This is a genomic window from Plantactinospora sp. ZYX-F-223, assembly GCF_039649625.1.
Lineage (GTDB): Bacteria > Actinomycetota > Actinomycetes > Mycobacteriales > Micromonosporaceae > Plantactinospora.
Window position 1 is genome coordinate 1 of record NZ_JBDJAV010000040.1, and the last position, 88,713, is coordinate 88,713.

Annotated in this window: 55 protein-coding genes and 4 pseudogenes; 33 read left to right on the forward strand and 26 right to left on the reverse strand. The window is 72.9% G+C overall.

The window, feature by feature from the left end; genetic code table 11:
- The 9 genes and pseudogenes from AAH979_RS31955 to AAH979_RS31995 form a co-directional block, all read left to right on the forward strand.
- Positions 1–1,087 (forward strand): condensation domain-containing protein (locus AAH979_RS31955; protein ID WP_346261860.1); only part of this gene is annotated, 1,087 nt, incomplete at its 5' end.
- A gap of 4 nt (positions 1,088–1,091) precedes the next feature.
- Positions 1,092–4,094: pseudogene (locus AAH979_RS31960) on the forward strand (amino acid adenylation domain-containing protein); the annotation flags it as partial.
- Between the two features lie 216 nt (positions 4,095–4,310).
- Positions 4,311–5,258 (forward strand): ornithine carbamoyltransferase, encoded by a 948-nt coding sequence (locus AAH979_RS31965; RefSeq protein WP_346261908.1) that lies wholly within the window; start codon positions 4,311–4,313, stop codon positions 5,256–5,258.
- Positions 5,255–6,754 (forward strand): MFS transporter, encoded by a 1,500-nt coding sequence (locus AAH979_RS31970; protein ID WP_346261861.1) that lies wholly within the window; start codon positions 5,255–5,257, stop codon positions 6,752–6,754. The genes AAH979_RS31965 and AAH979_RS31970 overlap by 4 nt, the downstream gene beginning before the upstream one ends.
- 110 nt (positions 6,755–6,864) lie before the next feature.
- A complete protein-coding gene (locus tag AAH979_RS31975) occupies positions 6,865–7,806 on the forward strand; it encodes a TauD/TfdA family dioxygenase (RefSeq protein ID WP_346261862.1) in 942 nt (313 codons plus the stop codon).
- A gap of 162 nt (positions 7,807–7,968) precedes the next feature.
- Complete coding sequence (locus tag AAH979_RS31980; RefSeq protein WP_346261863.1) at positions 7,969–8,889, forward strand: TauD/TfdA family dioxygenase; 921 nt, start codon at positions 7,969–7,971, stop codon at positions 8,887–8,889.
- 519 nt (positions 8,890–9,408) lie between these two features.
- Positions 9,409–11,205 (forward strand): fatty acyl-AMP ligase, encoded by a 1,797-nt coding sequence (locus AAH979_RS31985; RefSeq protein WP_346261864.1) that lies wholly within the window; start codon positions 9,409–9,411, stop codon positions 11,203–11,205.
- A gap of 19 nt (positions 11,206–11,224) precedes the next feature.
- Positions 11,225–13,177: a BTAD domain-containing putative transcriptional regulator gene (locus tag AAH979_RS31990; protein ID WP_346261865.1), complete on the forward strand. Its 1,953-nt coding sequence runs from the start codon at positions 11,225–11,227 to the stop codon at positions 13,175–13,177.
- A 50-nt stretch (positions 13,178–13,227) separates the two neighbouring features.
- Positions 13,228–13,983, forward strand: coding sequence for an alpha/beta fold hydrolase (locus tag AAH979_RS31995; RefSeq protein ID WP_346261866.1), 756 nt, complete (start codon positions 13,228–13,230; stop codon positions 13,981–13,983).
- A 70-nt stretch (positions 13,984–14,053) separates the two neighbouring features.
- On the opposite strand, the gene AAH979_RS32000 is transcribed toward AAH979_RS31995, so the two are convergent.
- Complete coding sequence (locus AAH979_RS32000) at positions 14,054–14,380, reverse strand: hypothetical protein (protein ID WP_346261867.1); 327 nt, start codon at positions 14,378–14,380, stop codon at positions 14,054–14,056.
- A gap of 261 nt (positions 14,381–14,641) precedes the next feature.
- Between AAH979_RS32000 and AAH979_RS32005 the strand changes: the two genes are divergently transcribed.
- Positions 14,642–15,628, forward strand: a complete 987-nt coding sequence (locus tag AAH979_RS32005) for an FAD-dependent oxidoreductase (RefSeq protein WP_346261868.1) — start codon at positions 14,642–14,644, stop codon at positions 15,626–15,628.
- Between the two features lie 81 nt (positions 15,629–15,709).
- On the opposite strand, the gene AAH979_RS32010 is transcribed toward AAH979_RS32005, so the two are convergent.
- The 3 genes from AAH979_RS32010 to AAH979_RS32020 all read right to left on the reverse strand — a co-directional run bounded on the left by AAH979_RS32010 (position 15,710) and on the right by AAH979_RS32020 (position 18,756).
- Positions 15,710–17,737, reverse strand: coding sequence for an EAL domain-containing protein (locus AAH979_RS32010; protein ID WP_346261869.1), 2,028 nt, complete (start codon positions 17,735–17,737; stop codon positions 15,710–15,712).
- A gap of 153 nt (positions 17,738–17,890) precedes the next feature.
- Positions 17,891–18,175: a hypothetical protein gene (locus AAH979_RS32015; protein ID WP_346261870.1), complete on the reverse strand. Its 285-nt coding sequence runs from the start codon at positions 18,173–18,175 to the stop codon at positions 17,891–17,893.
- Positions 18,176–18,324: 149 nt separating this feature from the next.
- Positions 18,325–18,756, reverse strand: coding sequence for a hypothetical protein (locus AAH979_RS32020; RefSeq protein ID WP_346261871.1), 432 nt, complete (start codon positions 18,754–18,756; stop codon positions 18,325–18,327).
- A 523-nt stretch (positions 18,757–19,279) separates the two neighbouring features.
- Here AAH979_RS32020 and AAH979_RS32025 point away from each other — a divergent pair.
- The 5 genes from AAH979_RS32025 (at position 19,280) to AAH979_RS32045 (ending at position 24,881) form a co-directional block, all read left to right on the forward strand.
- Positions 19,280–20,566: an ABC transporter substrate-binding protein gene (locus tag AAH979_RS32025; protein WP_346261872.1), complete on the forward strand. Its 1,287-nt coding sequence runs from the start codon at positions 19,280–19,282 to the stop codon at positions 20,564–20,566.
- Positions 20,567–20,722: 156 nt separating this feature from the next.
- Positions 20,723–21,700 carry a sugar ABC transporter permease gene (locus tag AAH979_RS32030; RefSeq protein WP_346261873.1) on the forward strand — a complete coding sequence of 326 codons (978 nt, stop codon included), beginning with the start codon at positions 20,723–20,725 and terminating at the stop codon, positions 21,698–21,700.
- Positions 21,700–22,539, forward strand: coding sequence for a carbohydrate ABC transporter permease (locus AAH979_RS32035; protein ID WP_346261874.1), 840 nt, complete (start codon positions 21,700–21,702; stop codon positions 22,537–22,539). Before AAH979_RS32030 ends, AAH979_RS32035 begins: the two co-directional genes overlap by 1 nt.
- A 7-nt stretch (positions 22,540–22,546) precedes the next feature.
- Complete coding sequence (gene ugpC, locus AAH979_RS32040; RefSeq protein WP_346261875.1) at positions 22,547–23,755, forward strand: sn-glycerol-3-phosphate ABC transporter ATP-binding protein UgpC; 1,209 nt, start codon at positions 22,547–22,549, stop codon at positions 23,753–23,755.
- Between the two features lie 265 nt (positions 23,756–24,020).
- Positions 24,021–24,881 carry a DMT family transporter gene (locus AAH979_RS32045; RefSeq protein ID WP_346261876.1) on the forward strand — a complete coding sequence of 287 codons (861 nt, stop codon included), beginning with the start codon at positions 24,021–24,023 and terminating at the stop codon, positions 24,879–24,881.
- A 42-nt stretch (positions 24,882–24,923) separates the two neighbouring features.
- Here the strand turns inward: AAH979_RS32045 and AAH979_RS32050 are convergent, their stop codons facing one another.
- Entirely contained in the window at positions 24,924–25,592 is a 669-nt protein-coding gene (locus AAH979_RS32050) for a GNAT family N-acetyltransferase (protein ID WP_346261877.1), read from the reverse strand.
- Between the two features lie 69 nt (positions 25,593–25,661).
- Here AAH979_RS32050 and AAH979_RS32055 point away from each other — a divergent pair, with 69 nt between their 5' ends.
- On the forward strand, positions 25,662–26,852 hold the full coding sequence (locus AAH979_RS32055) for a winged helix-turn-helix transcriptional regulator (RefSeq protein WP_346261878.1): 1,191 nt from the start codon (positions 25,662–25,664) through the stop codon (positions 26,850–26,852).
- 123 nt (positions 26,853–26,975) lie between these two features.
- Here AAH979_RS32055 and AAH979_RS32060 read toward each other — a convergent pair whose 3' ends face one another.
- Positions 26,976–29,057, reverse strand: a complete 2,082-nt coding sequence (locus tag AAH979_RS32060; RefSeq protein WP_346261879.1) for a chorismate-binding protein — start codon at positions 29,055–29,057, stop codon at positions 26,976–26,978.
- 310 nt (positions 29,058–29,367) lie between these two features.
- On the opposite strand from AAH979_RS32060, the gene AAH979_RS32065 reads away from it, so the two are divergent.
- The 3 genes from AAH979_RS32065 (at position 29,368) to AAH979_RS32075 (ending at position 33,859) form a co-directional block, all read left to right on the forward strand.
- Positions 29,368–30,780: an FGGY family carbohydrate kinase gene (locus AAH979_RS32065; RefSeq protein WP_346261880.1), complete on the forward strand. Its 1,413-nt coding sequence runs from the start codon at positions 29,368–29,370 to the stop codon at positions 30,778–30,780.
- 215 nt (positions 30,781–30,995) lie between these two features.
- Positions 30,996–33,440 carry a nitrate- and nitrite sensing domain-containing protein gene (locus AAH979_RS32070; protein ID WP_346261881.1) on the forward strand — a complete coding sequence of 815 codons (2,445 nt, stop codon included), beginning with the start codon at positions 30,996–30,998 and terminating at the stop codon, positions 33,438–33,440.
- On the forward strand, positions 33,437–33,859 hold the full coding sequence (locus AAH979_RS32075) for a roadblock/LC7 domain-containing protein (RefSeq protein ID WP_130462551.1): 423 nt from the start codon (positions 33,437–33,439) through the stop codon (positions 33,857–33,859). The genes AAH979_RS32070 and AAH979_RS32075 overlap by 4 nt, the downstream gene beginning before the upstream one ends.
- A 41-nt stretch (positions 33,860–33,900) precedes the next feature.
- Here AAH979_RS32075 and AAH979_RS32080 read toward each other — a convergent pair whose 3' ends face one another.
- Positions 33,901–34,929 carry a phosphotransferase gene (locus tag AAH979_RS32080; protein ID WP_346261882.1) on the reverse strand — a complete coding sequence of 343 codons (1,029 nt, stop codon included), beginning with the start codon at positions 34,927–34,929 and terminating at the stop codon, positions 33,901–33,903.
- A 148-nt stretch (positions 34,930–35,077) separates the two neighbouring features.
- Entirely contained in the window at positions 35,078–36,574 is a 1,497-nt protein-coding gene (locus AAH979_RS32085; protein ID WP_346261883.1) for a GH1 family beta-glucosidase, read from the reverse strand.
- Positions 36,575–37,641: 1,067 nt separating this feature from the next.
- Between AAH979_RS32085 and AAH979_RS32090 the strand changes: the two genes are divergently transcribed.
- Positions 37,642–40,551 (forward strand): glycoside hydrolase family 48 protein, encoded by a 2,910-nt coding sequence (locus AAH979_RS32090; RefSeq protein WP_346261884.1) that lies wholly within the window; start codon positions 37,642–37,644, stop codon positions 40,549–40,551.
- 458 nt (positions 40,552–41,009) lie between these two features.
- Positions 41,010–41,897, forward strand: a complete 888-nt coding sequence (locus AAH979_RS32095) for a phosphatase PAP2 family protein (protein ID WP_346261909.1) — start codon at positions 41,010–41,012, stop codon at positions 41,895–41,897.
- Between the two features lie 78 nt (positions 41,898–41,975).
- Here the strand turns inward: AAH979_RS32095 and AAH979_RS32100 are convergent, their stop codons facing one another.
- Positions 41,976–44,720, reverse strand: a complete 2,745-nt coding sequence (locus AAH979_RS32100; RefSeq protein ID WP_346261885.1) for a LuxR C-terminal-related transcriptional regulator — start codon at positions 44,718–44,720, stop codon at positions 41,976–41,978.
- Positions 44,721–44,856: 136 nt separating this feature from the next.
- On the opposite strand from AAH979_RS32100, the gene AAH979_RS32105 reads away from it, so the two are divergent.
- From AAH979_RS32105 to AAH979_RS32125, 5 genes and pseudogenes are all read left to right on the forward strand, one after another.
- Positions 44,857–45,432, forward strand: coding sequence for a dihydrofolate reductase family protein (locus AAH979_RS32105; protein ID WP_346261886.1), 576 nt, complete (start codon positions 44,857–44,859; stop codon positions 45,430–45,432).
- Positions 45,433–45,566: 134 nt separating this feature from the next.
- Positions 45,567–45,911 (forward strand): DUF1801 domain-containing protein, encoded by a 345-nt coding sequence (locus tag AAH979_RS32110; protein WP_346261887.1) that lies wholly within the window; start codon positions 45,567–45,569, stop codon positions 45,909–45,911.
- Positions 45,912–46,199: 288 nt separating this feature from the next.
- The gene (locus tag AAH979_RS32115; RefSeq protein WP_346261888.1) at positions 46,200–46,880 is read left to right on the forward strand and encodes a maleylpyruvate isomerase N-terminal domain-containing protein; all 681 of its coding nucleotides are present in this window, start codon (positions 46,200–46,202) and stop codon (positions 46,878–46,880) included.
- A 398-nt stretch (positions 46,881–47,278) separates the two neighbouring features.
- A complete protein-coding gene (locus AAH979_RS32120) occupies positions 47,279–48,193 on the forward strand; it encodes a serine hydrolase (protein WP_346261889.1) in 915 nt (304 codons plus the stop codon).
- Between the two features lie 5 nt (positions 48,194–48,198).
- Positions 48,199–49,935: pseudogene (locus AAH979_RS32125) on the forward strand (transglycosylase domain-containing protein); the annotation flags it as partial.
- Between the two features lie 504 nt (positions 49,936–50,439).
- Here AAH979_RS32125 and AAH979_RS32130 read toward each other — a convergent pair.
- A complete protein-coding gene (locus AAH979_RS32130) occupies positions 50,440–51,273 on the reverse strand; it encodes a DUF1028 domain-containing protein (protein ID WP_346261910.1) in 834 nt (277 codons plus the stop codon).
- A gap of 83 nt (positions 51,274–51,356) precedes the next feature.
- On the opposite strand from AAH979_RS32130, the gene AAH979_RS32135 reads away from it, so the two are divergent.
- On the forward strand, positions 51,357–52,337 hold the full coding sequence (locus AAH979_RS32135; RefSeq protein WP_346261911.1) for an LLM class F420-dependent oxidoreductase: 981 nt from the start codon (positions 51,357–51,359) through the stop codon (positions 52,335–52,337).
- A 215-nt stretch (positions 52,338–52,552) separates the two neighbouring features.
- On the opposite strand, the gene AAH979_RS32140 is transcribed toward AAH979_RS32135, so the two are convergent.
- The 10 genes from AAH979_RS32140 to AAH979_RS32185 all read right to left on the reverse strand — a co-directional run bounded on the left by AAH979_RS32140 (position 52,553) and on the right by AAH979_RS32185 (position 68,654).
- Positions 52,553–54,868 (reverse strand): transglutaminaseTgpA domain-containing protein, encoded by a 2,316-nt coding sequence (locus AAH979_RS32140; protein WP_346261912.1) that lies wholly within the window; start codon positions 54,866–54,868, stop codon positions 52,553–52,555.
- Positions 54,869–54,909: 41 nt separating this feature from the next.
- Positions 54,910–56,064, reverse strand: a complete 1,155-nt coding sequence (locus tag AAH979_RS32145; RefSeq protein WP_346261890.1) for a DUF58 domain-containing protein — start codon at positions 56,062–56,064, stop codon at positions 54,910–54,912.
- A gap of 42 nt (positions 56,065–56,106) precedes the next feature.
- The gene (locus AAH979_RS32150) at positions 56,107–57,102 is read right to left on the reverse strand and encodes a MoxR family ATPase (protein WP_346261891.1); all 996 of its coding nucleotides are present in this window, start codon (positions 57,100–57,102) and stop codon (positions 56,107–56,109) included.
- 33 nt (positions 57,103–57,135) lie between these two features.
- Positions 57,136–59,691, reverse strand: a complete 2,556-nt coding sequence (locus AAH979_RS32155) for a fibronectin type III domain-containing protein (protein WP_346261913.1) — start codon at positions 59,689–59,691, stop codon at positions 57,136–57,138.
- Positions 59,692–60,018: 327 nt separating this feature from the next.
- Positions 60,019–61,290 (reverse strand): tetratricopeptide repeat protein, encoded by a 1,272-nt coding sequence (locus AAH979_RS32160; RefSeq protein WP_346261892.1) that lies wholly within the window; start codon positions 61,288–61,290, stop codon positions 60,019–60,021.
- A gap of 317 nt (positions 61,291–61,607) precedes the next feature.
- Positions 61,608–62,186, reverse strand: coding sequence for a hypothetical protein (locus AAH979_RS32165; protein WP_346261893.1), 579 nt, complete (start codon positions 62,184–62,186; stop codon positions 61,608–61,610).
- A gap of 116 nt (positions 62,187–62,302) precedes the next feature.
- Positions 62,303–63,013 carry a Crp/Fnr family transcriptional regulator gene (locus tag AAH979_RS32170; RefSeq protein WP_346261894.1) on the reverse strand — a complete coding sequence of 237 codons (711 nt, stop codon included), beginning with the start codon at positions 63,011–63,013 and terminating at the stop codon, positions 62,303–62,305.
- A 69-nt stretch (positions 63,014–63,082) separates the two neighbouring features.
- The gene (locus AAH979_RS32175; protein ID WP_346261895.1) at positions 63,083–64,165 is read right to left on the reverse strand and encodes a hypothetical protein; all 1,083 of its coding nucleotides are present in this window, start codon (positions 64,163–64,165) and stop codon (positions 63,083–63,085) included.
- Positions 64,162–65,034: a hypothetical protein gene (locus tag AAH979_RS32180; protein WP_346261896.1), complete on the reverse strand. Its 873-nt coding sequence runs from the start codon at positions 65,032–65,034 to the stop codon at positions 64,162–64,164. The genes AAH979_RS32175 and AAH979_RS32180 overlap by 4 nt, the downstream gene beginning before the upstream one ends.
- Before the next feature lie 113 nt (positions 65,035–65,147).
- Positions 65,148–68,654, reverse strand: a complete 3,507-nt coding sequence (locus AAH979_RS32185) for a CHAT domain-containing protein (RefSeq protein WP_346261897.1) — start codon at positions 68,652–68,654, stop codon at positions 65,148–65,150.
- A gap of 391 nt (positions 68,655–69,045) precedes the next feature.
- Between AAH979_RS32185 and AAH979_RS32190 the strand changes: the two genes are divergently transcribed.
- Entirely contained in the window at positions 69,046–70,356 is a 1,311-nt protein-coding gene (locus AAH979_RS32190; RefSeq protein WP_346261898.1) for a hypothetical protein, read from the forward strand.
- 10 nt (positions 70,357–70,366) lie between these two features.
- A complete protein-coding gene (locus AAH979_RS32195; RefSeq protein ID WP_346261899.1) occupies positions 70,367–72,412 on the forward strand; it encodes a caspase family protein in 2,046 nt (681 codons plus the stop codon).
- Between the two features lie 77 nt (positions 72,413–72,489).
- Here AAH979_RS32195 and AAH979_RS32200 read toward each other — a convergent pair whose 3' ends face one another.
- Together AAH979_RS32200 and AAH979_RS32205 are read right to left on the reverse strand one after the other, a co-directional pair.
- Entirely contained in the window at positions 72,490–76,470 is a 3,981-nt protein-coding gene (locus AAH979_RS32200) for a CHAT domain-containing protein (protein ID WP_346261900.1), read from the reverse strand.
- Positions 76,470–77,693, reverse strand: a complete 1,224-nt coding sequence (locus AAH979_RS32205; RefSeq protein WP_346261901.1) for an Hsp70 family protein — start codon at positions 77,691–77,693, stop codon at positions 76,470–76,472. Before AAH979_RS32205 ends, AAH979_RS32200 begins: the two co-directional genes overlap by 1 nt.
- Before the next feature lie 535 nt (positions 77,694–78,228).
- Between AAH979_RS32205 and AAH979_RS32210 the strand changes: the two genes are divergently transcribed.
- The 3 genes from AAH979_RS32210 to AAH979_RS32220 all read left to right on the forward strand — a co-directional run bounded on the left by AAH979_RS32210 (position 78,229) and on the right by AAH979_RS32220 (position 83,504).
- Entirely contained in the window at positions 78,229–79,317 is a 1,089-nt protein-coding gene (locus tag AAH979_RS32210) for a toll/interleukin-1 receptor domain-containing protein (RefSeq protein WP_346261902.1), read from the forward strand.
- Positions 79,318–79,385: 68 nt separating this feature from the next.
- Positions 79,386–80,153, forward strand: a complete 768-nt coding sequence (locus AAH979_RS32215; protein ID WP_346261903.1) for a hypothetical protein — start codon at positions 79,386–79,388, stop codon at positions 80,151–80,153.
- A 441-nt stretch (positions 80,154–80,594) separates the two neighbouring features.
- A complete protein-coding gene (locus tag AAH979_RS32220; RefSeq protein ID WP_346261904.1) occupies positions 80,595–83,504 on the forward strand; it encodes an AAA family ATPase in 2,910 nt (969 codons plus the stop codon).
- Positions 83,505–83,785: 281 nt separating this feature from the next.
- On the opposite strand, the gene AAH979_RS32225 is transcribed toward AAH979_RS32220, so the two are convergent.
- Positions 83,786–85,030, reverse strand: a complete 1,245-nt coding sequence (locus tag AAH979_RS32225) for a PQQ-dependent sugar dehydrogenase (protein WP_346261905.1) — start codon at positions 85,028–85,030, stop codon at positions 83,786–83,788.
- 936 nt (positions 85,031–85,966) lie between these two features.
- Between AAH979_RS32225 and AAH979_RS32230 the strand changes: the two genes are divergently transcribed.
- Complete coding sequence (locus AAH979_RS32230; RefSeq protein WP_346261906.1) at positions 85,967–86,782, forward strand: AraC family transcriptional regulator; 816 nt, start codon at positions 85,967–85,969, stop codon at positions 86,780–86,782.
- A gap of 25 nt (positions 86,783–86,807) precedes the next feature.
- Here the strand turns inward: AAH979_RS32230 and AAH979_RS32235 are convergent, their stop codons facing one another.
- The 3 genes and pseudogenes from AAH979_RS32235 to AAH979_RS32245 form a co-directional block, all read right to left on the reverse strand.
- Entirely contained in the window at positions 86,808–87,515 is a 708-nt protein-coding gene (locus tag AAH979_RS32235; RefSeq protein WP_346261907.1) for a MerR family transcriptional regulator, read from the reverse strand.
- A 112-nt stretch (positions 87,516–87,627) separates the two neighbouring features.
- Positions 87,628–87,900 (reverse strand): annotated as a pseudogene (locus AAH979_RS32240) (glycoside hydrolase family 15 protein); the annotation flags it as partial.
- A gap of 55 nt (positions 87,901–87,955) precedes the next feature.
- Positions 87,956–88,713: pseudogene (locus tag AAH979_RS32245) on the reverse strand (hypothetical protein); the annotation flags it as partial.

Sequence of the window (88,713 nt, forward strand, 5' to 3'; positions counted from 1 at the left end):
GCCGGTCGAGGTGTGCGACGTTCGGCACCTGGACGACCGGGGCCGGGAGCAGGCCCTGCACGGCCTGATCGCCCGGGAGCGGGCGAGCCTGTTCGACCTGGCCAGCCCGCCGCTGCTCCGGATGGCCGGCTTCGTGGAGGGCGACGACGCCTGGCGGCTCGGCTTCACCCAGTGCCACGCGATCACCGAGGGCTGGAGCCAGCAGTCGCTGCTGATGGAGGTGCTCGACCTCTACCGGCAGCTTGCCGCCGGCAAGACCCCCGAGCCGGTCACCGCGCCCGAGGTCCGGTACGCGGACTTCATCGCCGCCGAACTCGACTCGCTCGGGTCGGCCGTGGACCGCGACTACTGGCAGGGGATCGTCACCCGGCACGCCCGGTTCACCATGCCGGCCGGTTGGGGCGGCGCCGCCGACGACGCCGGCAGCTTCCGGATCCCGGTCGGGTTCCCGGACCTGGAGCCGGGCCTGCGGGCGCTGGCGACGGCGACCCGTACGTCGTTGAAGGCGGTGCTGCACGCGGCGCACCTGAAGGTGATGAGCCAGCTCACCGACGAGCCGGCGTTCTTCACCGGGCTGGTGTGCAGCGCCCGGCCCGAAGTCGACGGCGCCGACAAGGTGTACGGGATGTACCTCAACACGCTGCCGTTCGCACACGACCGGACGGCTGGCTCCTGGGGCGACCTGGTCCGGCAGGTCTTCGACCGCGAGGTCGAACTCTGGCCGCACCGGCGCTACCCGATGCCGGCGATCCAGCGCCAGGTCGGCGGCCGGCAGCTCATCGAGGTGATGTTCAGCTATCAGGACTTCCACCAGGTCGACACGGATCGCGTCGACGTGCGGGCCGGTGCGGGCGACGCCGCCAACGAGTTCGCGCTCGCGGTGTCGACCGGCCCCGGGCACCTGATGCTGCGGGTCCGGCGCTCCGCGCTGACCCCGGAGAACGCCGAGCGGGTGGTGGCGATGTACCGGGCGGTGCTGGAGTCGATGGCCGCCGGTGCCGACGGCGACGCCCGGGCGACCTACGTGCCGGCGACGGAGCTGGACACGGTGTTGACCGACTGGAACGACACGGCCGTGGAGTGGTGAGCAGATGAGTCGATCGGTGCACCAGGTATTCGAGGCACAGGCCGCGGCCACCCCGAGGTCGGTGGCGGTGGTCCAGGGAGGCGAGCGGGTCCGGTACGCCGAACTCGACGCGGTGGCGAACCGGTACGCCCAGCACCTGCGGGCGGCCGGAGTCGGGCCGGAGTCGGTGGTCGGGGTGCTGCTGTCCCGGGAGCCGTCGCTGGTGGCCTGGCTGCTGGCGGTCTGGAAGGCCGGCGCGGCCTACGTGCCGCTGGACCCGGAACTGCCGGCGGAACGGCTCGGCTACATGCTGGAAACCGCCGGGGCGGAGCTGGTGGTGAGCGAGTCGAAGCTGGTCGGCCGGCTGGACGGGGTCTACTCCGGCCGGCATGTCCTCGCCGACCGGGAGGAAGACGTGATCGAGTCCCGGTCGCCGGAGCCGGTGCCCGGCCGCGACGACCAGCACCAACTGGCGTACATCATCTTCACCTCCGGTTCGACGGGCCGGCCGAAGGGCGTGCAGATCTCGCACCGGGCGCTGCTGAACCTGCTCTTCTCGATGCGGCGGCTGCTGGACGCCGGCACCGACGACGTCTGGCTCGCCGCGACCTCGCTCTCCTTCGACATCTCCGGGCTGGAGCTGTATCTCCCGCTGGTCACCGGCGGCCGGGTGGTGCTGGCCGACGACGACGAGGTGGGGGACAGTACCGAACTGCTCAGCCTGCTCGACCGCTTCCCGGTCACGCACGTCCAGGCGACGCCGTCGGGCTGGAAGCTGCTGCTGGACGCGGGCTTCGCGGACCGGCCGGTGGTCGCGCTGGTCGGCGGCGAGGCGCTGCCGCCGGCGCTCGCCGGTGACCTGCGCGCCCGGGTGAAGCGACTGGTCAACGTGTACGGGCCGACCGAGACCGCCATCTGGTCGACCAGCTGGGACGTGCCCGGAGACGTCGAGGTGGTGCCGATCGGCCGGCCGATCGCGAACACCCGGACCTATGTGCTGGACCGGGATCTCCAGCCGGTCGCGCTCGGCGTCGTCGGCGAGCTGTACATCGCCGGTGACGGCGTCGCCCGGGGGTACGTCAACCGCCCGGAGCTGACCGCCGAGAAGTTCCTGCCGGAGCCGTTCGGCAAGACCGTCGGGACCAGGATGTACCGCACCGGTGACCTGGTCCGGTACGGGCCGGACGGCAACCTGGAGTTCCTGGGCCGGGCGGACCACCAGGTGAAGATCCGGGGGCACCGGATCGAGCTGCCCGAGATCGAGGAGCGGCTGCTCGCCCATCCGAACGTCCGCAACGGTGTGGTGGTGGCCCGGGAGGACCCGGGCGGCGAGAAGTGGCTCGCCGGCTACGTCGTACCGGCGGACGGCCGGCCGATCGATCCGGCCGAGCTGCGCGACTTCCTGGCCGCGGCGCTGCCCGGCTACATGGTGCCGGCCGCGTTCGTCACCCTGGACGCGCTGCCGCTGAACTCGGCCGGCAAGGTGGACCGGCGGGCGCTGCCGGCGCCGGAGCGGACCTCGTTCGGCGGCGAACGCGAGTTCGTGGCGCCGCGCACCGAGACCGAGCGGCGGATCGCCAGGGTCTGCGTGGAGGTGCTCGGCATCGACCGGGTGGGCGTGCACGACAAGTTCTTCGACCTGGGCGCCGACTCGATGCGGATCGTCCAGCTCGTCACCGCCGCCCGCAAGGCCGGGCTGGAGGTGTCGTTGCGGATGCTCTACCAGCACGGCACAGTCGCTGAACTGGCCGTGGCCCTCGGCGCACCGCCCCCGGCGAGTGTCCTCGTCGAACCGACCCAGCTCCTTCCCGTCATCGGACCGGTCAAGGACAGCGCCGCGACCCCGGCCCCCGAACCGATCGTCGCCGTCGCGGAACCCGAGTCCGCCGGCGTCGCCGTCGCGGAACCGGTGCCCGCCGCCGTCGCGGGACTGGAGTCGGTCGCCGTCCCCGGATCGGCCGTGCCAGCCCCGGTCACCGTGCCAGTCCCGGTCACCATCGCCTCGGCGGAGGCGGAGGCGGAGGCGGTGACCGGCCCACCGGTGCTGGCCACCCGGGCCGAGGCGGCTCCGGCCGGTCGGCTCGCCACCGGGCCGTCGCCGCTGTCCACCATGGCCGAGCACCACGTGCCCGGCGCGGCCATCGCGCTGGTCCGGGCCGGCCAGGTCGCCGAGGTACGCGGCTACGGCGTACTGGTCGCCGGCGGATCCGAGCCGGTCACCCCGGAGACCCCGTTCCAGGTCGCCTCGATCAGCAAGCACGTCACCGCGCTCGGCGTACTCCGGCTGGTCGGCCAGGGGCGGCTGGAGCTGGACGCCGACGTGAACCGGTACCTGACCTCGTGGCGGGTGCCGGACGGGCCCGGGCCGGTGACCGTACGGCACCTGCTGGCCAACCTCTCCGGCCTCTCCACCAGCCCGAACACCGGGTACGCCCCGACCGAGCCGGCACCGGACCTGCTCGACGTGCTGTACGGCCGCCCACCCGCGACCTCGGAGCCGATCCGGCCCGAGCTGGCGCCGGGGGAGTCGTTCCGGAAGACCAACAGCCACTACGCGGTACTGCAACAGGTGCTGGTCGACCTGACCGGGGAGCCGTTCCCGGAGCTGATCCGCCGGCTCGTCTTCGCACCGCTGGGCATGACCGACAGCAGCTTCGATCCGGCGTTCCCGGCCGACCCGGCCCGACGGGTCGCGCTCGGTCACGACGAGCACGGAGTACCCGTACCCGGTGGCTGGCGCAACCGCCCGGCGCTGGCCGCCGGAGGTCTCTGGACGACCGCCGCGGACCTGGCCCGGGTGCTGGTCGAAATCCACCGCGCGCACCTGGGCGGCGGTGAACTGCTCACCCCGGCGCTCGCCGCCGAACTGGTGGCGGTCGCCTCGCCGGGCAGCTTCTACGGTCTCGGCACGGTCGTCGACGACACCGGGCCGGACCTGGAGTTCGGGCATCCGGGCGAGACGGTCGGCTACCGGGCGATGACCCTGGGCCGGCTCCGGGCCGGTGACGGCTTCGTGGTGCTGACCAACTCCGAGTCCGGCAAGGTGGTGCAGTCGTTCGTCGCCACCGAGCTGGCCGGCTGGGCCGAGCGGCTCGGCGGCGGCGCGGAGCCGGCGGGTTACGTCGCCGCCGCAGACGGCGAGACCAAACGGATCGGGGAGCCGGCCGCCAGCGCCGGGTTCGCGGCCAACGAGGCCCGGGACGCGTCGCAGGCCGCCGGCACGGCGGAGGAGGAGGCCCGGGCGGTGCGGCACCTGATCTCGATCAACGACCTGACCGACGAGGACCTGCGGTCCATCGTCGCCCGGGGGGTACGGTTCCGGTCCGGGCAGGCCCGGCGGGAGCGGCCGCTCGACGGCGACGTGGTCGGCGTCTACTTCAAGCGGACCTCGACCCGGACCCGGACCGCGTTCTCCAGCGGCGCGCTGCGGCTCGGCGCGCAGATCATCGCGTACGGGCCGGACGACCTCCAGCTCAACACCGGTGAGACGCACGCCGACACCGGCCAGGTGATGTCCCGGATGCTCGACGTGCTGGTGGCCCGGACCTCGGGCGACCCGGCGGAGCTGCGCCAGATGGCCGGGCAGGACCGGATGTCGGTGATCAACGCGATGACCGCCGACGAGCACCCGACCCAGGCGCTGACCGACCTGACCACCATGCTGGATCACTTCGGCCGGATCGACGGGCTGCGCGTGCTCTACGTCGGCGAGGGCAACAACAGCGCCGCCGCGCTCGCCCTGGCCCTGACCCGGTACGCCGGCACCCACCTGGAGCTGCGCACGCCGCCCGGGTACGGGCTGACCGAGGAGATCAGGGCGACCGCCACCGCGCAGGCGGCCCGGGGTACCGCGACGATCTGTGAACGGCACGATATGGCCGAGCTGCCCGGCGGCTTCGACGTCATCTACACCACCCGGTGGCAGACGACCGGCACCAGCAAGCCCGACCCGAACTGGCGGGAGATCTTCGCACCGTTCCAGGTCGGCGCCGGGTTGTGGGTCGGGAGTCCGGACGCGGTCTTCATGCACGACCTGCCGGCGCACCGGGGCGAGGAGGTCACCGCCGAGGTGCTGGACGGACCGGCGAGCATCGCCTTCGAGCAGGCGGAGAACAAGCTGCACAGCGCGATGGCGGTACTGGAGTGGTGCCGTCGCGGCCCGCTCGGGGGGCCGCCGGGGACCCGCTCGTGAGCATCGTGGAGGAGGAGCCCGCCCCGCCATCCGGCGGGGCGGTGCCGCGTGGTGCGCCTTCGGCGCCGTCCGGTGCGGCGGTGCCGGCCGACCCGTCCGACCCGGGCGGGCCGCCCTCGCCGAGTGTTCCGCTGCGCCGCAATCGGGACTTCCTGCTGCTCTGGGTCGGGGCGGCCGGCACTCTGATCGGGGCCCGGATCACCTCGATCGCGTACCCGATGCTGGTGCTCTGGTACACCGGCTCGGCCGGCGACGCGGGCCTGGTCGGTGCCGCCGCGCTGCTGCCGCACCTGCTCGTCCAGTTGCCGGCGGGCGCGTTCGTCGACCGCTGGGACCGGCGCCGGATGATGATCCTCTGCGACCTGGGCTGTCTCGTCGCCACCGGCAGCGTGGCGGTGGCGGTGCTGCTCGGCCACGTCTGGGTGCCGCAGCTCATGGTCGTGGCGTTCGTGCAGACCAGCCTGAGCGTCTTCTACCAGCTCGGGGAGCGGGCCGCCGTCCGGCACCTGGTCCCGGCCGAGCAGTTGCCGACCGCGCTGACCCAGAACGAGACCCGTGGCCGGGCCGCGGTGCTGATCGGCCAGCCGGTGGGCGGCGTGCTCTTCACCCTGGCCAGGTGGGCGCCGTTCCTGTTCACCACGGTCGCCCACCTCGGCTCGCTGCTCGCGCTGCTGCTGATCCGTCGACCGTTCCAGCAACCCCGACCGGCCCGCCACAGCACGCTGCGTGCCGACATCGCCGAGGGAGTGGCCTGGCTGTGGCAGCAGCGGTTCCTGCGTACGGTGCTGAGCTATGTCGCGATCAGCAACGCCGTCTTCCAGGCGCTCACCCTGACCCTGATGGTCGTCATCCGCAATGGCGGCGGTTCGGCCGCGCTGGTCGGTGCGGTGATCGGGGCCAGCGGGGTGGGCGGGATGCTCGGCGCGCTGAGCGGCATGTGGTGGATGCGCCGGGCCACCCTGCGGACCCTGGTGGTCGGCGGGCTGGCGGCCTGGGCGCTGACGGTGCCCCTGATGGCCTTCACCACCGATCCGGTCAACCTGGCGGTGATCTTCGCCGTCAACAGCTACGTCGGCGGACTGTTCAACGTGGTCGGCGGGGTCTACATGGTACGGATCACGCCAGACCCGATGATGGGCCGGATCGGTGCCGTCGCCACGCTGCTCGCCTCGGGGTCGAACTTCCTCGGCGCGCTGGCCGGTGGGGTGCTGCTGGGCGGTGCCGGGGTCCGACCAACCGTGCTGGGCCTCAGCGCGGTAATGGCCTCACTGGTGCTGTTCGCCCTGCTCAGTCCGGCGGTGCGCGGCATCGCCAAGACGCCGGACAACGCCCGGCTCGTCCGCCGGCTCGGCCGGCACGCCGCTCCTGGCCGTAACGACATCACCCGGATGGCTGGCGGCCGGGCCGGGAACGGCGCTGCCGGCGGTGCCGGTGCCGGTGCCGGGGCCGGGGCCGGGGTTGAGCGGCCCGATGGCCGCAGTATCGAGAAAGTATAGATCTTGCCTTCATCCTTGGACTGGATGACGGCTGTGTCACCGACGCATTACCTTCCGATTCCCGCTACCGGTCTCCACCTTCGCGGGAGTCCCCTCGAAGGGAGAGTCCGATGGAAGGTCACCAGACCTGGAGACCGATGGAGATCGACCCGGCGGCTGCCGGGGCCGAGGCGAGCCCGCAGGGGCTGGTCGACTACCTCTCGACCACTCCGGACCTGGAGAAGCTGCTGACCGCGGAGAAGGCGCTGGTCTTCCGCGGCTTCCAGGTGACGGAGGAGACGCTCGACCCGGTCATGGACCGGCTGCTGCCCAACCGGCTGGCGTACGTGCACGGCAACTCGCCGCGTACCAAGGTGGGAAAGAACGTCTACACCTCCACCGAGTACCCGCCCGAGTTCACCATCTCGATGCACAACGAGCTGTCGTACGCCCACCAGTGGCCGTCCCGGCTGATGTTCTTCTGCCACACGGCGGCGGAGACCGGTGGCGCCACCCCGGTGGTCGACGGCGTCCGGTGGCTGGAGGCCCTGGACCCGGAGGTGCGCGCCGCGTACGCCGGCGGGGTGCGCTACACCCAGAACCTGCATGACGGCTTCGGCCTCGGCAAGAGCTGGCAGGACACCTTCGAGACCTCCGACCGGGACGAGGTCGAGGCGTTCCTCAGCAGCACCGAGGCGAGCTGGGAGTGGATGCCCGACGGTGGGCTGCGGGTGATCCAGGACCGTCCGTCCACCACCCGGCACCCGGTCACCGGGGTCGAGGTGTGGTTCAACCAGTCCGACCAGTGGCACCCGGCGGCGCTCGGTGACGAGACCGCGAAGTCGCTGGCCGAGGTGCTGCCGCCGGACGAGCTGCCGCAGTCGGTGACCTTCGCCGACGGCACCCCGATCCCGGACGAGTACGTCATCCAGGTCCGCGACCGTGGTCTGGAGAGCGCTGTCGACGTCGACTGGCGGCAGGGCGACGTGCTGCTGATCGACAACGTACTGGTCGGCCACGGCCGGCGCCCGTTCACCGGACGGCGTCGGGTCCTGGTGGCCATGTCCGACTGAACCTCTTTCCGCCTCTCCCTGCGGTGTGGCCGCAGTTGAGGCGCCGAGCGCGATCGCCGCGCGGTTCGGGCGGAAAGGTTCACCGAACCGCCGGGTCGTCGCGCCGAGTTGTCCAGACCGAAGGGCCGGACCATGACTGTCTCCACTACTGACATCGGAACAATGCCGCACCTGGTCACCCGCGAGTCGGCCGGCGCCGAGATCGGGGAGCTGATCCGGGCCGAGCGCGCCGGCCTGCGGAAGATCCTCAACGAGCGGGGCGCGCTGCTGCTGCGCGGCTTCTCCGTCGGCGGCGTCGACGGCTTCGACGCGGTGGTCCGCGCGCTCTCCGGCCCGCCGCTGACCTACTCGGAGCGCTCCTCGCCGCGGAGCACGATCAAGGGCCAGGTCTACACCTCGACCGACTACCCGCCGGAAGAGGAGATCTTCCTGCACAACGAGAACTCCTACCAGGCGGTGTGGCCGCTCACCCTCTACTTCTACTGCCGGCAGGCGCCGGCCACCCGGGGCGCCACCCCGCTGGCCGACATCCGCAAGGTGTACCGGGCGATCGACCCGACCATCCGCGAGGAGTTCGTCCAGCGGGGCTGGATGGTGGTGCGCAACTTCCACGGCTCGTTCGGCACCTCCTGGCAGCAGATCTTCAACACCGACGACCAGGCGGCCGTCACCGAGTACTGCGCCGCCAACGGGATCGAGACCGAGTGGCGGGACGGCGGGGGGCTGCGGACCCGGGCGATCCGCAAGCCGGTGCACACCCACCCGGTCAGCGGCGAGACGGTGTGGTTCAACCACGCGACGTTCTTCCACGTGACGACGCTGCCGAAGGACGTCCGGGAAGGGGTCCTGGAGATCTTCGACGAGGAGGACCTGCCGACGAACACCTACTACGGCGACGGGGCCCGGATCCCGGACGACGTCATCGCCCACCTCCGCGACTGCTACCGGGCCGCGACCGTACGGTTCGACTGGCAGTACGACGACGTGCTGGTGGTCGACAACATGCTCGCGGCGCACGGTCGCGAGCCGTTCACCGGCCCTCGGCAGATCGCGGTGGCGATGGCGGAGCCCTCGAACGCCTGACCCCGCGAGCGGACGCCCGCCCCGGCAGCCCCACGGCCGCCCGGGCGGGCTTCTCGCGTGTCGTCTCCTATTTCCGACTCTGCCCCGGCCTGTTCCGACTGCGGATCGCCCGGTTACGGGCGAGTATGTGAAACTGTCTTGTCTTCTGGATACGCGGCCGTATCCAGAAGACGCCCGACTATGTTGTTTGCGTCGGCAAAGAAACGGGAAGTGTCCCGGCAGGCCGGGCCGATTGCCCTGGTGGGCGGGACATTGCGGCAATGCAGACGAGGTTACTTTTCGGTAGTGAAGGCCCGGTCCCGATAAGCGACGGACGTTTTGCAGATGTTTCGCTCGAAGTTCTTATCGCTGTCTCCAACCTGACTTGATTGAATATCGGTGCACCGATATTGTAGGCGGAACCGTCCGTGAGCGTTTGGGGAGATCTGGCGTCCGCGGTCGTGGCCGCTGGGAGCTGTCGCTCATTCGGTGGCCCGCCGTGGTTGGCCACGCTTCCCGTAGCCAACATTTTGGGGGGAAATGCGGGTGGGAATCGTGGGTTTGGTGGAGCGGGTCGCCCGACACGCTGACCAGGAACCGGACCGGGAGGCCGTTGTCCTCCTTCGCTGGGATGAACGTGAAGAACGTTCGGAATGCTTGCGCTACGGCGAGCTGGACCGGGCCGCCCGGGAGCTGGCCGGTCGACTGCGGGACCGCTGTCGTCCCGGTGATCGGGCGCTACTGCTCTATCCGACCGGCCTCGAGTTCGTCAAAAGCATCCTGGGCTGTATGTATGCCGGTGTCGTCCCGGTGCCGGCGCCGCTGCCGGATGGGGACAAGCACCACCTCATGCGGGCCACCGGGATCGCGCTGGACTCCGATCCGCGCATCGTGCTGACCGACAGCGCGAGCCTGGTCACGGTCTCCGACTGGATGAGCCAGGACGGGCTGGACCGGTTGTTGTGCACCGCCACCGATCTTGCCGGGCCGGCGGCACCGGGCGCGTGGGACGGTCCGACGCACATCAGTCCGAGTGCGCTCGCGCTGCTGCGCTATACCACGGGATCGACGAGCGACCCGAAAGGTGTAATGATCAGCCATGAGAACCTTGCGCACAACTTCGAGATATTTCGGGACGCTTTCTCGCTGACGTCGCGGGACCGTTCCCTCGGCTGGCTGCCATTGCACGACGGCGCCGGTCTGATCGAGATGCTGCTTGAGCCGCTCTATCGCGGCGCCACCACCGTACTCATGGCGGCCGATGATTTTTTTACTGATCCGGCCCGGTGGTTGAAAGCTATTGACAAATACGATGTGCAACTCAGCTCCGCGCCCGGTTTCGCGTACCGGCTGTGCGCGCGGGAGGTGACCGACGAGCAGGTCAGGGGCCTGGACCTGGCCCGGTGGGAGCATGCCTGCGTGGGCGGCGCCGACCCGATCGAGCCCGAGCCGCTGATCGAATTCGTCGACCGATTCACCCCGGCCGGCTTCCGGCGCGAGGCGGTGCGGGTCGGATATCACATCACCGAGTCGACATTGTTCGTCTCCGGCACTCGGCCTGGTCAGCCGCTCGCGGTGGAACGGTTCGATCCGAGCCGGTTGGAACAGAACATCCTGCTGCCGGCGGCGGCCGACGCGGCCGCGGCGAGATCACTTGTCAGCAGCGGCACGGTAAATGGCCTTGACGTCAGGATTGTCGACCCGGACACCACCGCCGTGTTGCCGGACGGGCGGCTCGGCGAGATCTGGATCCGGGGCCGGAGCGTGGCCCGCGGCTACTGGCGGCGCGAGTTGGAGAGCGACCGGGTCTTCGAGGCGACCACCGCGGACGGCGAGGGCGGCTATCTGCGTACCGGCGATCTCGGCGTCTGGTCCGACGCCGAGCTGTACGTGCTGGGCCGGATGCGGGAGATGCTGGTCATCGGCGGGCGGAGCCTCTATCCGCACGACATGGAGAAGGCGGTACGCACCTCCGACACCCGCTTCGCCGACCTGACCGGCACGGTCTTCGCGGTGCCGTCGCCCCGGCAGGAGATCGTCGTCCTGCACGAGGTCCAGGCGGAGCCGGCCGACCCGGCCACGCTGTCGTCGCTGGCCCGCAGCGTCAAGGACTGGCTCAGCCGGTGCTTCGGGGTACGGGTGGCCAACGTCGCCTTCCTGCGTCCCGGCAAGGTGCGCAAGTCGCCCGGCGGCAAGGTGGAGCGGGCGCTGATGCGGGAGCTGTTCATGGCCGACGCGCTCGACCCGGTCTACGAGGACCTGGACATCGAGACGCGGCGCCGCTACCGCGCCGTCGGACCGCCGCTCGCGGTGAGCCACGGCAAGGACTTCCGATGACGCGCGGCGGGAGGTCCTGATGCTCGGAACCCCGCCGACTCCGGCGCCGGTCGACGCCACCGAGCCGGGCACGGCCGGCCACCCCCGGTGGAGAGAGATGGAATTTCGGATCCTCGGCTCGGTCGAGGTGGTCGACTCGACCGGTGTGGTCGAGCTCAGCGCGTCCAAGGTACGCACCGTGCTCGCCGCACTCCTGCTCGCCCGGGGGCGGGTGGTCTCCGACTCGCGACTCGCCGTCGTGCTCTGGGGCGACGACCCGCCGGTCACCGCCGCCGCGCAGATCCAGACGTACGTCTCCCGGCTGCGCGCCAAGCTCGCCCCGGACGCCGAGATCGTCCGGCAGCGCCCCGGATACGTACTGCGGGTCGCGCCCGACCGGTTCGACCTGGTGCGCTTCGAGCAGCTCGCGGCGCGCGGCCGGGACGCCCTCGCGGAGGGCCGGCCGGCCGACGCCGCCGAGGCGCTGCGGGGCGCGCTCGCGCTGTGGCGCGGTCCGGCCCTCGCCGGGGTGACCGAATACCTGAGCGACGCGGAGCGGCCCCGCCTGGAGGAGGCGCGGCTGGCCGCACTCGGCGACCGGATCGACGCCGAACTGGCGCTCGGCCAGCACGGCCGGCTGGTCGTCGAGCTGACCGGGCTGGTCGCCGCGGACCCGCTGCGTGAGCAGTTGCGCGGCCAGCTGATGCTGACGCTCTACCGCTGCGGCCGGCAGGCGGACGCGCTGGCCAGCTACCAGGACTACCGGCACCTGCTCGCCGAGGAACTCGGCATCGACCCGGGGCGCGAGCTACAGGACCTGCACAAGTCGATCCTGGCCGCCGAGGCGTCGCTCAGCCTGCCGGCGCCGGAGGCCCGGGTGACCGTCCGGCGTACCCCGGCCGAGCCGCTGCCGGCCCGGCTCCCCCCGGACGTGGCGGACTTCACCGGCCGGGACCGGGAGGCCGCCCAGGTGGTCGCGCTGCTGCGTACCCGGCCGGACAACGGTGGGCGGCGGCTCGCCTGCGTGATCGGCGGGATGGCCGGGCTGGGCAAGACCGCCCTGGCGATCCACGTCGGCCACCTGCTGCGGTCGTCGTACCCGGACGGGCAGATCTACCTCGACCTGCGCGGTGCCGGACCGCAGCCGGCGGATCCCGTCGACCTGCTCGGCACCATCCTGCGGGCGCTCGGGACGGAGGCGTCGGAGATCCCGCCGTCGATGGCCGACCGGGCGCAGCTCTACCAGAGCCGGCTGGCCGGGCGCCGGGTGCTGGTACTGCTCGACAACGCCGCCAGCGAGCAGCAGGTACGCCCGTTGCTGCCGGAGAGTCCGACCTGCGCCGCGATGGTGACCAGCCGGGCCCGGCTGGCGGCGCTGGAGGGCGTACCCCTGATCGACCTGGACGTCCTCGAACACCAGCAGGCGCTGGAGCTGCTCTCCAAGATCGTTGGTGCCGCCCGGGTGACCGCCGAGCCGGAGTCGGCGGTACGCATCGTCGAGCTCTGTGGCCACCTGCCGCTCGGCGTGCGCATCGCCGGTGCCCGGCTCACCGCGAAGCCGCACTGGCGGCTGGCCCGGCTCGCCGACCGGCTCTCCAGCCAGCGGCGCCGGCTGGACGAACTCCGGATCGGCGACCTGGAGGTCCGGGCCAGCGTGGCGTTGAGCCTGCAGGGCCTGGGCGAGCCCGCCCGGCGCGCCTTCCGGCTGCTGGCCCTGCTGGACGCGCCCCGGTTCGCCATCTGGACCGCCGCGGTGCTGCTCGACGTCACCCTCGCCACCGCGCGGGAGTTGCTGGAGCAACTGGTCGACGCCCGGCTCCTGGACGTCGTCCAGGTCGACGGTTCGAGTCAGGCCCGCTACTTCTTCCACGACCTGGTCCGGGCGCTCGCCCTGGAACAGGCCGCCGACGAGGAGACGGCCGACGAGCGGTACGCGGCGCTGGACCGGACGTTCGGCAGCCGTTCGGACCCGGGTGCCAAGGAGAACGGGTGACCACCCGGCTCCCGACCGGGGACACTTCACCGAGGGAAAGGGCTGCACCGGTGAGCACGTACGGCAGGGTCACGAACGACTGGTTCCTCCGCTTCGGAGCCGCGCCCCGGGCCACGGTCCGGCTGGTCTGCTTCCCGCACGCGGGCGGCGGGGCGGCCGGGTACCGGCGCTGGGCGGATCTCGTCCCGGAATCGATCGAGGTGGTCGCGGTCCAGTACCCCGGCCGGCAGAACCGGTACGGCGAGCCGATCATCGACGACATGACCGTACTGGCGGACGAGATCGTCGCGGCGGTCGCGCGTGAACTGGCCGGGCCGGTGGTGTTCTTCGGGCACAGCATGGGTGCCGTGGTCGCCTTCGAGGTGGCCCGCCGGTTGCGCGGCAGCGACTCGCTGACGGTACGCCGGCTCTTCGTGTCGGCCGGTCCGGCGCCGTCGGCCCGACGCTCGCTCGGAGTGCACCTGCGCGACGACGACGGGGTGGTCGCGTACCTCCGGGAACTCGGCGGCGGCGGCGCGGAGTTGCTGGAACTCGACGAGATCCGGCAGTTGACGCTGCCGATGGTCCGGGCCGACCTGCGGCTGATCGAGACCTACCGGTACGCGGCCGGCGAGCCGCTGAACTGCCCGGTCACCGCGATCGTCGGCGACCGGGACCACACCTTCACCACCGCCGACGCGCGTCGCTGGGTGGTGCACACCAATGCCGGGCTCGACGTGCACTCGCTGCCCGGTGGTCACTTCTATCTCGACGACCAGGCGGACCGGCTGGTGCCGCTGCTGGTCGAGCGGATCCTGCCCCGGTAGCGCGGCCGGGCCGGTGCCCGGGCGACCCGGTCCGGCCCGGTGCGCTGGGGCGGACCGGTCGGGGAAACGCTCACCGCTCCTGGACGCCGTCGCCGTCGTCGCGGGGGAGATATCGACGTACCCGGATGCCGTGGCCGTGTGCGCGGATGCCGTCCGCGGCGGCGATGGCCGCGACGGGATCGGTGAGGAAGTCGAGCGCGACCGCGGTGTCACCCTCGATGCGGCTGCGCATCCGCTCCAGCCCTTCGGGGGTGCTCGACGCCACGGCGTCCAGTTTGGCCAGTGCCGCCGCTCGGAGTCGGTAGTCGTTCTCCACCTCGACGACGACCTCGGACACCACCACGTAGCGCTGGGTCCGGGTGGAAGCGCTGAGCTCGCGGTCCATCTCTTCCTTCACGGTCCTGAGCATAGTCGTACCTTTCATGCGCAGAAACCCCTATTGATCCCCCGTCAAGCAAGTTTAATTACTTACGGGGTTCCAGCGCAGTTTAGGGGTCTTCCTGTATGGACCTGGAGTGAGAATGCGACTACCCTGCGGGAGGTATGCCGTGTCCGGGCCCGAAGGAATTTCCCGGGCCGGAGCCGGAGCTGAGCCCGACCGACGGCGGCTACCCGCTCGCGGTGGACATACCGGGATGCCGACCGGCAGGCTCAGGTGATGCCGAACGTCGTGGTGCTGGGCGCGGGGGTGGTCGGGCTGACCACCGCGGTACGACTGGCCGAGGCCGGTGCCCGGGTGGCGGTGCTGACCGCCGACGAGCCGGCCGACACGGTCTCCCGGGTCGCCGCCGCGGTCTGGTACCCGACCCGGACCAGTGCCGACCCCCGGGTGCTGGGCTGGGCCCGGCGCACCTTCGAGGTGCTCGCCGCGCACGCCCGGCAGGAGGTGCCGGGCGTGGTGATGCGGCCGACCCGGATGCTGCTGCGCGAGGCGGTGACCGGGGACCCGTGGTGGGCCCCGGCGGTGCCCGACTTCCGGGCCGTCGCACCCCCGGAGGGGTACGCCGGACAGTGGCGGTTCACCGTGCCGGCCGTCGAGATGGGCCCGTACCTGGCCTGGCTGGTCGACCGGCTCGCCCGGCTGGAGGTGCCGGTGCGCCGGCACCGGGTGGACCGGCTCGCCGACGTGCCCGCGATCGCGGCCGAGGTGTGGCCGTCGGCGCGGCGGCCGCCGCTGGTGGTCAACGCGACCGGGCTGGCCGCCGGCAAGCTCGCCGACGACCCGGCCGTGCACCCGATCCGGGGCCGGATCGTCTTGGTCGGCAACCCCGGCCTGACCACCTCGGTACGCGACGAGGGGAACCCGGCCGGCATCACCTACGTACACCCGCGCAGCCGGGACGTGGTGCTGGGCGGCACCTTCGAGCCGTACCGGACGGAGACCGGGCCGGACGAGGAGGCCGGTGCGGCGATCCTGGCCCGGTGCGTCGCGCTGGTCCCGGAACTGGCCGGAGCGCCGGTGCTCGGGCAGCTCGCCGGGCTGCGTCCCGGCCGGCTCGGCGGGGCCCGGCTGGCCGAGGACGTGTCCGGGCTGGCCGGATCGGCCCGGCTGATCCACAACTACGGGCACGGCGGTGCCGGGGTCACCCTGGGCTGGGGCTGCGCCGACGAGGTGGCGGCGCTGGTCCTCGACCAGACGCCATGATCATCGAACCTTTCCACTTCCCCTTACGTCGCGGTGGACCGCGGGTTGGCTCCGGGTCCCAGCATTCCGTGACCGTGGGGTTCAGCGGAGGGTCGCGGAGACCCCGCCCCGGGCGATGGTCCGGGCCATCAGTTCGTGCAGCGGCTCGGGGCGGCCCAGGTGGTATCCCTGACCCCGGTCGACGCCGAGTTCGCGCAGCACCGGCACCAGCTCGGGCCGGTCGATGTGCTCGGCGACCGTGCGCATCCCGAGCCCGTGCGCGGCCCGCACCACCGCGTCGATCAGGATCGGGTCGGAGCCGCCGTGGTCGGCCTGCCGGACGAACTCACCCGCGATCTTGACCGCGCTGAACGGCAGGTGCTTGAGGTAGACGAAGGAGCCGTATCCGGCGCCGAAGTCGTCCAGGCTGAACCGGCAGCCGGCCGAGGTGAGCGTGGAGGCCAGTCGGCGGGCGGCGGCCAGGTTGGCGATGGCGGTGGTTTCGGTGATCTCCAGGCCGAGCTGGGTCGCCGGTACGCCCGCGGCGGCCAGCGTGCCGACCACCCAGTCACCGAAGCTCGGATCCTCCAGCGAGCGGCTGGAGATGTTGACGTCCAGCCGCAGTTCCACCCCGGCCGCCCGGGCCGCGGCGAGTGCTCCGGTGGCGGTCTCCACCACCCAGCGGTCCAGCTCGTAGATCATGTCGCCGCGCTCCAGCGCCGGCAGGAAGTCGCCGGGGCCGATCTGCCGGCGATGGTTGTCGCGTACCCGCATCAGCAGCTCGTAGCTGCGTACCTGGTCGTCGCCGAGGTCGATGATCGGCTGGGCGTCGAGCTGCAACTGGCCGGTGTCCAGCGCCCGGCGTACCCGGGAGACCAGGTCGACCCGCTGGGCGGCCAGCCGTTGCTGCTCCGGCGCGAAGAGCCGGGCCCGGTTGCGGCCCTCGCCCTTGGCCTGGTAGAGCGCCAGGTCGGCGTGGGCGAGCAGCAGGGTGTCGTCGTCGGCGGTGTCCAGCGGGGCGGCGCCGATGCTCAGCGTCACCCGCAGCGGCTCGCCGCGCACCGCGAGCGGGGTGTGGGCGACCAGGTCGCAGAGCCCGGCCCCGATCGCGAGTGCCCGGTCGGCGTCGCAGTCCGGCAGCAGGACGGCGAACTCGTCCCCGCCCAGCCGGCCGAGCACCGCCTCGGCGGGCAGGTGGTTGGGGAGCAGCCGGGCCAGCAGCCGGAGCACTTCGTCGCCGATGGCGTGCCCGCGCAGGTCGTTGATGTCCTTGAAGTTGTCGATGTCGATCAGGAGCAGTGCGGCCGCCGCCGGGCTGCCGGTAGCGGTCAGCTCGCTCATCCGGGCGGTCAGGGCCCGCCGGTTCGGCAGCCCGGTCAGCGGATCGTGCTCGGCCAGGTATGCCAGCTCGTCCTGGACCTGCCGGATCTCGGTGATGTCGTGTGCGGTGCCGAGCATCCGCAACGGCCGGCCGGACTCGTCGGTGAAGACTTCGCCGTAGCACTCCAGGACGCGCATCTGCCGGCTGTTCGCCAGGTACATCCGGTGGGTGTAGGTGAACGAGTTGGCCTCCCGGATCGCCCGGTGCAGAGTTGCCTCGATCATTTCGAGGTCGTCCGGGTGGATCATCTTCCGGTAGGTCGGGTAGTCGAGCGCGGTCTCCGGGGCCAGCCCGATCATCGCCTTCAGAGTGGGTGACCACACCACCTGGTCGGTGGGGAGGTGCCACTCCCAGGTGCCGACCCGGGCCAACTGCTCGATGTGGGCCAGCCGCCACGCGTAGTCGTCGGCACGGCGCCGGTCGGCGCGCTGCTCGGTGACGTCGGCCAGCTCGTACACCAACTGGCCGTCCGGCTCCGGTTCGGCGCGCGGCAGCGGCGGCAGCCGCCGACACGTCACCCGCAGGTGCCGGACCGCGCCGTCGACCGTCGGGCAGCGCAGCTCGACCGGCGGTCCGTCCGGGGTCGCGGCGCCGAACGGCAGCGAGCCGATGTCCGCGCCGATGAGCTGGCCGAGTCGCTGGGCCGCCCGGTTGTACCAGGTCACCTCGCCGTTCTCGGCGGTGGTCAGCAGGGCGGCGGAGGTGGTGTCGAGCACCGCGGCGGGCACACTGGACGGCAGTGCGGGCACTGGGCCTCCCGTAGAGATCGACCGGATCCGGTGCAGGGGACGCGGGACGCGCACGGTCGGCCGTGACGGCGCACTGAGTGTACGGAGGCGGGAGCCCCACGGCCAACGCCCCTACGCCGACAGCCGTCGATCTTGACCAGGTCGGGGCGGGGGTCAGGGTGATCCGGAGGCGTCCCGCCGGACGATCGCCACGGCCACCCGGCAGAACTCGTCCATGTCCGGGGTGAACCCGTCGGCGAGGTCCGGATGCAGTCCCGCCCGGGTCTCGTCGAGCAGCCGACGGCAGACCTCCTCGACCGGTTCACCGGCATAGTCGGCCCGGACCCGGTCGATTGCCGCGCGCAGCGCGGAGTTGAGCTGCTCCTCCAGCGGTCCGCGCAGGTGCCGCCGCGCCGGGTCGAGCCCGGTGGGGTCGAGCGTGACGTGTGGCTCCGACATCACCGCTCCCTTCGTCGCCGGTGCCGTTGCCCGCCGGTCCCCGTCACCCGCCGGTGGCCGACGGCGTACCCAGCCGGGGGTGGCGGTCAAACCGGTCCGGGTACCGCTTCCGGCGTCCTGCCCGCTGCCGGTGGCGCCCGGCGACCGGCTCACACCACGGGCGGCAGGCTGCTCACCCGGACCAGGTACGACATCTCCTCGGCCGGCTCCTCCCGGTACGAGACCCGCTGGATCTGCCGGTCGTCCACGTACAGCGCGACATCGGCGAGCACGCCGAGGTGGGCGAGGCCGATGTCGGCGGCCCGCTTCTTGTCCTGGAGCACGGCGCCGATCCCGCCGATCAGGGTCGCCGCGTCGGAGGTGCGTCGACCCGGCGGGCAGCGCAGCACGATCTCCAGGGCGACCGGCTCGGTCAACGCGGTCCAGCCACTGCGCTGCGCCGCGGCGCAGGCGGCCTGGAGCAGCGTACGGACCCGGGCGGCCTGCCGGTGCCCGGCCGCGAAGATCGACAGCGCCTCGGTCTTGACCGGCGGCGGCCCGCTGACCTCGAAGGACAGGGTGAGCGCCCGGGTGTTCTGCACGGCGGCACCTCCTCTTGCAGACGATCCTGCCCAAGGATCGCGGGGACGGGGCGCGTTTCGCCTATCGGAACTGCCGCTCCGGACGGCCCGGTCCGGCCGCCGCTCGGGCGCCGAGGCCGGTCCACCGGGCCTGTCGGCATCGACGGCGACCTGCTGGCGCCGGAGGTAGCACCCACGGTAGCCGAGGCGCCGGCCGCCGGGAATATCACAGTGGACCCGGGATCGGTCGCTCGGGTGACGGTCGGCGCGCTGCGGCGCTGAGGCTTGTCGATGTTTCGGTCGCTGGGCGGCGGGGCAGTGGGGGTATTCGACACCTACGCCCGGTCCGGCGGTTCGCCTGCGGCCGGAGGCGGGGTGCTTTCGCCGTGTGCCGGGACGGTTCCCGCCCCGGCCGTCATAAGGGAGGACGGCGTGATGAGCGGTCACCAGGCGCGCGACAGGCGGCCGGCGGGCTGCCACCGGCGGCCACGATCGGCGGAGGCCGACGTCGGCACAACGGCCGGGAGGACAGCGGGGTGCCGAGATGACTGAGCCCGAGCGGGGCGGCCGGATCCGGCGGCGCCGGTTCCGGCTGGCGGCGGCGCTGACGGGGCTGACGCTGCTGGTGCCGCTCGCTGCCTGCGGCTCCGGGGAGGACGGCGGCATTCCGACGATCAACCTCTACTACACCACCGAGCAGAACATCCAGAAGGTGGTCGACGACTGCAACGCGAAGGCGGGCGGGCGGTACCGGATCGCGTACCGGGTGCTGCCCCGGGCCGCCGACGACCAGCGGGTGCAGTTGGTCCGCCGGCTGGCCGCCGAGGACTCGGGCATGGACATCCTGGGCCTGGACGTCACCTGGACCCAGGAGTTCGCCAGCGCGGGCTGGCTGCTGGAGTGGACCGGCGAGCACCGGGTCGAGGCCGAGCGCGGCACCCTGGCCGGCCCGCTGGAGACGGCCCGGTACGAGGGCAAGCTCTACGCCGCGCCGAAGAACACCAACGTGCAACTGCTCTGGTACCGCTCCGACCTGGTGCCGCAGCCGCCGCGTACCTGGGACGAGATGATCCGGGCGGCCCAGGATCTGCGGGGGAGGGGCCAGCCGTACCGGGTGATCACCATGGGCGCCCAGTACGAGGGGCTCGTCGTCCTCTACAACACGCTGGTGGCCAGCGCCGGCGGCCAGATCATCAACGACGACGGCAGCAAGGCGGTCTTCGACGACGGCGCCGTCCGGGCGCTGGAGGTGCTGCGCAACTTCGCCACCGCCGGGATCACCACCTCCTCCTTCTCGAACACCATCGAGGACCAGGCGCGGCTCGACTTCCAGTCCGGGGCGGGCGCCTTCCAGCTCAACTGGCCCTTCGTCTATCCGGCGATGCAGGAGGCGGACCCGGAACTGGCGAAGAAGGTGAAGTGGGCCCGCTACCCGGGAGTGGACCCGGGCACACCGAGCAAGGTGACGATCGGCGGGTTCAACCTGGGGGTCAGCCGGTACTCCCGGCATCCCGACGAGTCCTTCGACGCCGCGTCCTGCCTGCGCGACGCCGAGCACCAGAAGTTCTCCGCGATCAACGACGGGGTACCGCCGACCATCGAGAGCGTCTACGCCGAGCCGGAGATGGCCGAGGCGTACCCGATGCGGGACACCATTCTCGAGGAGCTGAAGGACCCGGCAACCCGGCCGCGCAGTCCGGCGTACCAGAACATTTCGACCGTACTGTCGGCGACGCTCTCCCCGCCGTCGTCGATCGACCCGGAGCGGACCGCGGACCGGATGCGGGAGGCGACGCAGGACGCGCTCGATTCCAAGGGGGTGCTGCCATGAGCGAACGAAGTGAGCGAATCAGCCAGGTCAGTGCGGGTGTGCCTCATGGCGGCACGGAGCGCAGCGGAGTGCCGACATGAGCGAACGAAGTGAGCGAATCAGCCAGGTCAGTGCGGGTGTGCCTCATGGCGGCACGGAGCGCAGCGGAGTGCCGACATGAGCACGGAAACCGAGACCGCGACCGCCGTGGAGCGGGCCGGTACGACCCCGGCGGTCCCGGCGCCCCGGCGCGGCCGGGGTGGTCGGGCGGTGCTGAGCGAGGGGAAGCGGGCCGAGCGCCGGTTGGGCTGGCTGCTCTGCGCCCCGGCCGCGTTGGTGATGCTGGCGGTGACCGCCTATCCGATCCTCTACTCCGTCTGGCTGTCGTTGCAGCGCTTCGACCTCAAGTTCCCGGACGAGCGGGAGTTCGTCGGGCTGGCCAACTACGTCACGGTGCTGACCAACGACTACTGGTGGACCGCGTTCGGGGTGACCATGCTGATCACCGTCGTGACGGTCGCCGTCGAGCTGGTGCTGGGCATGGGACTGGCCATCGTGATGCACCGGACCATCGTCGGGCGCGGGCTGGTCCGCACGTCGGCGCTGATCCCGTACGGCATCGTCACGGTGGTGGCGGCCTTCTCCTGGCGGTACGCCTGGACGCCCGGCACCGGTTATCTGGCCACGCTCTTCGGTGAGGGGGCGCCGCTGACCGAACGGGCCAGCGCACTGGCGATCATCATGCTGGCGGAGATCTGGAAGACCACCCCGTTCATGGCGCTGCTGCTGATGGCGGGCCTGGCGCTGGTGCCGGAGGACCTACTCAAGGCCGCTTCGATGGACGGTGCCACCGCCTGGCAGCGGTTCACCAAGGTCATGTTGCCGGTGATGAAGCCGGCGATCCTGGTGGCGCTGCTGTTCCGCACCCTGGACGCGTTCCGGGTCTTCGACAACATCTTCGTGCTGACGGCCGGGTCGAACGAGACCTCGTCGGTGTCGATGCTCGCCTACAACAACCTGATGCGCGGGCTCAACCTCGGGATCGGGTCGACCATGTCGGTGCTGATCTTCCTGGCCGTGGCGATCATCGCGTTCGTCTTCGTGAAGCTGTTCGGCACCGCTGCCCCGGGCAGCACGGACGAGGGGAGACGCTAATGGCCGCCACCGACACCACGGCCACGGCGAAGTGGCGATGGGGACTGCTGGACCTCGTGGTGGTGGTCTTCGCGCTGGTCCCGGTGCTGTGGATCGCGTCGCTGTCGTTCAAGACCACCGGCACGCTCACCGACGGGAACTTCATCCCTCGGGAGTGGACGCTGGACAACTACCGCACGATCTTCTCCACCAACCAGTTCGTCCGGGCTCTGGGCAACTCGATCGGGATCGCCCTGATCGCCACCACCATCGCGGTGGTGCTCGGCACCATGGCCGCGTACGCGGTGGCCCGGCTGGACTTTCCGGGCAAGAAGGCGCTGGTCGGGGTCTCCCTGCTGATCGCGATGTTCCCGCAGGTCTCGCTCGTCTCGCCGCTGTTCGAGATCGAGCGGTCCCTCGGGCTCTTCGACACCTGGCCGGGGTTGATCCTGCCGTACATCACCTTCTCCCTGCCGCTGGCCATCTACACGCTGTCGGCGTTCTTCAAGCAGATCCCGTGGGACCTGGAGAAGGCCGCCAAGATGGACGGCGCCACCTCCGGGCAGGCGTTCCGCCGGGTGATCGCGCCGCTGGCCGCGCCCGGGGTCTTCACCACCGCGATCCTGGTCTTCATCTTCTGCTGGAACGACTTCCTCTTCGCGATCTCGCTGACCTCGACCGAGCGGTCCCGCACGGTGCCGGTGGCGCTGTCGTTCTTCACCGGGGAGTCGCAGTTCGAGGACCCGACCGGGGCGATCTGCGCCGCCGCCGTGGTGATCACGATTCCGATCATTCTGTTCGTGCTGTTCTTCCAGCGTCGCATCGTGTCGGGCCTGACGTCCGGCGCCGTGAAGGGGTGAGGTCGCAGTGGCTGACATCGTGCTGGACAAGGTGAGCAAGAGCTTCCCGGACGGGACGGTCGCGGTCCGGGACGTCGACCTGGAGATCGCCGACGGCGAGTTCGTCATCCTGGTCGGCCCGTCGGGCTGCGGGAAGTCGACCACCCTCAACATGATCGCCGGACTGGAGGACATCAGCTCGGGCGAACTGCGCATCGACGGGCAGCGGGTCAACGACAAGGCACCCCGGGACCGGGACATCGCGATGGTCTTCCAGTCGTACGCCCTCTATCCGAACATGACCGTCCGGGAGAACATGGCGTTCCCGCTCCGGCTCGCCAAGCTGGACAGGGCGACCATCGAGCAGAAGGTGGCCGAGGCGGCCAAGGTGCTGGAGCTGACCCCGCTGCTGGACCGCAAGCCGGCGAACCTCTCCGGTGGGCAGCGCCAGCGGGTGGCGATGGGGCGGGCGATCGTCCGCAGCCCGAAGGCGTTCCTGATGGACGAGCCGCTCTCCAACCTCGACGCCAAGTTGCGGGTGCAGATGCGTACCGTGGTGTCCCGGTTGCAGAAGCAGCTCGGCACCACGACGGTGTACGTGACGCACGACCAGACCGAGGCGATGACCCTCGGCGACCGGGTGGTGATCATGCGGGGCGGTGCGGTGCAGCAGGTCGGCCCGCCCCAGGAGTTGTACGACCACCCGGCGAACCTCTTCGTCGCCGGGTTCATCGGCTCGCCGGCGATGAACTTCCTGCACGCCGCGGTCGAGGACGACAGGCTGCGGACGGCGGTCGGCGACGTACCCCTCGGCGACCGGCTCCGGCGCGAGCTGGCGGCCGAGGACGCCCCCCGGGAGCTGATCCTCGGCATCCGTCCGGAGCATTTCGAGGATGCCGGGCTGGTCGACGAGCAGACCCGGGAGCGGGGGATGGAGTTCGAGGCGCCGGTCGAGATCGTCGAGTCGATGGGCTCGGACAAGTACGTCTATCTCACCGTCTCCGGTGAGCGGGCCAGCGCGGCGGAGCTGGAGGAACTCGCCGCGGACGTGGGCGCGGACGGGTTCAGCGGCGGCGGGGCGAACCTGGTGACCCGGCTGTCGGCGGAGTCCCCGGTCACCGAGGGGCAGAACCACCGGCTCTGGTTCAACCTGGAGAAGATCCACCTGTTCGACCCGTCGAACGGACGCAACCTCACCCTGCACGAGGGCCGGGCCGCCGGAGCGCTCGCCTCCTGATCCTGCGGAGCGTGGCGATCGGGCCGCGCCTGGTCGCCCGGCGCCGACGGTGTCCTGGCGGCCGGGCTGGTCGCTCGCGCTGACGGTGCCCGGACCGGACGGGAAGCCTCCCGGTCGGTCCGGGCACCATGTTGTCGACCCGGACCGTGCGGCTGAGCGGGTGGGACGGCCGGCGCCCGGAACCGTCCGTGAGCGGCGATTTCAACACGTAGCGTAGTTGTGTGGGTACGGAGCACGAGCCGCCCTGCGGGGCCGGGACCGCCGCGTGATCGCGGCGGTCGCGCTGGCGCTCGGCTCCGCCGTCTGCTTCGCCTTCGGGGCCGCCCTGCAACAGCGTGCCGCGCGCCGGGAACCGCAGCACGGGACGGCCGACCCGCGGTTGCTCATCCGGCTGCTGCGCCGGAAGAGCTGGCTGCTGGCAAAGGTCCCCGACCTGGCCGGTACGGTGCTGCAGGCGATCGCCCTGCGGTTCGGGCCGCTGACCCTGATCCAGCCGCTGCTGATCAGCGGGATGTTCCTGGCGATCCCGCTGGAGGCGGCCCTCGACCACCGCCGGCCGCATCCGCGCGACGTCACCGCGGTCGCCGCCTGTGTCTTCGGGCTCGCCGCCTTCCTCGGCGCCGCCCGGCCCCGGGCGGGGGTGTCCCAGCCGTCCCTGATGGGCTGGCTCGGAGTCGCGCTGATCGGCGGCGCCCTGGTCGGGATCTGCCTGCTTCTCGCCCACCGGGCCACCGGCGCCGCCCGGGGAACGCTGCTCGGGATCGCCAGCGGGCTGCTCTACGCCGGCACCGCGTCGCTGCTGAAGTCCGTCGCCGACCGGGTCACCGACGACCCGCTCTCGACGCTGACCGACTGGCACCTGTACGCGCTGGCCGTGGTCGGGTTCGCCTCGGTGGCGCTGAACCAGAACGCCTTCCAGAACGGTCCCTTGGCCGCGCCACTCACCTCGATCACCCTGGTGGACCCGGTGGCCAGCGTCGTCATCGGGGTGACGGCGTTCCACGAGACGCTGTCGTTCGGTGGACTCCGGCTCCTGGTCGAGGTGCCCGCGGTGCTGGCGATGGGCTTCGGGATCTGGCTGGCCAGCACCCGGTCCACCGGCCGGGAAGGCTACGAGGGCGGCTGAGCGGCCCCGGCGTTCACTTCCCGGCCGTGGACGGGACGGGGCTCAGTTCCCGGCCGCGGTGGGGGCGGGCCGGGGATCCCGCCACATCGGCTGGAGCGTCGGGCCGCCGTCCGGCAACTGGATCGGTTCGCCCTGGGCCCGGAAGCCGTACCGCTCGTAGAGTGCGCGGTTGCGCGGTGAACTCGCCTCCAGATAGCAGCCGATCCCGTCCGCGTCGGCCCGGGCGAGTTGGTGCCGGAGCATGGCGCCGCCGAGCCCCCGGCCGCGCAGCTCGGGCAGCACCACCATCTGCTGGAGATACCAGTGTGGTTCCCGATCGGGGTGGCGGGCGGCGATCAGTTCGCCGACCAGGGCCATCCGGGGCGCGTACTGGCCGTAGGCCCGGGCGAGGAAGGCGGCCTGCTGCTCGTCCCGGGCCGGGTCCGCGGCGGCCGCTGATCCGGTTCGGTCGCCGGCCCGGAACTCCCACACCGACAGGCCACCGATCCCGGTCGGCTCGCCGTCCGCCAACAGGATCTCGCCGGCCTCCAGCGCCCCGCCGACCCAGTCGGAGGCGAACTCGACCCATGCCTGTGCACACGCCTGGCGGGCGCTCTCCTCCGGCACCACCCAGCTCAACACCGCCTCGTCCTGGCCGGCCCGGCCCACCGTGGCGGCGATCGCCCGGGCATCGGCCGGCTCGGCCGGGCGTACCGTCATCGTCTCGGTCATCGTCACCTCGTCACGCTCGCAGGGTACTGTGGGTACAGTGTACGCGAGCGTGCGTACTGTGTAGCGACGGTGGGCGGGGAGTGGATGGAAGGCGACGGTGACGACGCCGGGACCGGCGCGGGGCTGAACCTGGACCGCATCGTACGGGTGGCGGTCGGGCTCGCCGACGCGTACGGCCTGGCCACCCTCTCGATGCGGCGGGTCGCCGCCGCCCTGGACGCCGGGGTGATGTCGCTCTACCGGTACGTGCCGGGCAAGGCCGAGCTGGTCGACCTGATGGTGGAGGACGTCTTCGGCGAGATCGACTATCCGGAGCCGGGCCCGGCCGGCTGGCGGGCCAGGATCGAGCTCTCCGCCCGCCGGGAGTGGGCGATGTACCAGCGGCATCCGTGGGTACTGCCGATCGTCGCGGGCACCGGGCGACCGCCGCTCGGGCCGAACGTGCTGGCCAGCGTGGAATGGGTGCTGGCCGCCGTGGACGGCTTCGGGCTCGACCCGGCGACGATGGTCCAGGTCTACCTCACGGTCAGTGACTACGTGCAGGGTGCGGCCCGGTACGTCCAGACCGAGGCCGAGGACGAGCGGCGGACCGGGGTGAGCATCGAGCAGTGGTGGGCGGCCGAGATGGCCACCCTGACCCGGCTGCTCGACACCGGGCGGTTTCCGCTGCTGTCCCGGCTGACCAGGCAGGTCGGCGCCGCTCCGGCGTCCGTACGGCAGGACTTCGAGTTCGGCCTGGGTCGGGTGCTCGACGGCATCGCCGTCTTCTTGGCAGACGAGCCCGCTCCGGCCGGCCGGCCCGAGCAGGTGACGACCAACGAGGAAACCAGGTTCGAAAAAGTAACCACTACTCCGGACCGACGGCTTCCCGCGGCCACCTCGGCGGCACTGGAACTGCTCGGCCGGCGCTGGGTCCTCGACCTGCTGCACGTGCTCGGCCACGGCGAGGCACGGTTCCGCGATCTCGTCGAGGCCCTGCCCGGCGTCTCCCGGCGGGTGCTCACCGAACGGCTGCGCGAACTCGCCGACGAGGGACTGCTGCGCCGCCAGGTGGACTCCGGCCCGCCCACCCGGATCAGCTACGCCCTCACCGAGCGCGGTGCCGGGCTCCGCAGCGTGCTGACCGGCCTCGACACCTGGGCCGGGCAGCACGACCGGACCGGTGCTCGCCGATCCCGGACGGTCCCCGGCGCCGGCCGGTCCGCTCGCCGCGAAGGTCGACCCGGGCGCCGTCCGGGACCTGACTCGGCGGCGGTGTGACCCCCGGCGGGCCCGGTCGCGGCCCGGTCCGGCTGGCTCCCGGCGACCCGGTGATCGGGATCAAGTGGACCGGCGGCCCGGGCGAGGGCTCTCAACCCGCCCGGACCACCGGCTTGGCAATGCCTACCCGGGATACCGGGATGTATGCGCCCCGCTCTCGCCCCGCCCCGCTCCCGGCGGCATCGCCGCCCCCGGCGCCGGTGCCCGGGAAGCCCCGGAGGCCGGGGACGACCCGGCCGGGGTCGGGAGCAACCGGCCCACCACCTCGGTCAGCACTGCCATCCCGTCCCGGCTCAGCACCGACTCGGGATGGAACTGCACCCCGGCGTACGTCGGCCCGCGCAGCGCGTGCACCGCACCGTCGACCGGGTCCCGGGCCAACCGCACCGGCCCGTACGCCGTGTCCAGCCCGTCGGTGTCGGCCAGCGCGGTGTAGCTGGAGTAGAAGCCGACCCGCGCGACGGTGTCGAAGAGCGTGACGTCCCGGCACAGCCCCTGGTAGGGCGCGGTGCGCCGGTGCAGGGTCAGGCCGAGTCGGGCGGCCAGCATCTGGTGGCCGAGGCAGACGCCGAGGGTCGGTGACCCGCTGTCGAGCAGCCGGCCGACCAGGCGGCGCAGGGCGACCATCTTCGGGTCGGTCGGGTGCCCCGGGTCGCCCGGTCCGGGGCCCAGCACCGTCAGGTCGGCGCTGGCCGGATCGAATCCGCCCGGCTCGGCGACCCCGGCCCAGGGGCGTACCGTCACGGTCAGGCCGAGCGCCCGCAGTTGGTGCGCGAGCATGCCGGTGAAGGTGTCCTCCCCGTCGACCACCACCACCCGCCGGCCGGCGAACTCCGGTCGTACCGTGGCGCCCGGCGTCCGCTGCTCCAGCCAGAACGGGGCGAGCCCGGTGTTGCGGGCGGCCAGCGCGGCCCGTACCGCCGGGTCGTCGGCGAGCCGGACCTCCGCGGCCGGTGCCGGTTCGGCGGCCGGCGCGGACGCGACACCGACCACGCCGGTGCCGGTGGCGTCGCCGGCCCGGTCGCCGGGGGCCGCCGGCTCCGGCCGCAACCCCAGCGCGGTCAGCACCCCGGCCGCCTTGGCGTGCGTCTCGGCCACCTCGGCGGCGGCGGTGGAGTGCCGCACCAGGGTCGCGCCGACCGGCACCCGCAGCTCGCCGGCCGGCGAGATCTCGGCGGTACGGATCAGGATCGGCGCGTCCAGGGTCTGCCGCCCGGCCTCGTCGAAGCCGAGCAGCGCCAGTACGCCCGCATAGTAGCCGCGGCCGCGCCGCTCGTGCCGGGCGATCACCCGGCAGGCGTTCTCCATCGGACTGCCGGTGACGGTCGGCGCGAACATCGTCTCCCGGAGCACCTCCCGGACGTCCAGCGAGCCGCGCCCGGCCAGCAGGTACTCGGTGTGCGTCAGGTGCGCCATCTCCTTGAGGTACGGCCCGATCACCTGGCCACCCTGCTCAGCCACGGTCGCCATCATCTTCAGTTCCTCGTCGAGCACCATGTACAGCTCGTCGATCTCCTTGGGATCGGCGAGGAAGCGCAGCAGCTCCTCCCGGTCCGCCGGCCGGCCCGGGTGGCGCAGCGTACCGCTGATCGGGTTCATCATGACCAGGCCGTCCTCGACGCTGACGTGCCGTTCCGGTGAGGCACCGACCAGGATCCGCCGGCCGGTGTACACCAGGAACGTCCAGTACGCGCCGCGTTCCCCGGTGAGCAGCCGGCGCAGCGCGGCCAGCGCCGCCGGCAGCGGGGGACCGGCCAGAGTGCCGAGGTAGGAGCGGTGGATCACGAAGTTCGCCCCCTCGCCCCGGCCGATCTCGTCGCGCAGCACCCGAGCGACGATCTCCGCGTACTCCGGGTCGGCGATGTCGAAGCCGGCGTCGCGGACCGGTACCGGTACCTCGGGCAGGGCCGCCAGCGCGTCGGCCAGCGGGACCCGCTCGGGCTCGTCGAGCACCAGGCACTCCAGCGGGGCGCCGTCGTCGACACAGGCGAAGCCGCGCTCGGCGACCTGCCGGTACGGCACCACGGCGAGGGTGCGTGGGCCGGCCGGCCCGGCCGGCAGGGGGATGTCGGCGAGCCTGGCGACGGTGTGCGGCACACCGGTGAAGACCTCGAGGCCGGTGGCGCCGTCCCGGCGCAGCAGGGCGAACGGGCCGGGGTCGGCGCCGCTCGCGATGGTGCGGAGCAGGTGGTTGAGCAGGGTCATCGGTCGTCCCTCACAGCCGGGGGCCGTCCCGAGCGGTGGCCGGAGAGGCGTGGGGGAACCCTGGCGGCCGCCGCGTGGGGCGGCCGCGTGGAAGATTGCTACGCGCGGAGGTCGGCCGCCGGGATGGCGGGCCACCAGGAGTTGAGTCGCGCGAGCACGGCCCGAGTCTAGGGCAGCGCCGGCCGGGCCGGCACCCCCTTCGGCGCACCTGTCCACCAGGTGGGCGACCCGGGCCGGCGCGGGGCCCGTCCGGCCGGTACCGCGCGACCTTGCCCTGGTCGGCAGCGACGAACGGGTACGGTTTTCGTCGATGAGGATTCTCGCTCTCGACCTGGGTACGTCGTCGGTGCGCGGCCTGGTGCTGGACGCGGCCGCCCGGCCGCTGCCCGGTGCGCTGGCCCGGCGACCGGCCGAGGTCACGATCGGGGACGACGGTCGGGCCACCCTGGACGGGCCGGCCTACCTCGCCGCCCTGGTCGAGTGCCTCGACGAGCTGGCCGGGGCGGACCACCTCGACGGGGTGGAACTGGTCGTCGCCTCGGCGCAGTGGCACTCGGTGGTGCCGCTGAACGCCGCCGGCGATCCACTCGGCCCGGTGCTGACCTGGTTGGACACCCGCCCCACCCCGCCGGCCGGGGCGGCCGGGCCGGTGGATCCGGACGACTACCACCGACGTACCGGCACCTGGTGGCACCGGTTCTACTGGTCGGTCCGGCTGCCCTGGCTGCGGGAGCGGTGCGGCGACGACAAGATCCGCTTTGTCGGCCTGATCGAGTACGTCTTCGGCACGCTGCTGGACGAGGCGGTCATGTCGGTCTCCCAGGCCTCCGGCACCGGCCTGCTCGACCTGCGCACCCTGGACTGGGACACCGAGGCGTGCGAGCTGGCCCGGGTACGCCCGGGCGAGCTGCCGACGCTGGCTCCGCTGGCCTGGCACGGCCGGCTCCGGCCCGGGTACGCCCGGCGCTGGCCGGCGCTCCGGGCCGCCCGCTGGGCCCCGCCGAGCGGCGACGGTGCCGCCTCCAACGTGGGCTCCGGCTGCTACGACAGCCGGCGCGCGGCGGTCACCGTCGGCACCTCGGCGGCGGTCCGGCTGGTCCAGCCCGCCCCGGCGGGTGGCGAGCTGCCGCCGTTGCCGGAGGAGCTGTGGCGCTACCGGGTGGACCACGAGCACGTGGTGACCGGTACCGCCTTCTCCGGCGGCGGCAACCTCTACGCCTGGGTCCGGCGGGAGATGAAGCTGCCGGAGGGGGCGGACCTCGACCGGGCCCTGGCCCGGGTGCCGCCCGGCGACGGCGTACCGGCCGATCCCCAGCTGGGCGGCGACCGTCCACCCGGGCTCGCCCCGGCCGGCTCCGGCGCGCTGTCCGGGCTCGGCTTCAACACCACCGCGGTGGACATCCTGGCCGGACTGATGGACGCACTCTGTCGCCAGGTGGCGGTAGGGGTCACGGCGATCGAGTCCACCCTGGATAACTCGGTCCAGGTCGTCCTCGGTGGCGGGGCCGTCGCCGCGTCCGGGTGGTGGCGGCGTTCCTTCTCGGTCGCGCTGGCCCCCCGGGAGGTACACCACGTCCGGAATCCGGAGATCGGTGCGGTCGGCGCCGCTCTGGTGGCGATCGGTCGGCTCGACGGCGCGTCCGGCCTTGAGCGCATCGTCCGGACGGATGAGCACGAGTCGGCGACAGCGACAAGATCTGATCACCCGCAGTATCCTTCGTGAGCTGTACCGCCCCCCTGATCATTGACAGCAGGTCCGGGCCTGAATTGAAATAGCTCCGCTCCTTGGCGCGCCCCGCATCGAGGACGGTAGGAGGCATGGTGGCTGTTGCCCCGGACCCGTCACACGGCGCCGTCTCGCGTCACCGCCGGCGCCGTCTCGACGTCCGGGTGGTACCACATCGCCGCAGGTCCCCCTTTCGGTTGCGGGACTGGCGGATGCGTACCAAGCTGGGCGCCGTCCTCGTGGTCCCGTCGGTCGCGTTCCTGGTGCTCGCCGGAGCGCAGACCAGCGCGTTGGTGAGCCAGGCGGACCTGCTCGACGAGTTCGCCGACCAGGTGGCGGTCGGCCGCGAGATCACGACGCTGGTGCACGAGTTGCAGCGCGAGCGGGACCAGACCGCCGGCGAGCTGGCCGCGCTGAGCACCGGCTCGGCGCCGCCGGTCGAGCCCGGCCGCCCGCTGCCGGCGCTGGAGTCGGTATACCCGGTCGCCGACCGCGCGCTCGACCGGTTCCGAGCGGCGGCGTCGCCGCTGGCCCGGGGTGAGGCGTCCTGGCGGATCTCCTTCGACCGGGTCGACGACGCACTCGACCGGCTGCCGGAGGTGCGGGCCTCGGTGCCGGCGGCCGGCTCCAACCCCGACCCGGTGCTGGCCGAGTACGACCGGACCATCGAGGTGCTGCTGGTGCTGCTGGCCGAGCCCTCGCCCGGCGCGGACCGTGCCGACCTGACCGACGCGGTGCTGCGGTACGTCGAGTTCGCCCAGGTCAAGGAGATCAACTCGCGGATCCGCGGGCAGCTCTACGCCGCCGCCCGGGCCGGCCGGTACGACCAGACCGACCTGGTCACGCTGACCGACCTGCGGGCACAGCAGCTCACCGGCCTCGCCGGCTTCCGGCTCTCGGCCACCGACCGGCAGATCGAGCGGTACGACCAGGTCTCGACCGATCCGAACTTCGTGGCCGCGGTCCGGATGGAGGAGACCACCTTCTCCGCCGGTGGGCGCACCGCCGCCGTGCTCGAACCGGGCCGCTGGTGGACGATCAGCCAGCAGCGCCAGGAGCTGCTCCGGCAGGTCGAGGCGGGTGCGGTCGACGACGCGGTGGCGCTGGCGGACTCCCGCAGCGCCGAGCAGTTGCGCCGGACGCTGCTCACCGCGGTCGGCGTGCTGGGTGTACTGCTGGCCGCCCTGTTCACCTCGATCGCGATCGGCCGCTCCGTTGCCCGGTCGCTGCGGATGCTGCGCGGCCAGGCGTTGCGGGTCGCCCAGGTCGAGCTGCCGGAGACCCTGGAACGGCTGCGTACGGTCGATCCGGTCGCCGCCGAGTTCGAGGTGCCGCCGGCCGACGTCCGGTCGATGGACGAGATCGGCGAGGTGGCCGAGGCCTTCGTGGCGGTGCACCGCAGCGCGGTGACGGTGGCGCTGGAGCAGGCGGTGATGCGCCGACACGTCAACGCCATGTTCGTCAACCTGGCCCGACGCAGCCAGGTGCTGGTCGAGCGGCAGTTGGAGCTGCTGGACGAGCTGGAGCAGGACGAGAGCGACCCGGACCAGCTCGACAACCTGTTCAAGCTGGACCATCTCGCCGCCCGCATGCGCCGTAACGACGACAGCCTGCTGGTGCTGGCCGGCACCGAGGCGACCCGGCGGTGGAACCGTCCGGTACTGCTCGGCACGGTGATGCTGGCCGCGGTCGCCGAGATCGAGCAGTACCAGCGGATCCGGCACGACGTCGCCGACGAGCTGTACGTCGTCGGGCACGCCGTCGCCGACCTGGTGCACCTGCTCGCCGAGCTACTGGAGAACGCCTCGTCGTTCTCCCGCCCGGACACCGTCGTGCAGGTCGACGCCGCCGGGCAACCGGACGGCAGCGTCCGGGTGGAGATCGTCGACCAGGGTCTCGGCATGAGCCCGACCGCGCTGGAGCGGGCCAATCAGGTGCTCGCGGTACCGCCGGCCGCGGACGTCGCGGCATCGGAGCGGATGGGTCTGTTCGTGGTCAGCCACCTGGCCGCCCGGCAGGGCGTCCGGGTCCGGTTGCGGACCACCGGGCAGGGCGGCCTGGTGGCGGCGGTCGTGCTGCCGGCCAGCCTGCTCGCCCCGGCTCCGCCGGCGGATCCGGCCGGCGGCCCGGGACGGCGGATGCTCGAACTCGTCGCGGGTGCGGCGGCCGGCTCGAACGGCACGCGTCCGCCGGCCACGGGCGAGGGCGGCGCCGACGGCGGCCAGCTCCGCCGGACGGGCCGCCGGGAGACACCGACCCGGGCCGAGGACGTGCTCGGGATGGCCGCCGGTGCCGGTTCCGCGCCGTCCAGCACCTGGTGGTCCCGGCAGGGCAGGGGGAGCACGCCGCCGCCGACCAACGCCGCCGGCGCGGCGCCGACCGGGGCGCTGGCCACCGGGAACGCCCCGCCGGCGGTACCGGTGACCGGCGGGACCAACGCCAACGGACTGCCGATCCGAGTGCCGATGGCCCAACTGCGGGCGAAGAACGAGCCGGCCCGATCCAGGCCGCCGGTCCAGCGCGAGGCGCCGGATCCGGAGCAGGTGGGCGGCATGTTGTCCCGGTACTACGGTGGTCTCCGGCGGGCCGAGGCGGAGGACACGATGGTGATACCCATGGCGCCGGCCGGCGCGCGCACCGAAGAGGAGAAGTATTGAGCACGCTCAGTCAAGAGGCACGGGATCTGAACTGGCTGGTGAGCGGGTTCACGGAACGGGTACCCGGGGTGGCGCACGCCATCGTGGTCTCCGCCGACGGACTGCTGGTGGCGGTCTCCGAGCACCTGCCCCGGGACCACGCCGACAAGCTCGCCGCGGTCACCTCCGGGTTGTCCAGCATCACCACCGGGGCCGCGGAGATGTTCGACGGCGACATCGTCAAGCAGACGGTGGTCGAGATGGGTCGGGGCTACTTCCTGGTCATGCAGATCCGGGACGGTTCGATCCTGGCCACCCTCGCCGCCAACGACGCCGATATCGGCGTGGTGGGGTACGAGATGGCGAAGCTGGCCAAGGCGGCCGGTGAGATGCTGACACCGGCGCTGCGGGCCGAACTCCAGCAGGCGCTGCCCCGCTGACCGGCCGCGTCCGGTCGCCGGGGCGACGGTGTGGTGTCGTCTCAGGCCCGCCGGACCTGGCCCAGCCGGCCGAGTTGCGCGTCGAGCTGCCCGGCGAGCCATCGTTCGTACTCGGCGCGTTCCGGGCCGTCCCAGCCCCGGGTGGCGCCTTCGATGCACATGATGAGATAGAGATAGATGGTGTAGAGGGTGAGCCGGCGGCGGGACGTCGTGGTCAGTTCGAGCCGACCGTGTCCGGCGGAGGCGTAGCCGGCGAGGATCTCCGGTTCGTCGTCCAGTTCGCGGAAGAGCGTCATCGAGACCAGTTCGGCCAGCGGGTCGCCGAAGAAGGCCCGTTCGCCGTCGATCAGGCCGGTCACCCGGACGGTGCCGGCAGGATCGGCGGCGACGAAGACGTTGCCGTCCCAGAGGTCGAAGTGCACCAGGGCGGGGCGGCGTACCTCGTCGAGGACGTCGGCGTGCCGGCGCAGCAGGTCGCCGATCCGGTCCGGCGGGGCGGGTAGCGTGCTGCCCAGCCGGAGGGCGTCGGCGAGGATGTCGTCGACCATCGCGCCGAAGGCGGCCCGCCAGGACGGCTGCCAGCTACGGCTGCCGCGCAGCGGATAGCCGTACGCCGGACCGGTGACGGTGTGCAGCCGGGCCGCGTGCGCGGCGATCTCACCGCGTACGGTGGCGAGCTGCGCCGGGGTCAGGTCGTCCCGGCTGCGGTGCAGGTCCGTTCCGGCCACCCGGCTGAGGAAGACGAAGTCGGTGCCGATCAGGTCCCGGTTGAAGTCGGCGTAGACGACCTCGGGTACGGCGGTCACCACCCGGGCGGCCCGGCGGTAGAAGTCGACCTCGGTGCGCATCAGGTCGACCTCGTGGCTGAGCAGCTTCAGCTCGGGTGGCGGGGCGACCTTGAGTACCAGTTCGGTGGTCTCGCCGAGGGTGACGGCGTAGGCCGCGTTGTAGGTGCCGCCGGTCAGTTCCCGCCAGTCGGTGATCCCGGTCCGGTCGCCGAAGCCGCGCCGGACCAGCGACCGGAGTTCGGCCTCGGTGACGTGCCTCCTGGTCGAGCTCTCGTTCTCCATGCGACCCCCTCGGCGGTACGGTCGGGCGGCGGTGCTCACCCGGGTGAACCTCGTCGACCTGGACCGCGCCGCGTCCCGCACCCGCGGCGCCGCCGGACCGCGAGGGGTTGACGAGAGTCCGGTGCTGGCCGGTCGGCCGGCTCGGGGGTCACACGGTGTTGTCGGCGATCACCCGCCGGTACCAGTGCGCGCTGCGCTTGGGGATCCGGCGTTGGGTGGGGAAGTCAATATAGATCAATCCCCATCGCTGTTCATAGCCCTCGTTCCACTCGAAGTTGTCCATCAGCGACCAGACGTGGTAGCTCTCCAGCGGCACGCCGTCGGCGATGGCCCGGTGCGCGGCCGCCAGGTGGTCGCGGAGGAAGGCGATCCGGCCGATGTCGTCCACCGTGCCGTCCCCGGCGAGCAGATCCGGGGTGGGCAGCCCGTTCTCGGTGACGGTGAGCGGCACGTCGCCGTAGTCCCGGGTCACCCGGGTCAGGATGTCGTACATCCCGTCGGGGAAGATCTGCTGCCAGCTCGCCTCCGAGGTCGACCACTTGCGGACCATGCCGCCGTCAGCGGTGACGTAGATCGGCGTGTAGTACTGCACGGCGAGCAGGTCCACCGGAGACGAGATGATCGCCAGGTCGCCGTCCCGGATTCCCCGGACCATCCGGCTGGCCGGGCCCAGGTCGGCCAGCACGTCGGCCGGATAGGCGCCCTTGAAGATGGAGTCCAGGTAGAGCCGGTTCTCGTAACCGTCGTAGAGCCGGGTCGCCTCGGCGACCCCGGGGGCGTCGTCGGCCGGGTAGCAGGGGTGCAGGTTCAGCGCGGGGCCGATCCGGCTGTCGCTGCCGGTGGCGCGCAGCGCGCGTACCGCTAGGCCGTGCGCGAGTTGCAGGTGGTGCGCGACCAGGTAGGCCGCGTCCGGCTCGCGCAGCCCGGGGGCGTGGTGACCCTGGAGGTAGCCGTTCTGCACCACCGTCTTGGGCTCGTTGATGGTCAGCCAGACCGGCACGCTGGGGCCGAGCGCCTCGAAGATCGCCTCGGCGTAGTCGGCGAAGCGGTACGCGACGTCCCGGGACTCCCAGCCGCCGATGTCCTGCAGCGACTGCGGCAGGTCCCAGTGGAAGAGCGTGGCCATCGGGGCGATGCCCCGGTCGTGCAGGCCGTCGACCAGCCGCCGGTAGAAGTCGAGGCCGCGCTGGTTGGGGGCGCCGGTGCCGTCGGCCTGGATGCGTGGCCAGGAGATGGAGAACCGGTACGTCCGCAGCCCGAGCTCCTTCATCAGGTCCAGGTCCTCGACGTACCGGTGGTAGTGGTCGGCGGCGACGTCGCCGGTGTCCCCACCCCGGACCCGTCCCGGGGTGTGGCTGAAGGTGTCCCAGACGGACTCGCCCCGCCCGTCGTCCTTGGCCGCCCCCTCGATCTGGTACGCCGAGGTGGCCGCGCCCCACCCGAAGCCGTCCGGAAAGCGGAGTCCGAGCTGCGCGTCCGGCGCCGTACGTCGCTCGTCGTCGGCCTCGGGGTCGGCGTCGCAACCGGCCAGCGTCGCGCCGGCGGCGGCTGCCGCCGCGGTGCTGGTCGACAGGCGGCCGGCCGGCACGGCACTGGCGGACAACGCGGCGCGGCGCAGCAGATGCCGCCGAGTCAGTACGGACATGCTGTCTCCTCGTGAGTGGGGCCCTCCGCACCACGCCCGGGAGCGCTCCCATACAAGAGCGTAGCGATCTACCGGGCGAGTACGTATGGGATGTTCGGATGGCAATGGCGGGTCTGGGCCTCGTCCATTGCCCGTCCCCACGTGCACCATGACCACGGCGACCGTTCGTCGCGTCGCGACGAGGCCGGTCGCCGTTCGAGGTGCCGATGACGCAGCCGATCGACCGGTTCGGCGTCGAGACGCTGTACCGATGACCGATTTTCCCGTCGTTGGCGGGGGGTTAGTGTGGGGACGGGGAGGGCAACCCCCGTCCCCAGCGTGAGTTACAAACACGCACGAACGGAATTGGCGTCCAGGTCGTGCGTGCCGCGCGGGAGCCGGGCCACGCGAGTGGCTCTGGTTCCACCTCCTTCCGACGGTGGTGAGCTGGCTGACGGCGGAGTCCGGGCTGGCCCGCCCTCAGCCCTGTGGCTGAGCGGTCGGCGGCTACGTACCATTGCCGTAGCTCGCCCAACGGGGAGCGATCGATCCGGGGACCGGGTCCTCGCAGCCTCCGTGGTGGTGCGATCCAAGCTACTTACATCTTCATCAATGGAAGCGCTCCCATCGACGTTGGTTGGACTGTAGCCCGCGTCACGGGTTTGTGAAAGACCCAAAATAAGATCGAAACATCAGGCCAACGTCGACGAAACTCCGTTGTGCTGCCTCGATCGACTCTATGCCCAGGTCAGCGGGCTTATCCGAGCGTCTGTAGTGGAGTCGCGCCGGACTCCACTTGCTGCGGGAGCGCTCCCATGCCACACTGTCGAACTATCGCGGCAGGGAGCCACAAGCCGACGCGATCATGGGCCGCCAGGGCATCCGAGTCTCTCGGTAACGGCGCCCCCGCACAGCTCGGAGCCGCCACGTCCGGCGTCTCCTCCGGCGTCCGCCGACCCCGGTCCGGGACGGGTTGCCCACCACCATTCCGGCGCCTACCCACCCACGCGCATCGCCCCCGCACCACGCGCAGGAGGCGCCCCAGCCGCGGCAGCACCGCGGCCCGGTCCGCGAGGAGAAGTCACGACATGAAGTTGAGGTTAGGAAGACGCCGACTGGCGATGGCCGCCGCCGGCATATTGGTGGTCGGAGGTGTTGCCGTCGTCCCCGGCACCGCCTACGCGGCCCCCGGCTGCGACGTCACCTACACCGCCAACAGCTGGGGCTCCGGATTCAGCGCGTCCGTCACCATCCGGAACGTCGGCGATCCGATGACCAGCTGGAGCCTCGGGTTCACCTTCCCGGGCAACCAGCGGATCACCCAGGGCTGGTCGGCGAACTGGACCCAGTCCGGCGCCAACGTGACCGCGACGAACGTGGCCTGGAACGGCAACCTGGGCACCGGCGCCTCGACCAGCATCGGGTTCAACGGCTCCTACTCGGGGACCAACGCCAACCCGACCGCGTTCACCATCAACGGCAACCCGTGCAACGGCGCCCAGAACACCGCGCCGACCGTTGACATCACCAGCCCGGCCAACGGCGCGACCTTCACCGCACCGGCCGACGTCACCGTCTCGGCCAGCGCGAGCGACGCCGAGGGGCCGGTCGAGCGGGTCGAGTTCTACCGCAACGGCCTGCTGGTCGGCACCGACACCAGCGCGCCGTACAGCTACACCAACAGCGCGCTGCCGGCCGGGTCGTACACCGCACAGGCCAGGGCGTACGACAGCGCCGGGCTGAGCGGCATCGACGAGGTGGCCTTCACCGTCGGCGGCACGACCCAGCCGAGCGTGGTTGTCCCGGCGACGCTCTCGGTGCCCGAGGGCGGCAACGCCGCGCTGAACGTCAAGCTCAGCGCCGCGCCGACCAGCAACGTCACCGTCAACCTGGCCAAGACCGGCGACGCGGACGTGACGCTCGGCGCCAGCACCGCGACGATCACCCCGCAGAACTGGAACACCGGCGTCAACGTCCCGGTCAACGCCGCGCAGGACGCCGACGACACCAACGACACGGCGACCGTCACCGCCAGCGCCAGCGGGCGTACCCCCGGCACCACCCAGGTGACCGTCACCGACGACGAGGGCGGCGGACCGGCCGGCGAGTACGGCGAGGAGTTCCTGGAGCTCTACAACAAGATCAAGGCGCCGGCGAGCGGCTACTTCAGTCCCGAGGGCGTGCCGTACCACTCCGTGGAGACGCTGCTGGTCGAGGCCCCGGACCACGGTCACGAGACCACCTCCGAGGCGTTCAGCTACTGGCTCTTCCTGGAGGCCATGTACGGCCGGACCACCGGTGAGTGGGGACCGTTCAACGACGCCTGGGAGGTCATGGACCGGTACATCATCCCGTCCGAGACCCAGTCGAACTACAACGCCAGCGACCCGGCGGACTACGCCCCGGAGGCGAACCGGCCGGACCTCTACCCGCAGCAGGGCGGCAAGCTCGACTCCAGCGTCCGGGTGGGTCAGGACCCACTCGCCGCCGAGCTCCAGTCCACCTACAACAGCGGCCGGGTGTACGGCATGCACTGGCTGCTCGACGTGGACAACGTCTACGGCTACGGCAAGTGCGGCGACGGCACCACCAAGCCGGCGTACATCAACACCTACCAGCGCGGCCCGCAGGAGTCGGTCTTCGAGACCGTTCCGCACCCCTCCTGCGAGACGTTCCGGCACGGCGGCCCGAACGGCTACCTGCCGATCTTCATCGGTGACTCGTCCTACGCCCAGCAGTGGCGCTACACCAACGCTCCCGACGCCGACGCCCGCGCCGTCCAGGCCGCGTACTGGGCGCTGAAGTGGGCCAAGGAGCAGGGTGCCGAGGGTCAGATCTCGGCCACCATCGCCAACGCCGCCAAGATGGGTGACTACCTGCGCTACGCGATGTACGACAAGTACTTCAAGCAGCCCGGGTGCGCCTCGCCGTCCTGCGCGGCCGGCACCGGCAAGAACAGCTCCGCATACCTGCTCTCCTGGTACTACGCCTGGGGCGGCTCGCAGGGTGGCAGCAGCAGTTGGTCGTGGCGGATCGGCTCCAGCCACAACCACGGCGGCTACCAGAACCCGTTCGCCGCGTACGCCCTCTCCACGGTGTCCGAGCTGACCCCGCGGTCGCCGACCGCGCGGACCGACTGGGCCACCAGCCTCACCCGGCAGATCGACTTCTACACCTGGCTCCAGTCGGCCGACGGCGCGATCGCCGGTGGCGCGACCAACAGCTGGAACGGCGACTACAGCGCCCGCCCGGCCGGCGTGCCGACCTTCTACGGCATGGTGTACGACGTCAAGCCGGTCTACCACGACCCGCCGTCGAACCAGTGGTTCGGCTTCCAGGCGTGGAGCATGGAGCGGGTCGCGGAGTACTACCACGAGAGTGGTGACGCCCGGGCCAAGGCGCTGCTCGACAAGTGGGTCAACTGGGCGCTGGACAACACCACGGTGAACGGTGCGGACTACCAGATCCCGTCGACGCTGAGCTGGAGCGGCCAGCCGGGTGGCAACTGGACCGCCGGCACCACCTCGGTGAACAACAGCAACCTGCGGGTCTCGGTGGTCGACCACACCCAGGACGTCGGCGTCGCGGGTGCCTACGCCCGTACGCTGATCTACTACGGTGCGAAGGCCAACCACACCGAGGCCAAGGAGACCGCGAAGGCCCTGCTCGACGCCGTCCTGCAGCACAAGGACGACAAGGGCGTCGCGGTGCCGGAGACGAAGGCGGACTACAACCGCTTCGACGACACCTACAACTCCAGCACCGGCCAGGGTCTCTACATCCCGTCCGGCTTCACCGGCACCATGCCGAACGGTGACCCGATCAACTCCAACTCCACGTTCCTGAGCATCCGCTCGTTCCTTGAGGACGACCCGGACTGGGACAAGGTGGAGTCGTACCTGAACGGCGGCCCGGTGCCGACCTTCACGTACCACCGCTTCTGGGCGCAGATCGACGTGGCGATGGCGCTGCACGACTACGACCGGCTGATCGGCTGATCCCGGTCACCAGACGGGCCTGATTCCCACGGTCAGGCCAACCGTGGCGGGCCCGGCCGGATTGGCCAACGCAGCGATCCGGCCGGCCCGCCACTCCCGTTCCACTCCGGACAGCACGGGGCGACCACCACCGCCCGCCGGGCGGGCGGCACCAACCGGTGCCGCCCGCCCGGCCTCGTTCTCCGGGGCCGGGACCACTTCCTCCGGCCGTTGCCATGGCGAAGAGTTTCGTGCCGGGACGTGACTAAGACACTGAGTTTCCAGTCAGTCCGGGGTGCCCCTTACGGCAAGACGGAGTATCCTGACCTGAGTGGGAGGGGCCGCTTCCCCCGTGGCGGCCCCTCCCGCTTCTTGCTGTCCGCCCCCTTCCGCCCCCTTGCGCCACTCGCGGATCGAGTGCGGTGTCGGCTATGCCGGGAGCGTCCGATACGGTGTCCGGCGTGCGTGGCCGAAGCGGCATCCTGACAGCCTCCTGGCTGGTCCTGTTGACCGCACTCCAGATCCTCGCGTTCGTCGTGGTCTGGCGGTTCGCCGTCGGCACCGAACAGGGCCAGGTGCTGGACACGATCGCACTGACCGGCAACTCGATCGGGCAACACCGGATCGAGGGCATCGTCGGCGGCGTACTGAACGCGGTCTCCCTGCTGTCGCTGCTGGCCGCCACCGCGGTCATCGGCTTCATCGCGCTGATCCGGGTCCGGATCACGCTGGCGGTGGTGACCGTGCTGCTGATCGTGGGCGCCAACCTCACCACCCAGGCGCTGAAGTCCTTCATCGAGCGACCCGACTTCGATGTTGACGAGGCCCGCGAGGCGGCCGGCAACAGCCTGCCCAGTGGACACACCGCGGTCGCCGCCTCGGTGGCGATCGCCCTGGTCATGGTGCTGCCGCCCCGGGTCCGGGGCTGGGGTGCGCTGGTCGGCGCCGGGTATGCCGCCGCGGCCGGTGTCGCCACCCTGTCGGCCGGCTGGCACCGGCCCAGCGACGCCGTGGCGGCGCTGCTGGTGGTCGGCGCCTGGGCGTCGGCGGCCAGCCTGGTGCTGCTGCTGACCCAACGCGAGACCGCGCAGGTCGCCGCCGCGGACGGCAACCGGCGGGCCGCCGCCGTGTTGGGCGTGGTCGGCCTGGCCCTGCTGCTGGTCGCCGCGGTCGCCCTCGGCTGGACCGACGGCATGCGGTCGACGCCGATCTCCGAGTTCGGCCGACGCCAGCTCCTGATCGCGTACGGCGGCAGCGCGGCGGGGATCGCCGGCACCGCCGCCCTGGTGACAGCCCTGGTACTGGTCACCCTGCACCGGGTGGTGCCCCGATATACCGGCCGAGGCGTCACCGGTCCGGCCGACTAAGAGCTCCTGCCAGAAGTGGCCAGACTACGGGCGGCCGCTGGCGCCGATTCCCACACTCAAAAGTGGTAGGAGTTCTCCTCAAACTCCCTGAGCCGGAACCTCGACACCGAGGGCGGCGAGCTCCCGCCGGCCTTCGGCGGCACGGTCCGGCAACAGCAGGAGCGTGGATGCGCGTTCGAACCGGGCGCCGATCCGCTCCCACCCCGCCACGGCGGCGGTGAGGGCGGCGCTGTCGCCGTAATGGCGGCCTCGGGCGCGGGCGGTGCAGGCGGCGGCCCACGCGCTTTCGTGCCGCTCGGCGGCCGATAGCAGGTCCGGCGCGTCGGGAAGCCCGGCGACGACCGCCAGCTCGGCACCCACCGCACGGGAGTAGGGCGGAGACCAGCTTCGGATGCCGTTGAAGGCCAACCGGACGAGCGCGGCGGCGTCCTCGACCCGCCCGGCGTGTACGGCGAGCCGCGCGTCGACCATCGTCACGAACGTGGAGTGCGCGGGTAGCTCCCCGATGACCTCGATCGCGCGGGAACGCCACAGTGCGTACCCCTCGTCGTCGCCGCGCAGCCCGTGGACGAGGGCGACGGCGGCCATCGGCGGCGACATCGTGCCGGTGCGCGGACGGCCGGCCCGCTGCCAACCGTCCCACGCGGTGCCCGCCATTCGCAGCGCCTCGTCGAAGCGCCCGCTGAGCACCAGCGGGGTGATCAGGAGGGCGGCCGAGTAGTAGGAGCTGCCGGCGAGGTCGTCGTCCATGGTCTGCTGCCCGATCGACAGGGCGGCCGGTAGGTCACCGACGCCGAGGGCGGCCAGGTGGGCCATGCGGTACGTGTCGACGATCTCCGGGGCGGCGTTCGGGTCGTGCCGGGGCATCGCGGGCAGCAGGGCCAACCGTTCGTCCATCACCCGGCGCACATCCGCGCCGCGCCCCGCCACGATGCCGGCAGTGGCCACCGCGTCCAGAGCCGCGCTGGTCAGCACCGGATCGCCGGTGGCCCGGGCGGCTGCCGCAGCGGCCTCGGCGAGTGCCGGGTCCGCCTCGTACCTGTCGGAGGTCGCGGCCCACGCCGCCGCCTCGGCGAGCCGGGCCGCCACCACGGCGTCGCTCGACCCGTCAGCCGCGGACGCGGCCTCGTCGAGGAGGTCACGCAGGCGCTCGTACGGGACCTCCGTGGCGAACCCTGCCGGATGCCGCCGGGCGGTGGTGACCGCCTGCGCCAGCGCGATGGCCGTGGCCCCGTGATCCCCGGCCGCGCGGGCCCGCTCCGCGGCGGCGAGCAGCAGGTCGAAGGGCCGCTGACCGTCGTCGCCGATGGCATGGGAAACGGCGGAGGCGGCGGACAGGTCCGCCGCGGCCTCGCCCGGAGCGGGGGCCAGCTCGGCGGCGGCCCGGTAGTGGCCGAGCGATTCCATCAGGAACCGCCGCGTGTAGGCGAGGTGGGCCAGTGCCCGAGCCAGCCGGTGTGGCAGCTCAGCCGGGCCTTCGGGGGCGGCGGCGAGGGCGGCTCTCAGGTCGTCGGCGACCGCGTCGAACTCTTCGTACCACTCGTCGCCGTCCAGCCTCGTCTCCAGTTCGGTGGCGACGTCCGCCGCCCAGCGCAGGTGCCGGTCCTGGGTCTCCGGCCGCTCGCCCGACGCGTCCAGTTGTTCGGCGGCGAACGCGCGTACCGTCTGCAGCAGTCGCCACCGGGCCGCGCCACCCCGGCGGTGCACGGTGACCAGGCTCTTGTCCGCGAGCCTGCCAAGCACGTCGGCGACCGCACCGCGGGTGCTCCCGGCGGGGCTCACCGCGGCGACGGCGTCGAGGTCGAATGCCCCAGCGAAGGCGGCGAGCCGCCGGAACAGTGCCCGTTCCTCGTCATCGAGCAGGTCGTAGCTCCAGCCGATGACCGCGCGCAGCGAGCGGTGCCGCTCGTCCACACCCCTGCCGCCGGCCACCAGCCGTAGGTGGTCGTCGAGTGCGGCCAGCAACCCGTTCTCGCCCAGGGTGGCGCTGCGTGCCGCAGCCAGCTCGATCGCCAACGGCATGCCGTCCAGCCGCGTGCACAGCTTGGCGACCACCACAGGGTCCGCCGCGAACCCGGGGTCCGCGGCGGTGGCGCGGTCGATGAAGAGTCGCTCGGCGTCGGACTCCAGCGGCAGCGGGCCGAGCGGTACGGCACGCTCGCCCGGTACGCCGAGTCGTTCCCGGCTGGTGGCGAGGATGCGGGTCCCAGGGCAGCCGGCCAGCACCCGCTCCGCGAACGGCGCCACCACGTCGATCACATGCTCGCAGTTGTCCAGCACCAGCAGCGATCGGCCCTCTCCGAGCCGCTCCACCACGGCGTCCTCCAGCGACTGCTGGGGGCGCTCGCTGACGCCGAGCGCGGCGGCAACCGCCTGCGCGACGTACCCACCGCGGGCCGGGACGAGATCGACGAACGCGCCGCCGGAGGGGAAGGAAGGCCCCGCCGCCTCGGCGATCTGGCCCGCCAGCCGCGTCTTTCCCACCCCGCCCGGCCCCACCACGGTCACCAGCCGCGCGCTGCGCAGTGTCTCCATCAGGTGCTCGTGTTCGGCGCTCCTGCCGATGAAGGTGGTGAGCGCTGGTTGCAGGCCGGCCAGCCGCCCTGGCACCGGCGCCCCTGCCTGCGCCTGCACAGCGATTTCGGCGAGCGCCCTCCGATCGGCGACGCCGTACTTGCGTAGCAGCGCGGAGACGTGACTCTCCACAGTCCGTACGGAGATGTGCAGCCTGCCGGCGATGTCGGCGTTGGACAGGCGCGCGCCGAGCATGACGAGTACCTCGATCTCTCGCTTCGACGCTCCGGCGGGATACGCGACGGTCATCGCACCATCATGCCTGACTCCGGGGTCAGGTATTGGTGCTCCAATGGGTGGTGGAATACGTGGTCGCCACTGATGCCCGTGCCGTCCCCGTGCTGGAGGCTCTATCTCAGGTCACCGAAGCACCCGGGAGGCACATATGGGACGCATTGTTTTGTCCATCTTCACGACCGCCGACGGGGTCGTCGATGACCCGCAGCGGTTCACCTTCCAGTTCGTCAGCGAGGACTCCATGCGAACCGGGCTGGAGCAGCTCCGGGCCGCCGACGCGTTGCTGCTCGGCCGGGCCACCTACGAGGGGTTCGCTGCCTCTTGGCCGAACATGACCGACGAGGCCGGTTTCGCCGACAAGATGAATAACATGCCCAAGTACGTCGTCTCGACGACGCTGAAGCGGGGCGAGTGGAACAACACCACCGTCATCAGCGAGAACGTCGCTGAGACGATCGCGAAGCTGAAGGCCGAGCTGGATGGCGACATCCTGATCTACGGCAGTGTCGCACTGGTCAGGTGGCTGCTGCGCAACGAGCTCCTCGACGAACTGCGCCTGGTCACCTACCCCGTCGTGATGGGCGGTGGGGTGCGCCTCTTCGAAGAGTCGGGCGGGCCGATGGTCCTTCGGCTGGTCGGCACGCAGGCGTTCGACTCGGGCGTGGTCGTGTTGACCTACACCCCCAGCCAGGACGACCTCGTCGGGTGGGGGCAGGAGTCCTGAGGCTCCTGTCGGTGAAGGGTGACCGAGGCGGCATGCCGGCAGGATCCGGATGTACGACGAGACACAACTGATCGACGCAGATCGAGCTGGATACCGACCCCCGCTCTTGACGAACGGTGATGAAGGAGAAGACCGTGAGTGACAGTGTTACGCAGTACATCAACAAGGCACAGCCGTGGCAGACCGATGTGTGCGAGAAACTACGTACGATGGTCGGCCAGACCGTTCCAGGTGTCGAGGAGCGGCTCCAGTACGGCAAGCCGCACTACCTCAAGAACGGGCACTACGCGGCTGTCATCGCGGTGGCCAAGGCCAAGGTCTCGTTCATGGTGTTCAACGCGACGGACATCCCAGAGGTCAAGGGACTCCTTCGGGCATTGGGCAACGGTGAACGCAAAGCCGTCGACATCAAAGAAGGGCAGGACGTCGACTACGCCGCACTCGCCAGCATCCTGGCAAAGACCACGACCGCCCTGTAGCTGGCAGAGTATGCGGTTTGGCCGAGGAGCGGCGCAGGGGCAACGTGACCGACCGCCTGCTGCGGGCGACGCTCGACCCCGGCCTCCCGCCGGCAGGCCGGGTGCGGGTGACTGCACCCGGCCTGCCGCCGATTGCGGGCACGGTGGATGTCGTCAATCCACATCCTCGCCGTACGCAGGCACGACGCGCGGGCGCAGCACTTACCGTCCCTCGGCGAACCGGGCGGGAATGAGCAGGAGCGATGGGCGCTCGTACCTTGCGTCGATGCGCGCTTGTAACCTGACGACGTGCGGGTGGTCGAGGTGTTCCGGGGCGAAGCCGTCCGGCTCGCCGAGGTGCTGGCCGGGCTCACCGAGCCGGAGTTCGCCCGACCGACGCAATGTCCACCGTGGGACGTACGGGAGCTGGCCGCGCACGTGAGCACCGGGGCCGGCCGGGTGGTCGGGATGCTGGCCGAACCGGCGCCGCCGCGCGCCGAGGTCGACGCCGCCGCGTACTTCGGGCCGGCGAAGTTCACTCCGGAGACCGACGCGGCTCGGATCGACACGGCCCGCCGGGAGGGCGCCGGGTTCGGCAGCGGACACGAGCTGGCCGAGGAGTTCGCGCGGACCTGGCGCGGCGCGTACGCGGCCAGCCTCGCGGCGCCGCCCGGGCGGCTGGTCCGGACCCGGCACGGCGACCCGATGACCCTGGACGAGTTCCTGGTAACCCGGGTGGTGGAGTTGGGGCTGCACGGACTGGACCTGGCCGCCGCGCTGGACCGGGAGCCGTGGCTGACCGAACCGGCCGGTGAGATGATCGCCGGGCTGCTGACCCGGGCGGCCGGCCCGGCGGCCGTCGGGCTCGCCGAGGAGCTTCGCTGGGACCGGCTGACCCTGATCGGCAAGGCCACCGGCCGCCGGCCGCTGACCGGCCGGGACCGGGCCGAACTCGACCGGCGCGGGGTGCGCTGGCTCGCCTTCGGCTGACCGGGATCCGGTCCGGCCGGCGGCGTCCGGCATGGCGCCGGCCCGCCTCGGGCCGCCACGCACCGCCTCAGCTCGTCACCAACCGAGGGCGGGCAGCTCGGCGCGACGTACATCCGGGGGGCAGCGCGGACCGGACGGGAGAGAAAGCCGCCGCACCCGCGTCCTTCGAATCCCACCGCGCGCCGGTTGGACGCCGTCCGCCTGCGGAAACTGCCAAGGCCCGGAAAATCCGGCCAGCGGCGGCACACTGCTCGACTCCTCCGAGCAACGTATTAGATCTGACTGTCGTCCTTATAGGCGTCGGAGCGCCGCTTGGGAGGATGATCATGATTTGTTCGGAGTCGTCCCGCGTTGCGGACCCGCCGGTTGCCCCGGCTCCGGTCGCCGGGGAGTGCTGATTGGACGCGGCGACGAGCGACGGCCAGACGGCCGACGTACCCGATTCCCCGGCGCCGGCCCGGCGGCGGGGGCGACGGCGGGCGTTACGCCTGGGACTGGTCGGCGTGCTCGTGACGGTGCTGGGCGCGGCGTCAGTGGTCGGGGTGCATCGGTGGCGGGCCGTGACCGGCGCACCGCCGGTCGAGCCCGACCGGGTCGCCTGGGCGCTGCTCGACCTGCGCACCAGGACGCTGCGAACCTCGGCCGAGGCGACGCAGACCTACACCGCCGAATCGATGATCAAGGTATGGATAGCCGCCGACGACCTGCGTCGGCTCGCCGAGCGCGACATCCGGCCGCACCCCGACGAGATCGCGGCGCTCTCCGCGATGATCCGGGACAGTGACGACCACGCCGCCGAGGTGATCTACCAGCGGAACGGCGAGGACGCCGTCATCGAACGCCTGATCACGATCTGCGGACTCACCGAGACGACGGTACGGCCCGGCTGGTGGTCGCTCACCCGGATGACGGCCCGGGACGCCGCCCGGATGGGCGGCTGCGTGGCCGACGGCCGCGCCGCTGGTCAGAGGTGGACCAGATGGGTACTCGACCAGATGCGGCGGGTGCGGGGTGAGGGCTACTTCGGAATCGTCTCGGCACTGCCGCGCGCGGAGCGGGCCGGGCTGGCCATCAAGAACGGCTGGACGCTGCACGTGAACGAGGGGCGGTGGGCGGTCAACTGTCTGGCCGTCTCGGCCCGCTGGGTGCTGGTGGTGCAGACCGGCTATTCGACCGCCCGGGGCGGTCTCGACCACGGCGGCCGGACCTGCACCGAGGTGGCGCGCCAGGTGCTTGCGCCGGCCACCGGTCCGGTCGGGACGCCGGCCGGGGTGAGCGCCGACGCGCTCGGCCGGTCCGGGAACGCCCGGTGAGGGGGATGGCCGCGCTGGGCCGCAGCCTGCGTGGACTGCTGACCCGGATCGTCGTCCGGCACCCCCGGCGATGGCTGCGCTGGGGGAGCCTTCTCCTCGTCCTGCTGCTGCTCGGCTCCGGCGGACTGGGCTGGTACGTCCGGTCGATCCCGCTGCCGGACGACCCCAGGCCGGTGCAGGCGTCGATCCTCTACTACCGGGACGGGCGGACCATCCTGGCCCGGGTGGGCGTCGCCGACCGCACCGACGTGCCGCTGGCCCAGGTGCCGACACCGGTCCGCCGGGCCGTGCTGGCCGCCGAGGACCGGGACTTCTACCAGCACTCCGGCGTCTCCGCCCGGGGCGTCGCGCGGGCGATCTGGGCCGGCCTCACCGACGGCGGGACCCAGGGCGCCTCCACCATCACCCAGCAGTACGCCCGCAACGCGTACCTCAGCCAGGAGGTGACCGCCGACCGGAAGGCGAAGGAGGCGGTGCTCGCCGCCAAGCTGGAACGCCGGTACGCCAAGGACGCCATCCTGGAGCGGTACCTGAACACCATCTACTTCGGACGCGGCGCGTACGGCATCCAGGCCGCGGCCGGGGCCTACTTCGGGGTCACCGTCGACCGGCTCAGCCCGCAGCAGGGCGCTGTGCTGGCGGCGCTGATCAAGGACCCGTGGCGGTTCGACCCGGCGGTGGACGGGGCCGCGGCGCGGGACCGATGGCTCTGGATCATGCGGGCGATGGAGTCGCTGGGCTGGGCGGAGCCGGGCGCCGCCGCCGTGCCGTATCCGGCGGTGGCCGATCGGTCGCCGACCCGGGATGCCCTGAGCGGCCCGCTGGGGCTGGTCGTCGACGCGGTGGAGAGCGAACTCGCCGAGCGGGGGATCGGACGCCAGGTGCTGCACACCGGCGGGTTGCGGGTGGTCACCACCCTGGACGCCACCGCGCAGACCGCGGCTGTCCGCAAGGTCACCCGGGCCCTGGCCGAGCAGCCGTTCGGACTTCGGGCGGCGTTGGTGGCGATCGACCCCCGGACCGGCGGGATTGCCGCCTACTACGGCGGCGACCGGGGCAGCGGCTACTTCGACGACGCGTTGGCGCCCCGGCCACCCGCCTCGACGTTCAAGCCACTGGTGCTGGCCGAGGCGCTCAACCAGGGCATCTCCTACCGGTCGCGGTGGGACGGGAGCAGCCCCCGCCAGTTCGCCGACCGGTACGGGGTCCCGCTGGTCAACCGTCGCGACCTGCAATGCGCCGACTGTCCACTCGACCGGGCAATGGAACTGTCGCTGAACACGCCGTACTACGCCCTCGCCGGGCGGGTCGGGCCGGACCGGGTACGCCGGCTGGCCCAGGCGATGGGCGTGCCGGCCCGGTACGGTGACCGGCCCACCCTGGTGGACGCCGCCAACGAGCCGGCGCCGGGGCGTACCCGGTCGGACATCGCGCTCGGCCGCTACCCGGTCGCCCCGGCCGACGTCGCGACCGTGTTCGCATCGCTGGCCAGCCAGGGTGAACGGCGCGAGCGGCACTTCGTCGCGTCCGTCGACGACATCCGCGGCCAACGCCGCTACACCGCGAAGCCGGCGGGGGTCCGGGTGCTCGCTCCGGCGGTCGCCGCCGACGTCGGCGCCGTGCTGCGCGGTGTGCTCGATCACCACGGCGGCGTACCCGGCCGGCCTGCTGCCGGCAAGACCGGCACCCAGCAGTACGGCGACACCGTGGACGTGCAGGACGCCTGGATGGCCGGCTACACCCCGCAGCTCGCCGCCGTGGTCTGGTTGGGACGGAGTACCCCCGGACCGGTTCGGGACGTACGTGAGCGACCGATCAACGGTGAGGACCTGCCGCTGGAGCTGTGGCGGGAGTTCCTCGTGGCGGCCCTCGCCGGCACGCCCGCCGTGCCGCTGCCGGCGCCGGCCCGACTCGGCAGCACGGACGTCGGCGACGCGGCGAAACCACAGGCGCAGGCACCGGTGCGTACTCCGGAGCGGGCGGAACGGGCATCGAAGCCGCCGGCCCCGCCCACGCCCACCCCGGACGAAAGCGTCAAGCCCTCCGGCCGGCCGCCCTCGTCGCCGACCGCCGGCGGGCCGCCGAGCGGCAGATCCGGCGCCACCGACGCCTCGCCCGGCCGTGAAACCGACGGCAAGCCCTCGGCCGTCGGCCTCACGACGTGGCTCGGACGCCCATTCGGGACTGGGCCCGTAGGCCCATTCGGGACTGGGCCCGTGGGTGGGCGACGTGGTTCGGACGCCCGCTCAGGACTGGGCGCGCAGGTGGGCCAGCACGACGGGGTCGATCCTGGCCGGCACCAGCCGCTCCTCCAGGTTCTCCACGCCGGCCCAGGCGGCGAGCCGCGCCTCCACCGCCGCACCGTCGCCCGGATGACCGACCCCGGCGAGCAGCCGCGACACCTCGTCGGCGAGGTCACCGGTCAGGTCGAGCAGCGTCTCCGGGTCGGGGCGCTCGAAGAGCATCCGGTGCACGTCCAGCAGCCGGGCCAGCTCGGTCACCGGGTCGGGGTGGTCGTCCACCCGCAGGTCCACCACGACGTCGCTGCCGCCGCCGTACCCGCCGCCGCGACCGACGACCAGCAGAGCGGCGCTCTGCCGGCCACGCCGGTCGCCGCCGGCCAGGTCGCCGGCCCGCAGTGCCCCGAGCAGCCGGTCCGGGAAGCGCTGGCCGGCACCGCCCAGCCAGGCGTCCCGCATCTCGTCGACGACCTGCGGCCCGACCAGGATGTTGCCCTGGGCTGCCCAGCCGGTGCCGGCCTGCCCACCGGCCCAGTCGTGGCAGTCGGCGCCGGTGTAGGTGGCGGCCGTACCCTCCGCGTCGACGATGCCGAGCTGCCGGTGCGTACGGGCGGGGTCGGCGGCGACCAGCCCGGCCAGCACGTCGGCCGCGGCCAGACCGGTACGCAGGAACGCCAGCCCCTGCGGCCGGTAGGCCAGGTTGGCGTGTGCCTGGGTGGCCAGGGCTCCCACCTCGGCCTCGGCGGCCGGCACCAGGGCACCGACACCGAGGAACTTGCTCGCGACCGCGACCCCGTGCAGCCGGCCGTCGTCGGATCGCGCCACGATCGAGAAGGTCACCGGCAGAGGCTACAAGAAGGGCACGCTCGGTTGCTCGGACCTGAGCGAGCGGGCACCATCGACCGGTGACCACACGCTGGGGAATGACCGTGCCGCTGGGCGGCGTACCGCTCGACGGACACGACGCTATCTACGCCGCGCTCGCCGAGGCGGGTTTCACGGACCTGTGGTCCTCCGAGGTGGCCGGCAGCGACGCGTTCACCCCGCTGGCCCTCGCCGCCGCCTGGCAGCCGGCGCTGCGGTTGGGCACCGCGGTCGCGCCGGTCTTCACCCGAGGTCCCGGGCTGCTGGCGATGAGCGCGGCGGCGCTGGCCGAGGCCGCCCCCGGCCGGTTCTCGCTCGGGATCGGCGCCTCGTCACCGGTGCTGGTGCAGGACTGGAACGCGACGCGGTTCACCGAACCGTTCCGGCGCAGCCGGGACGTGCTGCGTTTCCTGCGGGCGGCGCTGCGGGGCGAGACGGTCGACGAGGTCTACGACACCTTCACCGTGCGGCGGTTCCGGTTGGAGCGGCCGCCGGCCGTACCGCCGCCGATCCTGTTGGCCGCGCTGCGACCCCGGATGCTGCGGCTGGCCGGTGCCGAAGCGGACGGGACGATCCTCAACTGGCTGGCCGACGACGACGTGCCGAAGGTGCTCGCCGAGCTGGGGGAGCGCCGGCCCGGCTTCGAGGTGGCCGCCCGGATCTTCGTCTGTCCGACCGAGGACGCCGGGTACGCCCGGACCTTCGCCCGCCGCCTGATCGCCACCTACCTGACCGTCCCGGCGTACGCGGAGTTCCACCGCTGGCTCGGAAGGGAACCGGTGATCGCGCCGATGTGGCGGGCCTGGGCGGCCGGTGACCGCCGGGGTGCTGGCGAGCTGATCCCGGACGAGCTGGTCGACGCCCTGGTCGTGCACGGCAGCCTTGAGACGTGCCGGGCCCGCGTCGAGCGGTACGTGGCGGCCGGAGTCGATGTTCCGGTGCTGGCCCTGCTGCCCACCCCGGAGGTGGCGACCGGTGGCGCCGCCGCGCTGACCACGCTGATCGCGCAGCTCGGCCCGGCGACCCTGCCCCCGGGCTGACCCCGACTCGGACGGCCGGCCGGCGTCGCGCGCCTTGGCGGCAGCGGTGCTGCACCGGTCTCTGGCGGATCGGGCGGCCGTCCGGGCTCCGGCTGTCGGTGGAGTAGTCCTCGGGTGCCGGCTGTCGGCGGGACGGTTGTCGGACGCCGGGTGCTGGCGGGACAGGCGTCGGTCGCCGACCTGCCGCTCGGGGCTGGCCCGACCCGGAGGGCTGGTCAGCGCCGCCAGCGGAGTGGGCCGGGGTGCAGCGACCAGAGCACCCGACGCCACCACGGCCGGTCGGCGCGGAGTTCCGCCGCGTACGCCACCGCCAGCTCGCCGGCCCGCCGGGCCTGGTCGTCGGTGGCGTTGCCGGGCGCGAACGCGGCCAGGTTGACCAGCGCGGCCAGGTCGTCGACCGGCGGTGTCGCCGGGCGGAGTGCGCCGCGCTGGCCCGGCTGTTCCGGTCCGCCGCCGCCGTCCGGCTCCCGCTCCGCCACACCGTGCAGCGTGGACCGGGCGTGCTCGGCGACCTCGGTGGCGGCCAGGTGATCCGGCACGGGTCTGCCGGCCAGGCGCAACGCGTCGGTCACCTCCCGCCAGGCTCCGGCGATCCGCTGCGCCGGCGGCCCCTCGGCGAGCCGGCGGCGACGCTGGGACCGGCGCAGGCCGACGACCAGGGTGGCCAGCCCGGCGAGCAGGAGCAGCAGACCGCCGGTACCGCCGCCGACCAGGACGGGAGTGCCGAGGCCGCCACCCCGGCCCGGGGCCGCCTGCGGATCCGGGGTACCGCTCGGCGTGGCCGCCGGGCTCTGCGTCGCCTCGTCCGGCGGCGGGGTGGGATCCTCCGGCTCGGGCTTGAAGTCCTGCTCGACCGGCTTGGGGCGGGTGTTCGGCTTCGGCAGCGGGTCGAACGCCACCCAGCCGAGGCCGTCGAAGAGCACCTCCGGCCAGGCGAGGGCGTCCGCGCCGCGTACCGGTCCGGTGCCGGTCGGCGACTGGAAGCCGACCACCACCCTGGTGGGCAGCCCGGTCATCCGGCCGAGTACGGCGAACGCGGCGGCGAACTGCTCCGACGTGCCCCGCTGCCCGCCACCGTTGACCGGGCCGAAGAGGAAGAAGTTGAGGTTGGGATAGGCGTGCCCGCTGGGCGCGTCGGCGACCACCCGGTAGTGCTCGGCGAGGAACGTCTCGATCGCGTCGGCCCGGGCGTACGGCGCGCCGTTCTCCTCGGCGAGCTGCGCGGCGAGCTGCTGCATCTGCTCCGGCGCGCCGGGCTCGACCCTGAGGAACCGGGCCACCTCGTCGCCGGCCGGCACGTTCGCCGAGGGCAGCAGGCTGTAGTCGGGACTCTCCTGTCGGGAGGTGACCGAGTAGGTCAATCCGGTCGTCAGTCCCTCCGGCCGGATCAGCGTCCCGCTGTCCTGGTCGTACGCCACCCGGGCGCCGGTCACCTCGCGCGGGGTGGGTACCGCCGGCAGCAGCCGACCGGTCAGGCTGTCGATGGTGATCTGCTGCACCACCTGCTTCACCCGGGCGTCCGGCAGCGACTCCGGCTGGGGCAGCACCCGGCCCGCGTTCCGGTACGTCGCGCCGACCCGCCAGGTCACCCCGTCGTAGTCGCCGAGCACGGCGAGCCGGATCCGCTGGCCGGGCGGCGGGCCGTCCTCCTCGACGGCCGGCTCCTCGCCGTCACCGGTCGGGCTCGGCGCGGCGGTGCCGGGCGGTTGCGGCCCATCCGCCCCGACGGTCGCCACGTCGAGCAGCTTCTGGTCCGGGTTCAGCGCCCAGCCGGAGATCCGGATCAGCGGATTCTCGTCGAGGCTGTCCACCTGGGGCGGTTGGACGTAGCGGCGCGGGTCGACCGGGGTGGTGCCGACCTGCCGGGCCACCACGGGCGCCACCAGGGCGGCGATCCCGAGTACCACGACCAGGCCCAACGCGGTGCTGGCGAGGGTGCGGGCCCGCAGCGCGGCCCGGACTCCGGGAGCCAGGTCGCCGCCCGGGTCGGGGCCGCCGCCGCGCTCCGGGCGGGCCGGCCGTCCACCGGCGGCCAGCGCCAGCGCACCGGCGGCGGCGAACGCGACCGTCAGCCAGGGCGTCGAATCGGCGTTCGGGCCGACCACGTAGAGCGCGCCCGCGTACAGGGCGGCGGGGGCGGTCAGGCCGAGCAGCACCCGGTCGGCCCGGACGCCGACCTCGGCACCGGCCAGCCCGGCCAGCCAGGCCGCGACCAGCGGCACGATCACGGTGTCCGGCATCGGCTCGACCGGGATCAGCGCGGTGAGCAGCCGGGGAATGCCGTTGCGGGCGGCGTCCGCCGTGATGTCGCCGAGCGACCCGGGCAGGTCGGCCCGGCGCGCGGTGAACCAGAGCGCGGCGGTGGTGTAGCCGAGCAGGGCCAGCACCGAGAGCGGGGCGACCAGCCAGGACGGCAGTCGCCGGGCGGCCAGGCTCACCCCGACCGAGCCGACCGCCGCACCGAGGACGAGCTGGCCGAGCAGCGGGTCGGCGTACACCCCGCCGAGTACGGCGCCGGCCATGCCGATCATCGCCACCAGGGCCAGCGGCACCGGCAGCGTACGGAGGAATCTCACCACCGGCGGACTCCGTCCCACTCGGCCGCGAACTCCGCACCGTCTGCCGCGTCGATCACGACCAGTCCGGCGCTGCCTGCCGGGATCTGCCCGCCGGCTCCGAATACCCCGGCCACCACCGACGGGTACCCGGGGCGGAGCGCGCCGACGTAGCCGAGGTCGGCGGCGGCGCCCGGCCCGGTGAGGAAGACCAGGGTGTCACCGAGCCGTTCCTGCCGCAGTCGCAGCGTCGTGGTGCGCAGCGGGTCGCCCTCGGTGCCCTGCGCCCCGGGCACCAGGTCGGCGGCGGCGAGCCGGTCCAGGAACTCCCCGGCCCCGTCGGAGTCGGCGACCAGCAGCAACGTCACCGGCAGGTCCTCCCGGCGGGCGGCGACCACCACCGAGGCGGCCGCCTCGCAGGCCGACTCGAACGTCTCGGCGATCCCGTCGACCCGTCCCGGATGGGCACCAGCCCGGTTGTCCAGCAGTACGACGATCCGGGGCAGGCTGGTGTCCAACTGCTCCTTGACCATCAGCTCGCCGACCTTGGCGCTGCTCCGCCAGTGCACCCGGCGCAGTTCGTCGCCGACGACGTACTCCCGGAGTGAGTCGAAGGTGATCGATCCCTGCGGTACCTTGTCGATCCGTCCGTCCATGCTCCGGGCGACCCCGGCCGGCACCGCGGCCAGCGGATGGATCCGGGGATGCACCCAGACCTGCGCGGTCTGGCCGTGCGAGCGGGCCACGGTGATCAGCCCGAGCGCGTCCCGTCCGGTGACCCGCAGCGGGCCGACGTCGATCACGCCGCGCCGGATGGTGGGGACCGGATAGCTGACCGTGGTGTCCCGGCCGGGACGCAGCCGGAGCAGCGGCACCGGCACCGGGTGGGTGCCGCAGCGGTCCTCGGCGATCAGATTGGCCGAGCGGAGCCGGGCGCTGTTGCGCACCGTCAGGGTCATGGTGGCCGGCTCGCCCCGGCCCACCCGGTCGGGATCGGCGACCCGGGTGACGTCGAGCCGGGGCCGCCAGGCGGCGTTGCCGACAGCGCAGGCCACCGCGATGGCGGCGGTGGTGCCGAGCAGGGCGAGTTCGGGGTAGCCGAACCGGAAACCGGCGACGAGGAGGACGGCGGCACCGACGAGCAGACCGATGCCGCGCGAGGTGATCGTCATGACGCCGGGGTCGTCCGGGACGGGCGGGTCAGGTGCCGCACGTCAGGTGCCCGCCGAGGCCAGCTGCCCCGAGGGCAGTGGCACCGGCACCGACGCGACCGCCTCGTAGAGCACGTCGGTCGCGGTGACCCCCCGGACCTGGGCGTCGGGGGAGAGCAGGATCCGGTGTGCGAAGACCGGCTCGGCGAGCGTCTTGAGGTCTTCGGGGAGGATCCAGCCGCGCCCGTCGATCAGGGCGTACGCGCAGGCCGCCCGGGTCAGCGCGATCACGCCCCGGGGGCTGACCCCGACCCGGACCTGCGGGTGGTTGCGGGTCGCCGCGGCCAGCCTGACCGCGTACGCGTAGAGCGGGTCGGCGATGTGCACCCGCTGGGCCATCCGGACCATCTCGCCGACGGTGGCGGTGTCGGTGACCGGCTCCAGCGCCTCCGGCGAGCGCATCGGTGCGCCCCGGAGCACCTCGATCTCGACCGCCTCGTCGGGATAGCCGACGGAGAGCTTCACCAGGAACCGGTCGAGCTGCGCCTCGGGCAGCCGGTAGGTGCCGTCCATCTCGACCGGGTTCTGGGTGGCGACCACCAGGAACGGCCGGGGTACCGGATGCCGGACCCCGTCCACCGTGACGTTGCGCTCCTCCATCACCTCCAGCAGCGCCGACTGGGTCTTCGGGGAGGCCCGGTTGATCTCGTCCGCGATGACGATGTTGGCGAAGACCGGGCCGGGGTGGAACTCGAAACCCCGGCTGGCCTGGTTGAAGATGGTCACCCCGGAGACGTCGGCGGGGAGCAGGTCCGGGGTGAACTGGATGCGCCGCCACTGGCCGTGCACGGTCGCCGCGATCGCCCGGGCCAGGGTGGTCTTGCCCACCCCGGGCACGTCCTCCAGCAGGACGTGCCCCTGGGCGAAGAGCGCGGTGAGCGCCAGCCGGACCACGTGCGGCTTACCCAGCACCACCGAGTTGATGTTGTCGGCGACCCGGGCGGCCAGGTTGGCGAAGCCCTGCACATGGTGCGGGGTAAGCGGCTCGTGGTTGTTCACGGTCGTGGTGCTCCTGACTGGTGGTGCGTGCGGTCAGCAGTTCGGCAGGATGTTGATGTTGTCCCCACCCTCCAGATTGAGCCAGGCGAACGGGATGTAGTTGCGGCCCGAGAAGTTCACCTGAACCCACCAGGTGCTGCGCTTGTGGTTGTTGTAGATGTAGGCGTAGATCTCCGTCCCCTGAACCTTGCAGTACGCCTGCAACCGGCTACTCGGCTTTGCTCGGCCGACCTGCTTGTTGTTGTCCTGTCGGGGTACCGAGAAGATCTCGATTCCATCGCGGCCCTCCCCGTTCCCGTTGCAGTAGGTCGCCTCCGCACCGGAGGTGCCGTTCTTGCAGGTGGCGATGCCGAAGACGGAAGGGGTGGCCTTGCTGACCTTGTCGGTGCCGTCGCCGGCCGCGTTGGTCACGGTCACGGTGAAGCTGTAGTTGGTGCCCGGGGTCAGCCCGGTGACCCGGATGTTGGAGCAGCCGCCGTTGACCGTGGCCCGTCCGGCCGGGGTCACCGAACACTTCGCCGTGCCGCCGCCGTCGATCACGGTGAAGTTGACCGTGACTGAGGTGGCGTCCGCGCTGGTGTCGGTGATAGTGACCCGGGGTTTCGCGACCGTGCTGGCGGTGTCGGTGGCGACGGCGCCGGGACCGGCCTCGTTGATCGCCTGCACCCGGACGGTGACCGGCTGACCGTCGCCCAGCCCTCCCACGGTGGCCTGGGTGTCGGTCACCTCGCTGGTCTTGCCGCCCGCCTCGACCCGGTATTTCGTGATCGGCCGGCCGTTGTCGGCGGGCGGGCTCCAGGTCATCGAGACGGTGCCGCGCGAGCCGGCGACCGTCTTTGCCCTGAGGTTGACCGGCTTCGCCGGGGTGGTGAACGGGACCACGCTGTTGCTGGCCGGCGACGCGGCCGAGCCGGCGCCCTTCTCGTTTATCGAGACGACGGTGAAGGCGTACTGGTTGCCGTAGTCGAGTTCGCCGGCCGGGATCACCAGCTCGGTCTTGGTCGACTCGCCGACCGGGGCGTTGGCGCCGGCCGAGATGGCGGTCACGGCGTACTTGTTGATTTTGTAGCCCTGGCCGTTGGCGGCCGGCCACTTGACCAGTACGGTGCCGTCCGGCCGCTCCTCGGCGGTGACGCTGGCCGGCGGATCCGGCACCTCGGAGGTGGGCACCACCGGGTTGCTCTTCTTCGCCGGACCGGCGCCCTTGGCGTTCACCGCGTGCACCGAGAACTGGTAGGTCTCGCCGTTGGTCAGGCCGGTCACCTCCAGCGAGCGCTGGTTGGCGCCCACCTCGAAGGTCCGGCCGGCGCCCTGCACGACATAACGGGTGATGGCCGCACCGTTGGCCGCGGCGGGTCGCCAGTTCACCCGGGCCTGGGCGTTGCCGGCGGCGGCGGTCACCGACTTCGGCGCGCTCGGCTTGCTGATCACCGGCTTCGGCGGCGGCGGAGGCGGCGGCGGGTTCGGCGGCGGGTCACCACCGAGGACGTCGTTGGCGTACTTGTTGACCTCCTTGACCTGGTGCTTGTCGTCGATGACCCGGGCGACGGCGGAGTTCGGGGCGTTGATGAAGAGGTGGTTCTCCCGAACCTCCAGCTCCAGTGGGCCGTTGGCGCCCGGAATCTCGATCTTCTCCAGCAGCTTTCCGGTGGGGTCGAACGAGTAGACGGTGCCGGTGTCCTTGTCGGCGCAGTAGAACCGGTCCGCCCAGGCGACGGCGGGGCTGAGCTGGGTGCCGCCGCCGGGCACCTTGAACTGCTGCCCGACGGCGCCGTTGTCGGCCACCACGATGTTGCGGTCGTCCGGCACGGTCACCGGCACCCGGAGGCCGGTGGTCCGGGGCGACATCTCGCCCGGGCCGGTGAGCGGCAGCTTGACCGGCCGCTTCTCCTTGCCGCGCAGCGTGGTCAGCGTGTTGGTGGTCCGGTCCAGCACCGCCACGCCGTCGTCGAGAGTGGAGAGGGCCAGGTCGTGGCTCGGGTCGGCGACCGCGTCGTTGAAGACCTGCTCCGGGCTGACGCTGCCGCCCGCGCCACCGCTGTCGGACTCCGGGAGCTTGGCGGCGGTGATGGCGGAGACGGTCCCCTCGCTGGGTACGGCGACCCAGAGCCGCCCGGTGCCGTCGAACTGGCCGCCGGTGATGCCCGGCGGATAGTGGATCTGCTCGCCGACCGGGGTCAGCGACCGGGGGTCGAGCTGGCGCACGATGCCCTGCACCGCGTCGACGACGAACGCCGCGTCCTCGTGCAGGGCCACGTTGACCCCGAGCCCGGCAGTGGTCTTGGTGGTCGCGATGATCTGCAGCGTGGCCAGGTCCAGCGAGCTGACCTGGCCGGTGTTCAGGTCGCGCAGGATCAGCAGCCGGTCGGTCTGCGCGACCTGCATCTGGTGGTTGCGACCCTGCGGGACCTGCACGCGGGTGTCGACCCGGCCGGTGACCCCGTTGACCCGGGCCACCTCGCTCTTGGTCATGCTCCACAGCCAGGAACTGGCATCGTAGCTGGCCACGGCGTTGTCGGCGGCGCCGAGGCCGAGCACGGTCAGCCCCATCGCGGCGGCCAGCGCCGCCACGGTGGCGATGGTGACCAGTCCGCCCCGGAGCCGGGAGCGGCGGCGGGCCGGGGGCGCGCCCGGCGCTACTCCGGCGGGGTCGACCCCGCCGGTGCCGTCACTGCCTGTCAAGCCGTTGTCTGTGGTGACCACAGCCGGCCGCCTCCCCACCCGTGGGCGGTCGTGTCTGACCGCCGTCGTCAGCGAATCTTTCCCGAAACCGCGTGCCATCATAGGGCCCGGGCTTTGCTCGCGGGTACCCGGAACGTGCCGTTGTGGACGGACGCGGCGCGAATTGTGGATAAGCCCGGTCCTCCGCCGTCGTCTCCGCAGGTCAGTGCGGTGGAAACGGTTGTCGAATCGTGATCAGCGTGGCGTCGCCCCGGCGCCGTCCCGCTTCGTGCAGGCGAGATCCGACGGAGCGAATTCGTTGGTCGAATAGACGGCGAGCACCGAGAAGCAGTAATCGAGCTTGGGGTTCAGCGCGTTCACCTTGTATGTGGTCTCGCCGGCACTGAGCGTAGTCATCGGCTTGGTCTGCTGGCCGGCACGGGCACCCGCGACGACGAACGGCACGGTCCCGCCGCTCGGGTCGGTCCAACTGACGGTGATAGCGGTGCCCTCGTCGATCAGCTTCACGTCGGTCGGCGGTTCACCGGCGACGACCGGCTCGCCGCGCTCGTCGGTCGGTCCCTGCTCCGGCGAGCCGCTCTTGTCCACCACCACCGCGACCACCACCACGATCGCGGCGACCACCGCCGCGGCGGCGGCGACCGCGGCGGCCACCGTGGAGCCACGGCCACGATTCGGCTCGGGGGCCGGAGCCGGCGGGGTGGGGCTGGGGGTCGGGGTGATCACCGGGTACGACTCGAGCTGCGCGACCGACTGCGCCGAGTACGGCGGGTACGTCGACGGCGCCTGCTCGGCGGGGCTCGGGGCGTACGACGAGGGCTGTGGTTCGGCCGGCCGCCCCGACGCCGGTTCGGTGCCCGGCAGGTACGCCGGGGAGGTGGCGGCCGACTGGAACAGGCCACCGCCGGCCGGTCGGGTCGGCGGTGCGGACAGTGGCGGCGTGGCGGTTGGCGCCGAGACCGGTGGCGGGGGTGCGGGTGGCGCCGACAGCGGTGCGGGCGGGGCGGACAGTGGCGCGGGCGGTGCCGAGAGCGGCGCGGCGGGTGCCGGCGCGACCGGTTCCGGGGCGCTGCCGCCCGGTGCCTCGCCGAGGTAGTCCCGGGCCGCCCGGACCTGCCAGTGGTCGTCGCCGAGCACTCCCGGCCCGAGCGAGGCGACCCGGCCGAAGTTCCGGCGCGCCTCGTGCCGGTTGCCCAACTCCTCGGCGACGGCGCCCAGTTCGAAGCTGAGCGACAGCATCAACGGATCGGCCTCGCCCCACCGACGCTGCCCGTCGACCAGCGCCTCTTCGAGCAGCCGCCGGGCCGCCGCCGGATCGTCGGCCTCCCGGTGCCACCGTGCCAGTATCCCGACGGTGGCGAGCACCTCCGGATGGTCCTTGCCGTACGCGGGCCGAGCCGCGTCGAGTGCCTGTGCGAGCAGACGTCGGGCGCCCGGATCGTCACCGCCGTCGCGGAGCGCCCGGGCCCGGCCCTGTACGGCGGCAAGTTGTGGAGGCTGAGACACGCCCGTCATGCTGCCCCCTGGACGGGGTGCCGCGCCAGCCGGGGCACTGTTCCGCCGCGCCGCTCCGACGCCTCACCAGACTCCGCACTGCCACCGGTAGGCCGCTGACCAGGTCCGACTCGGCTGTCGATCGGTCGGGGTCGAAGTTTCACGCCATCCGGTTCCCACCCTTCGGCGTCGGTGCGGCAGACGCCGCTCAGGGCGTACCGGAGCAGGCCGTAGCCCGCATCCGCCAGATCAGGCCGTGGTCCGGACCGGGTGGGGCCGGTGCGTCCGCGCCGGCCCCACCCGCAGTCCACTCCGGTCGCCTCGCCGGGTCAGCGGCTCTGCAGGGCGTCCAGGCCGACGGCCATCGCGATGACCAGCCGGCGGTCGAGCTGCGGCAGGTGGACCTCGATCACGTACCGGTCGCGCAGGCCCCACTTCTTCACCACCGAGAACGCGGGCTGGCCGCCGATGGTGAAGTCGAAGTGGTACGGCAGCCAGGACAGCGAGTCGATGAACCGGCGCAGCAGTGCGACCGGCAGGCTGCGCTCCTGGCCGGTGGCCTGCCCGAGGCCCGGCTGCTCGACGTGCCAGGTGGAGCGGAGCAGCGACGCCTTGAAGTCCTTGCGGAACAGGCCGATGGGGGTACCGGCGGCGTCGGTCACGTCGTACGTCGCGCCGAGGTCCATCACCTGACGGGCCTTGAAGCCGAGTACCGGCTGCTGCTTGGTGTCGTCCGCGTAGAGCGTCACCTGCTCCTTGAAGGCGAGCCGCTTCTGCTGCGCGAAGGCCAGCAGTTCGCCCTCGGAACCGTCCGGGTTGACCGCGTGTACCTCGTACTGGTTGACCATGAACCGGACCCGCTGCCGGACGTGGAACTGGCGTTGGGACTGGAGCACATCGAGCTGCATGGGCAGATTCCTTTTTCTATGGGGGTGTCCGGCGTGGTGCGGCCGGCATGATCGCCACCTGCTGTGCAGGCGCAGCCTCGGAGTGTGGCACAGCGGGGCGACACTGCGCCGCCCGGTCAGGAGGCTACCGCGCTGCCCTCGCCGACCAGCCGGAGCAGGTCGAGGTCGAGCACGAGCAGCCGCCGGTAGCCGGTCCGGACCAGGTCGCGGCGGCGCAGCGCACGGAGGGCCTTCTGCAGGGTCACGTCCGCGACCCCGACCATCGAGGCCAGCTCGGGCTGGCTGAGCGCGACGCCGACCAGGATGCCCCGGTCGACCGGCTGCCCGCAGGTGGTGGCGATCTCGGCGAGCATCCGGGCCACCCGCACGTCGGCCGGGTACGCGGTGAAGTCCGCCCGGCGCTGGTTGGCCCAACGCAACCGCTCGCCCATGATCGCTCCCATGTGCAGGGCCGCACCGGGATGCCGTCCGAGGAAGCGCTCGAACGCGGCCCGGGAGACGACGTTCGACACCACCCGCCCGCAGGTGGTGACCGTGGCGGTACGCGGCCGGCCGGTCAGTGCCGCGGTCTCGCCGAGGATGTCGCCGGGCATCCGGATCGCGAGCAGGGTCTCGAAGCCCTGCACCGCCGTGGTCACCTTGACGAAGCCCCGGCGGAGCAGTTCGACGTGCGTGTCGTCGGCACCCTCGCGGATCAGCCGCCGGCCGGCCGGAAACTCCCGGGGCACCCCGAGGGCCAGCAGTTCGTCGCGGTCGGCGGGGGAGAGCCGGTGCAGGAAACTGCCGGGTGCCAGGGTCTGGGCTCGTGGCTGCGCGACACCGGACATGTGCGCCCCAACGGATCGATCGACGCGACGAGGATTACCCGCCGGATAGTACCCGACGGGTGCACCACGTCACCCCGGGTGCGCGCCGCCCGCCGACCGGGACAACGACTGCACCTGCCGTTCCGCCTCCACCACCCGGTGCGTCGCCGGCAGGTAGCGCAGCCGCCGTTCCCGCAGCGCCGCCCGGGCCGTCCGCAGCGCGCCCGCCGGGTCCCGGTACGCCTGCGCCCGGGCGAGCACCAGCAGCGGGCGGCCGAGGTCGAGGTCCGGGTACCGGCGGGCCAGCACGGCGGCGAGCCGCGCCTCCCGTTCTGCCGGTCGGGCCCGGCCGAGCGCGGTGAGCACCTCGGCCCGGACGAGTTGGGCCCGCAGTGCCGCGCGGCCGTGCCGGCCGTGCCGCCACCAGTCGTACCGGCGGATCGCGTCCGCCTCGTCCAGCGCCGGCCGGGCGCGGGCGGGGTCGGAATCACCGGCCGCCAGCCGCAGCCGGGCGCACAGCACCTCGGCGAGGACCAGCCGGGCCTGCCAGGTCACCTCGTGCCCGGCGCCGTAACCGGAGCCGCGCCGCTCGATTTCGGCCCGGATCAGCCGGTGCGCCTCGGCCAGGTCCGCCGCCGGTTCGTGCCGCTTCAGGTGCGGGTCGAAGGCGCCGTACCGGGCCCGATCGAGCAGTGCTGCGGCGTGGTCGGCGACCGCGACGCCGAACTGGTGCGCGCCGACCGGCCGCCGGCGGCGCAGCTCGACCTCGTCCCGCCGGAGCTGCACCACCAGGTCGAGGTCGCCGGGTTCGCCCCGCCGGCGCAGCGCGTGCACGTACTCTCGGCGGATCGCGAGCAGCGTCCGGTGGTGTTCCGGTAGCGCCGCCCCGGCACGTTCCCGCAGGTCCAGCCAGGCGGCGAGGGAGTCCAGGACCGGTCGGCCGGGACTCGACGCCCGTTCCAGGGCGCACTCGGCCCGCAGCGTCAGCTCGGCCGACTCGCCGAGCTGCTCCGTCGCGGCCCGGTGCAGCACGGCGAGCCTGGTCGGGTCGGCGCCGTGTAGCAACACGGTGTGCAGCCGCGCCTCGAACCGGGCCACCAGCTCGGCGTCGGTCGGCCCGGCCGCCCCGGCCACCGGGTCCCCGTCCGGCACGCGGCCGGTGCCGCCGGTCACCGCAGCCGCCGAGGGTCCCGGGCGGACCGGTCGTCCGCCTCCTCCACCAGCAGTTCCACCGCGTCCCGGACCAGCGCCGTGGCCAGCTCGCGCACCGGCGCCGACTGCTCCGGACGCAGGGTACGCAGTTCCTCGCGCAACCCGTAGATCTGCTCGGCCAGCCCGACCAGCAGCCGGTCCGGGCTCGCGGCACGCCCCGAGACGGTGCCGAGACCGTCGCGTACCACGGCCAGTACTCCGCCGCCGACCTCGGCGAGCGGTCCGGCGGCGGCGCGCAGTGCGCTGCTCAACACGGCGAAGGCCCGGTTCGGGCTGATCCGGCCCCGCTGGATCGACACCAGGTCCTCGACCGCGCAGAGCGGTGGCGCGTACCCGAGCGCGCCGGCCAGCCCTGGGTTGTGCCGGGCCCACTCGACCAGTACGGCGACCAGCGACTCGGCGGCGGCCCGTCCGGTACCGGGCTGGAGCTGGTCGAGCCACCCCTCCCGGTACGGCCAGTACGACCACACCTTGGTCTCGTCGACGAGCTGGTCCACGGCGGTGTCCCGCAGGTAGCAGAGGGCGAGCTGATGGGCCGGGGACGTCTCCACCCGCAGCACCTCCTCGACCAGGGTGTGCCGGGCCTTGCGGCCGGTCACCTCGTAGAACGTGCTCCGGCTGCCCTTCGGCCGAACGGCGGCGACGATCTCCCGCCAGGTCGGCGCGGTGGTCCGGGGCACGGCCAGCAGTTCGGCGACGGCGCGGTAGTAGACGGTCCGGGTTCGCCAGTGGGCGCGTTCGGTGCTGTCCGTACCGGCCAGCCGCCGGCGCCAGCGCCCGCTCACCGTGTCGGCCAGCCCGTACGGCACCGGGGTTGACGACAGATGCATCCGACTCTCCTCTCGGCTGGGCCGAGCGTGGCAGGGCACGGACGGGCAGATCACGTACCAGTAAGGGGTCTGCCCGTCGGGTGTCGGACGGCAGGGTCTACCGGGGCCGGTCGCTACCGGCCCTGATAGCGGAAGCCGGCCCAGGCGGCGGGACCGACCTCGCCGACCGGGCCGGGCAACACCGGGGCCAGGTGCGGCGGCGGGACCCGGTCCGGGTCGAGCAGCCAGCGGTAGCTGGCGTGCACCGCCTCCGCCGGTGCCATGCCGCAGTCGGCGAGGAAGTGGTGCACCATCGCCAGCAGCGCCGGATGCCCGGCCGGCCCACCGGTCCAACCCGATCCGGCGACCCCGGCCGCACCGCTCGCGATCAGTGCGGTGGCCGGGGTCAGCGCGATGTCGTAGCCCTCGCCGAGCAGATCGGTGCCGTCCAGGGATGCGGTGACCAGCCCACCGGTCGGTCCGCCGGCCGGGTGCCGGAGCAGGCGCCCCGCTGGCAGGGCCTCCGGTGGCTGCCCGGGCTCGGCGCCGGCCAGCTCGAACCACGGGCCGGTGGGTGGCGCGGCCAGCACGGCTCGGCAGGCCAGATGCACCAACGACGGGCCGGCGGAGGCCCGGGAGAGGGTCTCGCGCAGGCCCTCCGGGGTGGCCGGCCGGTCGGCCGGGTCGCCGGTGTGGCCGAGCCCGGACGACCTCGGGTAGAGCAGCCGGCGTACCGCCAGCGTGGCGTACGCGGCGGCGCCGTCGTGGCCGAGCGGGTTGACCAGGAACACCGGGTCTCGGGTCACCGGCGGCGGGATTCGACCGCTGGCCGCGACGAGTTCGGCGGCCGAGCTGGCGTAGCCGAGTACCAGCGTGGCGCCGGCGTACCGGTGTGTCGCCGGCCCGGTGGACTCGCGGGCGGCATGCCACGGCACCCGGCCGAGCGGACCGTGCGGCACCAGCACCAGCCGAGCCGGACGCTCCGATCCGACGCTCTCCGGCAGGCTCTCCAGCAGGGGCCCGATGGCGGCGGGCCAGGCCCAGTCGCAGACCTCGGGCAGCGCCGGCCCGGGATCGGTGCCGGCGAGGAAGCGGGCGACCGGACCGCCCGGCGGGACCGCCAGGCCGGGCGGGGAGAGCGTGCCGACCTGGCCGGCGGCGCTGACCCAGACCACCCGGCCGGGGAGCAGGTAGGCCAGCAGGTCCGCGCCGACGTCCCGGAGCGCGGCGGCGGTCTCCGGCACCGTCGGTACCGCAGCTGCCGCGAGGCCGAGCGCGGCGTGTACCCGCTGGTGCAGTGCCGGCGGCGGGGCCAGGTCGAACAGGTCGCACAGGGCGGCCGGCACCAGCGGGGTGGGTTCGGCCCGGCGCCACTCGGCCGCGAGGTCCGGCTGCCCGGCCTCGACCAGCCGGTCCGGTACGTCGCCGGCCGTGGTCGCCGCGAGCGTGGTCAGGGCGCGGACCAGTTCCACCGCCTCGGCGGCCCCGTCCCGCCACCCGTCGGCGGCGCACCAGTCGGCAACGGTCAGCCCGAACGCCGACGCGGCCCGGGCCACGGCCGGCCGCCGTTGCGCGCCGGGCTCCGTCGGCAGTGCCTCGGCGGCGGCCCGCAGCGCGGCCAGCCCGGTCCGGGTGGCCCGCTCGTGGCCGCCGCGCCCCGTCTCCGCCCACCGCCGGTACGCGACCGCCAGATCGCGCAGCACCGACTGGGTCAGGTTTCCCGGACGGTCGGCCAGCTCCTCCCGCGCCTGCCCGAGGTGGCGGACGGCGAGTTCCAGATCGGACGTGGCGGCGCCGGAGACGGCCCGGGTCAGGTGCGCGGAGCCGAGCGCGGCGAGCAGCACGGTACGGCCGATCGGCAGGCGTTCCCCGGCGACATCGAGGCTGCCGGTCAGCAGCTCCACCGCCCGGTCGGCGGCGGCCGGGTCGCCGGCCCGGGCCGGTGGCAGCGCCGCGAGCCCGGCCAACGCCACCAGCCCGGGGCGGTCGGTGTGGTAACCGGGCACCGCGCGTACGGCCGCGTCCAGCAGGTCGGCGGCGCGGGCCGGGCCGTCGGCACCGGCCCGCACCAGGTGGCCGAGGGCGAGCCCGGCGGCCAGCCGGCTCCGCCAGGGGTACGCCTCCGGTACCGCGCCGAGCGCGTCGTGCAGGGCGTCGACCGCTGTGCCGAGCCCCGCCCGGTCGCCGTCCCGGACCGCCTCGGCGAGCCGCCCGAGGCAGCGCAGTGCGCGTACCACCGACAGTCGGTGGTGGTCCGCCCCGGTGGCGTGCTGCTGCGCCGCCAGCACCTGGCCGGTCAGCTCGACGAGTTGTCCGGGGTCGAGCCGGGCGTGGGCCGGGCCACCGAGGGCGTACCGGTGGTCGACCAGCACGCCGAGCAGCCCGAGCGCGGCCGGGGCCATCGGGGAGCCGGGGGTGAGCCGGGTGACCGACTCCCGCAGGTGGCCGGCGGCGCGGCGGAGGTCGTCCGGCCGTCCGGCCCAGTGGCCCCGCAGGGCCAGGGCCAGCGCGGCCAGCAGGTGCTCACCGCTCCGGCCCGAGGGCTCCGCTCCGGCGTCGCCCAGCACCGACTCGGCCAGCGCGACGACCCGGTCCGCCGGTCCGGCCGGCCGGTAGGCCAGCGCCGCCAGGGTGGCGTCGACCAGCAGTACGGCGGTGGCCTCCGGCAGGCTGCCGTCCTCGCCCAGCTCCCGCAGCCGGGACATCCGGGACAGGTGCCCGGCGCTGCCGGGGTCGCCGCCCTCGCCGGTGAGCCGGGCGAGCTCCTGCACCAGGGCCGGCAGCATCATCCGGACCCCGGAGTGCTGCTCGATCAACTGCTGCATGGCGTTGCCCAGCGAGCCCGGCTCGGCCGGGTCGCCGAAGCGCTGGGTGAACATCCCGGCCCGCATGGCGGCGAGCTGGTCGTGGCCCGGGGCGCCGGGGCCACCGACGTCCATGGCCTGCCGGAGCGTCCGCATCATGCCGTCGAGGTCGAAGCTCGCGGCCGGGCCGCCCAGCCCGGAGAGGCTGCGGATCAGGTCGACCTGGGAGAGCATCAGCGCTCCCATCTGGTGGATCTGCGGCTGCACCGGCGGCGCGTCGACAAGTTGCCGGAACAGGCTGGCCGCGAGGTCGAGGTCGCGGCGCCGGGACTCCTTGTCGCCGCGCTGCATCGCGGTGACCATGGCGAAGACGTCACCGATGTCGACTGTCCGGGCGCCGCCCACCATCCCGGCCTGCGGCATCGCCCGCAGTTGCAGCAGGGTGCCGCAGAAGTACCGGCCCACCTCCAGGTCGGCGGCGGGCAGGTCCGGATGGGCCATCGACTCGACGAACAGGTCGATCGCCTCGTCCCGGTCGGCGTCGGACCTTCCGCCGCCGACGAACCTCATTCCCAGCAGCCGGGCCAGTACGGTGGCGACCTGCGGCCGCCACGGGTCCCGCTCGGCGAGCAGCCCGTACGCCTCCCGCAGCGCCGCCACCGAGTCGTCGAGGTCGGTGGCGGCGCTCGGCAGGTTGTGCTGCGTCGCCCGCCCGTAACGATCGGCGTACGCCCGACCCAACTCGAGCAGCGGTCCGATCCGGGCAGTGCCGGAGACGCCCGACAGCGCGGCCCGGAGCCGGCCGATCCGTTCGTCGGTGCCAGGGGTATTGATCATCGGTTTCCTCGGGGAATTCGTCACCGGCGATCGGAACCGGATCGGGTACGGCCGGAAAGGGACGGCGTCGCGCCGGCCGAATTCGGTATACCGCACCGGACACCGCGATCACAATGTACCGATGGGCCAACAGATTCCGGCCGGTGCGTTCCATCCAATGGCTGAATTCCCCGGAATGGCGCCGATCTCTGGAGTGACTGGTCCGGGCCGCTCGTCGCAGTACCCATTCGATTGTTGAATCGCCGGTGCCGGCGGTGCCACGCTCGTCCGTGCCGAGACCGGTCCCATTCCCGGATCTGGGCACCGCACGAACTCCGCTCTCCACCCCGGCACGAGATCTCCGGATGGCCGCACGAACCGGATCTGTCCACCCGAGCCAGAAAGTGACGCCATGGCCCACACCTCGGAGGACGCGACGGATCTGGACCGGGCCCCGATCCGTCCGGCAGACCTGCTCGCCTCGGTCACGCTCCATCCGACCGACGGCCGGGGCAGCCCGGACCCGGCGGCCGAGCCGACCGCTACAGTCCGTTGTGGACGTCCGCTCAGCTATCCGGTGCCGGCCGGGGACCTGCCGGTGGCGCTGCGGCAGCGGATCGCCGCGACCGGGGAGCGCTGCTTCGGAGTGCTGTTCGCGTTCGACCTCGCCGCGCTGCCGCCCGGCCACCGGTACAGCAGTGCCCGGCTCCAGGTACGGCTGGCCGACCCCCGGGTCATCGCTCTCCGGCTCGACCAGGACGCCGACACCCTCGGCCTCGGGTACGGGCCGGACGGGATGTTCCCGGCCTCCGGCGCGGCCGCCCGGGCACTGGTGGCCGGCCGGGACCGCCCCGGCTGGCTGGGCCGGCTGCTGCCCCGCTCGGGTGAGGCCCGGCCCTGGCCCACCGGCACCCAGAGCCACCGCTTCGGCTGGGCCTACCACGACCCGGAGGGCGACCACCCGGTGCCGCACCACCTCGTGCTGCATGCCCTGGTCGCGGCGCCGGCCGGCACGGCGGAGCTGACCGGCACGCTCGCGGTGCAGGTCGAGGTGGTGCGTTCGCTGCGCGGGCGGCGGCACCCGCTCCCCGGCGACCTGCGCGAGGCGGTGCCGTTCACCGAGCCGCTGCCGATCGTCGCCACCGGACCGACCGGTGCGGCGGTACGGCTCTGCGTCGCCGCCGACGTCGAGGGGTACAGCCGGCGCGGCAACGCCGCCGCGGCCCGGATCCAGCGGCACCTGGTCCGGCTGCTTGCCAGCGCCCGGCGCCGGGCTGGGGTCGACGAGTCCACGGTGGACCTCCAGCCGCAGGGCGACGGCCAGTTCGCCGTACTGCCGGCCGGGATCGACGAGTCCGTGGTGGTGCCGGGGTTCCTGGCCGGGCTGCCGCCGGCACTGGCCGAGGCGAACCGGCAACTCGGCGACGACGCCATCCGGCTGCGGGTGGCGCTGCACCGGGGGCTGGTCGAGCCGGGCGCCAACGGCTGGGTGGGCAGCGCGGCGATCGCCGTGCACCGGCTGCTCGACTCGGCACCGGTACGCGCCGCGCTCCGCGAGCATCCCGGCCCCGGTTTTGTCGTCGTGCTCCCCGACTTCCTCTATCAGGACGTCGTGCTGCCCGGCCCGATGCCGGCCGACGACTTCCGGGACATCACCGTCGAGTTGCCGGAGAAGAACTTCGTCGCCCGCGGCTGGCTGCGGGTCTGTGACCTGTCCGGCTGAGAGGGGAGCCATGCCCGCGCTGTACGCGCTGCTGGTCGGGATCGACCGGTACCGGAGGGTGGCGACGCCGCTCGGCGGATGCCGCAACGACGTGACCGCGGCGGCGGAGTTCCTGCGGCACCGGGTCGACCCGGGCACCGAACCGGTGATCCGGCAACTCTGCGACGAGGAGGCCACCCGGGCGGCCGTGATCGACGGCTTCCGCTCGCACCTGCGCCGGGCCGGCCGGGGCGACACCGCGATGTTCTGGTTCAGCGGCCACGGGTCGTACGCCCCGGTCTGGCCGTCGGTCTGGCATCTGGAACCGAGCGGCGAGTTGCAGACGCTGCTCTGCGTGGACAGCCGGCACGACGGCGTACCCGACCTCTACGACAAGGAGATCGCGGTACTCACCGACGAGGTGGCGGCGAGCGGCGCGCACGTGGTGCTGGTGCTGGACTCCTGCCACTCCGGCGGGGCGAACCGGTTCGGGGCGGCCACCCGGGCGGCGCCCCGGGTCGAGGAGCCGCCGCCGCTGGAGTCGCTGCTGCCGGAGTTGGTGACCCGGGAGGCCGACGGGACGGTCAGCGGCGTCTACGCCGGCCGGGCCGAGCACGTCGCGCTGGCCGCTTGCCGGCACGACGAGCAGGCCGTCGAGACCCTGCACTACAGCGACCGGGCGCGCGGCCTGTTCAGCGCGGCGCTGCTCACCGTGGCCGGGCGGCTCGGGTCGGGGGCGACGTACCGGGAACTGCTGACCGCGGCCCGGTGCGAGGTGGAGAACCTGGTCGGGCACCAGGTGCCGCAGCTTTTCCCGGTGGCCGGTACCCTGGCCGACCAGCCGTTCCTGGGTGGCCGGGTGCGGACCGTCGGCGCCAGCATGACGATGCGGTTCGTCCGGGGCGACTGGGAGCTGGACGCCGGGACCTGTCACGGGCTGCCCGGCACCGATCCGGACGGCGCACTCCGGGTCGCGCAGCGCGGTGTGCTGCCGGTCCGGGAGGCCCGGGTGACCCGGGTGCTGACCGAGCGGAGCGTCGTCCGTCCGGTGGGCTGGCAGCCGGACCGGGAGCGGCAGTACCCGGTGGTGGTGAGTTCGGTCCCGCTGCCGCCGACCACGGTGGCGGTCGACGACACCGACCGGGCCGCGGCGGCCCGGCTGGTCGCCGCACTGGACCGGGCCGGCCCGGGCGGCGGGCCCTCCCCGCACCTGCGGGTCGTCGATCCGGCCGCCGGGCCGCCGCCGGAACTGCGGGTGGTGCTGCCCGTGCCGGACCGGATCCGGATCTGCGACGACGACGGCGTACCGCTCGCCGGTGACCTGGTCGGTGCCGATCTGGTCGAGCGGGCGGTCCGGGCGCTGGAGCACATCGCCCGCTGGCGCCAGGTCCGCGCGCTGGCCAACCCGCTGTCCGGGCTGGCCGGCGGGGTGACCCTGGAACTCGTCCCCACCCGTCCCGGGGACGGGGTGGTGCCGCTGCACCGGCCGGGACTGCCGGCCGGCGGGGACGGCGCGGTCCGGCTCCGCTACCGGTACGCCGACGGCCGCTGGTGGCCGCCGACCGCCTTCGTCCGGATCCACAACGGCACCGACCGGCGACTCTACTGCGCATTGCTCGACCTGACCGAGGGGTACCGGATCCATCCCGACCTCTTTCCCGGAGGCTTCGTCGCCCCCGGTGGCACCGCCGCCGCACTCGACGGCCGGCCGATCCGGTTCACCCTGCCGGCCGGACGGCCGACGACACCCGGCGGGCGCACCCGGGACTGGCTGAAGCTGCTGGTCGCCGAGGAGGCGTTCGCCGCCCGGCCGTTCCAGATGCCACCGCTGCACGAGCCGTGGCCGGCCGACTCCCGCGCCCCGACGGCCCTGCTCGGCGTCCTCGACCGGCTGGGCCGGCAACTGGTGCACCGGGACGCCGTACCGGACACGCCCGCCGCGTACGACTGGACGGCGACCACCCTGCCGGTGCTGACCGAGGTGCCGGCGGCCGAGGACCCGCCGCGTCCCCGGGTCCGGCCGGACGGCCGGACCCGGCCCGGCCCGCTGCCCGCGCCGGTGGACGGTCACCGCTGAGGTTCCCCACCGGGAGCCGGATGCGGGCGCCCGACTCCCACCTGCCGGCACGCCGCCGCGAGGCGAGGCCGGGAGGTTCACTGTCCGAAGTGGTTGAAGCCGGCCCAGCCGACCAGGTCCTCCGGATCGATCGCCGGCATCCGCTCGCGCAGCGCCCTCGGCATCCCCGGCGGCACCCGGCGATCCGGGTCGAGCATCCAGAGCTGGGCCAGCCGCAGCGCCTGGGCCGGCCCCTGCCGGTCCACCGCCAGATAGTGGTGCAGCATGTACATCAACAGCGAGGTGGCGTCGTCGGGGACCGGCCAGAGCGAGCCGACCACCGAGCGGGCACCGGCCATCAGGAAGACCGTGGCGAGCGAGTACGCCTCGTCGTAGACGCGTCCGGGTACCGCACTGGAGCAGGCCGCCAGCACCACCGTGCCGAGCCGGAAGCCGCCCGCCGACCGCTGCGCCGCGTCGGTGATCCGCTCGGCGGTCAGCGGCGTACGCCCACCCGGCCCGGCCAGCACCAGGTACGACCGCTCCGGCCCGTCCGGCACCACGGCACCGTGACAGGCCAGGTGCAGTACGCCCCGGTCGGCGGTCAGGGCCGAGCCGAGCCAGTCCAGCACCTCGTCCGGGGTACCCGGCCCGGTCGCCGCGCCCTCGCCGGGCCGGCCCAGGTAGGGCGCGGCGGGATAGAACCTGTTCCGGATCGCGGTCGCCTCCGCCCCGGCATGCGCGAGGTCGTCGGTCGGGTTGCCGACCACCAGGCTCGCCGTGTCGATCGGCACCGGTTCGCGTTGCACGGTGCCGCAGAACATCCGCGCCGACGCCGCGTACGAGACCACCGCGTCCTGCAGGACGTACCGGCCGCCGGGTGACCGGGCGGCGTGCCACGGCACCAGCCCGAACGCCCCCATCGGCACCAGCACCAGCCGGTACGGCCGGGAGAACTGCCGGTCGGCGCAGTTTCGCAGGACCGCCTCCATCGCCGCGTACCAGGCCCAGTCGGAGAGCCGGCGCAGCGCATCGGCGGCCTCCGGCTCGGCCGTCGTCACGTCGACCGGGTCGGCCGGCCCCGCGTCCCGGGTACCGGCCGTGGTCCGCCGGCCGGCGAGCCGGGTGCCGAGGTAGTCGTCCAGGGCGCTGAACCGTGCCCCGAGCATCGTCAGCACCGTCAACTCCGGATCGCCGCGCGCCGGCACCACCACCACGACCGGGGCCCGCTCGCCCGTCGCCGGCACCAGGTACACCAGCGCGTCCGCGCCGGCCGAGCGGAGCGCCTTGGCGATCTCCGCCGGCTCCGGGGGATCGAGCAACTCGATCCGGCCGCCGGCCCCGATCGACTGCTCGTGGTCGAGCAGCGCCCGCATCACCCGCTGGCGCAGCCGGGCCGGGATCGGCACCCCGCCGGCCGCCCCGGAGCGCCACTCGGCGGCGAGGTCCGACCGACCGGCCGCGGCCAGCAGCTCCGGCACGTCCCGGCTGCGTGAGGCGGCCTGCAACACCAGGCCCCGGCAGGCGTCCAGGGCCCGCACCGCCTGCCCCGGCACCCGGTCCGTCACGCACCAGCCGAACACCTCGGTCGCGTCGTCGAGGGCGTCCCGGCCGGCCAGCGCCGCCTCGGCGGTACCGGTCTGCACCAGCGTCCGCCAGGCGTACCCGCGCAGCGCCTGCAACCCGGCCTCCCGGCTGGCCGCCCGGTCGTCCCGGCCCCGGTCGTCCCGGGCTCGGTACGCCCGGCTCAGCCACGACATGGTCGCCGACCAGAGCGGGTGGGCCGGGTCCGCCACGTACGGCCGGACCCGCTCCAGCAGCTCGATGGCCCGTTCGGCGTCGTCGAAGCTGCGCCACGCCTCCAGCCTGGTCATGTACAGACCGGCCAGCAGGACCCGCAGGGTCAGCGCGCTCTGGTCGCCGGCCGGCATCGGGTCGATCCGTTCCCGCAACCGGGTGATCTGCCGGTCGAGCGCCGCCGCGTCGTAACCGGCCGCCGCGCTGCCGGCCCGGGCCAACATGGCGTAGACGTCCAGGGTCGGGTCGGACGGACCGACGTCGGTCCCGGTCACCGTCGAGATCTGCTCGGCGACCTCCTCCAGCAGGCGTGGATCGGGGCTCTCCGAGGTGGCGATGCGGCGCCACCGGTCGGTCAGCGTCAGCAACGGTTCCAGTGCCCTGCGCCGGGCGTCTTCCGCCGGCACACCGGCCAGCCCGGCGCGGAGTTCGGCCGCCGCCGCGTCCATCTCGGACCAGTCGCGGAACTGGAAACCGTGCATCAGCCGGATGGCGGCGTCCTGCAACCGCAGCAGCGCCCGCTGCCGGTCGGTCAGGTCGGCGCGGTCGGCGATCTCCGCGTGCTCCGCCATCGCCCGGGTCAGTCCGCCCAGGTCGTCGCCGAGCTGGGCGCCGAGCTGCCGCAGCCCGCTGAGCACCATGTCGAGGTCGTTGACGGTGCCGCCGGTGGCCGTCCGCCGGGCCTCGGTGAGCGCGGTGAGCGCGTCCTCCAGCGGGCCGGGGTCGCCCGGCCGGGCGGCGAGCATCCCGTGCATGCCGTCCAGGACCAGCATCCGCTGCCGGAACTGCGGATCGTCCGGATACGCCGTCCGCGCGGCGGCGATCAGTTCGGCGGTGCCGGGGTGCTGTGTGAGGCCGTCCTGCCCGGTGGGGAGGACGGTGAGCAGCATGTTGGCGAACCGGGCCCGCTCCGGCGCGGTGACCGGAAGGGCGCGCCAGGCGTCGAGCGCCCGGTCCAGCAGGCGCAGGGACTCCTCCCGGGACGGTGGTGCCGCGTTTTGCCCCGGCAGGGGTGGCAGGACGAGCGGCTCGGCCGGCTCTCCGTCCGGCCCGGACTCCGCCGCCGCGGTGCGGTCGACCTCCGCCCGCATCCCGGCGTACGCCTCGCCGAGTACCGTCCCGTCGTCGGGTCGCGCCGGCAGGCCACGGGTCAGCCGCTCGGCGACCAGCATGCCCCGGATCGTCGTGAGGTTCTCGCGCTCGGCCGCGGCTGCGTCCAGCTCGGCGATCGCCTCGCCCAGTTCGGTCTCTGCCGTGGTCAGGTCGTCGACCTGCCCGCTGTACCGGTAGCGCGTCCAGCCGAGCATCGCCCGGGCGGCCAGCAGGCCGGGGCGGGCCGGGTCGTCGGCGGCGCACCGGTCCAGGGCCACGTACACCCAGCGCCGCCCGACGGCGACGTCGGCGGCTGCCGCCGTACGGTCGCCGGCGGCGAGCAGCAGTGCCGCCCGGTCGTGGTGCAGCCGGGCCAGGCCGTCGAGCAGTTCCGCCGAGAGGTAGGGGTCGTCCGGCGAGTCCTCGGCCGCCAGCCCGTCGAGGTGGTCGACGGCGGCGTCCAGGTCCTCCCGCCGCTGGGTCCGCCGCCAGCGCTCGAACCGGGCCGTCCCGGCCGCCAGCCGGGCGTCGTACCACCAGTCCACCACCGCGTCCGGGTCGTCCCGGGGATCGCGTCCGGCGGCCACCTCCAGCTCGCTGACCGCCCGGTCCAGATCGGTCGGGGCGGCGGCCAGCCCGTACCGTTCGATCAGGGCCTTGCCGAGCCGGTGCCGGGCCGGCCCGACGAGTTCCGGGGCGCATTCCTCCGCGCCGGCCACCTCGGCGGACAACTCGATCACCTGGTTCAGCGCGGTCGGATCGGCGTCGGTGACGTAACGGTCGGTCCAGGCACCACCCAGCCACCAGGCCACGTCGAGGGCGAGTTCGGACTCCTTCGGCAGCGCCTCCCTGGCCTCCTGGAGCGCCGCCATCGCCGTCCGCAGTGCGGCAGCGACCTCCTCCGCCCCGCATTCCGGCCCGCTCGTCCCGCCGTCCGGACCGGCCGGTTCGCGGGGCGGCTGATCGGCCAGGGAGAGGTAGCGCCGCCAGCAGACCCGGGCCACCTCGTAGCGGAGTCCGGCGCGGTGTTGGGCCAGCACGTAGGTCCGGTACTCCGGGTCGGTGTCGAAGGCGGTCAGCTCCGCGCGCAGGTCGGCGAGTTCCCGGGTCAGCTCGGCCAGCTCCGATGCGGGGTCGGGATCCGGCGCGGGAGCGTCCGGGCCGGGTTCGTCGGTGCTCGTCCCGCCCATCATGGCCTCCTGACCCGATTCCGGGCCGGGCCTCCGCCGCCCGGACTCGGCCCGGCCGCGCGAACCGGTTCCGCCACCCGGACCGGCTGAGTCCCGCGCCTGGCGTCGCCTCCTCCGCCAGCGCCGGGCTCGGCGGCGTCCGCCTCGGTCACCTGCTCGGCATCGAGTCGGGTCATCCGGTGTGCGTGCAACGCCGCGCCCTTGGCCACGCCGAGGTCGGGCTCGAACAACCGGGGACGCCAGCCGAACTCGGCGGAGAGCGCGGCGGCGATCATCGGCATCCGGCTCGCCCCGCCGACCAGGAGACAGCGGTCGACGTCCGACACGCCGGCCCGGGCGGCCACGCCGAGCAGCCCGCGCAGCAGGACCAGCGCACGGTCCACCAGATCCCGGGTGGCGGCCTCGAAGTCGTCCCGGCTCACCGTGACGGTGACGCTGTGCCCGGCGTACCGGATCGGGACCCGGTGGACCGGGAAGCCGGACAGTGCCCGCTTGGCCCGTTCGGCGGTCAGCGCCAGCCCGGCCATGAAGACCTCGTCGGCGGCCGGGTCGTCGTCCGGCGCCGCCCGGGCGACGAACTGCTCCAGCAGCAACGCCATCAGCCGGCGGTCCCAGTCCACGCCGCCCAGTCCGGGGTCGCCGTCGGTGGCCAGCACCTGGATGCGCCGCCCCAGCCGCAGTACCGTGCCGTCGAAGACGCCGCCGCCGAGGTCGTACACCAGGGCGGTGCCGCTGCCCACGCCCGTGGCGTTGCCGTAGTGCAGTGCGGCGGCGACGGCCTCGCTGACCAGTGCGAGCGGGCGTACCCCGGCCAGCAGGCAGGACCGCCGCGTCACCTCGCGCTGCCGAGGACCGAAACAGGCCGGTACCGTCACCACCGCCGGCACGCTCCGCCCCGACCACGGCCCCGGCACCGCGCCCCGGACCAGGGTACGGAGGATCAGCGCGCAGACCGCCTCCGGCGGGTACTCGACGTCGTCGAAGCAGTGTGACCGGTTGCCGTCCAGATCCCGTTTGACCAGTGCGACCATCCGGTCCGGCGTCGACTGGCCGGCGACCTGCGCGGCGGCACCGACCAACACCGAGCGACGCGACTCGAAGCACACCACCGACGGGGTGGTCTCCTCGCCCAGCGGGTTCGGCAGGACCATCGGCCGTCCACCGCTGTCCACCATGGCCACCGCGGATCGGGTGGTGCCCAGGTCGATACCGAGCGGAGTCATCTCGTACGCACGCCTTCCGTCACCGCCCGCCCGACCGGAGCGGCGCTCCTTCGACGACCTCTGGTCCGGATGAGTTACCGGCTTCCGCCGAAGGGTTTGTTCGGCACGGGTAAACCAGCGAACCTTTTCGACCCGACGGTGACGATCCGAACCGTAAATGGCGGTGCCGGAGCCGGTCCAGATCGATTCCGCTCTCCTGACTGATCTACCCCGCGCTAATGCCCGAACGGAGCGCCGCACCGGTCGGCGGCACCGACGGGTACGCCAAACGGATCGTGCCGTCGGCAATTCCGCACCTGTTCCTCGGAACGGTACGGCACTTGCGGAACACGGGCGGTCGGGTCGGCCGGGATCCGGCTCCCGCCGCGGTCTGCCGGAACGCAGGAGTCGGAGGCGGTGTGTGAGCGCCGCGGGGTCCAGGTCGAAAAGGCTCATCGGGCCAGTGGTTCGCATCGACGGACGCCGGGCGGGCTGCTTGGATGGGGCGTCGGTGCGATCCCGATCGGCGATTGGGCCGAGGAGAGGGAGCAGGGGAATGACCCTAGAGGACCGTTGGGACTTCTTCATCGCGTACGCGACCGCGGACCGCGCCGCCGCGGAGGAACTGTACGACCTGCTCAGTCCGCCCTTCCGGGTCTTCCTCGACCAGCGGAGCCTGCTGCCCGGCGACGACTGGGACAGCCGGCTGCCGGCGGCGCAGCGAAGCGCGGCGGTCACCCTGGTGCTGATCTCCGGTGGCACGGACCGCGCCTACTACCAGCGCGAGGAGATAGCCCAGGCCGTCGAGCTGTCCCGCCGGGAGGACGGCCTGCACCGGGTCGTGCCGATCCTGCTGGACGAGTCTGCCGGAGCCGCCCACCTTCCCTACGGTCTGCGGCTCAAGCAGGCCGTACCGGTCACCGACGCGGGTGGGCTGCGGCAGGTCGCCGAGCGGCTCCGGGACACCCTCCGGCACTGCCTGGCGCTGCCCCCGGACGAACTGCTGCGCCGGTACGAGGAGCGGACGGTGGTCGAGCGCGCCGTCCGGCTGGTACCCCGGGACGGCTTCGACCCCACCGGCCAGCTCGGCCTGAGCACCCGCAAGTACGTCTTCGTCGGCGACTACGAGGAGCAGCGGCACCGCACCCTGCGGCAGATCCTCGCCAATCTCTGGATCGGGGACGCCTTCGAGCAGGTCGACAACTCCAACGGTCCCTGGCTGGCCCTCACCTTCGACCTGGGCGAGCTGAACCGCCGCAAGATGGACCTGCTGCCGGCGACCTGGAAGGCGGCGTTCCGGATCCTCTCCGACCCGAGCCGGGCGGGGTGTTTCGAGGCGACCGACGAGGAGCGCACGCTGCTCGGCCGCCCGCCCCGGAACTACTACTCCGACGACCAGCAGGCGTGGTATTCGAGCTGCACCATCCGGGAGCGTAGGTACACCCCGTGGGGTACGGACTACTTCATCCGGGAGGTGCTGGGGATCAGTTGGCTCTGCTTCACCGGTACCGGGATCACCCAGGGGACCCGGCGGTCGACGGGACTGCCGTCGCGGGTCTTCTTCGTCCGGAACCTGCCGCTGCACAGCATCGACTACCAGATCCAGGACCTGGGCGTACCCGACGACGACACCGTCCTGGAATAGTCCCCGCGGCGGGATTGGAAGCCTGCCGCGCGGGTACCCGGCGGATCTCCTACGACGGAGGTTGGCAGATGTCGGAGCGGCATACGGTACTGCGCTCGATGCACGATCTCGGCCTGGCTGCCTGGTTCGGCGGCGCCTTGATGGGGGCGATCGGGGTCAACGGCGCGGCGGCGAAGGTGAGCGACTCGAGACAGCGACTGGGGGTCGCCTCGGCCGGCTGGGCCAGGTGGACCCCGGTGAACGCGGCGGCGATCGGCACCCATGTCGCCGGTGCCGCCGGTGAGCTGATCACCGAGAGTCCACGGATGCTCGTCCAGTCCGGGGTGGGCCGGATGAGCGCCGTCAAGACCGGGCTGACGGTGGCGGCGCTGGCGGCGACCGGCTACAGCCGGATGCTCGGGATGCAGTTGGAGAAGACCACCGAGGCGCCGGTGGTGGCGACGACGGCCCCGGAGAACGGCACACCGCCGGGTGTCGCGGCGCGGCAGCGGCAGTTGCGGGTGTTGCAGTGGGTGATTCCGGCCCTGACCGGCGGACTGATCGTGGTCACCGCGCTCGCCGGTGAGCAGCAGAAGCCCGGCCAGGTGGTGCAGGGCATGCTGAACCGGATGAACGGGATCACGTACCGGACCAGGAGCATGCGCGGGATGGCCGGCAAGCAGCTGCGTGGCATGGCCGGCAAGGGCCTGGGCGGGATGGCGGTGGCCAGGGGCATGCGCGGGATGGCCGACAAGGGCATGGCCGTCAAGAACCTGCGCGGCATGGCGACCAAGGCGATGCCCGGGATGGTGGGGATGCGGATCGTCCGGCAGGCGGTCGCGAAACTGCGGCACTGACGGCCCGGCCCGGCGACGTCCGCCGGCCCGGACCGGACTGGCGGGGGAGAGCGTCCGGAAACCCCTGCCCGGGTACGGCGTCTCGCCGATCGCCGAGGGTCCTACCTGCGGGACCGGGCCGTCCCGTACTGCGGGAAGTCCACACCCGACGCCGGGCCCGGGAGCGGCACCGTCCCCGATTACCCCCGCCCCCGCTGCCGCCGCCCGCCGTCCCCGTGACCACGGCGGCCGGGCCCGACCGGAAGCCCGTCCGCCCGGTGTGAACTGCGGAAACGTCCCCGGCATCCGGGGACGTTCCGGGGCGGTCGGCCATAGGTTCTCGGCGCTGTGGTGTCAATGGACTGATGACTGCTGATAGTTCGGTCCGATCGCCTCTGGCATGGACGACGGTCAACGCGGTTACCTCGGACCAGGATCAACCCATGTCCTGGAGGTACGCAGGTGCCGGTCACATCGCCGTCGGAGCCGACGGCCGTACCGCGAGCGGCGGCGGCACAGACCGTCGCCGCCCTGGTCGGTCGCGGTGCCGAGCTGGCCCGGATGGTCGCGCTACTCGACGAGGACAGGTCACGACCCCGGTTCCTGGTGCTGGACGGCGAACCGGGCATCGGCAAGAGTCGACTCGTCGCCGAGCTGGCGCGGGTGGCCGGCGGCCGGAATCGTACCGTGCTGCTCGGTCGGGCGACCGAGTTCGAGCGCTCCCTCCCGTACGGTGTGCTGCTGGACGCGCTGGCCGGCGTACCCGATCATCGGGCCGACCTGCACGCGTCGCTCGACAGCCTCGCGATGCGCGACCCCGACGGCACCGGGCCGGCCACCGCTGCGGTCGAGCGGCACCAGCGGCACCGCCGGCTGCGTGGTCTGGTCGCCGCCGCCGCCCGTCCCGCCGGGGCCCTGCTGGTCTTCGACGACGTGCAGTGGGCCGACGACGCCTCCGTCGAGTTCCTCGGCTATCTGCTGCGGCATCCACCGGACGCCCGGATCACGGTGGTGCTGGCGTTCCGGTCCGAGCAGTGCCCGCCGAGACTGGCCGAGGAACTCGCCCACCTGGCGCCGCTGCCCGACCGGCTCAGGCTGGCCCCGCTGACCGGGGCTGACGTCGACCAACTGCTGCCGGCCGAGCCGGCGTCCCGGCGCCGGCTGCTGCACCAGGTCAGTGGAGGCAACCCGCTCTACCTGGAACTGCTGGCCGGCACCTCGACGCAGGTCCTCGGCGCGCTGCGTCGCGGCGACTTTCCCGACGAGCCGGTGACCAGCGCGCTGCACGGTGCGATGGCGACTGAGATCCGTGGGCTGGGCCCGACCGAACGGCTGGTGCTCCAGGCCACCGCCGTGGTCGGACCCGGCCTCGACATCGGCACGGTCGCCGCCGCGGCCGGGATCGACCCGCACCGCACCAGCACCGCGCTCGACGCGCTGGTCGCCCGGAACCTGCTCCGTCCGGTCGGCGCGGAGCTGGACTTCCGGCACTCGCTGGTGCGTGCGGTGGCGTACTGGCTGGCCGGTCCGGCCTGGCGGCTGGCCGCCCACCGCCGGGCCGCGACCCACCTCGAACGCTGTGGCGCCCCGCTGACGCTCCGGGCCCACCACCTGGCCAAGGCGATCCAGCCGGGTGAGGAGGCCGGCGCCGAGGTGCTGGCCACGGCCGCGATGACCACGATGGGTACGGCACCGAGCACCAGCGCCGGCTGGCTGCGCGTCGCGCTGTCGGCACTGCCGGACGGCCCCGGTCGGGCCGATCGCCGGGCCGAGCTGCGACTGTTGTTCGGCAAGGCGCTCGGGGTGACCGGCCAGTTCGACGAGGCGCGGACCGTGCTGCACGATCTCGTCGCGGTCGCCGGCCCGTACCGGCACGCCGCGGTCGAGCAGCTCGCCGTGCTGGAGCGGCTGGCCGGTCGGCTCGACGTGGCCAGTGCGCTGCTCAGCACCGAACTGGAACGGCTCGGTGCCACCGGCACGCCGCAGGCGATGCTGCGGCTGGAACTCGCGGTGACGGAGATGCTGGCCGGCCGCTGGCGGGCCGGCGCCAGGCACGCCGGCAAGACCGTGGACCGGGCGCGGCAGGGCGGGCACCGGGGGATCGAGGCCGCCGCGAGCACCGTACTGGCCGCCTGCGCGGTCGCCCGGGAGCCGCTGGCCACCGCGCGGCTGCGAGTCTCGTACGCCGCCCGAATGATCGACGCCCTCGGCGACGTCGCGCTCCGGGACGAGCTCGGTGCGATCGCCCTGCTCGCCTGGATCGAGGCGATGCTGGACCGGGTCGACGACGGACTGGCGCACGCGGAGCGGGGCATCGAGGTGGGGCTGCGATACGGGCGGATTCACGTCCACCCGCTGCTCTACGCGGCCCGGTCCGTGCTCTACGGCACGGTGGGCCGGGTCGACGACGCGCTGCGGGACGCCGAGGAGGCGGAGGAGATCGCCCGGTGGCAGGGGGGTGTCGAGGCGGCGACGCTGGCGGCGGCGGTACGACTCCGGCCGCTGCTCTGGCTCGCCGGGCCGGACGCCGTGCGCCCGGCCCTGGAGAGGCTGCGCGGCCGCGCCGCCCCCCGGTCCACGCTGTACCGGGCGGTGGTGCGGACGCACCTGGCCGAGGCGAGTGCGGCGGTCGGCGACGACGCCGGCTGCCAGGAGTTGCTCGCCGACGCGGAGACGTACCGCTGCCTCGGGCCGGCCGAGGCGGGTGTCCTGGTCGTACGGGCGCTCTCCGCCGCCGGAGCCGGTCGGGCCGGATCGGCGGGGGGCGGGCCGGGTGGGATACCGCCGCAGGCCCGGCGCTGGCTGACCCGGGCCGCCGCTGTCGCCGGTGACCTGCCCGGGCGGCTCGGGCTGGTCGGGCTGGCCGGCGCGACGCTGGCCCTGGCGCACGGTGCCCCGGGTGACGCCGTGGCGGAGGTGGCGCCGGCGATCGGTCAGCTCGGCGCGGCCGGCATGCCGGTGGCCGAGGGGCAGGCCCGGATGGTGCTCGCCGAGGCGCGGGTGGCGACCGGTGATCCGCAATCGGCCCGCGAGCAGCTCGGCCGGGCCAAGCAGCTCTTCGCGGCCAGCGGCGCACGCTGGCTGGCCGGGCAGGCGGACCGGGCGCAGCGTCGGCTGGCCGCCCGGCTGTCCCGGCGTGCCGTGCCGGCGGACCAGCCGGGGGCGGCGCCGGACGAGGCGCATCCGTTGGCGCTGCTGACCGCCCGGGAACGGGAGGTCGCCGAGCTGACCGTCACCGGTGCCACGTCCCGGGTGATCGCCCGACAGCTCCAGATCAGCCCGCGTACGGTCGACGCGCACCTGATGCGGATCTACCGGAAGCTCGGGGTGACCTCCCGTACCGCCCTGGTCAGCCTGCTGGCTCGGGGATGACGGGGTCGGCGCTGTCCGAGCCGTTGGAACGCATCGCCGCAGGTTTGGCCAGAAATGATTGCTGGCGGTAGTCAGCGGAGAGGCGGTGTCGACGGCGCCACGAATGGGGTGATCGATGGTGATCCATGGTTTTCACCGCAACAGGCAGACATCGACGCACATCACGCAGGTCATTCAAGAAGAAACGCACCCGGGGTCTGTATCGGAGTGAGCCGGGGACGGCCGCCCGGACGCGGCCGTCCCCCAGGGGTCTTGCGGATGCGGAGGGGATTGCCCGGGGTTCAGCGGTTGGCCGCCCCGCCGCCAGAGGTGGGCTGGACCCGCTCGAACCGTACCCGGCTCAGCCATCCCGGGAGGTCACTGAGCACGTACAGCTCGCCGTGCACGTCGGCGTCGATCGCGGTCGGCTGGATGGGGAAGTTGCCGATCGTGGCGGACTCGTAGCCGCCCGTGGGTTTGGGACGCACGGCAAAGGCAAGGGTCGAGCAGTAGTCGCTCGCGACGTAGGTCCCCCACGCCTCCGGAGTTGCCGACCCTCGGTACACCACGCCGCCGGTCACCGAGCAGCTCTCCGTCATGAAGTGCTCGTACTCGAAGACCGGGTCGGTGTACCGCACGCCCGGCCGGCATTGCTCGGGGTCGAACACCGGGGTGCCCTCCCGGCAGGACCAGCCGAGGTTCGCCCCACCCTGCCACGGGCGGATGTGGTTGATCTCCTCGACCAGGCCCTGGCCGACGTCACCGATCCACAGCGAGCCGTCGACCGGGTCGACGGAGAACCGCCACGGGTTGCGCAGCCCGTAGAGCCAGATCTCCGGCCGCGCGCCGCGCGTGCGGACGAACGGGTTGTCGGCGGGCACGCAGTAGGGCTTCGCCCCGCAGCTGCGGTTGACGTCGATCCGCACGATCTTGCCGAGCAGGGTGCCGAGGTCCTGACCGGCCTTGAACGGGTCGTTCGCGTGGCCGCCGTCGCCGAGGGACCAGTAGAGGTAGCCCTCGCGGCCGAACGCCACCTGTCCGCCGTTGTGGTTGCCGTACTCGGCGTGCTCCTGGGTGAGCAGCACCTGCACCCGCTCCGGAGCGCCGATGGGCACTCGCGCCAGGGTCAGCGCGCCGGCCGGCAGGCTCGTGTAGGCCACGTAGAGGATCCCGGTCCGCGCGAAGTTCGGCGCAGGCGTGATGCCGAGGAGGCCGCGCTCGTTGTCCGACGTGTCGATCCGGGCGGTCAGGTCGAGCACCGGCTCGGCCGCCAAGCCGGTGTCGGGGTGGTAGGCGCGGACGGTGCCGTTCTTCTCCGCGATCAGCATCCGGCCGTCCGGCAGCCCGGTGATCGCGATCGGACGCTGCAGACCGGAAGCCACCTGTTCGGATACCACGGTCAGCTCAGCGAGTGGCACCGCGCGGGTGTGGGATGCGCCGGCCGCGGCGGTGCCGGCCACCGACGCCGGTGGCAACAGGAACGCAGACAGGGCCAGAACGAGCAGCCCGGCCAGCATGGTGGCCGGGCGACAACGCCGTCGCGACATGTTTCAGCTCCTCGAGCAAGTGGGGTGGAGGACGCAATCTGGGAGCGTTCCCACAGTACATCGGCGCCCGCCAATATCCAACCCGCCGTCTTGCCGCCTTTCCGGTCAGAGAAGGGGTATCAGTCGACGGGACGGCAAGGACGCGACCACGATCGCCTCCAATCTGAGCGCGCGGTTGAGCAAGGAAAACGTAGGTCAACCGCTGACTGGCACGGCCACCGGGCGGAGGACCTGACGGGTCTCGCCCGGTCTGCTTCACCACTGGCTGGTGGAGCGGGGCCGGACGCGAGAGGACGTCCGTCCCCCCGGCTGCTCGACCGGCTGCTCGCCCCACCGTCGTGTAGCGACTAGAGGGGGTAGATGTCACCCCGGGCGCCGGGGCGGATCCGCGAGTTGAGTTTGCTGCAGTACGCATAGGACCACGTCGACCCCCGGACGGCGGGTCCGCGTGCGACGGCGCCGTTCTCGCATGGTACCGCTGCGTAGTAGAAAGTCTCGCTGCCAACGCATCGGCCGCCGTAGGTGTACTCGTCCTGCCAGTGCTCCGGCGCACAGAACGCGGCGGCGGCCTGCCCGGCCGCCTGCGCCGGAGCGAATGGGGTGCCGAGCGCCAAGACGGTACCCAGACTGATTCCTACGGCAGCGTTACGCATGATGCGCATGGAATTCCTCCGATCGGCCATTTCGCGCGTTGTGTGACGCCAGAACTATGACGGAGGTCAATACATCCGGAATACACGGCGATTTCCGATAGCCCGCACGCTCAGCGGTCTTCAACCTCCCCTTGCGGTCCGGTGGACCGCGAGGTCGGACGCGGGGCGCGAGCGTCGCGCGGTTCAGGTTGAAAGAGGTTCACTCAGCCGGGCTGAGGAGCGGACAACGCCCATCGCGTGAGCGTCCCGCCGCTGCGCGGCACCGGTCTTGTACGTTCCTGACATGGCAGGTGAGCGGTCCGGTACGACGATCAGCGCCTGGCGGCCGAAGGTGCCGGGGATCGCCGAGGTCTTCCACGCGCACTTCACCGAGCACGCCTATCCGGCGCACACCCACGACACCTGGGACCTGATGATCCTCGACGGGGGATCGGTCGACTTCGCCCTCGACCGGCACCGGCACGGGATGACCGCCGGAAGCACGGTGCTGCTGCTCCCGCCCGGCGTCACCCACGACGGCCGGACGGTCACCCCGGCCGGCTTCCGCAAGCGGGTGCTCTACCTCGACACGACCGTACTGCCGGAGCACCTGGTCGGCAGCGCGGTGGACGGTCCGGTCCTGGACGACGAACTGTTGCGACACCGGATCCACCAGTTGCACACCTCGCTCGGCCACCCCGGCGACGCGTTCGAGGCCGAATCCCGGCTCGCCCTGATCCGGGATCGGCTGCACGAGCATCTCGACACGCTCGCGCCCGTCCCGCCGAGCGGCCGGTCGGACCGGCTGGCCGGCCGGCTGCGGGAGCTGCTGGACTCCAGGATCGCGGTCGGGATGTCCCTGCGGGAGGCGGCGGTGATCCTGGACGCACATCCCAGCCACCTGATCCGGTGCTTCACCCGCAGTTACGGCCTGCCGCCGCACGCCTACCTGACCGGTCGGCGGGTCGACCGGGCCCGCCGGTTGCTGCTGGCCGGGGAGCGACCGGCCAGCGTCGCCGTGGCGGTCGGCTTCCACGACCAGGCCCACCTGCACCGGCACTTCGTCCGGCACCTGGGCACCACCCCGGCCCGCTACGCCCGCCGGCGCGGCGGGAGTTGACGGTCGCGGCGGGGTTCCACAGGAGTCAGCGGTCAGGGCCGATCCCGCCGGCAGACCCCGTGCAGGCGTTCTCCGCGACGACCCGGAACGCCTCGCTGAGCAGCCGGGCCAGGCCCTGGGTCAGCACCGCCGTCTCGTGCTCGGGCTGCTGACCCGAGGTGGCCGGGACACCGGCCCGGCGTAGCTGTGCCAACCGGGTGCCGGCGGCCGGCACCAGTTCGTCGGTGACCGGACGGAGCCGGTCCAGCACCTCGCCGAGCAGCCGCAGCGCGGCCAGCACCGGTACGCCGGCCTGGTGCAGGTCGAGCGCGGGTTGCACGGCCCGGGGGCGGGCCGTGCTGACCGAGCCGTCCTCGGCGCGCACCAGCACGCCGTGCCGGGCGAGGCTGTGCAGCAGGGCGGGGTGCTCGGCGGCCAGCCGGTTCAGTGCGGTCGCCAGCGGTTCGGCGGGCGGGGGCGCCGGGTGGCGTACCCCGAGCATCGCCTCGATGGCGACCAGGTTGAAGCCCTGCCGTTGCAACGACTTGATGCTCTCCAGCCGGCGAACGTGGCCGGCGCTGTAGTAGGCGGTCCGGCCGTACCGGGCGGGTGGCGCGAGCAGACCGCGGGCCTGATGCGCCCGGATGTTGCGCGGTGACATCCCGACCAGGCGGGCGAGGGCGTCGATGGTGTACCGCGGGGTCGCCGGTGCCGGGCCGGCGCGGTCGCCGAGCTGGGGCACAGTAACCGTCACGGCCACTCCTCACGTCCTGGGGCGATTCGAACGTACCGATGCGACCCGGCGCGGGGTATTGGTGAAATTACTACCGTCGTCCGGTGGGCGCGACCGGTGGCGGTGAGCGGGGTCAGGAGTGGTCGGGGCCACCGGCCGGTCCGCTCAGCGTCACCGCCGTCTCCGGCAGCAGCGCGGGTACGAGCGCCTGCGGCAGGTTGCCCCGGAGCAGCCGCTGCGGCACGTCGTACTCCTCGCAGTGCAGGGCCGGGGGGGGGGAGCCGCAGCCGGCGCGGTTGCGTTCGAACCAGTGCCCCGTGCCGACCGGGTCCCCGGCCTGGTGCAGGCTGAGGGCGGCGAGGAATCCGCAGAGCCGGAACGCCCCCTCCGGGGGGCCCAGCGGGCGCGGGGGACTACCCACCGCACGGCGCTCGACACCGCTCATTCCGGGACGGTCGGGCTCACGGCACCAGCCCGAGTACGACCGCCGCCACCCAGAGCACGGTCAGGGCGGCCAGGGCGAGTCCCGTGTGGTTTCCGAACCGGGCGAGCAGGTAGCCGACCGGTCGGCGGGTGGTGACCCGGCTGACCACCGGACCGGCGGGCCCGGCAAGCACATCGACCCGGTGCAGCACCAGGTGACCGTCGCGGCTGGCCCGGCCCCTGAACCGGACCACGTCACCGGGGCGGAGTTCGGCGCCGGACAGCTCTCCGGGCAGTACCCCGGCCAGGGTCTCGTTGCCGAGGGTCCGGATCCGGAACCGGCGTACGGTCAGCGGGTGGCCGCTGGCCGGGAGGCGGAGGCTCCGGCGTACTCCGGCCGGTGGCTTCGACGGCTTCCCGGTCGATCCGTGCCGCCGGCCCGGCCGGAGCGGGGTGCCGGCGGGTGGCCTCCCGGTAAACCGTCCGAGGGCGAGCCGGGGGAGCACGATCAGCGCCGCGAGCCCGAGCAGGGCCCGGCCGAGCAGTGTCGCGGTGTCGGCCGCGCCGGCCACGGCGTACCCGGTGGCCAAAACGCCGACCAGGAACGTCACGGCGACCAGCGCGGGCGGGCCCCAGAACTCGTGGTAGTCGGTGTCGACCGAGACCGCACCCTCGACGACGCCGACGACGTCGCCGGAGCGCCGCCCCGACCGGTCCGGCCCGGCTACCGCACCCGGGCTGCCGGCCGGCGGCTGCGGACCGGGTGGCGGTTGCGGACCGGGTGGCGGTTGCGGAC

Bases quoted from the DNA above. Each gene is read 5' to 3' on its own strand.
- AAH979_RS31975 (WP_346261862.1), top strand. From the start codon at position 6,865: ATGGAAGGTCACCAGACCTGGAGACCGATGGAGATCGACCCGGCGGCT.
- AAH979_RS31980 (WP_346261863.1), top strand. From the start codon at position 7,969: ATGCCGCACCTGGTCACCCGCGAGTCGGCCGGCGCCGAGATCGGGGAG.
- AAH979_RS31985 (WP_346261864.1), top strand. From the start codon at position 9,409: ATGCGGGTGGGAATCGTGGGTTTGGTGGAGCGGGTCGCCCGACACGCT.
- AAH979_RS31990 (WP_346261865.1), top strand. From the start codon at position 11,225: ATGCTCGGAACCCCGCCGACTCCGGCGCCGGTCGACGCCACCGAGCCG.
- AAH979_RS32005 (WP_346261868.1), top strand. From the start codon at position 14,642: ATGCCGAACGTCGTGGTGCTGGGCGCGGGGGTGGTCGGGCTGACCACC.
- AAH979_RS32015 (WP_346261870.1), bottom strand. From the start codon at position 18,175: ATGTCGGAGCCACACGTCACGCTCGACCCCACCGGGCTCGACCCGGCG.
- AAH979_RS32025 (WP_346261872.1), top strand. From the start codon at position 19,280: ATGACTGAGCCCGAGCGGGGCGGCCGGATCCGGCGGCGCCGGTTCCGG.
- AAH979_RS32030 (WP_346261873.1), top strand. From the start codon at position 20,723: ATGAGCACGGAAACCGAGACCGCGACCGCCGTGGAGCGGGCCGGTACG.
- AAH979_RS32035 (WP_346261874.1), top strand. From the start codon at position 21,700: ATGGCCGCCACCGACACCACGGCCACGGCGAAGTGGCGATGGGGACTG.
- AAH979_RS32050 (WP_346261877.1), bottom strand. From the start codon at position 25,592: ATGACCGAGACGATGACGGTACGCCCGGCCGAGCCGGCCGATGCCCGG.
- AAH979_RS32060 (WP_346261879.1), bottom strand. From the start codon at position 29,057: ATGACCCTGCTCAACCACCTGCTCCGCACCATCGCGAGCGGCGCCGAC.
- AAH979_RS32065 (WP_346261880.1), top strand. From the start codon at position 29,368: ATGAGGATTCTCGCTCTCGACCTGGGTACGTCGTCGGTGCGCGGCCTG.
- AAH979_RS32070 (WP_346261881.1), top strand. From the start codon at position 30,996: ATGCGTACCAAGCTGGGCGCCGTCCTCGTGGTCCCGTCGGTCGCGTTC.
- AAH979_RS32080 (WP_346261882.1), bottom strand. From the start codon at position 34,929: ATGGAGAACGAGAGCTCGACCAGGAGGCACGTCACCGAGGCCGAACTC.
- AAH979_RS32085 (WP_346261883.1), bottom strand. From the start codon at position 36,574: ATGTCCGTACTGACTCGGCGGCATCTGCTGCGCCGCGCCGCGTTGTCC.
- AAH979_RS32090 (WP_346261884.1), top strand. From the start codon at position 37,642: ATGAAGTTGAGGTTAGGAAGACGCCGACTGGCGATGGCCGCCGCCGGC.
- AAH979_RS32100 (WP_346261885.1), bottom strand. From the start codon at position 44,720: ATGACCGTCGCGTATCCCGCCGGAGCGTCGAAGCGAGAGATCGAGGTA.
- AAH979_RS32105 (WP_346261886.1), top strand. From the start codon at position 44,857: ATGGGACGCATTGTTTTGTCCATCTTCACGACCGCCGACGGGGTCGTC.
- AAH979_RS32135 (WP_346261911.1), top strand. From the start codon at position 51,357: ATGACCGTGCCGCTGGGCGGCGTACCGCTCGACGGACACGACGCTATC.
- AAH979_RS32140 (WP_346261912.1), bottom strand. From the start codon at position 54,868: ATGATCGGCATGGCCGGCGCCGTACTCGGCGGGGTGTACGCCGACCCG.
- AAH979_RS32145 (WP_346261890.1), bottom strand. From the start codon at position 56,064: ATGACGATCACCTCGCGCGGCATCGGTCTGCTCGTCGGTGCCGCCGTC.
- AAH979_RS32165 (WP_346261893.1), bottom strand. From the start codon at position 62,186: ATGCAGCTCGATGTGCTCCAGTCCCAACGCCAGTTCCACGTCCGGCAG.
- AAH979_RS32170 (WP_346261894.1), bottom strand. From the start codon at position 63,013: ATGTCCGGTGTCGCGCAGCCACGAGCCCAGACCCTGGCACCCGGCAGT.
- AAH979_RS32180 (WP_346261896.1), bottom strand. From the start codon at position 65,034: ATGCATCTGTCGTCAACCCCGGTGCCGTACGGGCTGGCCGACACGGTG.
- AAH979_RS32185 (WP_346261897.1), bottom strand. From the start codon at position 68,654: ATGATCAATACCCCTGGCACCGACGAACGGATCGGCCGGCTCCGGGCC.
- AAH979_RS32190 (WP_346261898.1), top strand. From the start codon at position 69,046: ATGGCCCACACCTCGGAGGACGCGACGGATCTGGACCGGGCCCCGATC.
- AAH979_RS32195 (WP_346261899.1), top strand. From the start codon at position 70,367: ATGCCCGCGCTGTACGCGCTGCTGGTCGGGATCGACCGGTACCGGAGG.
- AAH979_RS32200 (WP_346261900.1), bottom strand. From the start codon at position 76,470: ATGGGCGGGACGAGCACCGACGAACCCGGCCCGGACGCTCCCGCGCCG.
- AAH979_RS32205 (WP_346261901.1), bottom strand. From the start codon at position 77,693: ATGACTCCGCTCGGTATCGACCTGGGCACCACCCGATCCGCGGTGGCC.
- AAH979_RS32210 (WP_346261902.1), top strand. From the start codon at position 78,229: ATGACCCTAGAGGACCGTTGGGACTTCTTCATCGCGTACGCGACCGCG.
- AAH979_RS32215 (WP_346261903.1), top strand. From the start codon at position 79,386: ATGTCGGAGCGGCATACGGTACTGCGCTCGATGCACGATCTCGGCCTG.
- AAH979_RS32225 (WP_346261905.1), bottom strand. From the start codon at position 85,030: ATGTCGCGACGGCGTTGTCGCCCGGCCACCATGCTGGCCGGGCTGCTC.
- AAH979_RS32230 (WP_346261906.1), top strand. From the start codon at position 85,967: ATGGCAGGTGAGCGGTCCGGTACGACGATCAGCGCCTGGCGGCCGAAG.